The organism is Blautia faecis, from assembly GCF_020554845.1.
GTDB classification, from domain to species: Bacteria; Bacillota; Clostridia; order Lachnospirales; family Lachnospiraceae; genus Blautia_A; species Blautia_A faecis.
This window is the reverse complement of sequence record NZ_JAJCIA010000007.1, coordinates 57,672-142,456: the sequence shown is the minus strand read 5'-3', so window position 1 is coordinate 142,456 and position 84,785 is coordinate 57,672. Positions and strand designations below refer to the sequence as shown.

82 protein-coding genes, 3 pseudogenes and 1 riboswitch (1 of these 86 only partly in view) are annotated in these 84,785 nt (G+C 41.5%); of the genes and pseudogenes, 24 read left to right on the top strand and 61 right to left on the bottom strand.

The genetic code is table 11. From position 1 onward, the window contains the following. Positions 1–254: 254 nt before the first annotated feature. Entirely contained in the window at positions 255–2,060 is a 1,806-nt protein-coding gene (locus LIZ66_RS05775) for a leucine-rich repeat protein (RefSeq protein ID WP_227200620.1), read from the top strand. A gap of 79 nt (positions 2,061–2,139) precedes the next feature. On the opposite strand, the gene LIZ66_RS05770 is transcribed toward LIZ66_RS05775, so the two are convergent. Together LIZ66_RS05770 and LIZ66_RS05765 are read right to left on the bottom strand one after the other, a co-directional pair. After that, entirely contained in the window at positions 2,140–2,556 is a 417-nt protein-coding gene (locus LIZ66_RS05770) for a DUF1284 domain-containing protein (RefSeq protein ID WP_306467730.1), read from the bottom strand. After that, positions 2,540–3,097 carry a biotin transporter BioY gene (locus tag LIZ66_RS05765; RefSeq protein WP_148463559.1) on the bottom strand — a complete coding sequence of 186 codons (558 nt, stop codon included), beginning with the start codon at positions 3,095–3,097 and terminating at the stop codon, positions 2,540–2,542. The genes LIZ66_RS05770 and LIZ66_RS05765 overlap by 17 nt, the downstream gene beginning before the upstream one ends. Positions 3,098–3,262: 165 nt before the next feature. On the opposite strand from LIZ66_RS05765, the gene LIZ66_RS05760 reads away from it, so the two are divergent. From LIZ66_RS05760 to pduB, 5 genes are all read left to right on the top strand, one after another. Next, the gene (locus tag LIZ66_RS05760; protein WP_195477736.1) at positions 3,263–3,967 is read left to right on the top strand and encodes a LytR/AlgR family response regulator transcription factor; all 705 of its coding nucleotides are present in this window, start codon (positions 3,263–3,265) and stop codon (positions 3,965–3,967) included. A gap of 14 nt (positions 3,968–3,981) precedes the next feature. Further along, positions 3,982–4,644, top strand: coding sequence for a sensor histidine kinase (locus LIZ66_RS05755; protein ID WP_148463561.1), 663 nt, complete (start codon positions 3,982–3,984; stop codon positions 4,642–4,644). 223 nt (positions 4,645–4,867) lie between these two features. Beyond that, on the top strand, positions 4,868–6,697 hold the full coding sequence (locus LIZ66_RS05750) for an ABC transporter ATP-binding protein (protein WP_227200619.1): 1,830 nt from the start codon (positions 4,868–4,870) through the stop codon (positions 6,695–6,697). Beyond that, positions 6,684–8,555: an ABC transporter ATP-binding protein gene (locus tag LIZ66_RS05745; RefSeq protein WP_227200617.1), complete on the top strand. Its 1,872-nt coding sequence runs from the start codon at positions 6,684–6,686 to the stop codon at positions 8,553–8,555. Before LIZ66_RS05750 ends, LIZ66_RS05745 begins: the two co-directional genes overlap by 14 nt. Before the next feature lie 65 nt (positions 8,556–8,620). After that, complete coding sequence (gene pduB, locus LIZ66_RS05740; RefSeq protein ID WP_227200615.1) at positions 8,621–9,334, top strand: microcompartment protein PduB; 714 nt, start codon at positions 8,621–8,623, stop codon at positions 9,332–9,334. 92 nt (positions 9,335–9,426) lie between these two features. On the opposite strand, the gene LIZ66_RS05735 is transcribed toward pduB, so the two are convergent. From LIZ66_RS05735 to LIZ66_RS05720, 4 genes are all read right to left on the bottom strand, one after another. Beyond that, a complete protein-coding gene (locus tag LIZ66_RS05735; protein ID WP_227200613.1) occupies positions 9,427–10,683 on the bottom strand; it encodes a PcsB-like coiled-coil domain-containing protein in 1,257 nt (418 codons plus the stop codon). Positions 10,684–10,954: 271 nt separating this feature from the next. Further along, a complete protein-coding gene (gene spoVG, locus LIZ66_RS05730; RefSeq protein ID WP_118577982.1) occupies positions 10,955–11,230 on the bottom strand; it encodes a septation regulator SpoVG in 276 nt (91 codons plus the stop codon). A gap of 54 nt (positions 11,231–11,284) precedes the next feature. Further along, positions 11,285–12,403, bottom strand: coding sequence for a glucose-1-phosphate adenylyltransferase subunit GlgD (gene glgD, locus LIZ66_RS05725; RefSeq protein WP_118577983.1), 1,119 nt, complete (start codon positions 12,401–12,403; stop codon positions 11,285–11,287). Beyond that, entirely contained in the window at positions 12,400–13,677 is a 1,278-nt protein-coding gene (locus LIZ66_RS05720) for a glucose-1-phosphate adenylyltransferase (protein ID WP_118577984.1), read from the bottom strand. Before LIZ66_RS05720 ends, glgD begins: the two co-directional genes overlap by 4 nt. 399 nt (positions 13,678–14,076) lie before the next feature. On the opposite strand from LIZ66_RS05720, the gene murC reads away from it, so the two are divergent. The 4 genes from murC to LIZ66_RS05700 all read left to right on the top strand — a co-directional run bounded on the left by murC (position 14,077) and on the right by LIZ66_RS05700 (position 19,391). After that, positions 14,077–15,456: a UDP-N-acetylmuramate--L-alanine ligase gene (murC, locus tag LIZ66_RS05715; RefSeq protein ID WP_173719060.1), complete on the top strand. Its 1,380-nt coding sequence runs from the start codon at positions 14,077–14,079 to the stop codon at positions 15,454–15,456. 519 nt (positions 15,457–15,975) lie between these two features. Beyond that, positions 15,976–17,160, top strand: coding sequence for a DnaD domain protein (locus tag LIZ66_RS05710; RefSeq protein WP_227200611.1), 1,185 nt, complete (start codon positions 15,976–15,978; stop codon positions 17,158–17,160). 65 nt (positions 17,161–17,225) lie between these two features. Further along, positions 17,226–18,212 (top strand): ATP-binding protein, encoded by a 987-nt coding sequence (locus LIZ66_RS05705; protein WP_148462214.1) that lies wholly within the window; start codon positions 17,226–17,228, stop codon positions 18,210–18,212. Between the two features lie 3 nt (positions 18,213–18,215). Beyond that, positions 18,216–19,391, top strand: coding sequence for a ribose-phosphate pyrophosphokinase (locus LIZ66_RS05700; RefSeq protein WP_148462213.1), 1,176 nt, complete (start codon positions 18,216–18,218; stop codon positions 19,389–19,391). A gap of 126 nt (positions 19,392–19,517) precedes the next feature. On the opposite strand, the gene LIZ66_RS05695 is transcribed toward LIZ66_RS05700, so the two are convergent. The 9 genes and pseudogenes from LIZ66_RS05695 to LIZ66_RS19085 form a co-directional block, all read right to left on the bottom strand. After that, positions 19,518–21,026: an AAA family ATPase gene (locus LIZ66_RS05695; protein ID WP_173719059.1), complete on the bottom strand. Its 1,509-nt coding sequence runs from the start codon at positions 21,024–21,026 to the stop codon at positions 19,518–19,520. A 74-nt stretch (positions 21,027–21,100) separates the two neighbouring features. Beyond that, positions 21,101–22,159, bottom strand: coding sequence for a metallophosphoesterase family protein (locus LIZ66_RS05690; protein WP_173719058.1), 1,059 nt, complete (start codon positions 22,157–22,159; stop codon positions 21,101–21,103). Between the two features lie 14 nt (positions 22,160–22,173). After that, the gene (gene asnS, locus LIZ66_RS05685) at positions 22,174–23,565 is read right to left on the bottom strand and encodes an asparagine--tRNA ligase (protein WP_173719057.1); all 1,392 of its coding nucleotides are present in this window, start codon (positions 23,563–23,565) and stop codon (positions 22,174–22,176) included. 204 nt (positions 23,566–23,769) lie between these two features. Further along, positions 23,770–25,278, bottom strand: coding sequence for an InlB B-repeat-containing protein (locus tag LIZ66_RS05680; protein WP_173719056.1), 1,509 nt, complete (start codon positions 25,276–25,278; stop codon positions 23,770–23,772). 145 nt (positions 25,279–25,423) lie between these two features. After that, positions 25,424–26,914: a UDP-glucose--hexose-1-phosphate uridylyltransferase gene (gene galT, locus LIZ66_RS05675; protein ID WP_173719055.1), complete on the bottom strand. Its 1,491-nt coding sequence runs from the start codon at positions 26,912–26,914 to the stop codon at positions 25,424–25,426. Positions 26,915–27,063: 149 nt separating this feature from the next. Continuing rightward, positions 27,064–29,514 carry a cysteine peptidase family C39 domain-containing protein gene (locus LIZ66_RS05670; protein ID WP_173719054.1) on the bottom strand — a complete coding sequence of 817 codons (2,451 nt, stop codon included), beginning with the start codon at positions 29,512–29,514 and terminating at the stop codon, positions 27,064–27,066. A gap of 11 nt (positions 29,515–29,525) precedes the next feature. Then, the gene (locus LIZ66_RS05665; RefSeq protein ID WP_173715847.1) at positions 29,526–30,725 is read right to left on the bottom strand and encodes a methyltransferase; all 1,200 of its coding nucleotides are present in this window, start codon (positions 30,723–30,725) and stop codon (positions 29,526–29,528) included. Positions 30,726–30,812: 87 nt separating this feature from the next. Beyond that, positions 30,813–31,094 (bottom strand): hypothetical protein, encoded by a 282-nt coding sequence (locus tag LIZ66_RS05660; RefSeq protein WP_227227634.1) that lies wholly within the window; start codon positions 31,092–31,094, stop codon positions 30,813–30,815. Between the two features lie 129 nt (positions 31,095–31,223). Next, a pseudogene (locus LIZ66_RS19085) lies at positions 31,224–31,370 on the bottom strand (DUF6783 domain-containing protein); the annotation flags it as partial. Here LIZ66_RS19085 and LIZ66_RS19080 point away from each other — a divergent pair. Further along, a pseudogene (locus LIZ66_RS19080) lies at positions 31,308–31,499 on the top strand (DUF6783 domain-containing protein). The pseudogenes LIZ66_RS19085 and LIZ66_RS19080 overlap by 63 nt on opposite strands. Here the strand turns inward: LIZ66_RS19080 and LIZ66_RS05655 are convergent. Beyond that, positions 31,427–32,125 carry a 5'-methylthioadenosine/adenosylhomocysteine nucleosidase gene (locus LIZ66_RS05655; protein ID WP_118577995.1) on the bottom strand — a complete coding sequence of 233 codons (699 nt, stop codon included), beginning with the start codon at positions 32,123–32,125 and terminating at the stop codon, positions 31,427–31,429. The pseudogene LIZ66_RS19080 and the gene LIZ66_RS05655 sit on opposite strands and share 73 nt — an antisense overlap. A gap of 204 nt (positions 32,126–32,329) precedes the next feature. On the opposite strand from LIZ66_RS05655, the gene LIZ66_RS05650 reads away from it, so the two are divergent. Beyond that, positions 32,330–32,572 (top strand): TIGR03905 family TSCPD domain-containing protein, encoded by a 243-nt coding sequence (locus tag LIZ66_RS05650; protein WP_118577996.1) that lies wholly within the window; start codon positions 32,330–32,332, stop codon positions 32,570–32,572. A gap of 50 nt (positions 32,573–32,622) precedes the next feature. Here the strand turns inward: LIZ66_RS05650 and LIZ66_RS05645 are convergent, their stop codons facing one another. Next, positions 32,623–34,239, bottom strand: coding sequence for an MBL fold metallo-hydrolase RNA specificity domain-containing protein (locus LIZ66_RS05645; protein ID WP_118577997.1), 1,617 nt, complete (start codon positions 34,237–34,239; stop codon positions 32,623–32,625). Positions 34,240–34,294: 55 nt separating this feature from the next. Further along, positions 34,295–34,837: a hypothetical protein gene (locus LIZ66_RS05640; RefSeq protein WP_173719052.1), complete on the bottom strand. Its 543-nt coding sequence runs from the start codon at positions 34,835–34,837 to the stop codon at positions 34,295–34,297. A 120-nt stretch (positions 34,838–34,957) separates the two neighbouring features. On the opposite strand from LIZ66_RS05640, the gene LIZ66_RS05635 reads away from it, so the two are divergent. After that, entirely contained in the window at positions 34,958–36,022 is a 1,065-nt protein-coding gene (locus LIZ66_RS05635) for an undecaprenyldiphospho-muramoylpentapeptide beta-N-acetylglucosaminyltransferase (RefSeq protein ID WP_173719051.1), read from the top strand. A 48-nt stretch (positions 36,023–36,070) separates the two neighbouring features. Here the strand turns inward: LIZ66_RS05635 and LIZ66_RS05630 are convergent, their stop codons facing one another. Next, a complete protein-coding gene (locus LIZ66_RS05630; protein WP_118578000.1) occupies positions 36,071–36,598 on the bottom strand; it encodes an RNA polymerase sigma factor in 528 nt (175 codons plus the stop codon). A 17-nt stretch (positions 36,599–36,615) separates the two neighbouring features. Next, on the bottom strand, positions 36,616–37,023 hold the full coding sequence (locus LIZ66_RS05625; RefSeq protein ID WP_118578001.1) for an HIT family protein: 408 nt from the start codon (positions 37,021–37,023) through the stop codon (positions 36,616–36,618). A gap of 191 nt (positions 37,024–37,214) precedes the next feature. Between LIZ66_RS05625 and LIZ66_RS05620 the strand changes: the two genes are divergently transcribed. Beyond that, positions 37,215–37,904, top strand: a complete 690-nt coding sequence (locus LIZ66_RS05620) for a sensor histidine kinase (RefSeq protein WP_148462200.1) — start codon at positions 37,215–37,217, stop codon at positions 37,902–37,904. Here LIZ66_RS05620 and LIZ66_RS05615 read toward each other — a convergent pair. The 12 genes from LIZ66_RS05615 to LIZ66_RS05560 form a co-directional block, all read right to left on the bottom strand. Further along, entirely contained in the window at positions 37,835–38,473 is a 639-nt protein-coding gene (locus tag LIZ66_RS05615) for a rhomboid family intramembrane serine protease (protein ID WP_226855113.1), read from the bottom strand. The two genes, LIZ66_RS05620 and LIZ66_RS05615, sit on opposite strands and share 70 nt — an antisense overlap. 130 nt (positions 38,474–38,603) lie before the next feature. After that, positions 38,604–40,058 (bottom strand): DUF6382 domain-containing protein, encoded by a 1,455-nt coding sequence (locus LIZ66_RS05610; RefSeq protein ID WP_118578003.1) that lies wholly within the window; start codon positions 40,056–40,058, stop codon positions 38,604–38,606. A gap of 3 nt (positions 40,059–40,061) precedes the next feature. Then, positions 40,062–40,496, bottom strand: coding sequence for a TadE/TadG family type IV pilus assembly protein (locus tag LIZ66_RS05605; protein ID WP_227200609.1), 435 nt, complete (start codon positions 40,494–40,496; stop codon positions 40,062–40,064). Then, on the bottom strand, positions 40,493–40,903 hold the full coding sequence (locus LIZ66_RS05600) for a prepilin peptidase (RefSeq protein WP_173719050.1): 411 nt from the start codon (positions 40,901–40,903) through the stop codon (positions 40,493–40,495). The genes LIZ66_RS05605 and LIZ66_RS05600 overlap by 4 nt, the downstream gene beginning before the upstream one ends. Before the next feature lie 28 nt (positions 40,904–40,931). Beyond that, a complete protein-coding gene (locus LIZ66_RS05595) occupies positions 40,932–41,729 on the bottom strand; it encodes a hypothetical protein (protein WP_173719049.1) in 798 nt (265 codons plus the stop codon). Between the two features lie 80 nt (positions 41,730–41,809). After that, positions 41,810–43,309 (bottom strand): DUF5702 domain-containing protein, encoded by a 1,500-nt coding sequence (locus LIZ66_RS05590; RefSeq protein ID WP_173719048.1) that lies wholly within the window; start codon positions 43,307–43,309, stop codon positions 41,810–41,812. Between the two features lie 44 nt (positions 43,310–43,353). Further along, a complete protein-coding gene (locus tag LIZ66_RS05585) occupies positions 43,354–43,533 on the bottom strand; it encodes a Flp1 family type IVb pilin (RefSeq protein WP_118578007.1) in 180 nt (59 codons plus the stop codon). Between the two features lie 79 nt (positions 43,534–43,612). After that, on the bottom strand, positions 43,613–44,629 hold the full coding sequence (locus tag LIZ66_RS05580; protein ID WP_173719047.1) for a type II secretion system F family protein: 1,017 nt from the start codon (positions 44,627–44,629) through the stop codon (positions 43,613–43,615). Between the two features lie 3 nt (positions 44,630–44,632). Next, positions 44,633–45,385, bottom strand: a complete 753-nt coding sequence (locus LIZ66_RS05575; protein WP_173719046.1) for a type II secretion system F family protein — start codon at positions 45,383–45,385, stop codon at positions 44,633–44,635. Then, entirely contained in the window at positions 45,382–46,575 is a 1,194-nt protein-coding gene (locus LIZ66_RS05570) for a TadA family conjugal transfer-associated ATPase (protein WP_118578010.1), read from the bottom strand. Before LIZ66_RS05570 ends, LIZ66_RS05575 begins: the two co-directional genes overlap by 4 nt. After that, complete coding sequence (locus tag LIZ66_RS05565) at positions 46,572–47,585, bottom strand: P-loop NTPase family protein (RefSeq protein ID WP_226836621.1); 1,014 nt, start codon at positions 47,583–47,585, stop codon at positions 46,572–46,574. The genes LIZ66_RS05570 and LIZ66_RS05565 overlap by 4 nt, the downstream gene beginning before the upstream one ends. Next, complete coding sequence (locus tag LIZ66_RS05560) at positions 47,582–48,091, bottom strand: prepilin peptidase (RefSeq protein WP_173719045.1); 510 nt, start codon at positions 48,089–48,091, stop codon at positions 47,582–47,584. The genes LIZ66_RS05565 and LIZ66_RS05560 overlap by 4 nt, the downstream gene beginning before the upstream one ends. A gap of 274 nt (positions 48,092–48,365) precedes the next feature. Between LIZ66_RS05560 and LIZ66_RS05555 the strand changes: the two genes are divergently transcribed. Continuing rightward, the gene (locus tag LIZ66_RS05555) at positions 48,366–48,986 is read left to right on the top strand and encodes an SGNH/GDSL hydrolase family protein (RefSeq protein WP_173719044.1); all 621 of its coding nucleotides are present in this window, start codon (positions 48,366–48,368) and stop codon (positions 48,984–48,986) included. A gap of 289 nt (positions 48,987–49,275) precedes the next feature. Next, the gene (locus LIZ66_RS05550; RefSeq protein WP_173718421.1) at positions 49,276–50,031 is read left to right on the top strand and encodes a GNAT family N-acetyltransferase; all 756 of its coding nucleotides are present in this window, start codon (positions 49,276–49,278) and stop codon (positions 50,029–50,031) included. 210 nt (positions 50,032–50,241) lie between these two features. On the opposite strand, the gene LIZ66_RS05545 is transcribed toward LIZ66_RS05550, so the two are convergent. After that, positions 50,242–50,802 (bottom strand): folate family ECF transporter S component, encoded by a 561-nt coding sequence (locus LIZ66_RS05545; protein WP_173718422.1) that lies wholly within the window; start codon positions 50,800–50,802, stop codon positions 50,242–50,244. Positions 50,803–50,888: 86 nt separating this feature from the next. Next, a riboswitch (THF riboswitch) is annotated at positions 50,889–50,990 on the bottom strand. 189 nt (positions 50,991–51,179) lie between these two features. Between LIZ66_RS05545 and LIZ66_RS05540 the strand changes: the two genes are divergently transcribed. Together LIZ66_RS05540 and LIZ66_RS05535 are read left to right on the top strand one after the other, a co-directional pair. Beyond that, positions 51,180–51,404 (top strand): hypothetical protein, encoded by a 225-nt coding sequence (locus LIZ66_RS05540; protein WP_148462188.1) that lies wholly within the window; start codon positions 51,180–51,182, stop codon positions 51,402–51,404. Then, a complete protein-coding gene (locus LIZ66_RS05535; RefSeq protein WP_173718423.1) occupies positions 51,401–52,558 on the top strand; it encodes a hypothetical protein in 1,158 nt (385 codons plus the stop codon). Before LIZ66_RS05540 ends, LIZ66_RS05535 begins: the two co-directional genes overlap by 4 nt. On the opposite strand, the gene LIZ66_RS05530 is transcribed toward LIZ66_RS05535, so the two are convergent. The 3 genes from LIZ66_RS05530 to LIZ66_RS05525 form a co-directional block, all read right to left on the bottom strand. Next, positions 52,539–53,429 carry an amidohydrolase family protein gene (locus tag LIZ66_RS05530; protein WP_308768384.1) on the bottom strand — a complete coding sequence of 297 codons (891 nt, stop codon included), beginning with the start codon at positions 53,427–53,429 and terminating at the stop codon, positions 52,539–52,541. The genes LIZ66_RS05535 and LIZ66_RS05530 overlap by 20 nt on opposite strands. Before the next feature lie 3 nt (positions 53,430–53,432). Continuing rightward, positions 53,433–53,624, bottom strand: coding sequence for a DUF6783 domain-containing protein (locus LIZ66_RS19075; RefSeq protein ID WP_408611500.1), 192 nt, complete (start codon positions 53,622–53,624; stop codon positions 53,433–53,435). Between the two features lie 103 nt (positions 53,625–53,727). Next, positions 53,728–54,882, bottom strand: a complete 1,155-nt coding sequence (locus tag LIZ66_RS05525; RefSeq protein ID WP_227200606.1) for an alanyl-tRNA editing protein — start codon at positions 54,880–54,882, stop codon at positions 53,728–53,730. Between the two features lie 390 nt (positions 54,883–55,272). Between LIZ66_RS05525 and LIZ66_RS19065 the strand changes: the two genes are divergently transcribed. The 3 genes from LIZ66_RS19065 to LIZ66_RS05510 are packed head-to-tail and all read left to right on the top strand — an operon-like array spanning position 55,273 to position 57,049. Next, positions 55,273–55,785 carry an RNA polymerase sigma factor gene (locus LIZ66_RS19065; RefSeq protein WP_118578819.1) on the top strand — a complete coding sequence of 171 codons (513 nt, stop codon included), beginning with the start codon at positions 55,273–55,275 and terminating at the stop codon, positions 55,783–55,785. After that, positions 55,786–56,280 (top strand): hypothetical protein, encoded by a 495-nt coding sequence (locus LIZ66_RS05515; RefSeq protein ID WP_187566129.1) that lies wholly within the window; start codon positions 55,786–55,788, stop codon positions 56,278–56,280. Between the two features lies 1 nt (position 56,281). After that, on the top strand, positions 56,282–57,049 hold the full coding sequence (locus LIZ66_RS05510) for a hypothetical protein (RefSeq protein WP_148462183.1): 768 nt from the start codon (positions 56,282–56,284) through the stop codon (positions 57,047–57,049). A gap of 68 nt (positions 57,050–57,117) precedes the next feature. On the opposite strand, the gene LIZ66_RS05505 is transcribed toward LIZ66_RS05510, so the two are convergent. From LIZ66_RS05505 to LIZ66_RS05455, 11 genes and pseudogenes are all read right to left on the bottom strand, one after another. Beyond that, positions 57,118–58,113, bottom strand: coding sequence for a biotin--[acetyl-CoA-carboxylase] ligase (locus LIZ66_RS05505; RefSeq protein ID WP_306797064.1), 996 nt, complete (start codon positions 58,111–58,113; stop codon positions 57,118–57,120). Next, the gene (locus LIZ66_RS05500) at positions 58,103–59,092 is read right to left on the bottom strand and encodes a helix-turn-helix transcriptional regulator (protein WP_148462182.1); all 990 of its coding nucleotides are present in this window, start codon (positions 59,090–59,092) and stop codon (positions 58,103–58,105) included. The genes LIZ66_RS05505 and LIZ66_RS05500 overlap by 11 nt, the downstream gene beginning before the upstream one ends. A gap of 10 nt (positions 59,093–59,102) precedes the next feature. Further along, on the bottom strand, positions 59,103–59,360 hold the full coding sequence (locus LIZ66_RS05495) for a hypothetical protein (RefSeq protein ID WP_148462181.1): 258 nt from the start codon (positions 59,358–59,360) through the stop codon (positions 59,103–59,105). Between the two features lie 285 nt (positions 59,361–59,645). Beyond that, positions 59,646–60,338, bottom strand: a complete 693-nt coding sequence (locus tag LIZ66_RS05490) for an LrgB family protein (protein WP_148462180.1) — start codon at positions 60,336–60,338, stop codon at positions 59,646–59,648. Continuing rightward, entirely contained in the window at positions 60,335–60,697 is a 363-nt protein-coding gene (locus tag LIZ66_RS05485) for a CidA/LrgA family protein (RefSeq protein ID WP_118578807.1), read from the bottom strand. The genes LIZ66_RS05490 and LIZ66_RS05485 overlap by 4 nt, the downstream gene beginning before the upstream one ends. Further along, positions 60,694–61,170, bottom strand: coding sequence for a hypothetical protein (locus LIZ66_RS05480; protein WP_118578805.1), 477 nt, complete (start codon positions 61,168–61,170; stop codon positions 60,694–60,696). The genes LIZ66_RS05485 and LIZ66_RS05480 overlap by 4 nt, the downstream gene beginning before the upstream one ends. Positions 61,171–61,339: 169 nt before the next feature. Then, on the bottom strand, positions 61,340–61,801 hold the full coding sequence (locus LIZ66_RS05475; protein ID WP_118578803.1) for a metallophosphoesterase family protein: 462 nt from the start codon (positions 61,799–61,801) through the stop codon (positions 61,340–61,342). A 58-nt stretch (positions 61,802–61,859) separates the two neighbouring features. Next, a pseudogene (locus LIZ66_RS05470) lies at positions 61,860–63,041 on the bottom strand (endonuclease Q family protein); the annotation flags it as partial. A gap of 135 nt (positions 63,042–63,176) precedes the next feature. Next, positions 63,177–64,175 (bottom strand): glycoside hydrolase family 5 protein, encoded by a 999-nt coding sequence (locus tag LIZ66_RS05465; RefSeq protein WP_118578801.1) that lies wholly within the window; start codon positions 64,173–64,175, stop codon positions 63,177–63,179. Further along, positions 64,175–64,741 carry a M48 family metallopeptidase gene (locus LIZ66_RS05460; RefSeq protein WP_226836608.1) on the bottom strand — a complete coding sequence of 189 codons (567 nt, stop codon included), beginning with the start codon at positions 64,739–64,741 and terminating at the stop codon, positions 64,175–64,177. The genes LIZ66_RS05465 and LIZ66_RS05460 overlap by 1 nt, the downstream gene beginning before the upstream one ends. Then, entirely contained in the window at positions 64,735–65,514 is a 780-nt protein-coding gene (locus LIZ66_RS05455) for an HD domain-containing protein (RefSeq protein ID WP_306797063.1), read from the bottom strand. Before LIZ66_RS05455 ends, LIZ66_RS05460 begins: the two co-directional genes overlap by 7 nt. Before the next feature lie 578 nt (positions 65,515–66,092). Here LIZ66_RS05455 and LIZ66_RS05450 point away from each other — a divergent pair. From LIZ66_RS05450 to LIZ66_RS05440, 3 genes are all read left to right on the top strand, one after another. Beyond that, positions 66,093–66,989 carry an AraC family transcriptional regulator gene (locus LIZ66_RS05450; RefSeq protein WP_227200604.1) on the top strand — a complete coding sequence of 299 codons (897 nt, stop codon included), beginning with the start codon at positions 66,093–66,095 and terminating at the stop codon, positions 66,987–66,989. Between the two features lie 141 nt (positions 66,990–67,130). Then, positions 67,131–69,389: a glycogen/starch/alpha-glucan phosphorylase gene (locus LIZ66_RS05445; protein ID WP_227200602.1), complete on the top strand. Its 2,259-nt coding sequence runs from the start codon at positions 67,131–67,133 to the stop codon at positions 69,387–69,389. Between the two features lie 249 nt (positions 69,390–69,638). Further along, positions 69,639–70,277 carry an endonuclease III domain-containing protein gene (locus LIZ66_RS05440; RefSeq protein WP_187566123.1) on the top strand — a complete coding sequence of 213 codons (639 nt, stop codon included), beginning with the start codon at positions 69,639–69,641 and terminating at the stop codon, positions 70,275–70,277. A 97-nt stretch (positions 70,278–70,374) separates the two neighbouring features. On the opposite strand, the gene LIZ66_RS05435 is transcribed toward LIZ66_RS05440, so the two are convergent. The 14 genes from LIZ66_RS05435 to LIZ66_RS05370 form a co-directional block, all read right to left on the bottom strand. Next, positions 70,375–71,145, bottom strand: a complete 771-nt coding sequence (locus LIZ66_RS05435) for an ABC transporter permease (protein WP_148462177.1) — start codon at positions 71,143–71,145, stop codon at positions 70,375–70,377. Next, on the bottom strand, positions 71,120–72,157 hold the full coding sequence (locus tag LIZ66_RS05430; protein ID WP_148462176.1) for an ABC transporter substrate-binding protein: 1,038 nt from the start codon (positions 72,155–72,157) through the stop codon (positions 71,120–71,122). Before LIZ66_RS05430 ends, LIZ66_RS05435 begins: the two co-directional genes overlap by 26 nt. A 348-nt stretch (positions 72,158–72,505) precedes the next feature. Continuing rightward, complete coding sequence (locus LIZ66_RS05425) at positions 72,506–72,943, bottom strand: MarR family winged helix-turn-helix transcriptional regulator (protein WP_330382748.1); 438 nt, start codon at positions 72,941–72,943, stop codon at positions 72,506–72,508. 99 nt (positions 72,944–73,042) lie between these two features. After that, positions 73,043–74,803, bottom strand: coding sequence for an acetyl-CoA carboxylase carboxyltransferase subunit alpha (locus LIZ66_RS05420; RefSeq protein ID WP_227200600.1), 1,761 nt, complete (start codon positions 74,801–74,803; stop codon positions 73,043–73,045). Further along, complete coding sequence (locus LIZ66_RS05415) at positions 74,793–76,157, bottom strand: acetyl-CoA carboxylase biotin carboxylase subunit (RefSeq protein ID WP_148462174.1); 1,365 nt, start codon at positions 76,155–76,157, stop codon at positions 74,793–74,795. The genes LIZ66_RS05420 and LIZ66_RS05415 overlap by 11 nt, the downstream gene beginning before the upstream one ends. A 36-nt stretch (positions 76,158–76,193) precedes the next feature. Then, complete coding sequence (gene fabZ, locus LIZ66_RS05410) at positions 76,194–76,622, bottom strand: 3-hydroxyacyl-ACP dehydratase FabZ (RefSeq protein ID WP_118578791.1); 429 nt, start codon at positions 76,620–76,622, stop codon at positions 76,194–76,196. 121 nt (positions 76,623–76,743) lie between these two features. Then, a complete protein-coding gene (gene accB / locus LIZ66_RS05405) occupies positions 76,744–77,280 on the bottom strand; it encodes an acetyl-CoA carboxylase biotin carboxyl carrier protein (RefSeq protein ID WP_118578789.1) in 537 nt (178 codons plus the stop codon). A 106-nt stretch (positions 77,281–77,386) separates the two neighbouring features. Next, the gene (fabF, locus tag LIZ66_RS05400; RefSeq protein ID WP_227200596.1) at positions 77,387–78,625 is read right to left on the bottom strand and encodes a beta-ketoacyl-ACP synthase II; all 1,239 of its coding nucleotides are present in this window, start codon (positions 78,623–78,625) and stop codon (positions 77,387–77,389) included. Then, positions 78,622–79,362, bottom strand: a complete 741-nt coding sequence (gene fabG, locus LIZ66_RS05395; protein ID WP_227200587.1) for a 3-oxoacyl-[acyl-carrier-protein] reductase — start codon at positions 79,360–79,362, stop codon at positions 78,622–78,624. The genes fabF and fabG overlap by 4 nt, the downstream gene beginning before the upstream one ends. 148 nt (positions 79,363–79,510) lie before the next feature. After that, entirely contained in the window at positions 79,511–80,437 is a 927-nt protein-coding gene (gene fabD, locus LIZ66_RS05390) for an ACP S-malonyltransferase (protein ID WP_227200586.1), read from the bottom strand. Beyond that, positions 80,430–81,368 carry an enoyl-[acyl-carrier-protein] reductase FabK gene (gene fabK, locus LIZ66_RS05385; RefSeq protein WP_118578783.1) on the bottom strand — a complete coding sequence of 313 codons (939 nt, stop codon included), beginning with the start codon at positions 81,366–81,368 and terminating at the stop codon, positions 80,430–80,432. Before fabK ends, fabD begins: the two co-directional genes overlap by 8 nt. A gap of 145 nt (positions 81,369–81,513) precedes the next feature. Further along, positions 81,514–81,738, bottom strand: a complete 225-nt coding sequence (gene acpP, locus LIZ66_RS05380) for an acyl carrier protein (RefSeq protein WP_118578781.1) — start codon at positions 81,736–81,738, stop codon at positions 81,514–81,516. Between the two features lie 269 nt (positions 81,739–82,007). Further along, positions 82,008–82,976 carry a beta-ketoacyl-ACP synthase III gene (locus LIZ66_RS05375; protein ID WP_227200584.1) on the bottom strand — a complete coding sequence of 323 codons (969 nt, stop codon included), beginning with the start codon at positions 82,974–82,976 and terminating at the stop codon, positions 82,008–82,010. Between the two features lie 147 nt (positions 82,977–83,123). Further along, positions 83,124–84,785 carry the 3' portion of a transglutaminase domain-containing protein gene (locus tag LIZ66_RS05370; protein WP_227200581.1) on the bottom strand. The gene runs 498 nt beyond the window's last position, so only the last 1,662 of its 2,160 coding nucleotides appear in the window; its start codon lies off the right edge, out of view — the gene reads right to left on this strand; it ends in the stop codon at positions 83,124–83,126.

Below are 84,785 nucleotides of genomic sequence, written 5' to 3'. Positions count from 1 at the left end.
AAACCGTCAGCTAACAGTTGATAAGTAAATTAGTTCCTTATCACTGTTAAGCCAAGGGTTTCGGTGTTTTTTTATGTTTAAATTTTCTTCTTTTTTCGAAAGCTATATTCTATTTTAACTATTTAGGTATAGAAATATTTATTTTTTGTGCTAAAATATCTTTATCGGGCAGAGAGGATTTTCCTCTCCCAGAGTTTGTTGAAACAAGCTCTAACACAAAAGCAAAATACCATAAAAGCACCAGGAGGATGAACATGAAAAGAAAAAGAAATTTGTATCATTTATGGTTTTGTTTTGCCATGCTTCTGTTTCTGGCGGTTCCTTTTAAAGTAAAGGCGGAAACTGCCACAACGCCAGTAAGCATTTCTGTACAATATGGACAGACAGAAGCACGAACAATTCTGAATATGATCAATGAAATGCGTACAAGCAGCACAGACGCATGGTATTGGAAGCAAGACGATACAACCAAAACATATTGCACAAATCTGCAGCCATTGCAGTATGATTACGATCTGGAAAAAACAGCTATGCAAAGGGCCGCTGAAATTGCAATTATTTATTCCCATACACGTCCAAATAACAAAGACACCTTCTCCGCCTTTTATGAAAATTCAGTATATTATACTTATGCAGGCGAAAATATAGCTGCGGGATATGGAACTGCTGACAGTGTCAACGACGGCTGGAGGGAAGATAACGAGCTTTACGCCGGTCAGGGACACAGACGAAATATGCTTAATTCTAAATTCAACTGTGTCGGAATCGGTCATGTATACTACAATGGCTTTCACTATTGGGTGGAAAATTTTGCATACAGAGATAAAGTTAATACCACCCCTGTAAGTGCAGACAACACAGAAACTACCCTTACAATTCCAGTTGCAACATCAAAAATTTCTAATTTTAATATTACTTTTGACAAAGATGAGTATTCTTTAAAAACAGGTGAAAGCACTTCCATTTCCGTATCAGATCCAGCGATTTCCGTTTTCGGACACTGGGGTTCCAGATTTGTTTTTGTGACTGATACCCCAGATCTAACAATTGCTGATTCGACAGTCGCTACCCTTTCGGGTTCCATAACTGGAATTTCTGAAGGCGATACTACAATTAGTGCTTCTCTTTACGGTCTGACCGCGCACCAGACAGCTGCTGTCAAAGTACATAATTGTGAAAATCACTGGGACGATGGAAAAATAACCACACCCCCCACCTGCACTAAAACTGGCGTAAAACAATACACCTGCACCATCTGCAGCGAGACTAAAACAGAAGAAATTGCTGCATTAGGTCACGATTACAGTTCCGACTGGACTATCGATACCGCTGCTGCCTGCGAAACAGTCGGCAGCAAGAGCCATCACTGCACACGCTGTGACAGCAAAAAAGATGTAACTGAAATTCCTGCTTCCGGCAAGCACACCTGGAATAACGGTGTAATCACCAAACCTGCAACAATTGCAGAAGAAGGCGTAAAAACATACACCTGTACTATTTGTGGTGTAACGAGAACTGAGACAATTGCCAAGCTTCCAATGCCAACCGTGACTCCGGTTCCAACAGCCACACCAACACCGGCAATCACTTCTGCCCCAACTGTAACACCGACTCCATCCGTTTCAGTTGGAACAAAAATTACAGATAAAAAAACTGGAAACATATACAAAGTTACAAGCAGCCGTTCTTCCAGCCAGACAGTTGCCTTTATTGGAAATAAAGTAAAAACCAGTGTCATCATTCCAACTACAATAAAAATAAAAGGTGCCACCTACAAAGTAACTGAAATTTCCACCAATGCTTTCAAAAATAACCGTAAGCTGAAAAAAGTGGTAATTGGTCAGAATATTGTAAGAATAGGTAAAAATGCATTCTACGGCTGCAAAAAACTTACTTCCATTACCATCAAATCCAGCCGGCTTACATTAAAGAACATTGGCAAAAACGCATTCAAAAATACAAGTCCAAAAGCTACTGTAAAAGTTCCGAAAAAGCAGAAAGCTCTTTATAACCAGATCCTTAAGAAACGGGGACTTAATAAAAAAGCTAAAGTCAAATAAATAATCTTTAAAACACAAAGAACCGGATTCCGCAAAGTGCTGGATATCCGGTTCTCTGTATTTTTCCGCGAGAGCTGCTTTATTTACTCCACCGACTCGGCTGTTCCTGGCAGATCCGGTTCCACTGGCAATCGCCGCAGATTTTCGTTCTTTTTCCCGTTTCAATGATTTTTTTCTGTACTGCTTCGGTAAATTCCGGGAATGCAAGTTTCTGACCTTCTTTTAAGCCGCATTCTGCCAGCACTGCATTGTCATATCTTTTCACCTTCTCGGCTGCCTCGCAGATTCCCTGGCTATTGTTTGGACAGGCTGAGCAGATTTCGTCAGTTTTTACTGTGAGACAAACATCTGCCCCTTTTGTAAAAAGCTCCAGCATTTCCTGCATATGGGCTGTAAATCCAGTGCTGTAGCCATTTCCGATAAAAAACGCCAGGCACATCCCGTGGTGAGGGCGAATGGGATATGTCTGACGTTCTTTTTTACTGCATTGGTACAAGCTTACGTACCCTTCTGGACAAAACAAATGCCAGAGCGATCTTTACAAGGTCAGGAATGATAAATGGAATTACGCACCAGCCCAGTACGGTTCCAAGTCCGACAGCTCCGGAGGTTCTTGTATATACAACCATGAACCAGATAGTTCCCATTGCGTAGCAGACAATCAGTCCGACTACCATGGAAAGAATCTGAATAACAGGCTTTTTGCCCCAGAGAGATTCCATAGCCCACATTACCAGGGCGGAGAAAAGAAATCCGATGATGTAACCGCCGGTATTGTTAAGAAGAATACCAAGTCCTCCTGAAAATCCTGCAAATACAGGAACACCAATAGCTCCAAGTAAAATGTAAACCAGTACAGCCAGGCTGCCTCTCTTTCCGCCAAGCACACCAACAGCCATAAATACACCAAATGTCTGTAATGTAAACGGCACTGTCATTGGAATGGAAATCCAGGAACAGATTGCGATCAGTACGGCGAAAATAGCTATGTATGCCAGGTCGTATGTTTTTGTCTTTGTTGCGGTTACGGTACTCATATTCTCCTCCTCGAGTAAATATTATTTTTGTCAGATACAATCTAACACAGTTACGTTACAATTGTCAACCTATTATTTATTTTTGGTTTACAATTCTCTTCGTGAAGAATCTGGACATGTTTCCCGCATACGTGCTATACTTCTGTAAAATGGAGGATTAAAAAATTGTGTCAAACATATAAAATTGCAATTTGTGATGACCTTGCCACAGACAGAAATTATCTTTCTTCTCTGTGCGAAATATGGGGCAGTCATAACAGTTATCATATACAGATTTCAGAATTTACATCAGCCGAAAATTTTTTGTTTAATTATGCCGAGAAAAAAGATTTTGACATCCTTCTCCTTGATATAGAAATGGGCGCCATGGATGGTGTTACCATGGCAAGGAAGCTGCGGCAGGATAATCAGACCGTACAAATTATATTTATCACCGGATACGCAGACTATATTTCTGACGGATATGAAGTAGATGCCCTTCACTATCTGATGAAGCCCATACAAGAAGAGAAGTTCTTTACAGTTCTTGACCGTGCAGTCACGAAGCTTATCAAAAATGAGAAGTTTCTTAACATAATTAGTCAGGGTGAGATGATTCGTCTGCCCATCTGTCAGATCAATTATGCAGAGGTAAACAGCAATTATATTACGATTCACAGTCAACAGACTATCACCCTGAAAATGACCTTAAGCGAATTGGAAAAAAAGCTGAATTCTCATTTTTTCAGAGCGGGACGTTCTGCTTTGGTAAATCTAAAAAAAATCAGCCGGGTTACAAAAAAAGAGATTTATTTGCAGGATGGAAGTATAATCCCCCTTCCACGCGGCGCTTATGAGAAGGTTAACCGGGCAATCATTAATATGGACTGATTTGGGAGATTAAAATGCATTTATTTTCGAAAAAAGCAGCTAAAAAAATGGCTGCATATCAGAAGGAACTGATTGAAACTCACTATCAGGAGGTTGATAATATGTACCGCCAGATGCGAGGCTGGCGCCATGATTATCGCAATCATATCCAAACAATGAAGGCTTATGCAGCCACAGAAAACTGGGACGCAATCAGACATTATCTCGATCTTCTTGACAAGGATCTTACCACAGTAGATACTGTGATAAAAACCGGAAATGCCATGACAGATGCTATTTTAAATTCTAAAATATCACTGGCACGGTCCAAAGATATTCAGGTAATTGCAGATGCTGACATTCCTGTTAAGCTGAATTCCTCTGAAATTGATCTTTGCTGTATTATTGGAAATTTATTCGACAATGCCATAGAAGCCAGCCTGCAGCTTCCCAAAGAAAAACGACTGATCCGCATTTATATGGACATGAAAAACACGCAGTTATACATTTCTTTCACTAATTTTACAGCGGGAAAGAAGTTGAAAAAACAGGGAAATCTTTTTAAAAGTACAAAAGGTGATGGTCATGGTCTTGGGCTGATCCGTATTGATGATATAGTAAAGCGATCTGATGGATATATCAGCCGAAACAGTGAAGAGGGCGCCTTTACCACTGAGATTTTACTGCCCCAGTTATAATTCATCCCCCGAAACATGCAATTCATCCCCGGTTTAATCCGGGGATATTTTTTCTGGTAAAATCATATTAAGAATCTTTTTAATGATACCATGGTCAAAAACATGAGTAAGTAGCCATTTTCCGAAGAAAAATGAGCGGATTACGAATGTTTTTGAAGATTGCGGGAGTGCAAAGCACGTAGCAATCTGGTATCAAAAGAAAAATAAGAAAGAAGGGAAAATCATGTTTCAAAAAAATCCTGTATCAAAATACAGTACTTTTCAAAATATATGGTTTATGATTAAACTTGCCTGCACTTCTCAGGAGAAGAAAGTTCTGGTGATCAGCTTTTTTATCGCACTGTTAACCATTATACAGAACCTTCTTAACCTTTATGTTTCTCCTGTCATATTAAGTGCAATAGAAAATCATGTTTCCATTCAGGAACTGCTTTTTACAATTGTAATTTTTGTGCTTATGATAATGCTGGTATCAGCTGCATTGGCTTATGCAAATCAAAACGTAATTTGCGGACGGATCAGTGTCCGTTGTGAGATTGTAAATCTTTTAAACAAAAAAGCATCCACAACATCTTATCCCAATATAGACGATATGAAATTCAAAAAATTACTGACCAAATCGGCCGAATATACGGACAATAACGATCAGGCCACTGAAGCAATCTGGAATACACTAACTGTACTTTTGATCAATATTGTCTGTTTTTTTATTTACACCGGTCTTCTTACACAAATTCATCCAATTCTGATTTTGGTCATTCTGTCAACTGCCGGAATCAGTTATTTTATCTCTCAAAGATTAGATGAATATAAGTATCAACATCGGGAGGAAGAAGCTGAATATATACATCAAATGGCATATTTATTAAACCGTGCAGCTGACTTTGGTGCAGCAAAAGATATCCGCATTTTCGGTCTTCGTTTCTGGCTGGAAGAATTATACAGCAAAACAGCCAGGGAATTTACAGCATTTCATCGAAAAGCAGAAAATGTTTATATCTGGGCTGGAATTGCAGATTTGACTTTTACTTTTCTGCGCAATGGAGCGGTCTACGCATATTTAATTTATTTGGTATTATACCGCGGTCTTGATGTGCCTGCTTTTTTGCTTTATTTTACTGCAGTAGACAGTTTTTCAGGCTGGATTACAGGAATTCTGGAAGGACTTGGCACATTGCACCGACAGTCTCTTGATATTTCCACGGTCCGGGAATGTCTGGATTATCCGGAATTATTCCGTTTCAAAGATGGACTTACCTTAAATCAGGACGCTAAAAATAATTATGAAATTGTTTTGGAAAATGTTTCATTTCGCTATCCAGGAGCTGAAACAGATACTTTAAAAAATATAAATCTTACCTTACATCCAGGAGAAAATCTGGCAGTTGTAGGTCTTAATGGTGCTGGAAAAACTACGTTGATCAAAATAATCTGTGGGTTTCTTAATCCCACAAAGGGACAGGTAAAATTAAATGGAACAGATATCCGAAACTATAACAGAAAAGACTATTATAAGCTGTTCTCGGCAGTGTTTCAAGATTTTTCATTGTTAGCGGGAACCATTGCAGAAAATGTGGCGCAAACAGAAAATTTCGACCTGAAACAGGTGAAAAATTGTATCAAAAAAGCCGGCTTGCTTCCAAAAATAGAAGCTCTTCCAGATAAGTATCAAACCTTTCTGAATCGTGAGGTTTACAAAAATGCAATTATGTTTTCGGGTGGAGAAACACAGCGCCTTATGCTCGCCCGCGCATTATATAAAGATGCCCCTTTTATTATATTGGACGAACCAACTGCCGCACTCGATTCCATTGCTGAAGCAGACATTTATCAGAAATATGACGAAATGACAAAAGGAAAATCCTCAGTTTATATCTCCCATCGGCTCGCTTCTACCAGATTCTGCAGCAGAATCTTAATGCTGGAGCAGGGAGAAATACAGGAAGAAGGAACTCACGAAGAGCTGTTAAGGCAAAGTGGAAAATACGCTGCTCTCTATGAGGTTCAAAGCAAATATTACAGGGAAGGAGATGGGGAAAATGAAGACAAATGAGAAAAACATATCGTTAAAAGAAGCACTGCAGCTTAATCACAGAGCATATAAGCTTTTTTACCGATATTATCCAAAATTAATTCTTTCCCAAATCAGTCTGACCATCTGGAAAGCACTGACTCCCTATATAATCATATATTTATCTGCACTTGTTATTGAAGAACTTGCAGGCGACCGAAGCCCTGACCGCATTCGTTTTCTGGTAACGATTACTTTATTATCCGGAGCAGGAATCAGCTTGATATCTGCATTTCTTAAAAAATGGAAAAGGACTTGGAGCGCAGGTCTTGGAATGAAAATCAAGCGAATTTTGTGCGAAAAACTTTTTGATATGGATTACTGTGATTTAGATGATAGCAAAACTATGGAGTTATATTCTTCCATTATTCAAAATCTCAATGGACCTGGGTGGGGACTATACAATGTTCTGTTAAATTATGAAGCTCTGTGTTCAGAAGGATTTTCGATCATTTGTGGCTTATCCATGACCATTTCCCTTTTCACCAGCCAGATTCCAAAAACAGCAGAAAAACTTGTTATTCTTAACAATCCGGTATGTGTAACAGCCATAATTTCTGTTATGGTACTGATTACCTGGTTTTCGCCTGTACTCGCTGGAAAGGCAGGAAAATACTGGGTCAGAAGTGCAGATCTGCATACCTTTTCCAATCGTTTGTTTGCATATTACGGACGTCTGGGCTATGATAGCAAAAAGGCAGCGGATATGCGGATTTACCAACAGGAAAAAATATGCGAAAAGCATAATCTGAGCAAAGAAAATCCTTTCGGTTCCAAGGGATTATTTGCCAGATATGGAAAGGGACCTGTTGGATTTTACATGGCAGCGTCTTCCGCAGTATCTGTAATTTTCACAGGGATTGCCTATGTTTTTGTATGCTTAAAAGCCTGGACAGGTGCCTTTGGAATCGGAGCGGTTACAAAATATATTTCCTCTATTACGAAAATATATTCAAGTGTATCCGGCTGTATCTCCACCATTGAAGATATGCAAAACAATGCTATTTTTCTGAAACAGACATTTGAATTTCTGGACATTCCCAATAACATGTATCAGGGAAGCCTGACTACCGAAAAACGCAGCGACCGAAAGTATGAAATAGAATTTCGAAATGTTTCTTTCCGATATCCAGGATGTGAACAATATGCCCTCCGAAATATCAATATGAAATTTGAAATTGGTCAAAAACTGGCTGTCGTTGGTATGAATGGAAGCGGAAAAACTACGTTCATCAAGCTTCTGTGTCGGCTTTACGATCCTACAGAAGGGGAAATTCTTCTTAACGGAATCGATATCCGAAAATATAATTACAAAGAATATATGATGATTTTTTCAGTGGTATTTCAGGACTTCAAGCTCTTTTCCCTGACTCTTGGGGAAAATGTGTCTACCAAAATCAATTATGACGAAGAGGAAGTAAAAAATGCTCTGAAGAAATCCGGATTTCACAACTGGCTTTCTACAATGCCAGAAGGTCTGAATACTTATCTTTACAAGGATTTTAATAAAAAGGGAATTATCATTTCCGGTGGAGAAGCTCAGAAGATAGCTATTGCAAGAGCCCTTTATAAGAATGCCCCTTTTATTATATTGGACGAACCGACTGCAGCTCTTGATCCCATTGCGGAAGCTGAAATATATGAAAAGTTCAATGAAATAACAGGCGATAAAACTGCCATTTATATCAGCCATCGCCTGTCTTCCTGCAAATTTTGTGATAAAATTGTTGTGTTTCATGATGGAACTGTAATTCAGACAGGAACTCACCAGGAGCTTGTTGCAGATAAAAACGGGAAATATTTCCAGCTATGGACGGCGCAGGCACAATATTATAGATAAACAGCTTTTCAATTTTCCTTAATCATGTTAAACTAAGGAAAAGTAATGCTATGGAGGTTTTTCTCATGGATGTACACAGTATCAGTACCAAATGTACCCGCACCGAATTTGTGGGAACTGCAGTTCTGGATACCATCGGACTTGTGATTTCAGGAGTAGACGATACTCTTTTAAATGAAATGAATATAGGAACACGCTATCACACCCTGGGACTTTTCAGTTCCCGTACAGGTGCAGCAGGTCAGATTACTGCTGTTGATGATGCAGTGAAGGCTACAGGCACAGAGGTTCTTTCTATCGAATTCCCACGTGATACCAAGGGCTGGGGTGGTCACGGCAATTATATCGTGATTGGTGGAAATGATGTTTCTGATGTGCGCCACGCCATTTCTCTTGCATTGGAATTAACCAATAAATATGCGGGAGAGTTATATATCAGCGAATCCGGTCATCTGGAATTTGCATTTTCAGCAAATGCAGGCGGCGCTCTTGCCATGGCCTTTCACGCAGTTCCAGGGGAAGCTTTCGGATTCATGGCAGGTTCTCCGGCAGCGATTGGACTTGTAATGGCAGACACTGCAATGAAGGCTTCTGCAGTTCATATTACACGCTATATGACACCGAGTATCGGTACAAGCCATTCCAATGAAGTTATCCTTGCCCTCTCCGGAGATGCCAGTGCTGTGAAAGAGGCTGTACTCCAGGCAAGACAGATCGGCCTGGAACTGCTGATCGGAATGGGAAGCTATCCGGAAATTCCGGGAGAGCCGTATTTATAACAATTCTCCACCCTATATATTATTGCAGACAAATGCCCTGACAGGCAGAAGATTTTAATGATCTTAATCCTGTCAGGGCGTATTCTTTTTCCTTAATTCAGTCTGTAAACCTCCGCACTCTGAAGTCCAAATGCAAGTGCCTCTGAATGGCTGTTAAAATAAATATCCACATGTCCGTAAGGTGTTCCAAGATCCTCCACTGTATACACATTTCCATTGATCAGGAGCTGAGTTCCGAATGGCACACCAGCCATGGCAACGGTTCTTCCCGCTGTAGGAACAGTTCCGCTGGCTGTCAGGTTTCCTGCTGTTCCGCAGCACTGTGCACAGTTGCAGTATGCGGTGAGAGTAAAGGTTCCAAGGTAAGTTCCCTGTGAAGATGAACTGCTGCTCTCGGAAGAACTGTCGGAGCTTTCACTGCTGTCGGATGACTCGGTATAAGAATCATCATAGGAACTGCTGTTATCTGTGTCCTGATTGGAATCACTTTCAGACTCGCTGTAGTCATCGTAGGATTCCTCTGTGCCATAGTTTCCCCCGTCACTTGGTGACTGGGCGGCAGCCTCAGCTTCCTGGGCTACCTGCGCCTCCTGGGCTGCTTTCTCTGCCTCTGCAGCCTGCAAAAGGCTGTAAATACTGCTGTCTGCATTACTGATCTGTGTATTTAAAGCACTGATTTCATCCTGGCTGGCACTGATCTGATAAATATAGGACTGAATGTTCTCATTTGTGCTTGCAGTAAGTGCCTGTACCTCTTGCTGTTTGGCAGATTTCTCTGCCAGAAGTTCATTAATATTCTGAGCTTCCTCTTCTGCCTGCTCTTCCTGGGTCTTGATATCTGCCTGAAGGGCTTTATATTTAGCAAGCATGTCTCTGTCATACTGGGAAATCTGGGCTATATTCTCTGCACGGTTCAGAAACTGAGCCAGATCTTCTGAGGACAAAAGCAGCTCCAGCATGGAAGCACTTCCATTCTCATACATGTATACAATACGCTTCTTCATATCCTGATACTGCTTGTCCGCTGTGGCCTTGGCTTCCTCAAGCTGGGTATTCAGGGTTTTCAGCTCTTCTTCTTTCTCCGCTGCCTGAATTCCAAGCTCAGATACACTGTTGGTAAGGTCTGTATACTGAGCATTCAGCTCTTCCAGATAGCTTTCAAGCTCCTGCTTCTTGCTCTCCAGAGATGCCATGTTGGACTGCTGCTGTGCCAGTTCTGCCTGCGCAGCTTCTTTCTGTGCCTGTACATCAGCGATCTGTTCCTCCGTAGAAGAAGCAAATACTGCCCCGTGCATAGAAACAATCATGATTCCAGTTAACAACATTGAAAAAATCTTTTTAAATCTCATCTATGTAAACACCTCGTTATTTTTTTCGTATGTCAAGTATAACATATTTCGTAATTTTTTCAACACTTTTATTTAACTTTTGTAACATTTACGTAATATTTCACAATTATCCAGAATCTGGAAAGATAATGAAATACATGGTTATAGAACAAATTCAGGCACAATATACCGTGAAATAGTTTGGGCAAATCACAGGAATGTTTTTGCAAAAAATATCCCGCATTTCATGAATCTCTCCATAAAATGCGGGATGTAAAAACCTCTCTCCTTCTTATACCGCAGCTTCTTCCTCTGCTGCAGCTTCCTGGTATTTCTCGAGAATGATCGTCTGGATCTTGTCACGAGTGGAAGAATTGATTGGATGCGCGATATCCCGATATTCTCCATCGGTTGCTTTGCGGCTTGGCATTGCGATGAAAAGACCTTTCTCTCCTTCGATCACCTTGATGTCATGTACTACAAATTCTTCATCAATGGTAATGGAGACTACAGCTTTCATCTTCCCCTCCTTTGCAACCTTTCTCACCCGTACGTCTGTAATGTTCATTTTTGCTGCCCCTTTCCTCTTAATCGCATTTACTGCGCTTTAAGTCTTATTATATTACAAGCTATATCTATCATTATTCTCCACAACGATCTCTACTTCTCCATCACCGCTGTAGTACGAATTTGCCCGGATGGTTCCCCGGCTTTCAACGATACAATTCTCGATATGTGTATTATCCCCCAGATATACATCATTCAAAATTACGGAATTTTTAATTACGCAATTATTTCCAACATAAACATCTTTAAACAGGACAGAATTCTCAACCACTCCGTTTACAATACATCCACTGGAAATCAGAGAATTCTTAACATCTGCGCCAGGATTGTATTTAGCCGGTGGAAGATCATCAATCTTGGTCTTAACTGCTGGCTCCTGTTTGAAGAAGTAGTTACGGATCTCCGGTTTCAGGAAATCCATGTTGGTCTTATAGTAAGATTCAACAGTGGAAATATTGCTCCAGTAGCTGTCGATCTTATATCCATAGATTCTCTTCAGATTCTTATAACGGATCAGAATATCTTTTACAAAGTCATTTCGACCTTCCTGTGCAGCCTTCTCAATCAGTTCGATCAGCTGTCTTCTTCGGATCACATAAATACCTGTAGAAATAGTATTATATGGGGAAACCATTGGCTTCTCCTCAAATTCCTCAATCCTGCAGTCCTCATTCATGCGAAGGACACCGAAACGCTCAACCTCGGAAGGATCCGGACATGTAGTGCATACAACGGTAATGTCAGCGCGTTTCGCAATGTGATATTCCAGAACCTTGTTATAGTCCATCTTGTACACGCAGTCACCGGATGCGATGACAACATATGGCTCATGACTGTTCTTCAGGAAATTGAGATTCTGATAAATAGCATCTGCAGTTCCCTGATACCAGAAACCGTTTTCTTTGGTGATAGTAGGAGTAAATACGAAAAGACCGCCCTGCTTTCTTCCGAAATCCCACCATTTGGAGGAGCTTAAATGCTCATTCAGGGAACGTGCATTGTACTGAGTCAGTACAGCTACTTTCTGAATGCGGGAGTTCGCCATATTACTCAGGGCAAAATCTATGCTTCTGTAGCTTCCGGCAATAGGCATTGCTGCAATTGCCCTTTTGTCTGATAATTCTCTCATGCGGTTATTGTTACCGCCGGCTAAAATAATTCCGATTGCTCTCATGCTTTGTCACCGTCCTTTGTTGCAATTACCTGTCCGCTTTCCAGAATGCCATCCGGATAATCTGCCTGGGTGGTCACACCGGAAATCGCCGTGTTCTTTCCAATCTTAACATTATCCGGAATCACGGAGCCTTCTCCTATGGTCGCAATGCCAAATGCATATACCGCAGGTTTCTTTATATTAGGTGCTTCCTCGCCGCAGCCAAGAACCACATCATTTCCTATGGTTACGTCCTCTGCCACAATTGCCTTTTCCATGTTTACATTCTCACCGATGGTTGTATTCCGCATGATAATGGAATCCCGGATCACACTGCCCTTTCCGATCACAACATTCGATCCGATTACAGAATTATGTACTTCGCCATAGATTTCAGAGCCTTCACCGATAAGACATCTGTCCAGAACGGCCTCTTCTGAAATATACTGCGGCTGGATGATATCCCCCTTGGTGTAAATCTTCCAGAATTCCTCATAAAGATTAAACTCAGGAATAATATCAATCAGTTCCATATTTGCTTCCCAGTAGGAACCAAGAGTTCCAACATCTTTCCAGTAGCCATTGTATTCATAGGCGAAAAGGCGCTGTCCTTTATCCTTGCAATATGGAAGAATATGTTTACCAAAGTCACAACTCTGCTGATCCTTCAGTGCGTAAAGCGCTTCCTTCAGAACCGGCCAGCTGAAAATATAAATTCCCATAGATGCCAGATTGCTGCTTGGATGCTCTGGTTTCTCCTCAAATTCAGTTACACGGAAAGTCTCATCCGTTACCATGATGCCGAAACGGCTGGCTTCCTCAATAGGTACAGGCATACAGGCAATGGTCACATCCGCCTTATTTGCCTTGTGGAAGTCGAGCATAACCTCGTAATCCATCTTATATATATGATCTCCTGAAAGGATAAGCACATAATCGGGATTGTACTGCTCCATATACGCCATATTCTGGAAAATGGCATTGGCTGTTCCTGTGTACCACTCGCTGTTTGTGCTCTTCTCATAAGGTGGAAGTACGGTTACACCGCCTTCAGTTCTGTCCAGGTCCCACGGAACACCGATACCGATATGGGTATTCAGTCTCAGAGGCTGATACTGTGTCAGGACTCCAACTGTATCAATTCCTGAATTAATACAGTTACTTAACGGAAAATCAATGATACGGTACTTACCTCCAAAAGCTACTGCTGGTTTGGCCACTTTTTCTGTCAGTACCCCAAGTCTGCTGCCTTGGCCGCCGGCTAAGAGCATGGCAATCATTTCTTTTTTAATCATGCTATCACCTCTTGTTGTAGTTATGATTTATCATTATACCATACTTCCCATATTTAATAAACATATTTTACAATTTATTTGTTGATATTTTACTTTTTTTATCGTTATTGTACATGTTTTTTCGACACAACCGAATCTCTGATTGTTTTTTTTATTCATTTTGTACAGTAGTATTACTGTGTTTTGCGAAGCATACTGCTGTGAAAATCGTGAACAGCGACACTGTAGGAAAGGGAAATTATTGTATTGGTTACCGACTATCCAAAGAAATACTTTGCAATTTTCACAGTTCGGGGTATAATAAATGAAAGTAATTGTAAAAATTCATAACGATTCAGGAGGCTTTTCCTTCAATGAATATTGAATCGCTTCAAAAATGATTAGCATAAGGAGATTAACATGTATCAGATAGACTTCCATAAACCGCTTCATATCCATTTTATCGGTATTGGCGGAATCAGCATGAGCGGACTTGCTGAGATCCTTCTCGGCGAGGATTTCAAGGTTTCCGGCTCTGATTCCAAAGAAAGCCCGCTTACGGATTCCCTTACCAGGAAAGGTGCACGCATCTTTTACGGACAGCGCGCTTCCAATATTACAGACGATGTAGAACTTGTAGTTTACACTGCAGCCATTCATCCGGATAACCCGGAATATGCCAGTGCAGTGGAAAAAGGCATTCCAATGCTGACCAGAGCCCAGCTTCTTGGTCAGATCATGCGCAACTACGATACCCCAATCGCAGTTTCCGGAACCCATGGCAAGACCACCACTACTTCCATGATCTCCCAGATTCTTCTGGAAGCAGATGCGGATCCGACCATCAGTGTTGGCGGCATTCTTCCTTCTATCGGGGGAAATATCCGAGTAGGTCAGTCCGAAACATTTGTCACAGAAGCCTGTGAGTATACCAACAGCTTTTTAAGCTTTTTCCCGAAGATCAGTGTGATCCTGAACATTGATGCTGACCATCTGGACTTTTTTAAGGATATTGATGATATCCGTCATTCCTTCCGCAGATTTGCCCAGCTGCTTCCCGCAGACGGAGCCCTGATCATCAATGCGGATACGCTGCATTATCAGGATATTATCAAAGACCTTTCATGTAAAATTATTACATATGGTCTGGAGCATGAAGCTCAGTATCAGGCCACAGATATCACTTATGACAAATATGGACATGCATCCTTTACCGTTCTGAAGGATGGCAGAAAGGCCGGCAGTTTCTATCTGAAAGTTCCGGGCAGCCACAATGTTTCCAATGCCCTGGCAGCAATTGCTCTGGCTCGGCTTCTTCAGATTCCGAATGATGTCATTGTCAAAGGACTTGGCAGTTTCACAGGAACAGATCGCCGTTTCCAGTATAAAGGCGAAGTAGCAGGCGTTACCATTGTTGATGATTATGCGCATCATCCAACAGAAATCCAGGCTACTTTAAACGCTGCACACAATTATCCACACAAGAAGCTGTGGTGCGTATTCCAGCCTCATACTTACACACGTACCAAGGCTCTTCTTCCGGAATTTGCACAGGCTCTTAAGCTTGCCGATCATGTGGTTCTGGCAGACATTTATGCAGCAAGAGAAACAGATAATCTTGGAATCTCTTCCAAGGATCTGCAGGCACGGATCCAGGAGCTTGGTACTCCATGCGAATATTTCCCAACCTTTGATGAGATTGAGAATTTCCTGCTGAATAATTGTGAAGCCGGAGATCTGTTGATCACAATGGGTGCCGGAGATGTTGTTAAAATCGGAGAACAGTTACTTGGAAAATAATTGATTGCAATTTCAGCGGTTGTCATGTCCTTTTAAGACCTGGCATCCGCTGTTTTTGTTTTACCATTTTTATTGTCTCTGATCTGTTTTTCCTGGCAAAACGTGCATACCTTCTCATATCCACGGTCACAGACTGTTTTTGCCAAAAATAATTATCCACATTGAAAAAAGCTTGGAAATTCAAGCAATTTAATAGTTATCCACATTATCCACAGGCTTATGCACATTTTTGCACTGGCCTGCATGTGGATTCTTATGTGTATAAAGTGCTTAACATAATACTACGACATAACTCGACAAAAATCACAGTTTTTCTTTAATTTTCCGCATTTTTCGGGTTTCCCATAAACATTATGTGCAACTTGGTTTCCACATTATCCACATTATCCACATAGTAGTCCACACACATTTTGTAAAAATCCCGGCAAAAAATCTCCTATTCTCATTTAAAAAGGGGTGTGCTATAATGCAAACACAATGAACAGTGATGATTCATATTCCCAGATAAGGAGTGTTTCCATGATCAGGTTACATAGTACAGGGCTTAATGATGCCACCATTTTATCCAATATTTTTATCGACCGTTTTATGCCAAAGGCAAATGGAGAATTTGTAAAAGTCTATATTTATCTGCTCCGTATGCTTGGCCGCCCGGAGGAAGCTTTCGGGCTTTCCCAGATGGCAGATTCCCTGTTCTGTACAGAAGGAGATATCCTCCGTGCGCTGAAATACTGGGAGTCTGAGAAGCTGATTACCCTCTTATACGAGGAAGCTGAATTGACAGGAATTACCTTACAGGCACCGTGGAATGAAGCAGATATGCTGGCTACGGTGACTCCCGCAGGTATCTGTAACGCTGGTTCGCTCGGAGATGTGCCTGATGCTTATCACATTTCTGCCCCAGAACCCACAGCCGGCATTCCCAGTGTCCCCACTGATAAACCGTTGCAGACTGATCAGGTCTCCCGCCGCAGCACCGATCTGCCTGTCCCCCCTTCTTTCTCCAAACCACTTTCCGAAACGAAAGCGCTTACCCCGGATCGGGTGAAGGAGCTGAAACAGAATGAAGATATTATCCAGCTTCTTTACATTGCCGAGCAATACCTCGGCAAAACGCTCACCCCCACAGAGACACGCAAAATCCTGTTTTTCTACGACGAGCTGCACATGTCTGTAGATTTGATCGATTATCTGATCGAATACTGTGTAGGACGTGACCACCGCAGCATCCGTTATATCGAGACGGTTGCCATGGCATGGAAGGAGGAAGGAATTACCACAGTTGAAATGGCAAAGGATTCCACCTCCCGCTACAGCAAAGAATATTTTTCTGTTCTGAAAGCGATGGGAATTGCCAACCGCAATCCTTCAGACGCGGAAATTTCGCTGATCAATACCTGGACCAGGGACTATGGTTTTGCCATGGAATTGATTCAGGAAGCCTGCTCACGGACAATTCTGCAGACTGGACAGCCAAGTTTTCCATATGCAGACAAAATTCTGCAGCGCTGGAAGGATAAAAACATCCGAACTTTAGGGGATGTCCGTCTTCAGGATGCCCAGCACCAGAAGCGCAAGCTGGAAAAAGCAGTGTCGAAGGCAGACAAGCCGAAATCCGCAGCCCCAAACCGCTTTAACAATTTCCATCAGCGTGACTACGATTTTGCTGAATATGAGAAGAAACTGCTTAACAAACCAAATTAAATCCTGGAAACAGATTTTTCTTTAAAACACATACGAACGTCTTATAACCTGGAAGGAGAATTTACATGCCCTTACAGAATTACCAATACGATACTATAATGCGGGAATACAACCGTCGCCAGGCCAGGAACCGCCGCATACAGGAAGAGCATCTTGCTGAAGCCTATGAGAAAATTCCCCGTCTGCGTGAAATCGACGAGGAAGTAGCTACTTTAAGTGCCAGGAAGGCCCGGGCCCTGATCAGCCGCCAGGAAGTCGGCATTGAAGATCTTCGCAATGATATTGCCCTGCTTTCCCAGGAACGCACTGCATTACTGCTTTCTTCCGGCTATCCTGCTGATTATTTGGAGATGAGCTACACCTGCCCTCTTTGCCAGGATACTGGCTATATCGGCAGCCAGAAATGCTCCTGTTTCAAGAAGGCAGAGATCGAACTTCTGTATACACAGTCAAATTTAAAAGAAATTCTTGAAAAAGAGAACTTTGACCACTTTTCTTTTGACTTTTATTCTGATACAATAACAAATGATTCAACGGGACTCACCGAACGTGAGACTGCACGTCGCGCGTATAAGATGGCGAAGGAATTTGTCGCTGACTTTGATAATTCTTTCCAGAACCTGTTTTTCTACGGCGACACAGGTGTGGGCAAGACCTTTCTTTCCCACTGCATCGCTCACGATCTTCTGGACAGTGCACACTGTGTACTTTATTTTTCTTCATTCGAGCTTTTTGATTTTCTTGCAGGCTCTGCTTTTTCCAGAGGCAGCGACGCTCCCGATGATGAACCGATTTTTGACTGTGACCTGCTGATTATTGATGACCTGGGTACAGAGCTTACCAACAGCTTTGTATCTTCACAGCTTTTCCTGTGCATCAATGAGCGGATCATGCGCAAGAAATCTACGATTATTTCCACAAACCTGAAGCTGGAAGATTTCTCAGCAACTTATTCTGAGAGAACCTTTTCCCGCATCGCCAGCAACTATCAGATGACCAAGCTTGTGGGAAAAGATATCCGCATTCAGAAAATTTTTTTAGGAGGAAAGTAAAGAATGGCACAAGAAGAATTGACTACACTTCCCGTTGGAAGACTGGGATTAGTTCCTTTGGAAAGCTGCAGGAGCCTTGGACAGAAAGTCGACGAATGGCTCGTTAAGTGGCGTAAGGAGCGTGAGCATTCAGAATCAGATTCTTTCGCCTTTGAAGGATACAAAAGAGATTCCTATACAATCAAAGTTCAGAACCCTCGTTTCGGTTCCGGAGAAGGTAAATGTGTGATCACCGAGTCCGTGCGAGGAGATGATGTTTATATTCTTGTAGATGTATGTAACTACAACATCTCATATCCAATTGGCAAATACACCAACCTGATGTCCCCAGATGATCATTATCAGGATCTGAAGCGTGTAATTGCAGCTATTGGAGGAAAGGCCCGCCGCGTGAATGTAATCATGCCATACCTTTATGAGGGTCGTCAGAGCAAGCGTATTGGAAGAGAGTCTCTTGACTGTGCTACTTCCCTTCATGAACTGATAAATATGGGAGTTGAAAATATTATCACTTTCGACGCACATGACCCACAGATTCAGAATGCCACCCCACTTCATGGATTTGAGACTGTTCAGCCTTCTTATCAGTTTATCAAGGCTCTTCTGAACCATGAACAGGGACTTCACATTGACAATGAGCATTTTATGATCATCAGCCCGGATGAGGGCAGCATGAGCCGTGCGATCTATCTTGCAAACATCCTGGGTGTTGATATGGGCATGTATTACAAACGCCTTGACTACTCCAAGAATATAGGAGGAAGACATCCGATTGCAGCCTATGAGTTCCTTGGTCCAAATGTAGCAGGCAAGGATATGATCCTGATTGATGACATGATCTCTTCTGGTGACACTATCCTGAAGATTGCTTCTCTTCTTAAGGACAGGGGTGCCGGCAGAATTTACCTTTGCTCCACGTTCGGTCTGTTTACAGACAACCTTAAGAAATTCGATGAAGCACATGCTGCTGGTGTATTTGACAAGCTTCTCACTACCAATATGGTATATCAGTCTGAGGAACTTCTTGCAAAACCATATTACATTTCCTGTGATATGAGCAAATACATTGCACTGATCATTGATACACTGAATCATGATATGTCTGTAAGCCATCTGCTGAATCCAGTTGACAGGATTAAACGCTGTGTAAACAAATATATGGCACAGTATGAGAAATAAATAAAATAATTTGAGGCTGACCCTTCCAGGTGTCAGCCTCTTGTTTTGTTATCATTTATTTGTAACTGTTCAGTACTTTCACAGTTACATGCTTCGCGATCACTTAACATTCACTGTAACAGTTTTCTAAAAAATGTCAGCCATATCCTTATTATTGGTAAAAAGCAGCACCTGTCTGGGCTGTTTTTTCAGCCACCTGAAAACTGCCATAAGCTTATCCTGATTCTTCCCATGGAAAATATCATCCAAAATAACTGGAAAAACAGTTTCATTCGTGAACAACTCAGCAGCAGCCATCTGAATAGAAAAATACAGCATTTCAAGGTTTTCCTTTTCCAGATTTTCTGCCAAAACAGTTCCCTCTTCCAGACACAGTTCCAAACTCTGTCCCTCATCTCCATAGAACTCTATATATTTTCCATCTGTAAGTTCCCTGAAAATTTGGGATGCTCGTATCCGAATCTTTCTGCCTTTCTCAAGATAAATACTGCGTGACAGCTCTTTAATGGTATCCATAGCCAGGTTCAAGGACTGTGTTTCCAGATCTTCAGAAGTAGGAAGTGACATTTCCAGCTCAAATTCCTGATATTCGCTCTGCAAATTCGTAAAAGCAGTCAGTTTCTCACCGTAAATTCCATCAATATCTTCTTTACTGGATTTCAGCTTTTCCTGCTGTGACTGCAAATACACTTTTTTCTTCTTTAGCTTTACAAACTCCATACGCAGCTTTCTTCGTGCAGTAAGTGTATAAACCATTGCCACAACAGCAGCAATGATGCACACATCCATTCCTATTTTAGACATCTCATCAGTTAACTGAAATTTTCCAACAATGCCAACAATTCCCACAATAACAGCCAGAATACCTGCTATCACCATTCCCAGATTCTTTTTCTCTATAGTCTGTAGCTGTTCTTCAATCACAGTGGCTTCTTCTTTCCCTGCTGCAGAATAAATTTTTGCCTGCGCCTGAACCACCTGCCCCTTCTGGTCCCGAAGTCCATCCAGGTCATTCTGCAGGCTTTCCAGTTTCTCGCCCAGTTTTTCCTGTTCTCTCTGAACTGCTTTCCTGCCACGTTCTTTCTGGGTGAGATATCCCTTGCGCCACATCTTTAGCATCTGCTCCGTTCTTCCAAGATCTACCAGACCATCTCCGCTTTTGCTGAGAACAGACAGTTTATTCTGTAGTTTCCTTGCCATTTCCCTGGAAGAACTACCGCTAAGTGATTCTACCATAACAGTATTGTCGAACAGATTCTCACTAAATCCCCCAAGGATCCTCTCGAGGGCTCCATTTTCTCCATTTAAAATTTCTCTGGTATCTTCACAGAACAACTCACAACTATGAATTCCTTCCCCTGTTTCCCGCGTCAGGCGGTAATCTTTTCCATTGTGCTGAAACCATATAATTCCACCATATTTTTCCTGAGAAGCTTCAGTACCTGCTTTTTCATAAATTCCGTTCTTCTCCTGCATTTTTTCAGGCATTCCAAAGAACATGTTCTTCACAAAAAGAAACACAATATTCTTTTCTGTTTCATTCATTCCATAGAGCACATTTACTCCGGATATCAATTCTATGTCTTTTTCCCGAAGCCCACCAAAATTATTTATTAATATGCGTTTAAAAATCATATAACCTTATTCCCTCGCACATACATCTCACTTTTACACTGCAATACATATTTTCTGTTACTATCTGCTCTATGTCAGCTGGAATGTCTTGTCTCCAGCAGTGCCTGCAAACCATAGTACAGGGCCTTATCTTCCACTGTATTTCTGTTTTTTTCCATAAAAAAGCAGATATAATCTCCTATCAAAGTTCCGGCATATTTTTTCTGCAGTTCTTCCAAATCATAAGCAGGTCTGGTCTCATCCAGTACTTCCGTAATATTTCCAAAGGATTTCAGTTTTTCCGGAATCAGAAAAAGCTCTGGTTTTCTTTTCCCCTGAAGAATTACACGATATATATTCAGTCCGCCTTTTTTATATATCTCATCCTTCAAAGCTTCTTCAATAGATAGCTGGGTGCTTTCTTCATTTACATTGAGAAGAAGCTGACTATAGGTTCGAATAGAAAACGGAACAAATCGGGTTTTCACTTTTCCATTTTCAATTCTTCCCTCAATATAGCCATGCGCTCCCAGATCATTACTTTCAATTGGCTCAGGAGCTCCGCTGTAAGCAGCCACATCTCTTATTACGCTCTGTGGAGTATGGAAATGCCCCAATGCAATATAATCAAAACCTGCTCCTACAAGTGCAGCTATATTTAACGGGCAATGGCTTTCATCACCGCCATGAGCCATAAGAATATGCACTCCATCATTTTTCACAGGGCGTACGCCATCATACAAGGGCTGTCTGATCTGTGAATGTTCATAGCTCATTCCATAAACATATACCCCGAATTGCGTATCTTTCACACAGGTTACCTTCTCTTCCGGAAAAAAAGTCACATTCGGTGCCCAGGTGAAAGTTCTGTAAAAAGAATTTTCTTTCAGATAATCCCTTTCTCCTGCCATTAAATATACCCTTGTTTCCGGTATTCTGGAAAATAAATCGTTTACTTCTTTCAATTCATATGGAAGTGGCTGACGATGGAACAAATCTCCGGCTATAAATAACAAATCCACCGGATTTTCGCGGATACCCGCAATAACCCGGCGGAATGTTTCCCAGATTTCATTCTCCCGCTTGTCACTCCATGGGCAGCCTCTGTCGGGCACTGCACCAAGATGTACATCTGCAAGATGAATAAATCTCATTCTTTTACCTCGTTTTATAAATCGCAGTTGTTAACTGTTCTCGGGAATGGAATTACGTCACGGATATTGCCCATTCCTGTGAGATACATTACACAGCGCTCAAATCCAAGACCAAATCCTGAATGACGTGTAGAACCATATTTACGCAAATCAAGATAGAAGTCATAGTCTTCTTCCTTCAGCCCAAGCTCTTCCATACGAGCTTTCAACTTACCATAGTCGTCCTCTCTCTGGCTTCCACCGATAATCTCACCAATTCCAGGAACCAGGCAGTCCATAGCTGCAACGGTCTTTCCATCCTCGTTCGCTTTCATATAGAATGCTTTAATTTCCTTTGGATAGTCTGTAACAAAAATAGGTTTCTTAAAAATCTGTTCTGTCAGATAACGCTCATGCTCTGTCTGCAGATCACATCCCCAGGATACTTTGTAATCAAACTTGTCATTATTTTTCTCGAGAAGCTCAATTGCTTCTGTATAAGTAACACGGCCAAACTCAGAGTTTGCCACATGGTTCAATCTGTCAAGAAGTCCTTTGTCCACAAAAGAATTGAAGAAGTTCATTTCCTCCGGAGCATTCTCAAGAACATATCCGATCACATATTTCAGCATCGCTTCTGCAAGATTCATGTTGTCTTCAAGATCAGCAAATGCACACTCAGGCTCGATCATCCAGAACTCAGCTGCATGACGTGTGGTGTTGGAGTTCTCAGCACGGAAAGTTGGTCCAAATGTATATACATTACGGAATGCCTGTGCAAATGTCTCACAGTTCAGCTGGCCACTTACAGTCAGATTTGTCTCCTTGCCAAAGAAATCCTGAGAGTAATCAATATTTCCCTTATCATCTGTAGGAATGTTATTCAGATCCATGGTTGTAACCTGGAACATCTCCCCTGCACCCTCGCAGTCACTTCCTGTGATCAGCGGAGTGTGTACATAAACAAATCCTCTCTCCTGAAAGAATTTGTGTATTGCATATGCACAGAGGGAACGTACACGGAAAACAGCCTGGAAGGTATTTGTTCTGGAACGAAGATGTATGATCGTTCTTAAATACTCAAGGCTGTGACGTTTCTTCTGAAGCGGATAATCTGGTGCGGATGTTCCCTCTACAGAAATCTCTGCAGCCTGGATCTCAAATGGCTGTTTCGCCTGTGGAGTCGCTACCAGAGTTCCCTTTACAATAATCGCTGCGCCTACATTCAGTTTGGAAATCTCAGCAAAATTGTCCATTGTATCATGGTAAACGATCTGAAGGGTCTCAAAATATGTTCCATCATGGAGAACAACAAATCCAAAGGTCTTGGAATCACGAACGCTTCGTACCCAGCCGCCTACAGTGATCTCCTGATCCAGGTATTTATCCCGTTCTCTGTAAATTTCTTTTACTGTTGTAAGTTTCATAATTAGTTCCTCTTTCTCCTCATTTTTCCAAACACTCATTTCTCTATAGTATAGACTATTCCTCTTATTCGCGCAAGGATATTTTTCCAGGGAATAAAAGAAGATCCTGTCCGTTAAGCTTCGACACTTTTGGACAAAGATCTTCTCTTCTGTAAGTACTTTCCTATTGCAAAGTTGCCTCATTCTCAGTATTTCTCTGAACGTTTAATGCAATATAAGATAATCCAGACAATACTTAAAAATTCGTTTGTAGGTCTTGGTGGTGTAATGAAGTCCATCATCGTCTGGCAGATCAACTCCAGTTCCACTAATATTGGTACCATATCCATTCTCCATCAGATAAGAATACGTGTCAATATATTCAAAAGTGCTGCCAAGAGCACTGCCCACAACAGAATTGAATTTGCGGATTACTTCTTCTTTTCGGATTGCATTTTTACCAAGATATTCGATTGTCTTACTGTTCACCGGATTCACCGACATAAAGAACAGCTTGCAGTTCTTTTTCTGTAAGCTCTCAGCAATCTCCTGATAATAAGAAATATAATCATACATATTTCCAGGATCGTTTACTCCCAGATTAAAAATAACCGCAGTCGGTTTCAACACAGAATAATTCTCTTCTGCAATAGAAAGAATAGAATTCAGCCCTTGAGACTTCAGCCATTCAAGGCCCTTTCCCTCTTCGTATACAAAATCAATATCACGCAGCAGATTCGACTCATAATACCCTGAATTTAAATTTTGCAGCGTTCTCTGCATACGATTGGTCCGGGAGTCTCCTACAAAAATAATGTGATTGTAACCCCGATTGCTTCCATTTCCAATTTTCCAGCTGCTTGCGGATTGCAGAAGCTCTGAAAGAGTCAGGTCTTCCTCAGCGGAACGGTTAAACACAACTGCATATAGCTTTATGTTGCTGTTTACTGTAATAGTATCACCGGCTTCATAACGCGGTGCTGTGCTTTTTCCTAACTGGATATCCCACCCCATAAAGGTGTATCCAGATGCATTTCTTACAGATGGCAATGTATAAGAACTTCCAGATGCTACATTCTCTGTCTTGTAAACAGTTCCATTATTCTTGCACAAAGCCACTGTAAATGTTGTATCTGACTCGTAAACAGCGTATAATTTTATATTTTTTTTGATTCGAATCTTCTGACCCTCTGTATAAGACGCTTGGGACGCATTCTTTTTGGCACTCCATCCAACTGCCTTATAGCCGCTTTTTTGTGGAAGCTCTGGCAAGGTAAGATATCCGTTTTTTGTAACAGCTTTGTTTAGTTTCTTAAATACTGTACTGGTGCTTCCGGTATTATCATAGAAATAAACTTTATATATACCAACTTTTTTACGCACCGCGTACAGATTTATATTCTTTTTCAGACGTATTTTTTTCCCCGCGGCATATACCGCTTTGGTATCGTTTTTCTGAGTGGACCAGCCAAGATTTTTGTATCCGGTAATTGCAGGAACTGCCGGAAGCTTAATTTTTTTCCCGGCACTTACCTTTATACGCAGCTTGGAATAGGATGTTTTTCCACTTTGATTCCAGAATCTGACAACTACGTTCTTAGTGGCCGCCTGTACAGACTGAACACCACTAATCCCAATTTTTCCATCATTTCTAAATGAAACTCCGAACAAAATCAACATTGTGGCCAACAGAACCCGGAAAATCCTATTTTTTCTTTTTGTTTTATTTTTCATAGGCACTCCTCTGCTTTTTAATGTCTCTCCTGCTTTCATCATCTGCACAGAAAATAAATAGTTCTTATTTCATCTTCTGTGCTGTCTTCAGTATAATCAAACGGACACATTCTTTCAACCCCAAAAGATTGTCTTTATGATTTGGTTACAAATTTTCAATAAAACGCATAAATGCAGCTCTGCCCTCTCCTGTACATTTGTAAACACCAGCATCTTCCAGCACGTGAACAAACACATTTCCAACTTCTTTATGAAGAACCTCTTCAATATTGTCTTTATCAAGATGATCGTACTTCGGAAGGAATTCTTTTACCCACTGCTCATGTTTTTCAATCTTCTCATTAGAAGCAACATCCTTGCCATCCAGAATATATTCTTCCAAAAGCTCCAGTTCTTCTTTTAGTCGCGCAGGGAGAACTGCCAAGCCCATAACCTCGATCAGACCGATATTCTCCTTCTTAATATGATGGTACTGTGCATGCGGATGATATACGCCAAGAGGATTTTCTTCTGTGGTAATATTGTTTCGTAGAGTCAGATCCAACTCATACATATCACCTTTTTTACGTGCGATCGGAGTGATCGTATTATGAGGTTCACCATCCGTTTCTGCAAAAATGAATGCAGCCTCATCTGTATAGCCTCTCCAAACCTCCAGCACATGAGTTGCCAGATCAATCAGGCGCTTCTCATCTTTATGACGGATACGAAGTACAGACAGCGGCCATTTTACAATACCAGCCTCCACATCCTCATAGCCCGGAATAGTTACATATTTCTCAATTTCAGCCTTTGCCATAGCAAACGTATAATGGCCGCCCTGGAAATGATCGTGACTGAGAATAGAACCTCCCACAATCGGTAAGTCTGCATTTGACCCCAGAAAATAATGTGGAAACAGCTTCACGAAATCAAACAGCTTGATAAATGTGTTTCTCTCGATTTTCATAGGTGTGTGCTGGAAATTAAATACAATACAATGCTCATTATAATAAACATAAGGAGAGTACTGCATTCCCCACGGACTGTCATTGATTGTGATCGGAATGATTCTGTGATTCTCTCTTGCAGGATGATTTGCGCGGCCTGCATATCCCTCATTTTCCGGACAAAGCAGACATTTGGGATAGCTGCTTGATTTGATAAGCTTTGCCGCAGCAATAGCTTTCGGATCTTTCTCTGGCTTAGAAAGGTTGATTGTAATATCAATTGCTCCATAAGGAGAATCCACAGTCCATTTCTGGTCTTTCTTTACACGATAACGACGAATATAATCACTGTCCTGGCTTAATTTATAGAAATAATCTGTTGCTTCTTCCGGAGATTTCTCATATTTTTCCCAGAAAGACTTCTGTACCTGAGCCGGGCGGGGCATAAGACAGTTCATTAATCTTGTATCAAACAGATCTCTGTAAACCACACTGTCCTGAATCAGACCACGTTCTACAGCTTCGTCTAACAGTTCTTTCAGAACTTCTTCCAGATTAATATCAGAATATTCCTCTGCCGGTTCTGTGTATTCATCTTCTTTAAAAACATCAAGAAGAAGATTTGTTGTATAGTTTTTCTCACAGGCAGGAGTCAGCCCTGTCTCAATTCCATACTGTACCAGTTTTTTAATACTTTCGCTTAGCATTTTTCTGTCCTTTCCTGTTGCTTTATTTTTAACAGTCTGTCCTCCACCACAGACAGACTGTTAACCACCACTTTGCTGCATCTTTCACATCTAGCATTTTTTGCATACATGTTCAATATCGGACTGTACCGGCTTTCCCAACAGCCACTTTAAAGCTTCAGTTTCTCAACATAACTTATAAAAATATTGCCGGCCTTTTCAAACAGCTCCGTACTGTCATTCATACCGTAAGGATAAGTTTCCCCTTTCTGCGGATCGTACAGATATGTGTTATATTCATCATATCCTATGATCACAACACTGGTATTATCCCCGGTCTTGGCAATTACCGGACGCTGGGCGCTGACCTCATATAAGACACTGTCTAATGTACAACCAGACAAATCAATGATAGTACCCTCATCCCCAAGAGCCTCCTGCAGTGCTGTAACATCCAGGGATGCACTCTTCATTGCTTCCGGCACATCCTCCAGATTAAGAGTCAGCTTTGTCTTCTTATTTCCACGCTCCCATACATACTGCTGAGCACGATTCAGCACAACACCAGTCTGATCATCTGCTCTTTGAAGCGCAAGTGCAGGATCTGTGAATGTACTGTCCAATCCTCCTTTTGCATAAACATAGTAAATATCTTCCTCAGGAATCTGCGTATCCAGAATAATACGGTCATCACCTATATTTTTCATTTTTGCATAAACGACTAACGGTTCCTGAATTTCAGGCGTTTCAGTGAGAGCCAGTCGTATCTGAGTTCCGGTTCTGGAATTTGTCACAAGTTCCACGGATACAGTATTGGTCGAGGCTTTGGAATTATTCAGAATATTATCCTTGCTTACTGCTTTGTATCCTTTTTTTGTCTTCTTGGACAACTGAAATTCCATCATAGTGTTTCCCATGGTAATATCAGTTACATACAATCCATCCTGATGATATTCTTTTTTCAAAGTTCCATCAAATCCTTCAATACGGACCGTATGAATCCCCGTAGTCTCATGACCATTATCGTCTGCGATCACATCTCCATCAACTACGATTCCATAAACAAGATCTTCATTCATAAATCCATTCAGCACTAAAGACTGTCCTGAAGATGGTGCAAGACTCCTGGTTTCTAATGTTTCAAAATCTATTTCTTTTATATTTCCGGCGCTTTCACCTTCCTGAATGATCCATGCAGCATGTGCACCTGTATCCGAAACAGCAAAGTCATCTTTTTTAATTCCTTCCTCAAGAACCTCACTGGTACCATCTGAAATGTTTATCTTATAAAGCTTATTTGCAAATAAAAGGTAAAGAGCATTTTCTGTACTGACATAGGATAATGTTCCAAGATCTTCTTTCAGGAATTCGTAGGATTCTGTAGACGGAATAAATACTTTTTCTTCCACCACATTCTGATCATTGCTGTAATGATATACACAAACGCCACAGTATCCTTCCCGAACGCCTCTGTTCATATATCCATAAAGAACAAAGTCCACATCTCCGTTATCTTCCACACGGATGATCTTTATATTATGCTGGTATCTGGAATCCCTGAAATCTCCATCCGTTTCTTTGCGGAAACTGAAAATTCTGGAAAATTTTCCATCATCAGGAGAATAAGACCATAAATCTCCTTCCTGAACAAACGCAAGCACTCCTGCTTTTTCATTCATCATGTATTCTACATTTTTGTCTCTGACACCAAGCAAAAGCCCCTTGTCGGAAATGCTGATGGAGCTTTCCTCAAACACCTGTGATGCGCTTCGTTTAAAATCCAGAAGCATGATTCTGGTTTCAGTATAACGCATCCGGTAAAATTCTGTCACATCATAGATTTCCTGGTTTCCATCTTCATCCAGTGCCGCAATCTGATATTCAACAGAAAGACTGGCTGTGGTTTCATTAATATCCTTCACTACAGGAATTCCCTTTCTGTAAATCTGAGGGTTCAGATTGCCCCAGCTGATCTGGGCAAATGTAGAATTGATATTAATGTCTGTATAGTTGGTAGATGTACTGGATGTGTCTGATTCCAGGTAAGCAGTCAGATCCTCGGCGGACGCTTTATCCAGACATTTTTCATAAAAGCTCGCAACAAACTTCACGTACTGAGCAGCATTCACATTGGATCTGGAAACTACTCTTGTATAGTAATAAGCTGTTCCCTTATTTGTCTCAAGAGATAATTGCAAAGAATACTCCTGGTTCATCAGAAGATCACTGCTCAGCTTAATCGTTGTTGTCAGATAGCTGTCCTGTTTATCCAAACTTTTAATCTTACGATTTTCCAGTACCTTACTGCCATCAGAGGTACGTATCTCATAGGAAAGGCTTTTCACCTTTGTATCATAGGCATTTATAACAAAGGACAGTTCCTTGGATGTATCAATAGGCGTCACACTGTCCCTGGTAAAATCAGACTGCATAGGCTGTGCATAACCATACATCCTGTTTGCATAATTTCCATCAAAATCAACCATTACCTCCGGAAAAACCGGATCATTCATATCAGAGCGGTCATCCGTAGTCTCACTATTCAGCAGGAACGAACTTCCTGCCACGCCGAGAACAAAAACAAACAGGAGAATCACTGCTCTGCGTAAAAATTTAATCATTCTTTCTCCTCTTAACTCTCTGATTGTACCTCCCCTTCACGGTACAGAAGTCTTTCCAGTGTAGGATTTATATGCAGTTCCTTCATAAGCTGCACTGTACTCTTCATATCTTTTGGTTTGCCTGTCTTTACAGCACGGATCAGCAAATTCTTGGGTGTATGCTCCATATCAATAAATTCCAGAATCTGAGTTTCGTACCCCATACTTTCCAGCAGATTGGCTCGAATTCCATCTGTCATCAAAGCAGCCATTCTCTCCTTAAGAATGCCATATTTCAGTACAGGCTCCAACACTTCATTTTTTATCTGTCTATTTACCTCATGCTGACAGCAGGGTACAGACAAAATAACTTTCGCTCCCCATTCCACAGCCTTCGCAAGAGCATAATCTGTAGCTGTGTCACAGGCATGCAAGGTTACTACCATATCAACAGAAGAAACACCTTCATAATCAGCAATATCTCCCTGATAAAAATGCAGTTTTTCATATCCATACTTTACTGCAAGATGATTACATTTTTCTATTACATCTGTTTTCAGATCCAGACCAATAATATTTACATCATAACCTTTCAGTTCTCTCAGATAGTAATACATGGCAAATGTAAGATAGGACTTTCCGCATCCAAAATCAAGAATGGTCACTTCCCGCTGTTGATCCAGTCTTGGAAGAATGTCCTGAATAAATTCCAGAAATCGATTGATCTGTCGGAACTTATCGTATTTTTGGGTAATAATCCTGCCTTCCTTATTCATAACACCAAGATCAACAAGAAAGGGGACTGGAATATTTTCCTTAAGTATGTACTGCTTTACACGATTGTGGGCCAATATCTGCGTGCCCTTGCTGAAGGTCTTGTCCTTTCCGAAAGCCAGACCTTTTCCATTTTCGGGATGACGTCTGGTCTTTATGGTCATCTTTCCTTTTTTGCTTACCAGAATAGTTCCATCCAGCGCCATCCCACTTGCCTGAAGCTGAGAAAAATCATGCTGCAGCCCCGCTTTTAAATATGAAATCAGTTCCTCTCTGGAATAATTTTTATGGAGCACCTTCGTCCCTACAGTTTCAGAAGCCTGATAAACCACCTTCCCCCGGATTTCTACCGGGCGTATTTTTACTTTGGATGGTCCGTCCCCTCTGCTGCCGCTTAGGATAGCTTGACACAGCTGTTCATTTATCTGTTCCTCTAAATATTCATCTATTGTTTTCATTTTTATTATAATTATTTTCTTTTATATTCTGTAATCGTTACTGTTCACTCCGCTCACAGCAACCTCTAATTGTCATTTTGATGCGTCTTATCTGTAAAAATCTCCCCTGCATCTTCTTCGTCGGCATCTTCTTCGTGATATTTCATGAAAAAGAAGCACTTCTACCAGATCACCAAGAAGTCCATCAGACATTGCTTCCATATCAGCCTCTGATTTTACTTCATCCACGATCTTCCTTCCAAGGTGATACAACATAAACCTGTCAGGATATTCATCGTAAAGCCGGCTGCCTTCATAATCCTGAAGATCACATTCTTCTTCCACTTTTTCCTGTATCTTTCTGGCAGTGTCCGGATAGTAGGATTTCATCAGAAAAAATTCCTCTTCTTGTTCCTTTTCTCCCCGGTAGAGCAAGGGATTTGCATAGCTTGTGTAAAATGGATAAAAATCTTTATATATCATATCAGCAATTTCGATTCCTTTTCCATTTCACTCTCATTATATGCAAGCTTCCGTTTTTCGGTCAATTGCACCATTTTTCAAATACGCGCCAAAGCGTGTTTGAAAAAGGCTTTCTGCAAGATGTACGTCACAATTTGTGGAAGATTTTGCCCGGATGATGGCGCCGTAGCGGGCTACGGCAACTGAATTCGGGAAAAATATACCGCAAAGTGGGGCGTGCAGATTGCGGGAATGATTTTTCAAATACGCGCCAGCATATTTAAAGTAAGCCTCACACTATGGTCAACAGCTGCTTTCTCAAATTCGCTGTAATCCATCTGCGCACTTCCATCAGCCTTATCAGAAATAGCACGGACAACCAGAAACGGAATTTCATTTAAGTATGCTGCCTGTCCAATGGCTGCACCTTCCATTTCAGTCGCATATGCTGAAAACTCTGATACAATTCGATTCTTAACATCCTGATCGCAGACAAACTGGTCTCCAGAAGCAATTCTTCCTTCAAATACCTGAATATCCGGATTTACTTCCTTACATACTTCTGCAGCAAGTCTGCGGAGATTATCATCTGCATTAAAGAAAAATACAGGCATTTGCGGAATCTGTCCCTTGCGGTATCCAAATCCGGTAGCATCCATATCATGCTGTACAACATCTGTGGAAAGAACAATATCACCGATATTAATATTTTTATTTAAGCTTCCTGCAATTCCTGTATTAATGATCGCATCTACTGAAAATACATCTGCCAGAATCTGAGCACAGATACCAGCATTTACCTTGCCAATTCCGGAACGCACTACAACAACCTTTTTCCCAGCAAGTATTCCCTCATAAAAATCCATGGAAGCTTTTTTTATAATTCGTACATCTTCCATTTTTTCTTTTAAAATCGCAACTTCAACTTCCATTGCGCCAATAATACCAATTGTTTTCATTTAGCATTCTCCTCTGTTTTTGAAAGTTAACTGCTTCTTCATCTGACATTATACCAAAACTTCTTGCTATATCCAACTTAAATTTGGCATGGAAACTTATAATATCTTCTGCTATAATGAGAGAAGGTGCAAAGCTATTGCTGTTCATAACCTGACCAGCGTTCCTGAGCTCCTGATTTTACATAACGATTGGAGGAAAAAACAATGGAATATAAAACAAAAGGTGTTTGTTCTATGGCAATTCAATATGATATTGATGATGAACAGAAAGTTCACAATGTGAAATTTATTGGTGGATGTTCTGGAAATACACAGGGAGTTGCCAAACTTGTAGAAGGTATGCCGGCGAAAGAAGTAATTGCACGCCTGGAGGGAATCCAGTGTGGACGCAGACCTACTTCATGCCCAGACCAGCTTGCCACTGCTTTAAAAGAAGCGATTTCATAATTACTTCCCCGGGATTTTTGTCCCGGGGATTTCTTTTCAGACTGTAACACTTACCCATCAGTTCTGTCCCATTTATCACATAAAGATTGGACATCCCTTGAAAACTTCTCCAGATCTTTGTTTGCACAGCCCTCGTTTTTGCGTATGACGGAAAGCAGTCTGTATCCAAGCGCAAGCAACTTTTCGTATACCTTTGCAGCCTTAGATGCTTTTTGTAACGCAGCAGGCTTCTGTATCTTAACGCCCTCTGCCTCGTACAGAAATTCGCCTTCAGCCAGATCAAATTCTGTTCCACTGAATGGCGCATATGCATCATAGTTCATCTCATCACGCAGTCTTGCAGCAAACAGTTCTGTCACAGTATCCTCGCCATGAGTAACAAACACTTTCTGAGGCTTTACTTCAAATGCTTTTATCCAGTCAACCAGACCATTTACATCTGCATGGCCACTGATTCCCGGCATACGGCAGATTTTTGCTGCAACGTGCACCGGTTCACCAAAGAGTTTTATTTCCTGAGTTCCTTCCAAAAGGGCGCGTCCCGGAGTTCCAACAGCCTGATAGCCCACAAAAAGAATGGTGCTGTCCTCCCGCCACAGATTATGTTTCAGGTGATGTTTAATTCTTCCTGCATCACACATTCCACTGGCAGAAATAATCACCTTACAGTCATCATCGAAATTGATTGCTTTTGAGTCTTCACTTGTTACGGATATCTTCAAACCAGGAAAGCTAAGAGGATTGATTCCTTTTCGAATAAGTTCCAGAGCCTCGTCATCAAAACAATCATATTTATGAATACCGAAAATATTTGTTGCTTCATTTGCAAGAGGGCTATCTACAAACACTTTAAAATTATCATGCCCGTGAATAAGGCCTTCTGCTTTTATCTGTCTGATAAAATACAGCATCTCCTGCGTTCTTCCCACTGCAAAAGAGGGAATTACCACATTACCGCCCCGGTCAAAGGTCTCCTGAATGACATCTGCCAGAAGGCGCACATAATCTGGTCTCTCTCCGTGGCTCCGGTCTCCGTATGTAGATTCCATTACCACGTAGTCTGCTTTTCTAAAATAGGCAGGGTCTTTTATAAGCGGCTGATTTTTGTTTCCTATATCTCCCGAAAATACAATTGTTTTTTCAACTCCAGCTTCACAGATATTCACCTCAATACTGCTTGATCCAAGAAGGTGACCTGCATCAATAAACTTTACTCTCAGCCCCTCGCCAAGAATTATTCCAGTCTCATATGGACAGCCTACAAAATTACGAATAACCCCTAATGCATCCTCCATGGTATAAGCTGGAACAAATTCAGGCTTCCCCTGACGTTTTGCCTTGCGGTTACGCCATTCTGCCTCAAACATCTGGATATGGGCACTGTCACGGAGCATAATATCGCAAAGATTACAGGTTGCCTCTGTGGCATATACAGGTCCTTTAAAGCCTTTTGCGTAAATAGCAGGAAGATTTCCGGAATGATCCATGTGTGCATGTGTTAAAAGCACAAAATCTAATTCTCCCGGAGGCACAGGAATATCTTTATTTTCATAATAATCAGGTCCCTGTTCCATTCCACAGTCTACAAGAAACTTTTTTCCTGCTGCTTCCAGATAATAGCAGCTCCCGGTAACTTCATGTGTTGCTCCAATAAAAGTGATCTTCATACAGATTCCCCCTTTTACCCGAACTCTTACTTATATTACATATATTTTTCTGTTTTTATGGCATAACATCTTCACTATTTATAATATGCTGAACAGAGCTGACAAATTTCGCTGAATCAGCCTGGCTTGCCATACTTCCGGCAAGAATACCGATTGCAGCAAGAACTGCAATCCCTGCTGCCTTTCCATATTTGTACCAGGGTTTATTTTCTTCTTTTTCAAACTGACGTAGCTTATCAGAAAATCCTGCAATAAAATCAATTTCCTCAGCTGAACTTTCTGTTGATTGAGCATCTTTTAAATTTTCCTCTTTGGACGCCTCGTTCCGGAATCCTGGAAACTTCACTATTTCAGCAGTCTTTGTATCATTATTCATAGCTTTTGCAGAATTGGCCTCATTTATTTTATCTTCATCCAGTTTGCCTTCTGCTTTCATTTTCTTTAAAAACTGCTGATACGCCTCATCCAGTTCCTCATCCGAAATCTCAAAATCATTTGCAGCATTTCCAAGAAGACTTTCTTCTATCATTTTTGCTTCTTTGATCATTTCAGCTTCTAACAGACTGTCGGTTTTCTCTCCTATCTTTTTTTTGTTCATTTTTTTCTCCCAGATTTTTTTCTTTTCTTGACAATTCCCTTTTAGGGGTTCATATTTATTAAATAGGTCGCTATTCACAAAGTGAACTGTAACTATTAAACACTTATTCAGGAGGATCCTATGAAGCATATTATCCTTACCGGCGGTGGTACTGCCGGACATGTTACCCCGAATATTGCTCTGATTCCCGCTTTACAGGAAAAAAGTTATAAAATTTCTTACATCGGCTCCTACAATGGTATTGAAAAACAGCTTATTGAGGAGCTTGGTATTCCTTACTATGGAATTGCTTCCGGTAAATTAAGACGATATTTTGATTTGAAAAACTTTTCAGATCCATTTCGCGTTATAAAAGGCTATTTTCAGGCTAAAAGTCTTATGAAAAAATTAAAGCCTGATGTAGTATTTTCCAAAGGTGGCTTCGTAACAGTACCAGTGGTAATTGCCGCAGGCAAACGCCACATTCCGGCAATCATTCATGAATCTGATATGACTCCGGGACTTGCTAATAAGCTTTGCCTTTCTTCCGCCACAAAAGTCTGCTGTAACTTTCCAGAAACTGTAAATAATCTTCCAAAAGATAAGGCAGTTCTTACAGGTACTCCTATTCGTCAGGAGCTTCTCCATGGTAATAAAGAACACGCTCGCGCATATTGTGGTTTTACTTCAGATAAACCAGTTCTTTTGGTAATTGGCGGCAGTCTGGGTGCTGCTTCTGTAAACGAAAATGTACGAAAAATTCTTCCTGAACTGCTGAAAGAATTCCAGGTTATTCATATTTGCGGCAAGGGAAAAACGGATGAAAGTATCCAGCTGACAGGTTATGTCCAATATGAATATGTTCAGGAACAGCTTCCTGACATGTTTGCATTGGCAGATGTAGTAATCTCCCGTGCAGGAGCTAATGCTATCTGTGAACTTGCCGCACTTTCAAAGCCAAATCTCTTAATTCCATTGTCCGCAAAGGCAAGCCGCGGTGATCAGATTCTCAATGCCCGCTCCTTCGAGCGCCAGGGTTACAGTATGGTACTGGAGGAGGAAGAGATTACAGAAGCGTCTCTCTTAGAGGCAATCCGCAAACTCTATCAGGAACGTAATAAATATATTGCGGCTATGTCTGCAGGCAAAAACTTAAATTCTATTCAGCATATTGTGAATCTCATTGAAGAATGTATTCATTCCTGATTTTACACTGCATACCTCTGTTATTTAACAGAGGTATGCTTTTTAATTTTACTCTTTTTCCAGTCTTAAAATTTCTGCTAAAAGCCATTTTCTGGCTCTAAGTACTCTGTTATTTACATTATTTCTTGTATAGCCAAATTCGCGCGCTACTTCTTCAGTAGATACACCTTCCATTACAACTCGCATAAAAATCATATAGTTAATTAAATTTTTCCGTCGCAGGCCTTCAAATGCCATTGATAAATATTTCTGTTTTTCCAGCCCCAGTAATGCCGCTTCTGCGCTTTCTGTAGTACGATACTGCAATTCAGCCACATCATTGTCAAACATTACTTCCCGCTTTACATATGATTTTCTCAGGTAGTCCCTTCCTTTATTGGTTGTTTTCCATACCACCAATGCGTGAAGCTTTTCTTCGCTGGAAGCATCCAGTCTCTCTTTTATTTCGTAAAAGTATGAAAATACCTCCTGTGTAACATCCTCGGCTGTAAAACGGCTTTGTACAATTCCATTTGCGATTTTAACAGAGACTTTATAATACCGTCTGTAAAATGTGTTAAATTCTTCGCTATTCATCTTGTGTACCCCGTTTTCTAGCAGCTTTTCAATTTCTCCAGGATTTCATTTTTCACCTCGTCTGTTAAAGTTCCAGGTTTCCAGGTAATTCCCACCTGATCTCCTTCATATCTCGGAATCAGATGCATATGAAAATGAAAAACAGTCTGTCCTGCCGGTTCGCCATTATTTTGTACAATGTTAAAACCATCGCACTTTAACGCCTCGGTCATTTTTGTGGCCATTTTCTTTGCCAGAATCATTGCTTTCGCAGCCATATCATCTGATATCTCATAGATATTAGCCGCATGCGCTTTCGGCAAGATCAAGGCATGTCCTTTACTTGCAGGACCCAGATCCAGAATTACTCTGAAGTCTTCATCTTCATACAATGTTGCTGATGGAATCTCTCCGTTTGCAATTTTGCAAAAAATACAATCACTCATAGTCTTATCCTCCCAAATAGAATATATAAATTATACGTCTGATAATAGCGAAAATCACATTTTTTTCCAAAATTTTTTAAAAAATTTTTGGAACAGTATTTTTTATTTCTGTCGAATAATCTCGATTTTTTAAGTACGATTTTATTTGTCATTTGTCCACTTCAATGATACACTTCACTTGAGGTGAGCTTATGAAAAATAATTTAATCTTAAACAAAAAACAGGATGAATTTCATCTGATACTATCACGATTTTCCCATGAGATACGCAATCCCATAGCACTTATTAACAGTGAGATTCAGATGATTGAAGACACACATCCTGAAGTTGTCTCATTTGATTACTGGAATGATATTACAGCTAATCTGGAGTATACCAAAGAATTGTTAAATAATCTTTCGGATTACAATAATGCCCATAAACTTGAACGGAAAAGAACTGCTTTTACTGCCTATCTTAAGGAAATTATTTCCAGTATCCAGCCCACTTACCAGTACCTGGGCATTACCTTAAAAACTGATATTTCGCCCTCACTGCCTGCCCTCTTTATTGATCCCGTTAAATTAAAGCAGGCTTTACTGAATCTGCTCAGAAATGCAGCAGAAGCAATTTCCAGTGCTGATGGAAAAGTAAAATTATGTGCTTTTTCCAGTGACCAAAGGGTACATATTGTCATAACTGACAATGGATGCGGCATACCGGAATCACAGCTGAATGAAATTTTTACTCCATTTGTAACATTCAAAGAGGGTGGAACCGGACTGGGGCTGGCAATCACCAGAGAGATCATCCAGGCTCACAGCGGAAACATTTATGCAGAAATTGAATCCGATGGGGAAACATCCTTCCACATTGTTCTGCCAGAAAAATTTCCCGGATGATAAAGAACTGCCGCCAGGATAAATCCACAAACCATGCCGCCAACATGGGCTGCATTATCTACACCAGTACTTGTAAAACCGAAATACAATGAGAATCCGGCCATGATCATCATCTGTCGTACGGAAATATCCTGAATTCTTCCATGATTTCGAATAACTACATAGAGCATTGCTCCCATTACTGCAAAAACGGCACCAGAGGCACCAGCTGACACTGCATAATCCGCTGATTTCATTTCCATAATAAAAGAAAAAATATTTCCACCAAGACCGCCAAGAAGGTAAATTAAAATAAATTTAATCTTCCCTACAACCGGTTCCAGGCGCTGTCCCAGTACAAAAAGGACAAGCATATTATTGGCAATATGATAAATTCCAAAATGCAGAAACATACAGGTAAATAACCTGTATATCTCTCCATTTTCAAGAATCAGCGGTGGATAGGCGGCTCCACACTCAATCATGTGAGCAGTATTTTCTGATCCGCCGGTAAAATCAACAACAAGAAATATCAATATATTCAGAAGTATAAAAAGAACCGTTATTGGTTCTTTTTTTATTTCTTCCACGCCATCACCTCGATATTTTCAGTCTACTTTCAACACTGTTTTCGTTACTTTCTGATAATAGAATAAGTATAGCACAATTTCTCTGATACCTCAACAGATCAAACCCGGTAAATTTTTAAAATCTGTTATTTTATTTCAGAAACACATACCTGGCCTGCGCAAAGTCTATCTGATCCTGATCCTGAAGGCAATATTCCTCATCCCCTTTTAAAATTTTGCCATTTACAGATGTTCCATTGCGTGAATTCAAATCCGTAAGATAATATTCTCCCTCCCGTTTCCGTATCTTCGCGTGTATCCGGCTTACTGTAGGAAGTTCGATCACCGCATCCGCTGCATTCTCCATTTTTCCAATTACCGTAAGTTCATTCTGAAGATAAATCGTAGCAAGTTCACCAGGTTCACGGCTTACAAGAGTTGCCGGTCCAGTAACAATATTCGCAGATAACACCACTGTTTCGCCGCAATTTTTTTGTGATATTGATATTTTTTCTTTTTGGTGCAATACTTCTGCTGTATTTTGCATTGAAGTCGTGTTTCTTTCAATGCTATCTTTAAAGTTCACCTTATCTTTTCCTGAGTCTTCACTCACTTTTTTATTTTCTCTTTTATTCTGTATTTCCAGATGTCCCTTTTTCTCATGTCTGATGCAATTCTTATTCTTTATAACGGACACACCCCAGGTACACAACATTCCAATTACCATAATCCCAGCTGCCACTCCCAGAATAACCTGCATAGATACCCTCGGCAGATACCCCAGTGTTTCTGCGGCCACAACCACCAGTGCAAAAAATCCAGCTGCTACACACCAAATCAAAAATCCTTTAGACGTACCCCCAACATCTTTTTTCTTTTTTTCAGATAATTCTTCCTCCCAAAGCAACTCTTCCAGATGTTCTTCCTGAGGCTTTTCCTCTTTTGACTCCCCATAATTTTCAAACAGATCAATTTTCTCACTGCCATCTGAATTACACCTTTTCTCTGTCATAGTGCCTGATTCCTGCAAAATTGAGGAACCAACTGTTTTTTCTATTTCCTCTCTATCCTGATAAAGTTCCTTTTTTATATATTCCAAATGAAAACTGTCTTCCAAAGCTCTTCTGTATATTCCATACCCAAGCATTACAGCCTTTGAGTCTTCATGATCCAGAATCGGAAGAATATACTCTGTCAGTTCCTGAAATTTCTGTCTCACATCTTCATCATATCCAGGAAGATAACAAAAATAGATCTGTCTCTTTTCCACATCTACATACATATACTCTGGCTTCAATACTAACCTGCATGGATTCAGCAAATATTCTGACATATCTTCCATCACCTGCACAAATCCACCCAGGATCATCTGAAGATCTTCGTAACCCATTTTCTTTTCTTCATAAAGAGAAAGCAAAGACTGTTTGGAGGTAATGTCATAACACACCATAAACTGTCCATCAACTCCCTGCACTCTGCATTTAAGAATAGATGGAATCGAATTGCCAACCAGCATTCTCATCTGATAAGAAGAAGTATCTGGTTCTTCATTTTCATACAGCACAAGATAATTTCCATTTATATCTCTTTTATATTCTGATTTCATTTTTTACCCCTTCAGCTTATTTGACACCTCAGAAAGTCCCTTTACTTTTCGGATCCAGGTTACCGGTTTTATTACTTTTACACTTCCCTTTACCTGCAAATGACTGTTAAATCCTCCATATAAGGAAAACATATCAAGATCATACGTTACCTGCACTTTTTTTCCTTCGCTGACCTGAAGTTTCAGGTTTTTGCTTTCATAAAATCCAGAGTTTCCAAGTTCTTTTCCTTTTTTTAATGCTTTATCACGGCTTTTCCCTTCTGGCCGTGCCGTTTCCAGACTGCCGTCAAGAGCTGCTTCGTAAGCCGCGGCTGTGAGCCAGACCTTATTATGTACGTAAAAAAACAAATACAAAGTTATCGTCACAACCAACAAAAGCAGCGGCATTAAAAGTGCTGCTTCTATTGTCATGCTTCCCCTTTTCATTCTCTTTTTCAATAAATCAAACCTCCAATATATCCCAACATAAGAAATGGAACGAAAGGCATCTCAGTCTTTTTCCCTTTTCCTGACAGAAATAACACCACAATTCCCCAAAAACAGCAGCAAAAAAGTCCCAATAAAAATGCTGACAAAAGTTCCTCAAAAGACAGTACTGTTCCAAGCGACAGAAATAAAAGACCATCTCCCATCCCAACAGCGCCTTTCGAGATAATACTGAGCATGATCACAGCGGCCCCCATACAGACATTCCATACCAAATCCACACTCACAGTTCCAAGAAAGCAGGCTCTTATCATTCCCACAATTCCAAATACAACAATTGACAAAAGTGAAACTTCTCTTGTACGTATATCTTTCCAACTGTTAATTCCAAGAAATGCAAGAATGCAAATTCGTTCCATTATTTTATTCCCCTTCCATTTCTTCTTATTAACCACATCGTTTACATGCATGCAGATTACCAGCTTCCGACTCTTTTACCAGACGTACGGACCTTTTCAAGCCGCTGCAATTTTTGTCATTATGATAACGGTTTCCAGATTTTGTGATATAAACTGTACTTCCTGGAGCTTGCCCTCTACTGCAGCTTTCACATGCATGATATTTCTCTCCATTTTCATTTCGTCTGGAAGAAACACTTCCACCCGACACTTTAGTAACCGACAGATTGAGGTGACTGCAATTCAGCTTTTTGTGATACACCGAACCTGAAACCGTTACATACACCATATTTTCCGGTTTTTCATTCTCTTCACTATTCCCATTTCCTCTGTCCACGCCAGTCCAGGCATGAACCCTCACCTTGTTATACTGCCATTTAACCGGAAGCGGTATCAATCCGCCAATTGGCTTGTATTTGTAAACATCAGGAAGCGTAATTTCTTCTACTCCGTCGCCTCCCACCACATACGCATACATTCCGGCTTCCTTTGCACTCTGACACAGTTTGCTCAAGTGTTCCGTCTGAATTCTGTATACATCCATAAAATGTATCATTGTCACCATTCCAAAGAAAAAGAGTGGAAGGGCAAAGGCCGCTTCTATCGTAAGACTGGCTTTTTTTACCTGCTCTTTTATTTCTTTTCCAAAGGCGCACAAAGACACTTTTCCGAAAAGATTTCTGACAGAAAGCGGGGACTTTCTGACAGACCGGATTCCCAGAGAACTCTTCCTTCTTGTTCTGCTCCTTAGAGCCTGTATATCTTTTCTCTTTTTTCTTTTAATCAATTTTCCATCTCCTTTCCGGGAAAGCATCCTTCTGCGCCTTTCTTATATAGTAATATGGCAAAAGACAATCTATTTTCCAGCTAAATATAGTGATATTCCCGCGTTACGGTAAACACTTTTCTTTTATTTGCCTTTACATCCACAGAAGCCTCCAGTGCAGTAATGCAATGATCCAGACAAAATTCATTCCAGTCTTCCATCTCCCGAAACGAACTTTCAATCATATCCATACCCCCTTTAACTTTTTGCGCCTTTGAAGTTGTCAATAAAAATATCTGCAAATAATCCTCATAGGATAACCCGTTTACATCGTTTTGCCTGTCCGTATCCAACTTATCTACCAATGCCGGCAGCCCCTGCAGCGACAGCTGCCAGTTAGAGGCATTCTTAGTTAAAGGCACTTTTCCGCCGGCAAATAGCTCTCTTACATCCAGAATGCTTTCAGCAAAAGCCCAGCATAGGATCAGCGCACCTTCAATCACCACAACTGCCGGTGGAATAAGAAATGCGGCTGCAATTGCCGCTGCCATGGCATGAATCTGTCCCATCATAAGCGCATCTGAAACCAGATATGCAACATTAAGTCCTTCCCGAACCATCAAAAGTTTTTTCGCTACATCTTTCAAATTTGCCTCATCACTGTTTTTCTTTCCAATAATGTACTCAATCTGATAGCGCAAGCCGCTCTTTCCTGGTTCTATATAGTTTCCCAGTTTTTCCATGAGATATTGCTGATACAAAACCTGGGAGAGCATACTTCCATCTGCTTTTACGGAATCCTCCATTGCCAATCCTGTTTCAAGTTTTCTTCCTGAAACCAATTCTTTAGTTTTTACCTTTTTGTCAGAAACTTCTTTTCCAAAAGGGAGAACCAGATCCAGAAGTCCCATTTTTCGTACTTTTCGAATTACTGGAATAGGATTTTCAACTTTTGCAGGAGGATTCTTTTCTGTCACAGACGGAAGCATTTTCCCATCTGTAAACCCATCCTGCCCATTCTGCTGTTCCTGTTTCTTTTTTTCTTCCAGCAAAGCCTGACTTTTTTGTTGTGCAGTATCCATTTCACTTTCATAATTTTCAATGGTTCCTTTACTTTCTATCTCATTGCCTTGTCGCTCCGCTTCAATTGTCTTTTTCTGCATATCTTGAATTTTGTTTAAAAGGAGCTTTGCCCCATGGCTTCCAAGAGTTTCTTTCATGTATTGGACTGCCTGCTGATAAAAGACTTCACCTTCTGAATCTGTCATCAGAAGATAACCGGAAATGCCACCCTGCTGTACTGACAATTTCTGACTATTTTGCTTCATCACAGGCTTCATATAAGATTCCAGATTATCATATATAGAGGCCAGATTCATTTCCTTTCCCCCACAGGCTCCGTCAACAGCGAACAAGTCAAAATCCTTTAAAAGGGACTTGTCATATTGTCCAAATAAAGAATACAGTCCAATATCCATCCCATTCAAAATCTGAGTTCTGGCCGCAGCCATTCTTGCTGACTCGAGTCCTGAGCTCAGCAGGGACAGAATAAGTCCAAGGGTTAAGGCCAGAAAAACAGTAATACTTCCTCTTTTTACCATGGCGCACCTCTCCTTTTCAAATCATTTTGTTAGTTGGAAATCATTTAAATAGAATTACTTTGCTTTGTGATCTTTGACAGAATATTCTTCACAAGACTGGTCAACTGGTCTTTAAAAATCATGACCAGTGCAATAAGAACTACAAGGATCAGAATAATTTCCACAACGCCTACAGCATCTTCTTCCCACAAAAATTCTCTCATCAGTCTGCGCAGTTCGCTCATATTTCTCACCTCCCTCAGCCTGAAAAATTTCCTTTGGCACTTTTCTTTTTAAATATGAAAATCGGCCTCCGGATTGGATTTATCCATAAAAGGACAGACAGGCCGGCAGCATAACAATAGCCATTACAACGCCCAGCATCAGTATCATTGGAAATAACAATTTGGTAGTTGCCGCTTCTCCTTGAACTTTTGCTTTTCTTTTCCTGTCATCCCAGGCTTCCACAGATTCTTTTTCCAGCATTTCTCCCATATGACGGCTGCCCTTCTGAAGATTCTGGATCAATAATGTTGCAAATGTTTTATACTTTACATGTCCGCACCTTTCACCAAAGCGGCGATAGGCTTCCATTTCTGAAATTCCACTCTCCATTTCATGGCAGGCAGTAACAAGCTCTTCATATGCAATACGTTTTTCATTTTTGTTTTTATAATCCGAAGCCATCTTCCTAAACGTATTTCGAACAGTCATTCCAGCCTGCACCAACAAGGTAAACTTCATAATCAGTCCCGGATAGTCCATCATCAGTTCTTCATATCTTTTCGTTCTGGCTTTCTGCTCTTCTCGCGCAATTATAACAATCATGACAAATGCTGCTGCAAGGAAAATTGCTGCCAACATGTTTCCGGTAGTATCATAAGGTATTTTCCACTCCAGTTTTCTTCCTTCCCAGTCAGATGGAAGATAATAATACTCAGAGTCTTCCAGTTCGCTGTTATAATTTGCTACAAATTCCAAAAGCTTCTGTTCTTCGTCTTCCTCTTTCGTCAACACTTCCGGCTGCCCGGTATCTTCCTTTTCCAGTTCTTTTTCCGGGATCTGTACATAGACACTGCCTGTTTCTTCTCCTTCCACGGATACCATAAATTTTTCTTCATAAGCATTTTCCTCCTTTTTCAACTCATAACCGTCTTCAAATACCTGTCCGCCACCTTTTGTCCAAGTCAGCAGTCCTCCTGTTATATTTCCTGCCAGAGCAACCACAAGAAACATCTTTCTGCCTTTTACCGTACCAATGTTTTCTACATGGATCCAACCTAAAGTACTGCATACGGTCAAAAGCAATAATATAACAAAAATGACAATATGGAGCCACATCAACTACACCTCGATTTCCACAATTCTTTTCCCCATCCAGTAAGCAGCTCCATATACTGTAAGACAGACTGTCATTGCACAGATTCCAAATGGATTTCCGTAGAGAATATCCAGAAATCCCGGTGATGCCAGCTGCAGATAAAGAATAATTCCTGCCGGCATAAGACTCATGATCATCTGTTCCGACTTCTTCGCAGCCAGAGTCGCTTCAATTTCTTTTTTTACATCAATCTTATCGCCCAGCATTCGAGCCACTTTCTGAATTACATTTCCAAGATCACCACCGCTTCTTTTTGCTGTATACAAAACTGAAGCAAAGTTTTCAATATCCTCAACCTTACAGCGCTGCCCAAGATCCAGAAATAATTCTTCTACCGGCACACTCACTCTCTGTTGTGTCTCTATATAACGAAATTCAGCTACAATATCTTCATTCTTCGGATATAGCTGCTCTAGATCACGCACACAGGCAGAAACTGCATTTTCCACAGAATATCCAGCCTGTACCGCCACACTCATAGAATTCAATGCATCCCGAAACTGATAATTAAGGCGCCGTTTTCTTTCTCTGATCATCTGTTTCTTCTTCCACTTCAGAAAGAACACAGAAACCGGAACCACAAGTAACATTACCCAAGGTGTTTGATAGAACAAATAATCTACAGCACCACACAATGCTGCACTTTCTCCTATATATTTTAAAATTTCTTTCTGAGAATATCTGTATTTTCCATAATCAACTTTCTGCCTGATCATAATTTCACCCCCGCCCGTTCCAGTTTTTCTCTGTGCAGGAGAGGCTCCACAGGCACCAGACCACACCCATCCTGCCATTGATACAATGGTTGTATCCTGATTTCACCATCCGCATACGCACATACTTCTGAAACTTCCAGAAGTTTTCTTGATTTATCGCGCATACGTCCCAGATGCACCAGAATATCCACGCCAGAGGCGATCTGCCTTCTTACCGCCTGAAGCGGCAGATCCAGTTCCGCCATCAATGTCATTATTTCCAGTCTGGCCAGCATATCACGGCAACTGTTTGCATGAGCTGTTCCAAGACTGCCTTCATGCCCGGTGTTCAGTGCCTGAAGCATATCCATAGCTTCCCCACCCCGTACTTCTCCTACGATTATTCGATCCGGTCTCATACGAAGTGCAGACTTAATAAGATCTCTTATACTTACTCCCGGTGCTCCGTTTATGGTCGCTGTCCGGGCTTCAAGGCGCACCAGATTTGCAATCCCTTGAAGCTTCAGTTCTGCATTGTCCTCAATAGTGATAATCCGTTCATCTTTTGGTATGTACTCTGACAAAGCCCCCAGGAATGTGGTCTTCCCACTTCCCGTTCCTCCGCCAATTACAATTGAATACCGGGCCCTTACCAGTTTTTCCAAAAAGGACGCGCACTCTGGAGTTATACTTCCCAGTTCAATCAGCTTTTCCATTGTAATTGGAGTATCCGGAAAACGTCTTATTGTCAGAATTGGACCATTTAATGCTACCGGAGCCACAACCACATTGACTCTGGCGCCATTTTCCAGTCTGGCATCTACTATAGGAGATGATTCATTCACAATGCGATTGCATTTTCCCACTATCTGTTGTATCACATCCTCCAGCTTTTCCTGATCTGTAAAAGACTTCGGCCACCTTGTCAGTTTTCCTTTTCGTTCTACAAAAATAGAATCCGGACCATTCACCATAATCTCAGTTACAGTTTCATCTTCGATCAATTCCTGTAATACATCAAGCTTCCTGACGGAATAAAACAGTTCCTGGCGAAGCTGCACTTTTTCTTTCAGGCTCACTCCTGATTCCCGCAGAGTGTTTACGATCAGCTCATCAATCGTTTCCAGAATTTCCTGGTCTGTAAGTTCCCGGTAAACATCCAGCTTCTCCATGAGCATTTGTCTCAGTTTGCGAAAGATTTCCTGACTCATTCCTTTTCCTTTCTCAGAATTTCCCTGACATAATCTCCAAGTTCACTCCACAGCAGCCCTTCAATATAATTCTCCGGTGCCACATTTCCTCCATGAAAAGGCGGGCGTACCTTTACAGTTCTGGTAAGAATCTGCGGATAATCCCAGATTCTTACCAGGTTTTCGAATTGGGAAATCTTGGATATGGATACCGGATCAGACAGCACTGGCATATAAATTTTCCGGCACATATCCAGAACTTGAAAAGTCCCATCTACTGCCCCTCCAATATCCAGAATCACAAATTCGTAATTACTGTGAAGTACAATCTCCTGTATCAGTTTTTCCCAATCTTCCCATGCAGTTCCTCGTATGTCCTCTGGCGTACGTACAGGCGGAATGAAATCCAGATTGTTTATTGTCTGTACCATACTGTTCATCTTATAAATCAGATTTCCATTTTCCTGCCGTACAAAATAAAGAAGGTCACTTAAATTCTGCGCGAACCCTTTTCCCAACATTTCTTCAAAGCCGGAGTATTCCTCCAGATTCAGATAAAGAACAGCTCTTTCTTTTGCCAGAATCTGTCCTAATGTAAGTGCAAACGATGTTTTCAGGCAGCGCCCCAACGGAGAATATACTGCATAAATTTCCGTGGTCTTTTTCAGTACAGGAAAAACAGCCGGAGCTACTGCTTTCTCGGCTCCGTAACACGCCATCACTTCCCGCACAACATCTGAAGAGGCCTGATATTTATACACACTTGGATAACGGTCCAGATCCGGTGGGTGCACGCCTTCCGAAAGTATAACAATTTTACCAATTTCCAATTCCTGCACCTGACGGCACATAGCCTTCTGGGAAATCAGCAGCAACTCTATGTGATTCATTTTCCCATAGGCGATCAGACTCTCTACGTTGGTAAATGCCTGAATCTCAAATGGGATATTTTTCTTATGATTAAGATAATCCATAAAATTCAAGGCATAATCCACCTCAAGATCACAGACAGCAAAAATATTCTTCTTCAATAGACACCTCCCGCATAAAGCAATGCACTTAAAAATATAGGAACTGTGAAATGAAAGTTTTCCAACGGCATACCGCTTTTGTAATAGGGTTCTCTTTTTCCTGTTTTGAAATAAACACTGATGTAATGTAATAAGTAAAGAATTCGCTGGCAGACAATGCCGCTTGAAATCATAAGAGCAGCTGATATGACAGCTCCAATCAGAAAGGAATAGGAAATGCAATTGAGAATTTTCGTCGGTCCGATCATGCTTCCAATAACACTCAAGAGCTTGATGTCTCCGGCTCCCAGCATTCTGAATATGAATAAAATCCCCAGAATCAGTATCGGTACCAGCAGACCGCATATCCAAGATCCGAGACTGCTAACATCTATTTTCCATATTCGCGTAAACAAACTGACCAATACACAAAAAAGCAGCCAGCCATTGTCTACCTTCGCTCTCTGAATATCCATCAGAGCGGCGCAGCCTGCCGCTATAGCAGGAAATATTCTGTAAAAAAGCATAGACGTACCATCCCTTCTTTTACATAGGTTTACTAATAACAGGAGGCTATCTTGAAGTATTTTAGAGCCTGTTTGAGAAAGGCTTCCTGTATTTTATCTTTCGTAGAATAGGGAATAGTCGATCTGAAAAGATGACCTTCGATACCAGATGACTTCTGGTGAGTCTTATTATAGGTGCTCTATCTCCATTTGTCCAGTCTTTTTTTTACAAATTTTTCTAAAAAAACTATAAACCTTTTTGTTCTTGCAGTATAATATTAACGGAGGTAAAATTATGACAATATTAACATGTCTTGGTGACAGCATCACCGATTGTGAACACTGCTTTTCCAGAGATTTCCTTGGCAATGGCTATGTAAAAATGCTGTCAGACTGTCTTAAAAGGGACGGCTCAGACTATCAGGTACGCAATTATGGCACTGACGGCTTTACTATAAACAGACTTCTGCAGAGAATTCAGGGTGATTCTGATTTTACAAGTGATATTATAACAATTTTAATCGGAATTAATGATATTGGATTAATAATGAATACGGACAGAACACCGTTTCAGCAGAGGAATATGCTTTTTTCTTTTTACAAATGCTATGCAGATCTTATAACAATATTAGCAAAATCGAACTCGCGCATTATTTTAATGGAGCCTTTTCTTTTTCCCTGGCCTGCCTGTTATAGAACCTGGCTTCCTTTTCGCCAGAAAATATCACAAATGATCCACCAGCTATCAGAACAGTTTCAAATTTCTTATCTTACATTGCATGAGGAATTGAATGAAAAGGCGCGTCGTTATGGATATTCAGAAATTACTACAGATGGGATTCACCTTACTGAGCAGGGACAAAAATTTCTGGCAGACAGATTGTATAAATTAATTTGCGGCTATTCACCGTACTAGTACATCGTTTTCGAAATAACTATACCACTCACTTGTCTGTGAATCCGATTGCACAGGTATAAAAGCCTCGGCGTAGCCCGCTACGCCTGCGTTTTTATACCTGCACACTCGAATTCACATCCTACGCGATTGGTATAGTTATTTACGAAACGATGTACTAGAGCGTGTTTGAAAAAGGCTTTCTGCAAGATGTGTAAAAAGCAATCTGTCTTATAACAGACTATTTTCAGTTGCATTGCTGGATACAATTATGTATAATGACCCTAAACTTATAAAAGAAGGTTTTTTTATGGATAAAATCATTAAAGAAATTGAAGATATGTCACTAAATGCATGGCCCTCCCATAAAATGGAGCTTTATGATGGATGGATTCTCCGTTTTTCCTATTTTTATACACATAGAACAAACAGTGTGGAGCAGTTCGGAACTTCTACCCTTTCCTGGAGGGAAAAGGTTTCTTTCTGCGAAGCAGAGTATGCCCGACTGGGCAGCCCTGCAATTTTTAAGATCAGTCCTCTGGTTTCTCCGGATTTTGATTATCTTCTGGAAAACCGCAACTACGAAATCCAGCATACAACAAATGTTATGGCAGCCTCACTGGATGGAGCAGATCTTTCTGCGCCTTGCGATCAGGTAACTCTTACTGACGATATTCCAGATATTTGGATTGAAAGTCTTTTTGATCTGAAAGGCACCATTAATCCTGTTCACCGTGCTGTAGTTCCATCCATGTATCATGCCATCGTAAAAGACACCGTATGCGCCTCCATCTGGAGTAACGGAAAAATTATTGCAACCGGGCTTGGCATTCTGGATCGAAATTATATTGGATTGTACGCTATCCATGTTCGCGAAGATTTCAGACACAAGGGTTATGCTCGTCAGATTTGTACTGCACTTCTAAAAGAAGGAAAAAAGAAAGGCGCAACTAAGGCCTATCTTCAGGTAGTAGAGGGAAACACTCCAGCACGTAATCTTTATGAATCACTTGGACTTCATTATCTCTACACCTATTGGTTCCGGGTTCAGACACATACAAACTGAAAACTTTTCAGAGCATGTTTAAAAAAGGCTGCGATCAGTGTTTATCCTGATCACAGCCTTTTATTTGGGAATCGTATTTTTTGACTTATTCAACAAGTTGATTTCTCAAACAATCAACTTTCCAGTAAGTACATTGCTTCATAATCCATCTTATGCCATATTATTTAATTTGGGGTTTTGTATATAATTCAGCTCCTGGACTGCTGCCATTTATACGGTCTTCTTCTCCAGCTTAGCAGGTCTTATGTTTCCTACAACCATGCCTGTAAGCGGGCTGAAATAAAGAAGACTGGTAAGTACGCAGTAGATTGGAGTCATGATTGCAAACTGTACAAGACGTCCTGGCATAATTGCATAGAAGTTTGCTCCGATCATTACCAATCCTGCAGTGGTCAGTCCAAGTGTTCCCACTACGCCAGAGACTGCAATTGCGACACACATAACAACAGTCTTTACTTTTCTGTTCTTTTCAGCCATTAGTTTTCCAGCCAGTCCGGGGATCACACCCCAGGCAACTGCTGATAAAGTAATCAGTGGATTAACTCCATAGCCTTTCATAAAACATCCAATGATATCGGCAACAGCACCTTCTACACCACCAGCTACAGGTCCCATCCAAAGACCTGCCAATACAGTGGCGACAGTTCCCAATGTAATTCGATATACACCAAGATCAATTACCAGAACGCGTGACAGCACAAGCTGGATTGCTACCAGCAGTGCAAGGAATACAAGAGTCTTAACACTCCATGTCTGTTTGTTTTTACGCATAAAAAAAACACCTCCATAATGATTAAAATAACAGAGTAGTTACCATAAATAATAATCCCTCCACATTATGAGATGTTCTCACATGTAGCAACGGGTGCGGAAAATATATCGTAAACAGTCCTGCTGCTTTTCGTTTCACGGCGACTCCCCAGCCAATGAACACTTGACGCATAAATTCCTACTTCGCTATTATTTATTTAAAATGATTATAGCACAAAATATAGAAATTTCAATATGTATTTGTTATAATATTCACATAAATAAATTAATCGTTACTGTTCACTGACAAATGTTTGTGCATACTCTCCTCTTTTTCGCATATTCTAAGAATATCTTCCCTTATATAGGAAAAATATTTGACAAAAAGGAGTGTTTCTATGAGTATAAAATCCACAAACAAATCATCTTGCCAAAAACAGCCGCCACTACAGAATCCTTACAATGTTTTTTATAATAATTACATGAATACAAATGCTACTACAGAATGTACAGGACTTGGCTATCGTATGCCGGATAACTCGGAGGAATGGAATGCCTGCCGAGAGGTTTTCGATTTTCTTCCTGTACCATTTCCGGATTCGGAGGATACAAAGCAACAATGAAAAATTTCACAAAACTATTACTTGGCTCTTTGGTACTGTTCTCTCTGTCAGGATGTACTGCCGGTGATATGATCACCAGCTATACTTCTATTTCTGATCAGAGTGAAACCACCTTACAGAACACTTCAGAAACACCCAAACAGCGTGTTTATATGGATGAAATCAAAGGAACCCTTAAGGATTTCACCGGTGCCACCCTGACTATGGAAAGCCAGGAACAAACTTACGTTTTTGATCTTTCTGAAGCAACTTTGGAATGCGAAGATGGCATGATCACTGGAGATGAAATCAGTGTCATTTATGAGGGGCAGCTCTCTAACAAGGATACCAGCACTGTAAAAGCATTGAAAGTAGTAGACGACTTTCACAAAAAGAATCAGCTGGAAGTACGAAAGGCCTATGGGGAAGTACAGAGTCTGACTCCAAATACCATTACCATAAAAAATAAAAAAGGCAAAACAGCCACCTATCCAATCACTGGAACTGAACAATATTATCAGAATGGCATCCGCACCGGTGTATGGGTATACATTCATTTTAAAGGCAAGTTTGCTTCCAGTCAGAATACCCAAAGTTCTTCTCTTAATGCCAGTCATCTGAAAGTACTAAGCATTTCAGATATTGATCCGCTTACACTTCCAGATCCAACACCAACACCAGATCCTGCACAGGTTTCTGCCGATGCCTCAGCAAAAGAACAGCAGATTCATGCAGAAATTCAGAATATTTCCCTGAATACACTCACAGTTCTTCCCTCTGGCTCTGACAGCACAATAAATGTAGACTTGTCTCAGATTCCTTCTTACTTTAAAGGTGGAACAGCACCAGGCTCCTATGTAACCATAACTTGCACTGGACAATTTCAGGGAAATTCACTGGATGGTGTTACTGTTACAGCAGTCACCGGTGATGATCCGGATTCTCTTGGAAGCCGTGAAATTACCAGCTCAGTCAGCGGTACAATTATAGGCCATACAGCAAATACCGTCACACTTCAAACTGGCGATGGCGCAACCATAACCTGCTTTACAGAAGGGGCAAAGGATACCTCCACCAGTAATATGGAATCCGGCGCAGGTATCTGCATTACCTTTGATCCTACAAAATCCAAAAATTCCAACATTTATACATCTATCAAGATTCAGGACGCCTGAAGGTGTCCTGAATCCTTTTCTCTCCATCTGCCAGCCAGGCTCTCACATCCCCGGATTCTCCCAGAATGTCCATAAATGCCTGGTATTCATCCATTAAGCCCTTCCCATGTAAGACCATATAAGCTCCTGCATCACTTCCAAGAGCCACCTTTGCTCGGTACTTGTATGCCAGACGAAGGTTCTTTGCGGCCAGTTCTATAATAGGATCAAGCACTGATTCCTTATATCTTCCACATCCACGAAGATTTCGAATTGTCACAAGAGTAGGAACCCATACACTATCACTGTCAGCTAATTCTATGATTGTTTCCGGATCAATATAATTTCCATGTTCTACTGAATCCACACCAGCTTCCACAGCTGCCTGTACGCCATAAATTCCATTGGTATGGCTCATCACCGCCAACCCTTCTTCATGGGCAATATGTACCATCTCGCAGACTTCCTTCCTGTCTAAAGGCGTTCCAGTAATCTGTCCATGGTTATTAAAATCCAGAAGTCCTGTGGTCATAATTTTAATAAAATCTGCCCCTTTGTTTTTCGCTTCTTTCAAAAGGACATGGTATTCTTTCATAGTGTCAAAACCTTTTCCCACGATAGAGCCATAGTGTCCATTTTTATGGATGGCAAAAACAGGAGTACGATAATCAATTCCATATTCTGGTGCCAGTTTCCTGGCTCTTTCCGATACTCCTAATGCATCTCCACCATCTCTTACAAATACAATCCCCAGCTCTTCATAAGCTTTCAAATGTTTCCGTATCACTTCATCGTTTACATGATCCTTATGAATAGAAATTGCATCTTTATAATTCAGTCCATCCATGATCAGGTGCGCATGACACTCTCCAAACATTTCTTCATATAACACTGATTATCTTGAAAAATAATTCAGCTTTTCCTTTCTTCCGCAGAGCGTGTTTGAAAAAAGGACTTCTGCAAGATGTTCGTCACAATTTGTGGGAGATTTTGTCCGGAGGAGGGCGTCGTAGCGAGCTACGACAACCGAATTCGAGCAAAATATACCGCAAAGTGGGGCGTACAGATTGTGGGAATGCTTTTTCAAACACGCTCTAATACGGATTTTTTCAATCCTCTTTTATTCTTTATTGCAACTATTCAGCGGGTGCTATTCCGCAAGGTGCTTTTGCGAAGGAACTGAACAACTGCTATTTATTTTCGAAAAAGGCTCGAATTTCTTTCTCGGAAGCCTGCACAGACCCCTGTACAAAGAAAGGCTTACCGCCTCCCCTGCCATTCAATACTGCATTCATCTCTTTTGTAAACTGACGTAAGTCTCCGTCTTTTTCTCCCATAGCATACTTATAGCTTCCATCTGCATTCCTGGAGAATACTGCACAACGCCCCTTACAAACCTGTAAAATTGCATCTGTAAGCTTCTGAACGCTTCCTGCTTCCATTCCTTCCTGGAATAAAACCACATTCTCTTTTTCTTTCCATTTAGCAGCTTCGCCAACGATAAATTCTTCTTCTAACGCATGTACTCTTCCCTTCAGAGCAAAATTTTCATCCTGAAGCCTTGCTACCGCTGACGCTGTTTTGTCCATTTTCGCAGACAACTTCACGGAAATCTGACGATTCTGTTCATTTACCATGTTCAGATAATCAAGCACTCGCTTACCTGACAGCATTTCCATACGAACCCCCTCACGGAATTTCACCACAGAAAGCAACTTCAACATTCCAATTTCTCCAGTACGCGTCACATGAGTTCCACAGCACGCGCAGGTATCTGCTCCTGGGAAGCGCACAATACGAACCCATCCGGAAAGCTCTTTCTTACTTCTGTAATCCAGATTTTTAAGTTCCTGCTCTGTAGGATAAAAAATCTCAACTTCCTGATTTTCCCAGATAATCTGATTCGCTTTCGCTTCGATTTCGGCCATTTGTTCTTCATCCAGCATTCCGCTGAAATCGATGGTGATCACATCGCTTCCCATGTGGAATCCCACATTGTCATATCCAAATGCTTCATGTACCAGCCCACTTACAATATGCTCTCCGGAATGCTGCTGCATAAGATCAAATCTTCTGCCCCAGTTAATTTTTCCTATTACATCCATACCGACTTCCAAAGGCCCATCTGTATAATGAATTAACTCTCCATCCTTCTCATGAACTTCCTTAACATTTATTCCGCCTAATATACCGGTATCACTGGGCTGTCCGCCTCCTTCAGGATAAAAAGCTGTCTGGTTTAAAATTATTTCATAGCCTTTCTTGCTCTCACGACACTCCAACACCTTAGCGGTAAATTCTTTTTTATATACATCTTCATAATATAACTTTTTTGTCTCGTACATAAATGCTCCTTCTTTCATATAAACAGCAGGATTTATTTCTATCTTTTATTCACGAAACTGATTATAGTCTATTTATGCTCTTCCCGCAATTTTTATTTTTTCTTTGTATTTAGTCATTTCAGGACGTGTTCAAAATATGCCGCAATCTCCCACAAAGTGTGACGCACACCTTGCATAAAGCCTTTTCAAACACGCTCTAACCCATCCGACATCTATGAATTCTCTCATGTAAGCATGGCTCATTCATGGTTTCCATCCGGGACTTTCATAGTAAAAACACCTTGCAAAATAGTACCAGCTGAATAATTACAAAATTTTTATTTATTTTTGAAGAACTTTATCAGGCAGTCGCGTTATAATTAGAGAACGGACAGGAAGGAGGCTGATAACATTTCACAGGAAGAATATCTGGAATATCTGATTGACCAATACCAGAATCTGATATATTCCATATGTCTGAAATCAGTAGGTAATCCTTTCGATGCAGAAGACCTCACTCAGGAGGTATTCCTGTCTGCCTACAAAAGTCTCGCCCACTTCGATGGGCTTTATGAAAAAGCCTGGCTTAGCAAAATTGCAGTACGCAAATGCCTTGATTTCCTAAAAGCTGCCGGACGCCGTTCAATTCCAACGGAAGATATTTATTTCTCACAGCTTCCTGATCTGGAGAATCATTCTTCCCCAGAGGAACAGTATCTGCAGTCTGATTCGGAACAGCAGGTATTTCGGATATGCAGCGGCCTGAAAAGTCCTTACAAGGAAATTGCCATTGCTCATTTCTGTAAACAGATGTCCGTAACAGAAATATCGCAAAAAGAAGGCAAAAACCCTAAGACCATTCAGACACAGCTATATCGTGCAAAAAACATGTTGAAAAAAATGTTGGCAGAAAGGAGCGATTAAATGCATATCAATAGTAATGACCTGAATAATTTTCAAAATGAAGAGATGAACACTGATGAAATCATTGCATTTCTGGAACATATGAAGCACTGCGACTACTGTCTTAACCAGCTTGCGGACGAATATACAGATCATGCATCCTCAGCTCCCGCCTATCTGAAAGAAACAATTATGGAACGTGTTACAGCTCCTGATATTCAGATACAGAAAACAGCAGCGGATGCTACCTATAAAATGCGGTTTTTCTATGAGGGGCTCCGCACTGTAGTCGGAGTCGTACTTGCACTGGTTATGTTGTTCAGCCTTGGGCAAATGGACTTCGTCTCGCCTCAGCTTCCGCAGTCCACAGCCAAATCATCTGAAACGCGCCGGGAAATTAGAACTTCATTACGTAATTTTTCAAATGGAATTACAGATGGAATCTCTGATGCTCCCCAGAAAGTTGTCAACTACATTAATTCTATTTCAAATACAATAACAAACGGAGGTAACTAACATGCAAAAACAAAAAAAGGGATTCCTGCTTTTTATCTCTTCCCTGATTCCTGGTGCGGGAGAAATGTATATGGGATTCTTTAAGCAGGGAATCAGCATTATGACTCTATTCTGGGCTATTATCGCAATTGCCGGAGGGCTTAATATCTCCTCTCTGGTTATCTTTCTTCCTGTATTATGGTTCTACAGTTTCTTCCATGTTCATAACTTGAAAGAACTGCCGGAAGAAGAATTTTACGCGATAGAGGATAACTATATTCTGCATCTTGACCGTATATTTCAGAATAATATCAGGCTCTCGCAAAAACATATTAAAATTGCGGCAATTCTCCTGATTGTTTTCGGAGTTGCTGTTTTCTGGAATGGTTTCCGTGATCTGCTCTTCTGGATTTTACCAAATTCTCTGGCCATTATTATACAGGATATCATGTACCAGATTCCTTCTGTTATCATTGGAATTCTGATCATCGTTGCCGGTTATCAGCTTCTTACAGGAAAAATCAAAAGCATCTCTCCTGACGAAAAAGCTGATTGTAAAAAAGATGTGTCAGAACATTATTGGCAGCCATATCGTCCTTATCAACAGCCTGTTGATAACAGCGCTCCACAAATGAATACAAAATCAGCACCTGCCTCAACAGTGTCTTCAACAACACAGCCAGATCAGAATGCGGATAATGTAATAAAGAATACCGATATCAAAATTTCGGATACTACTTCAGTTCAACCATTCATTACTGCTGAGCCAGACAATAATTCTGCAAAATAGAGTAACTATTCCAATAAAAGTCAGGTATCTGCCACATAATATTTCTAATAACTTTACCGCTGATAAATTTATTTTATCGGCGGTATTTTTATTGAGATTTCTCCAAAAGCCAGCTTACTCTGAGTGCCATCAGTCTCCTGAACCAGCAATTTCCCATCTGGACAAATCGCTAATGCTCTGGCACTTCTGCTGCTTTTATTATCTGTAATTGTAATTTCATTTCCCGGAACAATATTATGTTCCACGTATTCTTCTGACAATTTCAATTCCCGGGTTTCTTCCAGAAGATAGTTCACAATCTGCGCTGCAAGGCGGTTCCTGTCCGCAGTTCTGGAGGATTGTTCATCTTCGTAGATTCCTCCGGCAATTTCCTGAAGCTCTTTGGGGAATTGTTCCTGCTCAACGTACAAGTTCAGCCCAATTCCTACAATTGCAAATTCTATATTTCCACTTTCAAAATCTGTGACCGCCTCTGTAAGAATACCACAAACCTTACGGTTATCCTTGTACAGGTCATTTACCCATTTAATTCCAAGTTTTACACCGCATACTTCTTTCACAGCCTTATACACTGCAGTAGCTGCTGCAGTAGTGATCAGAAGACTGCCCTCCAGTGTCCCCTTCGGTTCCAGAATAACACTGAGATAAATCCCATTGCCTTTAGGAGAATAAAACTCCCTGCCTCTTCGTCCTCTTCCTGCTGTCTGCTCCATGGCAACAACAAAAGAGCCGTGTCCAGCCATTCCGCTCACAGCCAGCTGCCTGGCCTCCAGATTGGTAGAGCTGATTGCATCAAATATTTTTATCTCAACCTGTGGATCCTCCAGAAAAAGTCTGATTCCCTCTGCTGAAATCAGATTACTCTCTCTTGCAAGCATATATCCCTTATTCGGTCCGGCCTCAATGGGGTATCCTTCCTGGCGCAGACTGTTCACAGCTTTCCAAACTGCGGCTCGTGTACAGGAAAGCTCCCTGCCAATATCCTCGCCAGATAAAGTTTCACCTTTATGCTGTTCTAATAACTCCAAAAGTCTGGATTTAACCGTCATGCTTTTATCCTTCATAATTCTCCAGGGCTTTTCTTAAAAAATCCCGGTATTCTTTTCGCACATTCTCCGGTGAAATCACTCTCACGCTATTTCCAAGGGCAGCAAGCCAGCCATAAAACTGTGTACTTACATTCACCTGTACCCTGGTGACGGAGTGCTCATTGTCCTTGGACATGATCATAATATCCTGCCCAAATCGATCAATCATTACACCCACAAGATGGTTCTCAAATTCCAGATTAACTTTCTCTTCACGGCCTCCAAACATTCCAAAAGTACCGGCAGCAAATCTGGCACTGTCAAATTTCCGGAAGAGTTCGGCACCATTTCTTGCTTCATTCTCTGTAAAGATCTTCAACATTTTGTCTACGCGGTAATGCTTCACAATGCCACTCTTCTCATCGACTCCTATCAGATAATAATTACCATCCTGCCATATCATCTGCCATGGACTGATCTGATAGCGAGCTCCACCTTTCTTCAAATGTTTCTCCTTGGACACTGTCCATTCTGTATACTGGAAGCTGATCTGTCTGTTCTGTGAAATTGCTCTGTGTATCTCATCTACATTATAATAAATGCTCTCGTTTGTATTCTTCACCTGATCCAGTACGATTGCCTGCCGCTGTAGGTCTTTGGCCTGATAAATACTGGTAAGGTGCTCCAGTTTCTGGATCAACTGCCGCGATTTCCCAACAGTAAGAAATCTGGAAAACTGAACAGCATCTACAAGAAGCTTCAGCTCTGCAGTCTCAAACTCACGGCTTGCAAGATAAAAACCTGACGGTCTCTCTCTTCGATTCATAATATCCATTCCGAACACACGCAAAGTCTCTATATCGTCATATATCGTCTTCCGCTCTGCATGAATTCCCAGACTCTCCAGATAGGAAATCAGATCTTTCACACTCATGGGATGTGCCTCATCTGTTTTCTCAGAAAAGACTCGCATAAGATATAAAATTTTCAGTTTCTGCTGGAAAGATTTTGGCATATCCTTACTCCTATTTATCTGTCAATACTGCTACGACTCCAGAATATAATACCATAAAAGCAAAGAGCAGAGCAATAAGATCTGCACCATGAAAATCATAATTAAAGATCATAGCTCCCCCGATCATGAGCTCCAATGTAATAAAAAGTCCCAGTATCATGGCTGTGCTCCCGGAAAATTTCCTGCCGCGGCTCTCCTGTGTATCCTCCATATATCCCTCTGCAAGGGCAGCTCTTCTGCTGTTAATATTTCTGCCTGATTTCCACATAATATCTCCTCCGTTTCCCAAACTCCAATATCATCCGCCATCAAATACCGAACGTATTTTCCGAACATATTTTCTTCATGAGACTAGTCTACCACAATATCAGTCCTATAAAACGGTATGAATCCATCATTTTCGAATATCTGTTCGCTTTTTGAGTAATAAAAAAACGTCTGAACCTGTTTTAAACAGAATCAGACGTTTTCCTTTTTACAAAATCTAAATGAACATGTCTACAGGCTTATTTATTCGCTATACTTTCATAGTAGTTAATCCACAAACATGTTTTTACATAAATCCAGCGAACACAGAAGCGGCAATAACAGTAAGAAGTCCGGCAACGGCAATTGCCAGGCTGCTCATAGCACCTTCTACAGGACCAAGTTCCATTGCCTTAGATGTACCTATGGCATGGGCTGAAGTTCCAAGTGCCAGACCTTTCGCGATAGGCTCCTCAATTTTTGCCACTTTAAGGACTGCCTCCGCAATCACATTTCCCAGCACACCAGTGATAATAATAACTGCAACCGTGATCGTAACAAGTCCGCCAAGTTCTTCCGATACACCCATTCCAATGGCTGTAGTAATGGATTTCGGAAGCAGAGTAACATACTCCGAATGGGAAAGTCCAAACAGCTTTGCAAAAATCAAGACACTAACCATACTTGCAAGTACACCGGAAACAATTCCTATAACGACAGCTTTCAGATTCTTACGAAGCAGAGTAAGCTGTCTGTAAAGCGGTACCGCAAGACATACTGTAGCAGGAGTAAGCAGATAACTGATATACTGACCGCCTGCATTGTAGGTCTTATAATCCACCTGCATAAGCTGAAGCATTCCCATTACACATAGAATTGCAATCAAAAGAGGATTAAACAGCGCCATTTTAAACTTTTTCTTCAGCAAAAGACCGACCTCATATCCAGCCAGACTTAATGCCGCCCCGAAAAACAGGGAATTTTCTATAAAATTTATCATTTCTTATCTTTCCCCCTGTCCTTTCTGATCACAAACTGAGTACTGCGTCCAGTAACTACCATTACAATGACGGTTGTCAGAATTGTTATGAGCACAACAGGAAGCCAGATTGGCTGCAGATCACCCCACGCTTCCAAAAGTCCCACACCTGCAGGAACGAACATAACCGGCATAATTTCAACCAGAAAATCTGCTGCTTCCTCTACCTGCTCAAGTTTCAGAATTCCGCTTGCAAGTGCTCCAAGCATCAGCACAAGACCATATACACTGGCCGGTACCGGAAGAGGCAAAAGGATATGTAATCCCTCACCCAACGCTGAAACCAGCAAAATAATACAAAATTGCCTCAGATACTTCACTTTTTGTCTTCCTCCTCGCTGTCTCCACAAAGAAGTTCATTTGCAATTTCCAGATAAGGCTGAAGCTCCTCAAGAGAAGCCCTGCCATTTCGCTTCATCTTTGTAATCCCTGGATACTGTGCAGGGATGGATCTTGTCATATTTCTGTCACCGTAGATTTTCACCATATCTCCATTTTCCAAGGTATCCCCGGCAATTAATTTATCATTTTTGTTATAAATTCCTTCCTTGGGAATCGCTGCCTTGAAAACAGTTTTTTTATCCATATCTACGAATACCATTTCCTTCAGTATATCTCCGGCTTCCACATAAATAGCTCTTATGGCTTCATTTTCCAGACGGGCTTCCTCCTGTTTGTCTTTCTGTGCCTGTCTGGCAACCAGATTCCAGAACGAGCCGCCTACTACGCCAAAGATCACCAGAAGAATGACAATTCCTACAATGAATTTCACATCGATTTCTTTTTTCTCCACTGCAAATCCTCATTTCTTTCATGGCTTTTTCTTCTGCCCTATTATACATTATCTTGTTAAAATTGCAATGTCATCTTTCGACAATTCTCTCCCCTGTTTTTCCCAATTTTTCTACAACATAATTGTAAAACTGTGTTCTGGATATTCCTTTTTTCCACATTGCGACTGTTCAGAGCACGATTTTTTCCACCTGCCAGCTGCCGTTTTCCACGGTCATAACTGCCATGGTCACGTCTCCACCAAAGCGGCTTCTGCCGCAGCTTCCAGGGTTCAGCCACAGCCTTCCGTCAATTTCTTTTGCAAAATACTGATGACTGTGTCCAAAAATCACCACCTGGGTATCCCCTAACTCCCAGGCAACATCTTTCCTGTCATGAACCATAAAGAATTTCACATTTCCCACTGTAAAGTTCAAGCTTCTTCGCAGATTCTGTGCCCAGTATCCATCATTGTTTCCTCGCACTACATATAAAGCGCCCAATGATCTTATAGTATCCAGAAGCTCCGGTCTGTCCACATCTCCAGCATGAAAAATGCAGTCACAGGACTGTAATATGTCCAGAACTTCTGTCCGTAAAAGACCATGTGTATCTGAAATAATTCCAATTTTAATTCTCTTATTTTCTATCATTTCACCGTTCCTTATACCACATTCATCTATATTTTTTCAAAAAACAGCCTTTTCCTCAAAACAGACAGATTTTCCCATACTCGCCGTCAAATCCAGGTTTACAGATTACTTCTCTGTTTCTAAGTTTCCGAATGCCTGAAGCAATCATGTGACTACTTTCTTTCTCAATATCCGCAATGGGAATTTCCCTTAAAATATCAAATTCATTTCCCAGTTTCTGAAGCATCTTTTCATATTCACCAGTGACTGTTTTGGTGGTTACAGCCTTTCCAACACAGGCAGAAATCACCTCAGGAAGAGGTACAATGCTCTCAAAAGGTCTGGCATTTTTTCTCACAAACCCATTTTCTCTATCAGCCAGATCCATAATTCTGTGATTCACTCCCATAGTCAGTTTTTTCCCGCATACAGGACATATTCCATGATACTTTTCTGCTTCTTCCGGGCTCAGACAGATGTGACATTTTCTGTGTCCGTCATAGTGATATTTGCCCTCTTCCGGGAAAAATTCCAGTGTTCCAAGAAGACCTTTTCCATATTGTACAGCACCATAAAGTCCCTGATAGGACAATTCAATGTCCAGTAAGTTAGCCTCTCTTCCAAGCTTTGATGGAGAATGTGCATCTGAGTTTGAGATCAGCTGAAGTCCATCAAGTGCAGATAAACGCCAGTTCATAGGTGGATCTGAAGATAATCCCGTCTCCACAGCATGAACATATGAAGTAAGATCTTCAAAACATTCTTCCATGGTATCAAACCCTGAGGCGGCACCAAAAAGTCCGAAGTGGGGAGTCCAGATATGTGCTGGAACCAACATTCCATCGGCACAGTTTTCCAGTAAAATTTCCAGAAGATCGTGACAATCAAGTCCCAGTATTGGCCTTCCATCTGAGTGAATATTTCCAATCTTTTCCAGTCTCCCAGCTATTTTATCTGCTTCTTCAAAGCCGGATAAAAGAAGTACATTATGCACCTTGCGGCACTTTCCATTCTTCTTATAGATAGAACTGATCTCCCCTGTAATTACGAAACGGGGAGCTCCCCCAGGAAGCATTTTCGCCTCTTCCAGCACATATTCATCTCTTAACCGATACAGTCCACTTTCTGCCGGAACCAGCTTTTCTTTCAGTTCCTCCCGCCAGGCAGGATGGGTAAAATCACCGGTTCCCACTAAAGAAATTCCTTTTTTTCTTGCCCACAGATCCAGATATTCCGGGGTTCCAAGCTTGCTTGTTGCCATGGAATATCTGGAATGAATGTGAAGATCTGCGATTATTTCCACTTAATTAACTCCATTTCCGTCATTTATATTTTGATTTGCAACTGCTCAAAATTCTCAAAACTATAGAAAAAAACACTTTCCAATGTGTTCTTTTTATTTCTTTTTATACCAGTTTGTAATCCATTTTCCTGCTGCTGTCAGATTCTTTGAGGACCATTTTCCTGTATTACTGCAGCCGGATTTTATAAATGCAGAGCTTTCTGCCTTATTTGACAGGCTCCATGCCATATAGCTGATATTGTTTTTATCCAGGAAAGTCAGCCACTTTTTTGCTTCAGCTTTATCAAGTCCACCATTTCCAGAAGCATCACAGATACTAAACTCGGATACAAATAACGGCAGTCCTTTATCAAGGGCAGCCTGTGCTTTATCTCTCAGCCATTCCTTATGTGTTGCTGCGTAAAAGTGCAGGGTGTACATTACGTTTTTCCTGTATTTCTTACTAACCGGGGAAAGCGCAGCCTGATCTACATCCTGTGACCAGTTGGGCGTTCCTACCAGAATCACAGCTTTTTTGTCATAGGTGCGGATACCTTTTATAATCTTTTCAGCGTATTTTTTTATTGTACTCCAGGATGTTCCTCCATTTGGCTCATTACAGATTTCGTAGATCACATTGGTATTATTTTTGTATTTTTTTGCCATTTTTTTGAAAAACTTCAAAGCTTCTTTCTGATTTTGCTGAGGGTTTCCATCACTTAAAATATGCCAGTCAATAATCACATACATACCTGCATTTGTGGCATATTTTACACCGTTATCAATACACGCTTCCAGCTTACGCCGATTGGATGCATCCCCGGTACAATAGCCGTTATATTCAGCAGTATACATGGCAAGACGCACTGCATTTACCTTCCAGTTTTTCTTCATAAAAGTAAATGCACTTTGATTTACATACTCTGGATACCAGGACAGACCATGGGTGCTGATACCTCTAAGCTGTACTTTTTTCCCACTGCTGTTTACAAGCTGTGTGCCTTTTACCTGTAATCTGGGAAGCTTGGACGCAGCCGCTACCGGTACACAGAATGCACATAAAAATACGATTGCAATAAGCAAACCGAACCATTTTTTTCCTTTTTTTCTCATTAAAAACCCTCCTCCATTAATCTCCAGCCGTTGTCTTTTAGCCACTTTTGTCTTTCCCGGTAATCTGGAAGGATCTTCTCAACTTCTTTCCAGAATGCCTGGGAATGATTCATTTCCCTACGGTGGCAAAGCTCATGGACCACCACATAATCCAGCACCTCAGGAGGTGCCAGAATTAACAGCCAGTTAAAATTCAGTTTTCCATTTGCGGCACAGCTTCCCCATCTTGTTTTCTGTTGACGCAGGGTAATTTTCCCATAGCTTACCCCTAACTTTTCTGCATAATATGCCACTCGCCTTGGAATTACCACGCAGGCTTTATTCTGCAGATGCTGTCTTTCCAGGGCAGACAGCTTTTGTACGTTCTCCTTCTGTGCATCTCTTTTCTGGATTTTTTCCAGATTTTTCAGGATCCATTCTTGTTTTTCTTCCACAAATTTCTGAATTTTTGCTTCGGAAAGACGGAGAGGCGCGCGTACAACAACACTGCCATCAGCCTTAATTTCCAGGCTCATGGTTTTGCGGCTGCTGCGGATGATCTGGTAAGAAATCTGAGAGCTCAGCATAGGATTTTCTCCATGTAAGCGTTCATCTGCTGCTCCAGTATTTCCATCTTTTCTCTGGTGTCTTTATCCTTATATTCCAACCGCTTTATAATCCTGGAAATATAATTCTTTTCTTTCATGATCTGCCATGTTTCCTTAAAATTCAGGTCATAATACTGCGCTGCATAGGACACCCAGTAATCTACGGACGTAATCCGGTCAGGAGATGAAACTGCCTCTTTTCTCAGGCAGGATTCCCATACCTTTGGAGATATTTTGCCCTCTCCGGCATGCTCCTGAGGGACACCGATCATAGCCTCCACAGAATCCACCAGCTTCACTCTGCAATTGTCCAGCTTGTCTGCATCGCGGATCATTTTTGCGTGGAAAAGAGTTCTTTCGTCCTGAATTCCTTCCAGCCTGAAATCACTGTGTCTGGCAATTGCCACGCGAATGAGCTCATCATAGCTTCGGTCTTCTATGAATCTGCTGATCATCGGATTTTCTCCCTCAAATAACAGTTGTACACCGAATGCAGCGTGATCCATAGTGTCCGGTGAAAAGCTGTTATAAAGACGAAGCTGTTGGAATCTTCCAATATCGTGAAGCAGGGCAATAAGCTCCGCAAGCTGTTGGTCTTCCTCATTCAAATGCATTCTGTGACCAATTTCACGAGCACTTTTTACCACCCCATATGTGTGAATGATTTTTAATTTTATCTTTTCATCTTCTCTGTCATATCCATTTAAATAATCCTCGAAAACGCCTCTTGCATGTTTAAAATCTATCTTCAAAATGCCTTCCTTTCCGCTGTATCTTTTGCACATCCAGAGCGAATATTAAGTAACCGCTTTTGTCAATGTGCAGATACTGAACAGCAGCTCTTTTAATCCTTATTATAAACCACCTGGTTTTCTTTTCCAATAAAAGCGTCAGATTTTCGAAAATTTCTACAGACTTGCGAAGGTTTGACGCATAACGTATAATACAAGACAATGATAACATATATTAATGATACCAGTGCCAAAAGGTCAAAAGCTGTTCGTGCTTGCACGATAAGGCTTTTGAACTTGGGACACGCCAAATATGAGAAAGTAGCGATTTACGCAGTAAATCAGCGGATTTCGAATATTTGGAGGATTGCGGGAGCAGCGTAGCTGCGTAGCAATCCGGGTATCAAATGAGTGTCAAAAGACCTTTTGACACTCATATCATATTAATTATAAGCAAACAAATTTCGCTATTGTTTACATTTCGTTACGGTTCACTGGTAACGTTCCGCGAGGCGTTTTTGTGAACAAAGTTCATAGATAACACAATTCTGCATGCTTCGTGAAGCTTGTGGATAATACTCATTTTCAGGGAGGATGCCATGGCAGATAAAATACCTGATATTTCACCAAACGTAGACGAAACCATGAAGGAGCTTGAAACCCATGGTTCTTTTGAGCTGCCAGTAGAAACTTATACAGATAATTGTGAGATTTTCCGCTCCTTATACAACCACTGGCATAAAGAAATGGAGATCATCTGTATTGACAAGGGAAACGGGCTTGCAAGGCTTAACCGGGAAACACTGCGTCTGAAAGAGGGAGATCTTCTCATTGTCAACAGCGGTGTTCTGCATGGAATCAAGTCAGATTCCAGACATATTTTATATTACAGAAGCGTGGTGTTTGACCTTAGCTTTCTGGCGGGTCCTGCAGGGGATCTCTGTCAGGAAAAAGTAATCTCCCTGCTTATGGAGAACCGGGCAGAATTCACCCATCTGATCACTCCTGCCAATGAAAATTATAATAATATTTTCCATCTTTTCCGCGAGATCCATAAATGCCACAAGGAAAAACCGCCCTTCTATTATATGAAGCTGAAAGGACTTTTCTATGGGCTTTTTTATGAAATGCTGGCAGGAAATTACATCATTACTACAGATGCCGAACAGAACAGGAATCTTTTATCTGTAAAAAAGGTCCTGGACTATATCAGTGCCCATTACCGTGAGCCTCTGTCTGTAAAGGAACTGTCCGGTCTTTCCAATTACAGTGAATTCTATTTTATGAAGCTGTTCAAACAGTATACCGGAAAAACAGCAGCAGCCTACCTGAATGACTACAGACTTGAAAAGGCAAAGTCCCTGCTTTTGCATACAGATGCATCTGTGACGGACATTGCTCTAGATGTAGGTTTTAACAATACCAGTTATTTTATAAAAAAATTTCAGGAAGCCAATCAGCTGTCCCCTCACAAATTCCGCAAAAAAATGTCATAACAGAACAGTTTTGTTGTATTTTTCTAAGAGATGCATATGCTAATATAACACCATCGAACAAAGGTGATGTCCACGGCATCAGGCATACCGGTGGATTTCAGACGAGCATCATTCACACGCTCTCGAAAGGAGAAAATAATTATGAAAGCTTTAGAAACTATGATCCAGAACATGTTCCACAAAGACTGCGCAGCATGTACCGACCAGGAAGTATACGAAGCACTTCTCACCTATACAAAAGAGCAGTTAGCTGCAAAAGGCTATCACGATGGTAAGAAAAAAATTTACTATATTTCTGCCGAATTTCTCATTGGTAAACTTCTTTCCAACAATCTGATCAATCTTGGAATCTACGATGAGGTTGCAGAATTTCTGAAAAAAAATGGCAAATCTCTTGCAGAAATTGAGTCCGTTGAGCCAGAACCATCTCTTGGAAATGGTGGTCTTGGACGTCTGGCTGCATGTTTTCTGGATTCTATTGCAACACTTGGACTTCCTGGAGAAGGTATTGGTCTGAATTACCATCTCGGACTTTTCAAACAGGTTTTTGAAGACAATCTTCAGCATGAAGTACCGAATCCATGGATCACTCCTGATTCCTGGCTGACTGCTACAGACGTAACTTATATGGTTCCTTTCAGAGGTTTTTCCCTGAAATCTACAATGTATAGTATTGACGTTGCAGGCTATGAAAACAAAGCAATCCACCTTAACCTTTTTGACATTGATCTGGCAGATGAGTCCATGGTTCATGATGGAATTACCTTTAACAAAAAGGATATTCTCCACAATCTGACACTGTTCCTGTATCCGGATGACAGTGATGAAGATGGACGTAAGCTTCGTGTTTACCAGCAGTATTTCATGGTCAGCAATGCCGCTCAGCTGATTCTGGATGAGGCAGTTTCCAAGGGAAGCAACCTTCATGATCTGGCTGATTATGCTGTCGTTCAGATCAACGACACTCACCCAAGTATGATCATTCCTGAGTTCATCCGCCTTCTTGGTGAGCGTGGAATTGACTTTGATGAAGCTGCTGAAATCGTTTCCCATGTATGTGCATATACCAATCATACAATTCTGGCTGAGGCACTTGAAAAATGGCCAATCCATTATCTGGAAGACATTGTTCCACAGCTGGTTCCGATCATCCGCAAGCTGGATGAAAAAGTAAAAGCCAAATATCCGGCTGAAAATCTTGCTATTATTGACAGCAATAATCTGGTTCATATGGCACATATGGACATTCATTATGGCTTCTCAATCAATGGTGTTGCAGCCCTTCATACAGAGATTCTGAAGAACTCCGAGCTGCATCAGTTTTATGAAATTTATCCTGAAAAATTCAATAATAAGACCAATGGTATTACTTTCCGCCGCTGGTTAATGTATTGCAACCAGCCACTGACCAAGTTTATTTCTTCACTTATTGGAGAGGGTTATAAGAAAGATGCCGATGAACTGAAAAAGCTTCTGGCTTACAAAGATGACCAGAAGGTTCTGGATCAGCTGCTTGAGATCAAGACAAATGCAAAGAAGATCTGCAAGGATTTTGTTCTGGAAAATACTGGCATCGAGATTGATGAAAACAGTGTTTTTGATATCCAGATCAAGAGACTTCATGAGTATAAACGTCAGCAGTTAAATGCTCTTTATATTATTTATAAGTATCTGGAAATCAAAGACGGAAAGAAACCGGAAAGACCGATTACTTTCATCTTTGGTGCAAAAGCAGCTCCTGCTTATTACATTGCAAAAGATATCATTCATCTGCTTCTGACTCTGGAAACCCTGATTCAGAATGATCCGGACGTAGCACCTTATATGAAGCTTGTTATGGTGGAAAACTACAATGTAAGTGCTGCTGAAAAACTGATCCCTGCCTGCGATATTTCCGAGCAGATTTCCCTGGCTTCCAAGGAGGCAAGCGGTACCGGAAACATGAAGTTTATGCTGAATGGTGCTATTACTCTTGGTACTATGGACGGAGCAAATGTTGAGATCAGCGATCTGGTTGGCAAGGATAATATTTATATCTTTGGTGAGTCCAGTGATGAAATTATCAAGCATTATGAGAAGATGGATTACAATTCCAGAGCAATTTATGAGGGAGATGCTGATATTAAAAAGTATGTAGATTTTATTGTCAGCGAGCCGATGCTGAAGCTTGGTAAAGAGGAACATCTGAGAAACTTCTATAACGAGCTTTTGAATAAAGACTGGTTTATGACTTTGCTGGATCTCAAAGATTATATTAAAGTTAAAGATCAGGTATTTGCGGATTATGAAGACCGCAACAGCTGGGCAAAGAAAATGCTCGTAAATATGGGAGAAGCCGGATTCTTCTCTTCTGACAGAACCATTGAGCAGTATAATAAAGATATCTGGCATTTAAACTAAAAAAGTCCATCCCGTGGCAGTATATATAGCTGTCGCGGGATTTTTTTATAACAATATTCACATTTTCACTCTGAAGTACTACTTTTTTTGTTACTGTCTGCAGAGTCAACAGTGATTTTTTTCCCATTACTGGTCACTCCGTGACCAGTAACTTTTTCTTAAGTTCATACAAAATAGCGCAGCATAAACTTGCAAAATCGAGGATTTCCAATTACAATGAATACATCATTCATGAAAGGATTTTACAAAATGACAAAGGAAGAACTCGCTCTTGAAGTGATAGATCGATTAAAGAAAGAATACCCCCTGGCAGATTGCACTCTTGATTACGATGAAGCCTGGAAACTGTTGGTTAGCGTACGGCTGGCAGCACAGTGTACAGATGCCAGAGTCAATGTTGTAGTGCAGGATCTGTATGCCAGATATCCGGACGTAGCCGCACTTGCAGCAGCTACCCCTGAAGAAATTGAAGCGATTGTAAAGCCTTGCGGACTGGGAAAAAGTAAAGCCAGAGACATCAGCGCATGCATGAAAATCCTGCATGAAAAATACCATGACAATGTTCCATGTGACTTTGACGCTCTTCTCGCCCTCCCTGGTGTAGGACGCAAAAGTGCCAATCTGATCATGGGCGATGTATTCGGTAAACCAGCTATTGTCACTGATACACACTGCATTCGTCTCACCAACCGGATTGGCCTTGTGGATGGAATCAAGGATCCTAAGAAAGTTGAAATGGCACTGTGGAAAATCATTCCGCCGGAAGAGGGAAATGACTTCTGTCACCGCCTGGTAAACCACGGACGGGAAGTCTGTACTGCCAGAACCAGGCCTTATTGCGACAGATGCTGTCTCGCTGATATCTGCGCAAAAAACGGAGTAGACTAAAGCAAAGGCTTTCTGCAGGATATGCAGGTTTTAAAGCTCCCTATAAAAAGGAAGCATTTTCGCCCGGATATTTTCTCGAAAATGCTTCCTTTTACGGTTATTCTCCCACACTTCTTCTCAACGCAAACATAAAAATCTTCTCAAATCCCACACTCACTGCAATAATGACAATTGTCCATGCAAACAGGTCTGGTGTCTCCAGATACACCTTGGCTTTGTATAATTTTTCACCGATGGAACCAGCAGGAATGCCGATTACTTCAGCCGCAATTCCCGCTTTCCAACAGAGACCAAGTCCCAGTTTACAGGCAGTAACTGCATATGGCATAACCTGGGAAAGATAGATAAATTGTAATTTTTTTCCCACTCCCGCTCCAAAGGAATCTGCCATCTCCAGAAGCTGTTTGTCCGTCTGCCTGATTCCTTCCAGAATATTTGTATATACCACTGGAAAAACCATGAGAAACGAAATAAAAACGGATAAGTTTCTGGATGGGATCCAAATCAGGCACAGAATGATAAAAGAAGCAACTGGCGTAGCTTTTATCACCATGATCAATGGCTCCATCAGCACTTCCACAGCAAAAAAAGCAGAAGAAAGCGCCGCCAGAACCGTTCCCAGGATCAAAGCCAGAGAAAATCCCAGTATAATCCTTACGAAACTGAACACCACAGATTTCCAGAAATCTCCCATTACAATCAATTCGGTAAGTCTCTTTATAACAGAAACAGGAGATGCCAGAAGGATCTCCTGTTTCAGCCACATACTGGTCAGCTGCCATACCATAATCCATACAGCAGCTGCCACAATTTTATAAAATATCCGATATTTTTTTGCCTTATCAGCGTTTATAATAGAAGTCCTCATCTGGTAACTGACCTCCGATTGTTTCCGGATTCTGCTCATTTAGTGTGTTCAGATAGCCGGAAAGAATGGTCTGCATTTCGTCGCCCTCCATGAATACAATACTGCATTCCGGAATGGCTTTTGCTGCAACTTCTGCCGGAATAATATCATGGTTTCCAATGATCTGGGCAGCTGCTTCTGTATCAGAATTTACAAATTCTACAGAGTCCTTATATGCATCCATAAACGCATCAATATCTGCTTCATGCTCTTTCAGATAATCATTTCTGGCAATTACAACACCTGTTACCAGCCTGCTTCCATCTGTTGCAGAAGACTCCCAAAGCTCATTCAGGTCAAGGGCCACACGAAGGTTCTCATTCTTCATAAGTGCAGTGGTTACAAAAGGCTGTGGAAGAAGTCCAACTGCTGTCTGGTCTTCTGCAAGCGCTGCTACAACCTCTGCATGCTCAGACTTGTACTCAATGGTCACATCCTTCTCCGGATCCAGTCCATTAGACTTCAGAACAGAGTTTAACGCATACTCCGGAGTCGCACCTTTACCACTGGCATAGATCGTTTTTCCCTTTAAATCATCTACAGACTGGATGGAATCACCATTCTCCACCAGATAAAGAACACCAAGAGTATTTACTGCCAGAACGCTGACGTTTTTATCTGTTTTCTGATATAAAACGGAGGCTAAATTGGATGGAACAGCTGCTACATCTACCTGTCCCTGAACGATCATTGGGACAATTTCATCTGGAGATGCAGCAAGGGAAAACTCGTAATTCTCATCGTCCAGAAGCTGTGCCATTCCCATTGCAGTAGGACCCTTCAGTGCCCCAATTTTCATTACAGAACTGTCTGAATCCGTCTCATCAGCCGGCTCTTCTGATGTCTCATCTGCCGCTTCCGTTTCTTCCTTCTGTTCTTCTGCCAATACAATATTTGCGCTTCCAATACCTCCAGCCATTGTTCCAACACCAAGTGCAGCGGCCATAAACCATGATAATGCTCTTCTCTTCATAGAATGTCCTTTCCGGATCTTTACCTGATCCCATCAGTTCGTAATAGGTTACTGTTCACTGGTAACATTCCGCGAGGTGTTTTTTGTGAACAAAGTTCACAGAAAACCCGAGAGTTGCGGCGCGAAATCATGCAAAGCATGATTTCTGTGCATCGCGAAGCGTGTTACTGTGAACGGAGTGAACAGTAACCGTAATAGAAACTATACTGCTACAGCAGTCAGATATTTGTCTCTTGGATTTATAGTCAAACTATATGCGTCATAATCATTATCCAGATCAAAACATGGAATTCAGGAAAAAGAGAAATTCAGTTTCGTCACAGTCAAAATAATCCGGTTCTACCCATATCATGCTTTATACTGCCTGAAGAAAAGGGTCAGACTGTCCAGGGCCTTGGCAAGGACAAGCGCTTCCTTCTCGTCCAGTACATCAAGCACTGCATCTGTCATTTTGCGGTGAAATTCCGCATGGTGATGATATGCCTTTCTTCCTTTCAGGGTGAGATGGATAAATACCACACGGCGATCCTGCTCACTTCGCTCCCTTGTGGCGTATCCCTTTTTTACAAGGCTGTTCATGGAAGTAGTCAGGGAACCTACGGTGATATTCAGTTTGGCCGCAATGTCGGACATTTTGTTCCCACCAAGGCCTACAGCTTCAATAATATGCATATCATTATTCGTGATATCCTTATATTCTTCCGTAATGATTGCCTGCTCTTCCAGCTCCATAATCTCGTTAAACAGATGTACCAGTACATCATTAATAACTTCCCTGTTCTCCACTCTTTTCTCTCCTATAATGTGACAACATTATTTTCTATAAAACATTCAAGCAAATATTTACGGTAAGTATATCACAATTTGATATGTTTTTCTACAATTTTACAAATTTCGAAAACGCTTATAGCGCTTATTCAGTAATTTTTCCGGATCAAGCAACTGATAAGTTTCCAGGAATTCTTCTATTCTGTTTTTCAACTCTTCCATGGTATCTGCCATATTTTCTCTGGTAAGAGGCTGATTCTCAGGGATTACCTGCTCAATAATTCCAAGGTCCTTCAGATCTACGGCTGTCAGCTTCATTACTTCTGCGGCTTCCTTTGCCCGTGTGCTGTCTTTCCACAAAATAGATGCAAAGCCTTCTGGGGAAAGAATTGAATAAATGGAATTCTCCATCATCCAGACCTGATCACCTGCGGCAAGAGCAAGGGCCCCACCGCTGCCACCTTCTCCAATTACAATAGAAAGCACCGGAACTTTAAGGCTGGAGAGCTCATACAGATTTCGGGCAATTGCCTCTCCCTGGCCCCGTTCTTCCGCCTCCAGTCCACAAAACGCCCCGGGTGTATCCACAAGGCAGATCACTGGTCTGTGGAATTTTTCTGCCTGCTTCATAAGACGCAGGGATTTTCGGTAGCCTTCCGGAGAAACCATGCCAAAATTATGGGCAATATTCTCTTTTGTACCATTTCCTTTTTCCTGGGCGATCACAGTTACAGGCTTTCCTGCAAGGTATGCAATACCGCCAATCAGAGCCGGATCATCGCCAAAAAGTCTATCTCCATGAAGCTCTATAAAGTAATCAAACAGCCAGGGAAGATAATCTTTTCCTGTTGGGCGTTCTTTGCTTCGTGCAAGAGAAACATGCTCCCAGGCAGATTTTTTTGCTGTGATTTTCGTCGTAAAATCCACATTTAATTTGTTGTTTACAGACATGCCGTCAGCTGAATCAGATTTTTTTTCTGAAATCTTCTCTGCATTTTCCTGTCCTTCCAGACTTTCCGCACAATCATTTTTACAATGCATTTTCAAGAGTCTGGCCAGTGTTTCTTTCATGTTCTTTCGTTCTGCAATCTGATCAATAAATCCATGTTCCAACAGAAATTCTGAACTCTGAAATCCTTTAGGAAGCTTCTGCCGGATCGTTTGTTCTATCACTCTGGGACCTGCAAAACCAATTAATGCACCTGGTTCTGCCAGGATAATATCTCCCAACATGGCAAAGCTTGCTGTCACACCACCGGTAGTTGGATTCGTAAGGACACTGATATAAAGAAGCCCGGAATCGCTGTGTCTTTTTAAAGCTGCGGAAGTCTTTGCCATCTGCATCAGGGATACAATTCCTTCCTGCATTCTGGCACCTCCTGAGCAGGCAAAAAGCACTACAGGCAGACGTTCCTGTGTTGCCCTTTCTACTGCTCTGGCAATTTTTTCTCCCACATTTTCTCCCATACTAGCCATGAGAAAACGGCTGTCACACACTCCAAGCACTACAGATATTCCGCCTATTTTTGCCTTTCCTGTGACAATTGCTTCGTCCAGGTTTGTCTTTTCCTGAAGCTTTTTTACCTTCTCTTCGTACCCTTTATAGGACAAAGGATTACTTATTGACATTACCTTATCCCACTCTTCAAAGGTTCCTTCATCTGCCAGCATTTCGATTCTTCTCCTTGCATGAACACGGAAATAATTACCGCAATGCGGACAGATATAGGCATTCTTTTTCACCTCATCTACAAATACAGCGGCCTTGCAGGCATTGCATTTCTTCAGCATACCATCCGGCACTTCTGGTTTCAGTTCTTTATCTGCACCTGCAGATTTGTTTGCAATTGTACGTTTAAAGGCATATCTAAGCTTCATTTACCTTCACTCCTCCGATCTGATGACTCTCCAGAAAGCCGATATCAAATACACCTTTCTGATAGTCCGGATCGTTCATAATTTCAAACTGATAGTCTACATTTGTATCAACACCCTGAATGATCATTTCTCCCAGAGCGCTTTTCATTTTTGCAATTGCTTCCTCACGGTTATTGCCGTGTACGATCAGCTTTGCAAGCATGGAATCATAATACGGTGGAATCTGATAACCATTGTAAATTCCTGTATCTACCCGGATTCCTTGGCCTCCGGGAAGATGAAGATCCGTGATTGTTCCAGGTGACGGGCGAAAATTTTTCCATGGATTTTCGGCATTAATACGACATTCTATAGCATGTCCCTGAATATGAATATCTTCCTGGGAAAAAGGCAGAGCTTCCCCGGAAGCAATCCTTAACTGCTCCTTAACCAGATCCAGACCGGTAACCCATTCTGTCACAGGATGCTCAACCTGAATACGGGTATTCATCTCCATAAAATAAAATTTCCCTGTCTTTTCAAGGAGAAATTCAATAGTTCCGGCATTTACATAATGTGCTGCTTTCGCCGCTTTTACTGCTGCAATTCCCATCTCTTTCCGCAGCTCTTCTGACACTGCCATAGAAGGAGATTCTTCAATCATTTTCTGATGATTTCGCTGAATCGAACAGTCCCTTTCTCCAAGGTGTACTACATTTCCATGACTGTCTGCAAGGATCTGAAATTCAATATGTCTGGGATGTTCCACAAAATGCTCGATATACATGGTTCCATCTCCAAATGCGATCTGAGATTCCTTCTGGGCTGTAAGAAATGCCAGTTCAAAGTCCTCCGGAGAGAAGGCAGTTCTCATACCTTTTCCACCGCCTCCAAGAGCTGCTTTTATGATGACCGGATAGCCAATCTGACTGGCCTCTCTTGCTCCTGTTTCCACATCCAGAATAGCTTTTGTAGTGCCGGGGATTACTGGAACTCCTGCTGCTTCCATGGTATTTCTGGCAATCTGTTTGTTTCCCAGATTCTGGATTACCTGTGATGGAGGTCCCACAAAAGTGATGCCGCACTGCTCACAAATCTGGGCAAATCTGGCATTTTCAGATAAGAAGCCAAATCCAGGATGTATTGCATCTGCACCGGATACTATGGCGGCACTGATAATACTTTCCATATTCAGATAACTTTTAACAGAAGGTCCCGGTCCAATACAGATGGCTTCGTCTGCAAGCTGCGTATGCAGGCTTTCTTTGTCTGCCTCAGAATACACTGCAACTGCTTCTATTCCCATTTCCCGACAGGCGCGGATGATCCTTACGGCAATTTCTCCGCGATTGGCAATTAATAACTTTCTGATCATAATTTCACCCTTCCGAGTATCGTTATATATATCTATCTAGCCCACCATAAAAGTAAGTTCCGCTTTCACTACAACCTTTCCATCCACAGTTGCCACAGCCTCTCCAACACCCATAGGCCCTTTCTGTTTCATGACTTTCATTTCCAGTTTTAGCTTATCTCCAGGCTGAACTTTCCCTTTAAACCGGCACTTATCAATGCCGCCAAAGTAAGCAATCCTGCCTTTGTTTTCAGGCTTGGAAAGAATCGCGACCGCACCTGTCTGTGCCAGTGCCTCCACGATCAGAACGCCTGGCATTACCGGCTCCTGGGGAAAATGTCCTTTAAAAAAATCCTCCCGGAATGTGACACATTTATAGCCAACAGCAAATTCTCCCGGTTCATAATCTTCGATGTAGTCAACCAAAAGGAACGGGTGACGATGAGGAAGGATTTCCTCAATTTGTTTTATATTTAAGTGATTCATATCTGCTCCTATTTCATTGAAAAACAAATGTATTTATCCTATTTTTGATAAAATGGTCTGCGTGTCAAAAGGGATTCTGACCTTTTAACATGGATATTATAAAATTTAGCTTCTTTCCATATCAACGGATTACAAATAACGGCTGTCCATACTCTACAGGCTGACCGTTTTCAACCAGAATTTCTGCAACTTCTCCATCAAAATCGCTTTCAATATCGTTCATCAGTTTCATAGCTTCTACAATAGCAAGAATCTGTCCTTTTTTTACTATATCTCCCACTTTTACAAAGGCAGGAGCATCCTCAGATGGAGCTGCATAGAATGTTCCTACCAGAGGAGATTTCACAGTATTTCCTGTTGGTTCTCCGTTGGAAATCATTGTATCTGAAGCCTGTTTTTTCTCACTTGCAGAAAGTTCTTTATCCGCCATTTTTCTATCTGGAGCCTGTTCTGAAATGCTATACTTTTCTCCATATACGAAACCTTTTTCTCCTGTTTCAGCACCAGATAATATGTTATTTTGCATGGTTCCAGGTATGATCACAGGTGCAATTTTATTATTTAAAGTCAGTTTCACTCCATCACTTTCATAGCAGAAAGACTCCAGATGAGAAGCTGATACATGGTCAACCAACTTTAATATCTGTTCAAATTCCATGATTTTTTCTCCTTATTTACAGCAATTTCTGCAGCAATTCATACTTTAAATGTAGCTGTTCAGTACCTTCAAAGTTACAGGCTTCGCAAACTGATATTACTCACTTTTACCTGTATTTTTTCATTAAAAGTACTGCGTTATGTCCACCAAATCCAAGAGAATTACTCATAGCATAATTTACTTCCTGCCGTGTTGGTCCGCCGATACAATAATCGAGATCCAACTCTTCTTCTGTCTCCTTTGTGCCTACAGTCTGATGAATAAAACCTTCCTCAATGGACTTCACACAGACAACAGCTTCCACACCTCCGGCGGCTCCTAAAAGATGTCCGATCATAGATTTAGTAGAATTGATTTTTACCTTCTTTGCCGCATCTCCAAGTGCTGCTTTAATGGCTCTTGTCTCAAAGAGATCGTTGTGATGTGTACCGGTTCCGTGCGCATTAATGTAGTCGATTTCTTCAGGTTGTACACCAGCTTCTTTCATGGCATCCGTCATAGCATGCGCCGCTCCGCTGCCGTCTTCAATCGGAGAAGTAATGTGGTAGGCATCGGCAGTTGCGCCATATCCCACTACCTCAGCATAGATCCTCGCACCACGTGCTTTTGCATGCTCAAGTTCCTCCAGAACAACAACTCCGGCTCCTTCTCCAATTACGAAACCGCCTCTTTCTTTATCGAATGGAATGGATGCACGATATGGATCCTGACTGGTGCTAAGAGCGGTCAGATTCGTAAATCCAGCCACACCAACCGGGCTGATCGCACCTTCCGTTCCCCCTGCGATCATAACTTCTGCATCGCCATACTGGATTGCACGAAATGCATCTCCGATACAATGTGTTCCAGACGCACAGGCAGTCACTACGTTGGTGCATTTTCCCCTTGCACCAAGCGCAATGGATACGTTTCCAGCGGCCATATTGCTGATCATTTTGGGAACAAGAAGAGGGTCAACCTTGGATGGTCCGCGCTGGATCAGTCTCTGATCTGCTGCCTCCATTGCAGGAAGGCTTCCAATGCCAGAACCCACAATTACCCCGATGCGGAAAGGATCTTCTTTTTCCATTTCAATTCCTGCATCTGCCATAGCTTCCTTTGATGCAGCCACTGCATACTGGGAAAACAACTCCATTCGTTTGGCAGCTTTAAAATCCATATAATCTTTTGCATTAAAATTTTTTACTTCTGCAGCAAGCTTCACCTTAAAATCTGCAGTATCAAATCTGGTAATTTCTCCGATTCCTACCTTACCTGTTTTTACACTTTCCCAGAAGGCCTGCACATTATTTCCCACAGGTGTTACTGCTCCAAGTCCAGTCACCACTACACGTCTTTTACTCATAACATTCCTCCGTCTACGCACAAAACCTGCCCTGTAATATATCTGGCTTCCGGTGATGCCAGGAATGCTACTGCCTTGGCTACATCCTCCGGTTCACCATAAGTTCCCATAGGAATATTCTTCAAGGTTTCTTCTTTTACCTTATCAGAAAGTACATCTGTCATGTCCGTTCTGATAAAGCCAGGAGCAACGGCATTTACGGTAATTCCTCTTGATGCAAGTTCCTTTGCTGCAGTCTTTGTGAGACCGATCACACCTGCTTTTGAGGCTGCATAATTAGCCTGTCCGGGGTTTCCGCCGATGCCAACAATGGATGCCATATTTACAATGCGTCCGCTTTTCTGCTTCAACATCTGTCTGGTCACATGACGAATGCAGTTAAAAGTTCCTTTAAGATTTGTATCTATAACCCTGCAGAAATCTTCCTCACTCATTGCCATCAGAAGCCCGTCTTTTGTAATTCCTGCATTATTCACCAAGATATCTATCTGTCCATATTTTTTTACTGTTTCTTTAATAAAAGCACCGCAGGCATCAAAGTCAGATACGTTGCACTGACTGGTTTCAGCCGAACCTCCGGCAGCAATAATCTCTGCTTTCACTGCCTCTGCTTTTTCTTTTGAACCATTATAATTTATAACTACAAATGCTCCCTTAGCAGCAAGTTCAAGAGCAATTGCTCTTCCGATTCCACGGGAAGCACCTGTTACAACTGCAATCTTTTTTTCTGCATTCATTCCTTGTTTTACTCCTGTAAAGTCAGGTGAATATCATATTTTTCCAGCACGACAAACATTAACTTTTCCTTTGTTAACCACTTCTGAATTTCTCCGTATCGGCTGCTTCTGATAATACCTGTATTATTTTAATTAACTGTTTTTGATCTTATTTTCTACTGTGTATAAGATCTGAAATCTGTTCAAGATCTTCCACATTCTGAATATTATAGGTCTTCATTTCCGGCGCTATTTTCTTCATAAAACCAGCCAAAGTCTTTCCGGGACCAATTTCTACGAAAGTATCCACACCCTCCTGAATCATCTTTTCCACACTCTGCAGCCAGAGAACAGAGGAAGAAATCTGCCTTGCAAGAAGATTTTTTGTCTCGCTGATGTCTGTCACATACTGGGCGGTTACATTGGTCACATAAGGAATCTTCAGACCGGAAAACTCTACTTTTGACAGTTCTTTTTCCAGTTCTTTTCCTGCATTTTGAAGCAAAGAGGAATGAAAAGGACCACTTACTGCAAGGGAAAGTACACGCCTTGCACCGGCTTCTTTCAGCTTCACAGAAGCTTCTTCTACAGCGGGTTTTGGTCCTGTGATAACAATCTGTCCAGGGCAATTATAATTGGCAATTTCAGCCTTTGTTCCTGCAATTGCGGTCTGGATCTTATCTGCATCAAGACCTATAACAGCTGCCATAGAGCCTTCTCCTGCCGGCACTGCGTGTTCCATAAGAATTCCTCTTTTTCGCACAGTTACTATGGCATCTTTCACACTCATTCCACCTGAAACAGCGATGGCACAGTACTCTCCAAGGCTTAATCCGGCAGTTATATCCGGATGAAGCCCACACTCCTCCACCACTTTTTCCATTGCAAGACAAGTGGTTACCAGTGCTGCCTGCGTATATTCTGTAAGGTTTAATCTGTCATTTTTTTCAAAGCAAAGAGCTTTCATATCCAGAGAAAGCCATTGACTTGCCTGGTCAAAAATCTGTCTGGCAGAGGGATACTTTTCATAAAAATCCTGTCCCATTCCAGCCTTCTGTGCTCCCTGTCCAGGGAAAAGAAATGCGATCTTACTCATAAATTCCAGTTCCTTTCAACAACGCATCCGTCTCTTTTACCAGCTTTCTGATCAGTTCCTGACAGCTCATCTGCTCCTTCACAAGTCCTGCACTCTGACCAGCCATAACGCTTCCCATTTTCACATCTCCGTCTACAACAGCACGGCGCAGGCTGCCAAGTGTCATCTGCTCCAGTTCCTCAAACGGAACTCCTTCTGCCTCTTTTTTCAAGTATTCTTTTGTCATCTGATTGCGGAGAGCACGTACCGGATGACCGGTGGAGCGACCGGTTACTTTTGTGTCAATGTCCTTTGCTTTCAGTATCATATCTTTGTAATTCTGATGTGCCCAGCACTCTGTGGTTGCCACAAAATGAGTTCCCATCTGAACGGCTTTTGCACCAAGCATGAAGGCTGCTGCAATCCCTCTTCCGTCTGCGATTCCACCAGCTGCAATAACCGGAATGTTCACTGCATCTACGACCTGAGGCACCAGAACCATTGTGGTTGTCTCACCGATATGGCCGCCGGATTCACATCCTTCTGCCACTACGGCATCCGCTCCGCATCGCTCCATTCTCTTTGCGTGAGCCACAGAAGCAATAACCGGAATGATCTTTACTCCTGCTTCCTTCCACATTTTCATGTATTTCTCAGGGTTTCCTGCACCGGTTGTAACCACTGGAACTTTTTCTTCCACAATTACCTGTGCAATCTCATCTGCGTATGGACTCATCAGCATAATATTCACACCAAAAGGTTTATCGGTCAGTTTTTTTACCTCCCGTACCTGCTGACGAACCCAGTCTGCAGGAGCGCTTGCGGCTCCAATCAGCCCCAGTCCGCCAGCTGCTGAAACAGCTGCTGCCAGATGATATTCTGCCACCCAGGCCATGCCGCCCTGAATGATCGGGTATTCAATTCCAAGTAATTCTGTAACTTCTGTTTTCATGAAATTCTCCATTCTGTAATTCCGTTATACCATGCCCGCCTATGGCAAATACATGCCGGAATCCTCCTTTAAATAACTTATATTTCCTGACATTCCGGCTGATTATTTCTGTATACTGCCAAAGTCTGAATACAAAATTTTCAAATTACTGGCGACTCTGAAGATAGCTTTCCACATCACCGATGGTCTTAATATTCTCAAGATCTTCAGTAGGAATCTCTACCTCAAACTCTTCCTCCAGTGCCATTACCATCTCAAAAAGATCAAGGGAATCTGCTCCGAGATCTTCTTTGAAAGATGTTTCTGCTGTCATTGTACTTACGTCTGCTCCTAATGAATCTGCTGCGATTTCTTTGATTTTTTCTAACATTTTTTTGTTCTCCTTATTTTGTTTTTTAGATTTTCAAATCCATTTTCAACTTTTTATGATTCAAAGCTTTACTTGGTTGCTGTTCACTTTATATGACCCGAGTGTATTTGAAAAAGGCATTCTGCAAAATAGGCGCGCAAATTGCGGAAATGATTTTCAAAGCGCTCTCTAACAACCTGTATTTATCAGCCTGAATTACCTGATTTCCATGACAAAGCAGCCTTTTTTATCTGCTATAGTTTTATTTTTCAAAGCCCTGATACACATTTTTACCACTGAAGCAGGCTGGCTCCATAGGTAAGTCCACCGCCAAATCCTGAAAGGATAATCCAGTCTCCTGAATTTAATCTGCCTTTTTTATTCCACTCATCCAGAAGAAGCGGAATGCTTGCGGAGGATGTATTTCCCAGATTTTCTATATTCATCGGATACTTTTCCAAAGGTTCGTTCATGTGTTTTGACACGGAAGCAACGATTCTTTTATTCGCCTGATGAAGCATGTAAAAGCGGATTTCTTCTTTTGTTTTTCCTGCTTTTTCCAGCACCTCCGTAATCACTTCCGGAACTTTGGAAACTGCAAATTTGAATACTTCTTTTCCATCCATCTGCATGTAAGTTGAAGAGAGATCTGCGTCTTTTTCTATAAATTGCTGCTGATTGCGGCTGACACAGGTAAGGGCTTCGCCTCTGCTTCCAATAGAATGCGCAGCCTGGATATAGACTGCATTTTCTTCCGCTTCCAGCACCACCGCACCGGCACCATCGCCAAACAATACACAGGTACTTCTGTCCTTCCAGTTTGTAAGATGGGAAAGAGTTTCGGAACCGATTACCAATGCCCTGCGATAAATCTGCTGTCCCAGATAGGCCTGGGCTGTATTCAACGCCAACAGAAATCCTGTACATGCACCGTTCAGATCAAAACAAGCTGCGTTCACTGCACCGATCAGTTTCTGCACTTCACAGGCAGCACATGGCATGATTCTTTCAGATGACATGGTAGACACCAGGAGCAAATCAATCTCTTCCGGTCGCATTCTTGCATCTGAAAGAGCTTCCTCAGCCGCACGAGCTGCCATATAAGCAACGGTCTCTCCACCGCTTGCAATATGTCTTTGACCGATTCCGGTTCGCCCACGAATCCACTCATCACTTGTATCCATCATGTGGGACAGTTTGTCATTGTCCCACACCTGAACCGGCCTGTAGGAACCGGTTCCCTTTATTTTTCCAACCATAATACCCTCCGGTATGTTGTGTAGTTTCTTGTTTTTAATTTAAAATAGTTTGATTATCAAAGTATATCATATTTTTGGGCTTTGTCAATAAAAAAATACTGTCAAAACCAAAACTTTTTTTGTTTCGGTTCTGACAGTATTTGGGGATTATTTCTTTACTTTCACTTTACAGGTGATTTTTTTGTTTCCTGACTTCACTGTAATTGTAGCTGTTCCTTTCTTTTTCGCAACTATTTTTCCTTTTGAATTTACTGCTGCTACTTTGGAATTGGAACTTTTATAAGTTACTTTTTGCTGGCTAGTGACTGGTGTGAGAGTAACTTTCAGCTGAAAGCTTTTTCCTTTTCTGGCAAGGATTATATTCCGTTTATTCACGGAAACAGACGTTGTTTTTACAATGCCTTTCTGCACTTTTACCCGGAAAATCCTGCGGCTTCCGTTGGTATAAGTGATGGTTACCGTTGCTTTTCCGGCTTTTTTCCCAGTGATTTTGCCCTTCTTATCCACTTTGACAATCTTCTTATTGGTGGTGCGGACTGACTTTATTTTACCACCGGACTTGTAGTTTTGTTTTACCCGTAAGGTAAGTGTGGTGGTAGTTGGTGTAGGTGTCGCAGTCGGCACTGGGGTTGCAGTCGGGATTGGAGTGACGCTTACAGTGGGTATCGGTGCTACACTCGCGGTGGGGGTCGGTTCCGCACTTACGATTGGGATCGGTTTCACGCTTACGGTCGGAGTCGGTTCCGCACTTACAGTCGGGGTCGGAGCCACGCTTGCAGTCGGGGTCGGTTCCGCACTTACGGTGGGCACCGGTTTCATGCTTACGGTCGGGGTCGGAGCCACACTTACGGTTGGCGCCGGTTTCACGCTTACGGTCGGGGTCGGTTCCGCACTTACAGTGGGCGCCGGTTTCACGCTTACGGTTGGTGTCGGTTCCGCACTTACAGTTGGGGTCGGTTCCGCACTTACAGTCGGGGTCGGTTCCGCACTTACCGCCGCAGTTGGTGTCACTGTAGGCACAACTGTAACTGTGGGCTCATTTTTCCCCTTATTATCTGCATAACTCTCTTCTGCCAGAACCGGCAAAATAAACACAGGACCAGCCGTTTCTGCTGAAGTAGTAGAAAAACTGGTATACTCCACACGCTCCTCACCAATGGTAATATATTGTCCCTTTGTAGAGCGTCCCACCAGCAAATATCGTGAAGATGGAGGGGTTCCCACATCATCCCATGTGGCATCCACCAGATACCAGTTTCCATTATCCATCTGTACATAATTCCACATGTGCGCTCCAGGAGTTCCTGAAGAAGTTCCCCTGGCTGTTCCGCTGATACATGCACAATTTATTCCCATATAATAGCAGAAAATTTTCATGGATTTTGCATAGCCCTCGCAGACAAATGCAGGATCTGCATCCAGAAACAACGAGGCCGCAGAATGCACCCACAAAGTATTATCGTTCCTGTAAGTAACTCTCTGACAGATATAATCATGAATCCGCTTTATTTTCTGCTCCATATCCATGCCCAAAGTCTGCTCATTCAGCTCTGCAACAGCACTCTGAACACCATCCATAAAATCCCCCATTCGAGTATGGGCATTCTCACTGATTTCCCTGTTCGCCGGTTTAAAGGTGAAATTCTTAAATGTTCCCCTGTATCCGGTAGAAGAGGACCCATCCCGAACACAGCTGACCCGGTATCCATAGTTGCTGCCCCGGAACCAGAAAGCCTGTGGATAATCATAGGAAAAAGCATCTGAAGCTGCCTGAATAGCTGTTTTCACATCATCGGTAGCCTGTACATA

What these genes read in the sequence shown, in the direction of transcription:
- LIZ66_RS05665 (WP_173715847.1), bottom strand. Translation starts at nt 30,725, where the DNA reads ATGAAAACAATAGATGAATATTTAGAGGAACAGATAAATGAACAGCTG.
- LIZ66_RS05545 (WP_173718422.1), bottom strand. Translation starts at nt 50,802, where the DNA reads ATGCGTAAAAACAAACAGACATGGAGTGTTAAGACTCTTGTATTCCTT.
- LIZ66_RS05525 (WP_227200606.1), bottom strand. Translation starts at nt 54,882, where the DNA reads ATGTACGAGACAAAAAAGTTATATTATGAAGATGTATATAAAAAAGAA.
- LIZ66_RS05440 (WP_187566123.1), top strand. Translation starts at nt 69,639, where the DNA reads ATGACAAAGGAAGAACTCGCTCTTGAAGTGATAGATCGATTAAAGAAA.
- LIZ66_RS05630 (WP_118578000.1), bottom strand. Translation starts at nt 36,598, where the DNA reads ATGAATAGCGAAGAATTTAACACATTTTACAGACGGTATTATAAAGTC.
- LIZ66_RS05585 (WP_118578007.1), bottom strand. Translation starts at nt 43,533, where the DNA reads ATGAGCGAACTGCGCAGACTGATGAGAGAATTTTTGTGGGAAGAAGAT.
- accB (WP_118578789.1), bottom strand. Translation starts at nt 77,280, where the DNA reads ATGGAATTTGAACAGATATTAAAGTTGGTTGACCATGTATCAGCTTCT.
- acpP (WP_118578781.1), bottom strand. Translation starts at nt 81,738, where the DNA reads ATGTTAGAAAAAATCAAAGAAATCGCAGCAGATTCATTAGGAGCAGAC.
- LIZ66_RS05500 (WP_148462182.1), bottom strand. Translation starts at nt 59,092, where the DNA reads ATGCCAAAATCTTTCCAGCAGAAACTGAAAATTTTATATCTTATGCGA.
- LIZ66_RS05755 (WP_148463561.1), top strand. Translation starts at nt 3,982, where the DNA reads ATGCATTTATTTTCGAAAAAAGCAGCTAAAAAAATGGCTGCATATCAG.
- asnS (WP_173719057.1), bottom strand. Translation starts at nt 23,565, where the DNA reads ATGAAACTTACAACAGTAAAAGAAATTTACAGAGAACGGGATAAATAC.
- LIZ66_RS05420 (WP_227200600.1), bottom strand. Translation starts at nt 74,803, where the DNA reads ATGAAGCTTAGATATGCCTTTAAACGTACAATTGCAAACAAATCTGCA.
- LIZ66_RS05635 (WP_173719051.1), top strand. Translation starts at nt 34,958, where the DNA reads ATGAAGCATATTATCCTTACCGGCGGTGGTACTGCCGGACATGTTACC.
- LIZ66_RS05560 (WP_173719045.1), bottom strand. Translation starts at nt 48,091, where the DNA reads ATGCTTTTTTACAGAATATTTCCTGCTATAGCGGCAGGCTGCGCCGCT.
- fabG (WP_227200587.1), bottom strand. Translation starts at nt 79,362, where the DNA reads ATGAATGCAGAAAAAAAGATTGCAGTTGTAACAGGTGCTTCCCGTGGA.
- LIZ66_RS05610 (WP_118578003.1), bottom strand. Translation starts at nt 40,058, where the DNA reads ATGAAATCAGAATATAAAAGAGATATAAATGGAAATTATCTTGTGCTG.
- LIZ66_RS05495 (WP_148462181.1), bottom strand. Translation starts at nt 59,360, where the DNA reads ATGTGGAAATCAGGCAGAAATATTAACAGCAGAAGAGCTGCCCTTGCA.
- LIZ66_RS05625 (WP_118578001.1), bottom strand. Translation starts at nt 37,023, where the DNA reads ATGAGTGATTGTATTTTTTGCAAAATTGCAAACGGAGAGATTCCATCA.
- LIZ66_RS05640 (WP_173719052.1), bottom strand. Translation starts at nt 34,837, where the DNA reads ATGAACAAAAAAAAGATAGGAGAGAAAACCGACAGTCTGTTAGAAGCT.
- LIZ66_RS05465 (WP_118578801.1), bottom strand. Translation starts at nt 64,175, where the DNA reads ATGAGAAAAAAAGGAAAAAAATGGTTCGGTTTGCTTATTGCAATCGTA.
- fabK (WP_118578783.1), bottom strand. Translation starts at nt 81,368, where the DNA reads ATGAAAACAGAAGTTACAGAATTACTTGGAATTGAATACCCGATCATT.
- LIZ66_RS05775 (WP_227200620.1), top strand. Translation starts at nt 255, where the DNA reads ATGAAAAGAAAAAGAAATTTGTATCATTTATGGTTTTGTTTTGCCATG.
- spoVG (WP_118577982.1), bottom strand. Translation starts at nt 11,230, where the DNA reads ATGAACATTACAGACGTACGGGTGAGAAAGGTTGCAAAGGAGGGGAAG.
- LIZ66_RS05695 (WP_173719059.1), bottom strand. Translation starts at nt 21,026, where the DNA reads ATGATTTTTAAACGCATATTAATAAATAATTTTGGTGGGCTTCGGGAA.
- fabF (WP_227200596.1), bottom strand. Translation starts at nt 78,625, where the DNA reads ATGAGTAAAAGACGTGTAGTGGTGACTGGACTTGGAGCAGTAACACCT.
- LIZ66_RS05570 (WP_118578010.1), bottom strand. Translation starts at nt 46,575, where the DNA reads ATGAGTCAGGAAATCTTTCGCAAACTGAGACAAATGCTCATGGAGAAG.
- LIZ66_RS05660 (WP_227227634.1), bottom strand. Translation starts at nt 31,094, where the DNA reads ATGAAATCCTACTATCCGGACACTGCCAGAAAGATACAGGAAAAAGTG.
- LIZ66_RS05555 (WP_173719044.1), top strand. Translation starts at nt 48,366, where the DNA reads ATGACAATATTAACATGTCTTGGTGACAGCATCACCGATTGTGAACAC.
- LIZ66_RS05680 (WP_173719056.1), bottom strand. Translation starts at nt 25,278, where the DNA reads ATGAAAAATAAAACAAAAAGAAAAAATAGGATTTTCCGGGTTCTGTTG.
- LIZ66_RS05515 (WP_187566129.1), top strand. Translation starts at nt 55,786, where the DNA reads ATGCATATCAATAGTAATGACCTGAATAATTTTCAAAATGAAGAGATG.
- LIZ66_RS05490 (WP_148462180.1), bottom strand. Translation starts at nt 60,338, where the DNA reads ATGATAAATTTTATAGAAAATTCCCTGTTTTTCGGGGCGGCATTAAGT.
- LIZ66_RS05540 (WP_148462188.1), top strand. Translation starts at nt 51,180, where the DNA reads ATGAGTATAAAATCCACAAACAAATCATCTTGCCAAAAACAGCCGCCA.
- LIZ66_RS05655 (WP_118577995.1), bottom strand. Translation starts at nt 32,125, where the DNA reads ATGAAAACAATTGGTATTATTGGCGCAATGGAAGTTGAAGTTGCGATT.
- LIZ66_RS05690 (WP_173719058.1), bottom strand. Translation starts at nt 22,159, where the DNA reads ATGAGATTTATTCATCTTGCAGATGTACATCTTGGTGCAGTGCCCGAC.
- LIZ66_RS05620 (WP_148462200.1), top strand. Translation starts at nt 37,215, where the DNA reads ATGAAAAATAATTTAATCTTAAACAAAAAACAGGATGAATTTCATCTG.
- LIZ66_RS05535 (WP_173718423.1), top strand. Translation starts at nt 51,401, where the DNA reads ATGAAAAATTTCACAAAACTATTACTTGGCTCTTTGGTACTGTTCTCT.
- LIZ66_RS05735 (WP_227200613.1), bottom strand. Translation starts at nt 10,683, where the DNA reads ATGAGATTTAAAAAGATTTTTTCAATGTTGTTAACTGGAATCATGATT.
- murC (WP_173719060.1), top strand. Translation starts at nt 14,077, where the DNA reads ATGTATCAGATAGACTTCCATAAACCGCTTCATATCCATTTTATCGGT.
- glgD (WP_118577983.1), bottom strand. Translation starts at nt 12,403, where the DNA reads ATGAGAGCAATCGGAATTATTTTAGCCGGCGGTAACAATAACCGCATG.
- LIZ66_RS05435 (WP_148462177.1), bottom strand. Translation starts at nt 71,145, where the DNA reads ATGAGGACTTCTATTATAAACGCTGATAAGGCAAAAAAATATCGGATA.
- LIZ66_RS05745 (WP_227200617.1), top strand. Translation starts at nt 6,684, where the DNA reads ATGAAGACAAATGAGAAAAACATATCGTTAAAAGAAGCACTGCAGCTT.
- LIZ66_RS05510 (WP_148462183.1), top strand. Translation starts at nt 56,282, where the DNA reads ATGCAAAAACAAAAAAAGGGATTCCTGCTTTTTATCTCTTCCCTGATT.
- fabZ (WP_118578791.1), bottom strand. Translation starts at nt 76,622, where the DNA reads ATGAATCACTTAAATATAAAACAAATTGAGGAAATCCTTCCTCATCGT.
- LIZ66_RS05650 (WP_118577996.1), top strand. Translation starts at nt 32,330, where the DNA reads ATGGAATATAAAACAAAAGGTGTTTGTTCTATGGCAATTCAATATGAT.
- galT (WP_173719055.1), bottom strand. Translation starts at nt 26,914, where the DNA reads ATGCTAAGCGAAAGTATTAAAAAACTGGTACAGTATGGAATTGAGACA.
- LIZ66_RS05475 (WP_118578803.1), bottom strand. Translation starts at nt 61,801, where the DNA reads ATGATAGAAAATAAGAGAATTAAAATTGGAATTATTTCAGATACACAT.
- LIZ66_RS05575 (WP_173719046.1), bottom strand. Translation starts at nt 45,385, where the DNA reads ATGATCAGGCAGAAAGTTGATTATGGAAAATACAGATATTCTCAGAAA.
- LIZ66_RS05580 (WP_173719047.1), bottom strand. Translation starts at nt 44,629, where the DNA reads ATGTGGCTCCATATTGTCATTTTTGTTATATTATTGCTTTTGACCGTA.
- LIZ66_RS05430 (WP_148462176.1), bottom strand. Translation starts at nt 72,157, where the DNA reads ATGAAGAGAAGAGCATTATCATGGTTTATGGCCGCTGCACTTGGTGTT.
- LIZ66_RS05765 (WP_148463559.1), bottom strand. Translation starts at nt 3,097, where the DNA reads ATGAGTACCGTAACCGCAACAAAGACAAAAACATACGACCTGGCATAC.
- LIZ66_RS05450 (WP_227200604.1), top strand. Translation starts at nt 66,093, where the DNA reads ATGGCAGATAAAATACCTGATATTTCACCAAACGTAGACGAAACCATG.
- LIZ66_RS05670 (WP_173719054.1), bottom strand. Translation starts at nt 29,514, where the DNA reads ATGATTAAATTTTTACGCAGAGCAGTGATTCTCCTGTTTGTTTTTGTT.
- pduB (WP_227200615.1), top strand. Translation starts at nt 8,621, where the DNA reads ATGGATGTACACAGTATCAGTACCAAATGTACCCGCACCGAATTTGTG.
- LIZ66_RS05710 (WP_227200611.1), top strand. Translation starts at nt 15,976, where the DNA reads ATGATCAGGTTACATAGTACAGGGCTTAATGATGCCACCATTTTATCC.
- LIZ66_RS05700 (WP_148462213.1), top strand. Translation starts at nt 18,216, where the DNA reads ATGGCACAAGAAGAATTGACTACACTTCCCGTTGGAAGACTGGGATTA.
- fabD (WP_227200586.1), bottom strand. Translation starts at nt 80,437, where the DNA reads ATGAGTAAGATCGCATTTCTTTTCCCTGGACAGGGAGCACAGAAGGCT.
- LIZ66_RS05460 (WP_226836608.1), bottom strand. Translation starts at nt 64,741, where the DNA reads ATGCTGAGCTCTCAGATTTCTTACCAGATCATCCGCAGCAGCCGCAAA.
- LIZ66_RS05445 (WP_227200602.1), top strand. Translation starts at nt 67,131, where the DNA reads ATGAAAGCTTTAGAAACTATGATCCAGAACATGTTCCACAAAGACTGC.
- LIZ66_RS05600 (WP_173719050.1), bottom strand. Translation starts at nt 40,903, where the DNA reads ATGGAACGAATTTGCATTCTTGCATTTCTTGGAATTAACAGTTGGAAA.
- LIZ66_RS05505 (WP_306797064.1), bottom strand. Translation starts at nt 58,113, where the DNA reads ATGAAGGATAAAAGCATGACGGTTAAATCCAGACTTTTGGAGTTATTA.
- LIZ66_RS05375 (WP_227200584.1), bottom strand. Translation starts at nt 82,976, where the DNA reads ATGGTTGGAAAAATAAAGGGAACCGGTTCCTACAGGCCGGTTCAGGTG.
- LIZ66_RS05750 (WP_227200619.1), top strand. Translation starts at nt 4,868, where the DNA reads ATGTTTCAAAAAAATCCTGTATCAAAATACAGTACTTTTCAAAATATA.
- LIZ66_RS05705 (WP_148462214.1), top strand. Translation starts at nt 17,226, where the DNA reads ATGCCCTTACAGAATTACCAATACGATACTATAATGCGGGAATACAAC.
- LIZ66_RS05550 (WP_173718421.1), top strand. Translation starts at nt 49,276, where the DNA reads ATGGATAAAATCATTAAAGAAATTGAAGATATGTCACTAAATGCATGG.
- LIZ66_RS05720 (WP_118577984.1), bottom strand. Translation starts at nt 13,677, where the DNA reads ATGATTAAAAAAGAAATGATTGCCATGCTCTTAGCCGGCGGCCAAGGC.
- LIZ66_RS05590 (WP_173719048.1), bottom strand. Translation starts at nt 43,309, where the DNA reads ATGGTAAAAAGAGGAAGTATTACTGTTTTTCTGGCCTTAACCCTTGGA.
- LIZ66_RS05645 (WP_118577997.1), bottom strand. Translation starts at nt 34,239, where the DNA reads ATGAAGATCACTTTTATTGGAGCAACACATGAAGTTACCGGGAGCTGC.
- LIZ66_RS05415 (WP_148462174.1), bottom strand. Translation starts at nt 76,157, where the DNA reads ATGATCAGAAAGTTATTAATTGCCAATCGCGGAGAAATTGCCGTAAGG.